The organism is Streptomyces sp. NBC_01689, from assembly GCF_036250675.1.
Classification (GTDB): Bacteria; Actinomycetota; Actinomycetes; order Streptomycetales; family Streptomycetaceae; genus Streptomyces.
The window spans coordinates 2016108-2131193 of sequence record NZ_CP109592.1 but is presented as its reverse complement, the minus strand read 5'-3'; the positions used below and the strand labels follow the sequence as shown (position 1 = coordinate 2131193).

Annotated in this window: 95 protein-coding genes and 1 pseudogene (1 of these 96 cut by a window edge); 64 read left to right on the top strand and 32 right to left on the bottom strand. The window is 72.9% G+C overall.

Annotated features, from left to right (window positions below; translation table 11 throughout):
- The first annotated feature begins 79 nt into the window (after window positions 1–79).
- Window positions 80–874 carry an IclR family transcriptional regulator gene (locus OG776_RS09080; protein ID WP_148014662.1) on the top strand — a complete coding sequence of 265 codons (795 nt, stop codon included), beginning with the start codon at window positions 80–82 and terminating at the stop codon, window positions 872–874.
- Window positions 871–1824 (top strand): ornithine cyclodeaminase family protein, encoded by a 954-nt coding sequence (locus OG776_RS09075; RefSeq protein WP_329319993.1) that lies wholly within the window; start codon window positions 871–873, stop codon window positions 1822–1824. Before OG776_RS09080 ends, OG776_RS09075 begins: the two co-directional genes overlap by 4 nt.
- Before the next feature lie 470 nt (window positions 1825–2294).
- On the opposite strand, the gene OG776_RS09070 is transcribed toward OG776_RS09075, so the two are convergent.
- Complete coding sequence (locus OG776_RS09070; RefSeq protein WP_329319991.1) at window positions 2295–2894, bottom strand: TetR/AcrR family transcriptional regulator; 600 nt, start codon at window positions 2892–2894, stop codon at window positions 2295–2297.
- A gap of 79 nt (window positions 2895–2973) precedes the next feature.
- Here OG776_RS09070 and OG776_RS09065 point away from each other — a divergent pair, with 79 nt between their 5' ends.
- From OG776_RS09065 to OG776_RS09045, 5 genes are all read left to right on the top strand, one after another.
- Window positions 2974–4275, top strand: a complete 1302-nt coding sequence (locus OG776_RS09065) for an MFS transporter (RefSeq protein ID WP_148014620.1) — start codon at window positions 2974–2976, stop codon at window positions 4273–4275.
- 605 nt (window positions 4276–4880) lie between these two features.
- Window positions 4881–5630 (top strand): NPP1 family protein, encoded by a 750-nt coding sequence (locus OG776_RS09060; RefSeq protein WP_261995076.1) that lies wholly within the window; start codon window positions 4881–4883, stop codon window positions 5628–5630.
- Window positions 5631–6103: 473 nt separating this feature from the next.
- Window positions 6104–6895, top strand: coding sequence for an AAA family ATPase (locus OG776_RS09055; RefSeq protein WP_329319989.1), 792 nt, complete (start codon window positions 6104–6106; stop codon window positions 6893–6895).
- 136 nt (window positions 6896–7031) lie between these two features.
- Window positions 7032–7637 (top strand): hypothetical protein, encoded by a 606-nt coding sequence (locus tag OG776_RS09050; RefSeq protein WP_329319987.1) that lies wholly within the window; start codon window positions 7032–7034, stop codon window positions 7635–7637.
- A gap of 337 nt (window positions 7638–7974) precedes the next feature.
- Window positions 7975–8787, top strand: coding sequence for a helix-turn-helix transcriptional regulator (locus OG776_RS09045; RefSeq protein ID WP_329319985.1), 813 nt, complete (start codon window positions 7975–7977; stop codon window positions 8785–8787).
- 578 nt (window positions 8788–9365) lie between these two features.
- Here OG776_RS09045 and OG776_RS09040 read toward each other — a convergent pair.
- Together OG776_RS09040 and OG776_RS09035 are read right to left on the bottom strand one after the other, a co-directional pair.
- Entirely contained in the window at window positions 9366–9947 is a 582-nt protein-coding gene (locus OG776_RS09040; protein ID WP_148014694.1) for a TetR/AcrR family transcriptional regulator, read from the bottom strand.
- 161 nt (window positions 9948–10108) lie between these two features.
- Window positions 10109–10555, bottom strand: coding sequence for a lipocalin-like domain-containing protein (locus OG776_RS09035; RefSeq protein ID WP_148014693.1), 447 nt, complete (start codon window positions 10553–10555; stop codon window positions 10109–10111).
- A 208-nt stretch (window positions 10556–10763) separates the two neighbouring features.
- Here OG776_RS09035 and OG776_RS09030 point away from each other — a divergent pair, with 208 nt between their 5' ends.
- The 3 genes from OG776_RS09030 to OG776_RS09020 all read left to right on the top strand — a co-directional run bounded on the left by OG776_RS09030 (window position 10764) and on the right by OG776_RS09020 (window position 14277).
- Complete coding sequence (locus OG776_RS09030; RefSeq protein ID WP_148014692.1) at window positions 10764–11399, top strand: isochorismatase family cysteine hydrolase; 636 nt, start codon at window positions 10764–10766, stop codon at window positions 11397–11399.
- Window position 11400: 1 nt separating this feature from the next.
- Window positions 11401–12978: an aldehyde dehydrogenase (NADP(+)) gene (locus OG776_RS09025; protein WP_148014691.1), complete on the top strand. Its 1578-nt coding sequence runs from the start codon at window positions 11401–11403 to the stop codon at window positions 12976–12978.
- A gap of 636 nt (window positions 12979–13614) precedes the next feature.
- Window positions 13615–14277 carry a hypothetical protein gene (locus tag OG776_RS09020; RefSeq protein WP_148014880.1) on the top strand — a complete coding sequence of 221 codons (663 nt, stop codon included), beginning with the start codon at window positions 13615–13617 and terminating at the stop codon, window positions 14275–14277.
- Window positions 14278–14372: 95 nt separating this feature from the next.
- On the opposite strand, the gene OG776_RS09015 is transcribed toward OG776_RS09020, so the two are convergent.
- Both OG776_RS09015 and OG776_RS09010 read right to left on the bottom strand, forming a co-directional pair.
- On the bottom strand, window positions 14373–15488 hold the full coding sequence (locus OG776_RS09015; protein WP_187286131.1) for a PP2C family protein-serine/threonine phosphatase: 1116 nt from the start codon (window positions 15486–15488) through the stop codon (window positions 14373–14375).
- A gap of 303 nt (window positions 15489–15791) precedes the next feature.
- Window positions 15792–17015 carry an MFS transporter gene (locus tag OG776_RS09010; protein ID WP_261994698.1) on the bottom strand — a complete coding sequence of 408 codons (1224 nt, stop codon included), beginning with the start codon at window positions 17013–17015 and terminating at the stop codon, window positions 15792–15794.
- 88 nt (window positions 17016–17103) lie between these two features.
- On the opposite strand from OG776_RS09010, the gene OG776_RS09005 reads away from it, so the two are divergent.
- A complete protein-coding gene (locus OG776_RS09005) occupies window positions 17104–17676 on the top strand; it encodes a CGNR zinc finger domain-containing protein (RefSeq protein ID WP_148011175.1) in 573 nt (190 codons plus the stop codon).
- A 128-nt stretch (window positions 17677–17804) separates the two neighbouring features.
- Here the strand turns inward: OG776_RS09005 and helR are convergent, their stop codons facing one another.
- Window positions 17805–19958: an RNA polymerase recycling motor ATPase HelR gene (helR, locus tag OG776_RS09000; RefSeq protein WP_329319978.1), complete on the bottom strand. Its 2154-nt coding sequence runs from the start codon at window positions 19956–19958 to the stop codon at window positions 17805–17807.
- A 728-nt stretch (window positions 19959–20686) separates the two neighbouring features.
- Here helR and OG776_RS08995 point away from each other — a divergent pair.
- A complete protein-coding gene (locus OG776_RS08995; protein WP_148011177.1) occupies window positions 20687–21388 on the top strand; it encodes a hypothetical protein in 702 nt (233 codons plus the stop codon).
- Window positions 21389–21523: 135 nt separating this feature from the next.
- Window positions 21524–22030: a hypothetical protein gene (locus tag OG776_RS08990; RefSeq protein WP_148011178.1), complete on the top strand. Its 507-nt coding sequence runs from the start codon at window positions 21524–21526 to the stop codon at window positions 22028–22030.
- A gap of 12 nt (window positions 22031–22042) precedes the next feature.
- Here the strand turns inward: OG776_RS08990 and OG776_RS08985 are convergent, their stop codons facing one another.
- Window positions 22043–22612, bottom strand: a complete 570-nt coding sequence (locus tag OG776_RS08985) for an NAD(P)H-dependent oxidoreductase (protein WP_148011179.1) — start codon at window positions 22610–22612, stop codon at window positions 22043–22045.
- A gap of 152 nt (window positions 22613–22764) precedes the next feature.
- Here OG776_RS08985 and OG776_RS08980 point away from each other — a divergent pair, with 152 nt between their 5' ends.
- Window positions 22765–23730, top strand: a complete 966-nt coding sequence (locus OG776_RS08980) for a GlxA family transcriptional regulator (RefSeq protein ID WP_148009889.1) — start codon at window positions 22765–22767, stop codon at window positions 23728–23730.
- 263 nt (window positions 23731–23993) lie between these two features.
- On the opposite strand, the gene OG776_RS08975 is transcribed toward OG776_RS08980, so the two are convergent.
- Both OG776_RS08975 and OG776_RS08970 read right to left on the bottom strand, forming a co-directional pair.
- The gene (locus OG776_RS08975) at window positions 23994–26084 is read right to left on the bottom strand and encodes an ATP-binding SpoIIE family protein phosphatase (protein ID WP_329319973.1); all 2091 of its coding nucleotides are present in this window, start codon (window positions 26082–26084) and stop codon (window positions 23994–23996) included.
- Between the two features lie 96 nt (window positions 26085–26180).
- Window positions 26181–26729, bottom strand: coding sequence for a GNAT family N-acetyltransferase (locus OG776_RS08970; protein ID WP_148009887.1), 549 nt, complete (start codon window positions 26727–26729; stop codon window positions 26181–26183).
- 605 nt (window positions 26730–27334) lie between these two features.
- Here OG776_RS08970 and OG776_RS08965 point away from each other — a divergent pair.
- The 12 genes from OG776_RS08965 to OG776_RS08910 all read left to right on the top strand — a co-directional run bounded on the left by OG776_RS08965 (window position 27335) and on the right by OG776_RS08910 (window position 40847).
- Window positions 27335–29494, top strand: a complete 2160-nt coding sequence (locus OG776_RS08965; protein ID WP_443077240.1) for a glycoside hydrolase family 27 protein — start codon at window positions 27335–27337, stop codon at window positions 29492–29494.
- Window positions 29495–29529: 35 nt separating this feature from the next.
- Window positions 29530–30810 (top strand): ABC transporter substrate-binding protein, encoded by a 1281-nt coding sequence (locus tag OG776_RS08960; RefSeq protein WP_329319969.1) that lies wholly within the window; start codon window positions 29530–29532, stop codon window positions 30808–30810.
- Between the two features lies 1 nt (window position 30811).
- Entirely contained in the window at window positions 30812–31750 is a 939-nt protein-coding gene (locus tag OG776_RS08955) for a carbohydrate ABC transporter permease (protein ID WP_329319966.1), read from the top strand.
- Window positions 31750–32607: a carbohydrate ABC transporter permease gene (locus OG776_RS08950; RefSeq protein ID WP_329319964.1), complete on the top strand. Its 858-nt coding sequence runs from the start codon at window positions 31750–31752 to the stop codon at window positions 32605–32607. Before OG776_RS08955 ends, OG776_RS08950 begins: the two co-directional genes overlap by 1 nt.
- Window positions 32604–34709, top strand: coding sequence for an alpha-galactosidase (locus OG776_RS08945; RefSeq protein ID WP_329319962.1), 2106 nt, complete (start codon window positions 32604–32606; stop codon window positions 34707–34709). The genes OG776_RS08950 and OG776_RS08945 overlap by 4 nt, the downstream gene beginning before the upstream one ends.
- A gap of 65 nt (window positions 34710–34774) precedes the next feature.
- Window positions 34775–35548, top strand: a complete 774-nt coding sequence (locus OG776_RS08940) for an SDR family NAD(P)-dependent oxidoreductase (protein ID WP_148009884.1) — start codon at window positions 34775–34777, stop codon at window positions 35546–35548.
- Window positions 35549–35579: 31 nt separating this feature from the next.
- On the top strand, window positions 35580–36320 hold the full coding sequence (locus OG776_RS08935) for a FadR/GntR family transcriptional regulator (RefSeq protein WP_148009883.1): 741 nt from the start codon (window positions 35580–35582) through the stop codon (window positions 36318–36320).
- A complete protein-coding gene (dgoD, locus tag OG776_RS08930) occupies window positions 36317–37462 on the top strand; it encodes a galactonate dehydratase (protein ID WP_148009882.1) in 1146 nt (381 codons plus the stop codon). The genes OG776_RS08935 and dgoD overlap by 4 nt, the downstream gene beginning before the upstream one ends.
- Window positions 37463–37464: 2 nt before the next feature.
- Window positions 37465–38277: a hypothetical protein gene (locus tag OG776_RS08925; RefSeq protein WP_148009881.1), complete on the top strand. Its 813-nt coding sequence runs from the start codon at window positions 37465–37467 to the stop codon at window positions 38275–38277.
- 31 nt (window positions 38278–38308) lie between these two features.
- Window positions 38309–38941, top strand: coding sequence for a bifunctional 4-hydroxy-2-oxoglutarate aldolase/2-dehydro-3-deoxy-phosphogluconate aldolase (locus OG776_RS08920; RefSeq protein WP_148009880.1), 633 nt, complete (start codon window positions 38309–38311; stop codon window positions 38939–38941).
- Window positions 38938–39828 carry an SMP-30/gluconolactonase/LRE family protein gene (locus tag OG776_RS08915; protein WP_148009879.1) on the top strand — a complete coding sequence of 297 codons (891 nt, stop codon included), beginning with the start codon at window positions 38938–38940 and terminating at the stop codon, window positions 39826–39828. Before OG776_RS08920 ends, OG776_RS08915 begins: the two co-directional genes overlap by 4 nt.
- Entirely contained in the window at window positions 39825–40847 is a 1023-nt protein-coding gene (locus OG776_RS08910; protein WP_329319957.1) for a sugar kinase, read from the top strand. The genes OG776_RS08915 and OG776_RS08910 overlap by 4 nt, the downstream gene beginning before the upstream one ends.
- 123 nt (window positions 40848–40970) lie before the next feature.
- Here the strand turns inward: OG776_RS08910 and OG776_RS08905 are convergent, their stop codons facing one another.
- The 3 genes from OG776_RS08905 to OG776_RS08895 all read right to left on the bottom strand — a co-directional run bounded on the left by OG776_RS08905 (window position 40971) and on the right by OG776_RS08895 (window position 43523).
- Window positions 40971–42026, bottom strand: a complete 1056-nt coding sequence (locus OG776_RS08905; RefSeq protein ID WP_148012610.1) for an MBL fold metallo-hydrolase — start codon at window positions 42024–42026, stop codon at window positions 40971–40973.
- Window positions 42027–42314: 288 nt separating this feature from the next.
- Window positions 42315–42857: a carbonic anhydrase gene (locus OG776_RS08900; protein ID WP_148012609.1), complete on the bottom strand. Its 543-nt coding sequence runs from the start codon at window positions 42855–42857 to the stop codon at window positions 42315–42317.
- Between the two features lie 150 nt (window positions 42858–43007).
- Window positions 43008–43523, bottom strand: coding sequence for a carbonic anhydrase (locus OG776_RS08895; RefSeq protein ID WP_148012608.1), 516 nt, complete (start codon window positions 43521–43523; stop codon window positions 43008–43010).
- 275 nt (window positions 43524–43798) lie between these two features.
- On the opposite strand from OG776_RS08895, the gene OG776_RS08890 reads away from it, so the two are divergent.
- The 4 genes from OG776_RS08890 to OG776_RS08875 all read left to right on the top strand — a co-directional run bounded on the left by OG776_RS08890 (window position 43799) and on the right by OG776_RS08875 (window position 47376).
- The gene (locus OG776_RS08890) at window positions 43799–44503 is read left to right on the top strand and encodes a DUF2470 domain-containing protein (protein WP_329319953.1); all 705 of its coding nucleotides are present in this window, start codon (window positions 43799–43801) and stop codon (window positions 44501–44503) included.
- 168 nt (window positions 44504–44671) lie between these two features.
- Window positions 44672–46123 (top strand): WGR domain-containing protein, encoded by a 1452-nt coding sequence (locus OG776_RS08885; RefSeq protein ID WP_148012606.1) that lies wholly within the window; start codon window positions 44672–44674, stop codon window positions 46121–46123.
- A 64-nt stretch (window positions 46124–46187) separates the two neighbouring features.
- The gene (locus OG776_RS08880; RefSeq protein ID WP_148012605.1) at window positions 46188–46463 is read left to right on the top strand and encodes a hypothetical protein; all 276 of its coding nucleotides are present in this window, start codon (window positions 46188–46190) and stop codon (window positions 46461–46463) included.
- Window positions 46464–46794: 331 nt separating this feature from the next.
- Window positions 46795–47376: a TMEM165/GDT1 family protein gene (locus OG776_RS08875; protein ID WP_148012604.1), complete on the top strand. Its 582-nt coding sequence runs from the start codon at window positions 46795–46797 to the stop codon at window positions 47374–47376.
- 357 nt (window positions 47377–47733) lie between these two features.
- Here OG776_RS08875 and OG776_RS08870 read toward each other — a convergent pair whose 3' ends face one another.
- Window positions 47734–48216 (bottom strand): MarR family winged helix-turn-helix transcriptional regulator, encoded by a 483-nt coding sequence (locus OG776_RS08870; protein WP_148012603.1) that lies wholly within the window; start codon window positions 48214–48216, stop codon window positions 47734–47736.
- 111 nt (window positions 48217–48327) lie between these two features.
- Here OG776_RS08870 and OG776_RS08865 point away from each other — a divergent pair, with 111 nt between their 5' ends.
- A complete protein-coding gene (locus OG776_RS08865; RefSeq protein ID WP_148012602.1) occupies window positions 48328–48792 on the top strand; it encodes a nuclear transport factor 2 family protein in 465 nt (154 codons plus the stop codon).
- A 37-nt stretch (window positions 48793–48829) separates the two neighbouring features.
- Here the strand turns inward: OG776_RS08865 and OG776_RS08860 are convergent, their stop codons facing one another.
- On the bottom strand, window positions 48830–49693 hold the full coding sequence (locus tag OG776_RS08860; protein ID WP_148012601.1) for a LysR family transcriptional regulator: 864 nt from the start codon (window positions 49691–49693) through the stop codon (window positions 48830–48832).
- Window positions 49694–49789: 96 nt separating this feature from the next.
- Here OG776_RS08860 and OG776_RS08855 point away from each other — a divergent pair, with 96 nt between their 5' ends.
- Entirely contained in the window at window positions 49790–50527 is a 738-nt protein-coding gene (locus tag OG776_RS08855; protein ID WP_148012600.1) for an SDR family oxidoreductase, read from the top strand.
- Between the two features lie 199 nt (window positions 50528–50726).
- Here the strand turns inward: OG776_RS08855 and OG776_RS08850 are convergent, their stop codons facing one another.
- A complete protein-coding gene (locus OG776_RS08850; protein WP_148012599.1) occupies window positions 50727–51269 on the bottom strand; it encodes a MarR family winged helix-turn-helix transcriptional regulator in 543 nt (180 codons plus the stop codon).
- A gap of 250 nt (window positions 51270–51519) precedes the next feature.
- Between OG776_RS08850 and OG776_RS08845 the strand changes: the two genes are divergently transcribed.
- On the top strand, window positions 51520–52590 hold the full coding sequence (locus OG776_RS08845; RefSeq protein ID WP_148012598.1) for an alkene reductase: 1071 nt from the start codon (window positions 51520–51522) through the stop codon (window positions 52588–52590).
- Between the two features lie 52 nt (window positions 52591–52642).
- Window positions 52643–53545, top strand: a complete 903-nt coding sequence (locus OG776_RS08840) for an NADP-dependent oxidoreductase (protein WP_148012597.1) — start codon at window positions 52643–52645, stop codon at window positions 53543–53545.
- 337 nt (window positions 53546–53882) lie between these two features.
- On the opposite strand, the gene OG776_RS08835 is transcribed toward OG776_RS08840, so the two are convergent.
- A complete protein-coding gene (locus OG776_RS08835) occupies window positions 53883–54887 on the bottom strand; it encodes a MerR family transcriptional regulator (RefSeq protein ID WP_148012596.1) in 1005 nt (334 codons plus the stop codon).
- Window positions 54888–54890: 3 nt separating this feature from the next.
- Window positions 54891–55613: a HEAT repeat domain-containing protein gene (locus tag OG776_RS08830; protein WP_443077359.1), complete on the bottom strand. Its 723-nt coding sequence runs from the start codon at window positions 55611–55613 to the stop codon at window positions 54891–54893.
- Window positions 55614–55786: 173 nt separating this feature from the next.
- Here OG776_RS08830 and OG776_RS08825 point away from each other — a divergent pair, with 173 nt between their 5' ends.
- The 10 genes from OG776_RS08825 to OG776_RS08780 all read left to right on the top strand — a co-directional run bounded on the left by OG776_RS08825 (window position 55787) and on the right by OG776_RS08780 (window position 71514).
- Window positions 55787–56374, top strand: a complete 588-nt coding sequence (locus OG776_RS08825; RefSeq protein ID WP_329319944.1) for a CGNR zinc finger domain-containing protein — start codon at window positions 55787–55789, stop codon at window positions 56372–56374.
- Window positions 56375–56731: 357 nt separating this feature from the next.
- Window positions 56732–57589 (top strand): SDR family NAD(P)-dependent oxidoreductase, encoded by an 858-nt coding sequence (locus tag OG776_RS08820; RefSeq protein ID WP_329319942.1) that lies wholly within the window; start codon window positions 56732–56734, stop codon window positions 57587–57589.
- Window positions 57590–57711: 122 nt separating this feature from the next.
- Window positions 57712–59151: a sensor histidine kinase gene (locus tag OG776_RS08815; protein ID WP_329319940.1), complete on the top strand. Its 1440-nt coding sequence runs from the start codon at window positions 57712–57714 to the stop codon at window positions 59149–59151.
- Between the two features lie 235 nt (window positions 59152–59386).
- Entirely contained in the window at window positions 59387–60394 is a 1008-nt protein-coding gene (locus OG776_RS08810) for a LacI family DNA-binding transcriptional regulator (protein WP_329326393.1), read from the top strand.
- A 280-nt stretch (window positions 60395–60674) separates the two neighbouring features.
- Window positions 60675–62009: an ABC transporter substrate-binding protein gene (locus tag OG776_RS08805; protein WP_329319938.1), complete on the top strand. Its 1335-nt coding sequence runs from the start codon at window positions 60675–60677 to the stop codon at window positions 62007–62009.
- A gap of 7 nt (window positions 62010–62016) precedes the next feature.
- On the top strand, window positions 62017–62964 hold the full coding sequence (locus OG776_RS08800; RefSeq protein ID WP_148012590.1) for a carbohydrate ABC transporter permease: 948 nt from the start codon (window positions 62017–62019) through the stop codon (window positions 62962–62964).
- Window positions 62965–63011: 47 nt separating this feature from the next.
- Window positions 63012–63818 carry a carbohydrate ABC transporter permease gene (locus OG776_RS08795; RefSeq protein WP_187285900.1) on the top strand — a complete coding sequence of 269 codons (807 nt, stop codon included), beginning with the start codon at window positions 63012–63014 and terminating at the stop codon, window positions 63816–63818.
- Between the two features lie 92 nt (window positions 63819–63910).
- Complete coding sequence (locus OG776_RS08790; protein WP_329319935.1) at window positions 63911–66643, top strand: alpha-mannosidase; 2733 nt, start codon at window positions 63911–63913, stop codon at window positions 66641–66643.
- 108 nt (window positions 66644–66751) lie between these two features.
- Window positions 66752–69733 carry a glycoside hydrolase family 2 TIM barrel-domain containing protein gene (locus tag OG776_RS08785; protein ID WP_148012587.1) on the top strand — a complete coding sequence of 994 codons (2982 nt, stop codon included), beginning with the start codon at window positions 66752–66754 and terminating at the stop codon, window positions 69731–69733.
- 371 nt (window positions 69734–70104) lie between these two features.
- On the top strand, window positions 70105–71514 hold the full coding sequence (locus OG776_RS08780) for an FG-GAP and VCBS repeat-containing protein (RefSeq protein WP_148014210.1): 1410 nt from the start codon (window positions 70105–70107) through the stop codon (window positions 71512–71514).
- A gap of 151 nt (window positions 71515–71665) precedes the next feature.
- Here OG776_RS08780 and OG776_RS08775 read toward each other — a convergent pair whose 3' ends face one another.
- Entirely contained in the window at window positions 71666–71839 is a 174-nt protein-coding gene (locus OG776_RS08775) for a hypothetical protein (RefSeq protein ID WP_187286039.1), read from the bottom strand.
- Window positions 71840–71885: 46 nt separating this feature from the next.
- Window positions 71886–73040, bottom strand: coding sequence for an alpha/beta hydrolase (locus OG776_RS08770; protein WP_148014198.1), 1155 nt, complete (start codon window positions 73038–73040; stop codon window positions 71886–71888).
- Window positions 73041–73504: 464 nt separating this feature from the next.
- On the opposite strand from OG776_RS08770, the gene OG776_RS08765 reads away from it, so the two are divergent.
- From OG776_RS08765 to OG776_RS08745, 5 genes are all read left to right on the top strand, one after another.
- Complete coding sequence (locus tag OG776_RS08765; protein ID WP_148014197.1) at window positions 73505–74191, top strand: FadR/GntR family transcriptional regulator; 687 nt, start codon at window positions 73505–73507, stop codon at window positions 74189–74191.
- Window positions 74188–75570, top strand: coding sequence for a hypothetical protein (locus OG776_RS08760; protein ID WP_148014196.1), 1383 nt, complete (start codon window positions 74188–74190; stop codon window positions 75568–75570). The genes OG776_RS08765 and OG776_RS08760 overlap by 4 nt, the downstream gene beginning before the upstream one ends.
- Entirely contained in the window at window positions 75567–77402 is a 1836-nt protein-coding gene (locus tag OG776_RS08755) for a GMC family oxidoreductase (protein WP_148014195.1), read from the top strand. The genes OG776_RS08760 and OG776_RS08755 overlap by 4 nt, the downstream gene beginning before the upstream one ends.
- 203 nt (window positions 77403–77605) lie before the next feature.
- Window positions 77606–79963: a GH92 family glycosyl hydrolase gene (locus OG776_RS08750; protein WP_148014194.1), complete on the top strand. Its 2358-nt coding sequence runs from the start codon at window positions 77606–77608 to the stop codon at window positions 79961–79963.
- 311 nt (window positions 79964–80274) lie between these two features.
- Window positions 80275–81906 carry a CehA/McbA family metallohydrolase gene (locus OG776_RS08745; RefSeq protein ID WP_187286038.1) on the top strand — a complete coding sequence of 544 codons (1632 nt, stop codon included), beginning with the start codon at window positions 80275–80277 and terminating at the stop codon, window positions 81904–81906.
- A gap of 163 nt (window positions 81907–82069) precedes the next feature.
- Here OG776_RS08745 and OG776_RS08740 read toward each other — a convergent pair whose 3' ends face one another.
- Window positions 82070–83224, bottom strand: coding sequence for a DUF3103 family protein (locus tag OG776_RS08740; protein ID WP_329319927.1), 1155 nt, complete (start codon window positions 83222–83224; stop codon window positions 82070–82072).
- Window positions 83225–83942: 718 nt separating this feature from the next.
- Between OG776_RS08740 and OG776_RS08735 the strand changes: the two genes are divergently transcribed.
- The 4 genes from OG776_RS08735 (at window position 83943) to OG776_RS08720 (ending at window position 88683) form a co-directional block, all read left to right on the top strand.
- Complete coding sequence (locus OG776_RS08735; protein WP_148014192.1) at window positions 83943–85859, top strand: glycoside hydrolase family 5 protein; 1917 nt, start codon at window positions 83943–83945, stop codon at window positions 85857–85859.
- A 145-nt stretch (window positions 85860–86004) separates the two neighbouring features.
- Window positions 86005–86556, top strand: coding sequence for a YciI family protein (locus OG776_RS08730; RefSeq protein WP_148014191.1), 552 nt, complete (start codon window positions 86005–86007; stop codon window positions 86554–86556).
- A 436-nt stretch (window positions 86557–86992) separates the two neighbouring features.
- Complete coding sequence (locus OG776_RS08725) at window positions 86993–87538, top strand: hypothetical protein (RefSeq protein ID WP_329319925.1); 546 nt, start codon at window positions 86993–86995, stop codon at window positions 87536–87538.
- Window positions 87539–87903: 365 nt separating this feature from the next.
- On the top strand, window positions 87904–88683 hold the full coding sequence (locus OG776_RS08720; protein WP_329319923.1) for a hypothetical protein: 780 nt from the start codon (window positions 87904–87906) through the stop codon (window positions 88681–88683).
- Between the two features lie 221 nt (window positions 88684–88904).
- Here OG776_RS08720 and OG776_RS08715 read toward each other — a convergent pair whose 3' ends face one another.
- Window positions 88905–89576 (bottom strand): hypothetical protein, encoded by a 672-nt coding sequence (locus tag OG776_RS08715; protein ID WP_329319921.1) that lies wholly within the window; start codon window positions 89574–89576, stop codon window positions 88905–88907.
- Window positions 89577–89748: 172 nt separating this feature from the next.
- Between OG776_RS08715 and OG776_RS08710 the strand changes: the two genes are divergently transcribed.
- The 3 genes from OG776_RS08710 (at window position 89749) to OG776_RS08700 (ending at window position 94212) form a co-directional block, all read left to right on the top strand.
- Complete coding sequence (locus tag OG776_RS08710) at window positions 89749–90957, top strand: HupE/UreJ family protein (RefSeq protein ID WP_148009620.1); 1209 nt, start codon at window positions 89749–89751, stop codon at window positions 90955–90957.
- A 126-nt stretch (window positions 90958–91083) separates the two neighbouring features.
- On the top strand, window positions 91084–93063 hold the full coding sequence (locus OG776_RS08705) for a purple acid phosphatase family protein (RefSeq protein WP_148009621.1): 1980 nt from the start codon (window positions 91084–91086) through the stop codon (window positions 93061–93063).
- Window positions 93064–93138: 75 nt separating this feature from the next.
- Complete coding sequence (locus OG776_RS08700) at window positions 93139–94212, top strand: WxL protein peptidoglycan domain-containing protein (protein ID WP_329319918.1); 1074 nt, start codon at window positions 93139–93141, stop codon at window positions 94210–94212.
- A gap of 120 nt (window positions 94213–94332) precedes the next feature.
- Here the strand turns inward: OG776_RS08700 and OG776_RS08695 are convergent, their stop codons facing one another.
- Complete coding sequence (locus tag OG776_RS08695) at window positions 94333–95574, bottom strand: glycoside hydrolase family 3 N-terminal domain-containing protein (RefSeq protein WP_329319917.1); 1242 nt, start codon at window positions 95572–95574, stop codon at window positions 94333–94335.
- A 624-nt stretch (window positions 95575–96198) separates the two neighbouring features.
- Between OG776_RS08695 and OG776_RS08690 the strand changes: the two genes are divergently transcribed.
- Both OG776_RS08690 and OG776_RS08685 read left to right on the top strand, forming a co-directional pair.
- The gene (locus OG776_RS08690; protein ID WP_148009624.1) at window positions 96199–96684 is read left to right on the top strand and encodes a hypothetical protein; all 486 of its coding nucleotides are present in this window, start codon (window positions 96199–96201) and stop codon (window positions 96682–96684) included.
- A 335-nt stretch (window positions 96685–97019) separates the two neighbouring features.
- Window positions 97020–97805 carry a polysaccharide lyase family 7 protein gene (locus OG776_RS08685; RefSeq protein ID WP_329319913.1) on the top strand — a complete coding sequence of 262 codons (786 nt, stop codon included), beginning with the start codon at window positions 97020–97022 and terminating at the stop codon, window positions 97803–97805.
- Between the two features lie 243 nt (window positions 97806–98048).
- On the opposite strand, the gene OG776_RS08680 is transcribed toward OG776_RS08685, so the two are convergent.
- Window positions 98049–100238 carry a SpoIIE family protein phosphatase gene (locus tag OG776_RS08680; protein WP_148009626.1) on the bottom strand — a complete coding sequence of 730 codons (2190 nt, stop codon included), beginning with the start codon at window positions 100236–100238 and terminating at the stop codon, window positions 98049–98051.
- A 425-nt stretch (window positions 100239–100663) separates the two neighbouring features.
- Between OG776_RS08680 and OG776_RS08675 the strand changes: the two genes are divergently transcribed.
- The 3 genes from OG776_RS08675 to OG776_RS08665 all read left to right on the top strand — a co-directional run bounded on the left by OG776_RS08675 (window position 100664) and on the right by OG776_RS08665 (window position 104085).
- On the top strand, window positions 100664–101893 hold the full coding sequence (locus tag OG776_RS08675) for an MFS transporter (RefSeq protein WP_148014887.1): 1230 nt from the start codon (window positions 100664–100666) through the stop codon (window positions 101891–101893).
- A 333-nt stretch (window positions 101894–102226) separates the two neighbouring features.
- Window positions 102227–103075 carry an enoyl-CoA hydratase/isomerase family protein gene (locus tag OG776_RS08670; RefSeq protein ID WP_329319910.1) on the top strand — a complete coding sequence of 283 codons (849 nt, stop codon included), beginning with the start codon at window positions 102227–102229 and terminating at the stop codon, window positions 103073–103075.
- A 62-nt stretch (window positions 103076–103137) separates the two neighbouring features.
- Window positions 103138–104085 (top strand): MIP/aquaporin family protein, encoded by a 948-nt coding sequence (locus OG776_RS08665; RefSeq protein WP_329319908.1) that lies wholly within the window; start codon window positions 103138–103140, stop codon window positions 104083–104085.
- Window positions 104086–104238: 153 nt separating this feature from the next.
- On the opposite strand, the gene OG776_RS08660 is transcribed toward OG776_RS08665, so the two are convergent.
- Window positions 104239–104808, bottom strand: coding sequence for a universal stress protein (locus OG776_RS08660; protein ID WP_148009608.1), 570 nt, complete (start codon window positions 104806–104808; stop codon window positions 104239–104241).
- A gap of 324 nt (window positions 104809–105132) precedes the next feature.
- Between OG776_RS08660 and OG776_RS42425 the strand changes: the two genes are divergently transcribed.
- Together OG776_RS42425 and lysA are read left to right on the top strand one after the other, a co-directional pair.
- Window positions 105133–105681 carry an SAV_915 family protein gene (locus OG776_RS42425; protein ID WP_443077237.1) on the top strand — a complete coding sequence of 183 codons (549 nt, stop codon included), beginning with the start codon at window positions 105133–105135 and terminating at the stop codon, window positions 105679–105681.
- A gap of 13 nt (window positions 105682–105694) precedes the next feature.
- On the top strand, window positions 105695–107029 hold the full coding sequence (lysA, locus tag OG776_RS08650; RefSeq protein WP_148009606.1) for a diaminopimelate decarboxylase: 1335 nt from the start codon (window positions 105695–105697) through the stop codon (window positions 107027–107029).
- A gap of 224 nt (window positions 107030–107253) precedes the next feature.
- Here lysA and OG776_RS08645 read toward each other — a convergent pair whose 3' ends face one another.
- From OG776_RS08645 to OG776_RS08630, 4 genes and pseudogenes are all read right to left on the bottom strand, one after another.
- On the bottom strand, window positions 107254–107418 hold the full coding sequence (locus tag OG776_RS08645) for a hypothetical protein (RefSeq protein ID WP_187285643.1): 165 nt from the start codon (window positions 107416–107418) through the stop codon (window positions 107254–107256).
- Window positions 107419–107592: 174 nt separating this feature from the next.
- Window positions 107593–108357 carry an SDR family NAD(P)-dependent oxidoreductase gene (locus OG776_RS08640; RefSeq protein ID WP_329319905.1) on the bottom strand — a complete coding sequence of 255 codons (765 nt, stop codon included), beginning with the start codon at window positions 108355–108357 and terminating at the stop codon, window positions 107593–107595.
- A gap of 1133 nt (window positions 108358–109490) precedes the next feature.
- Complete coding sequence (locus OG776_RS08635) at window positions 109491–109961, bottom strand: IclR family transcriptional regulator domain-containing protein (protein WP_329326633.1); 471 nt, start codon at window positions 109959–109961, stop codon at window positions 109491–109493.
- A gap of 147 nt (window positions 109962–110108) precedes the next feature.
- Window positions 110109–110186 (bottom strand): annotated as a pseudogene (locus tag OG776_RS08630) (hypothetical protein); the annotation flags it as partial.
- 289 nt (window positions 110187–110475) lie between these two features.
- Here OG776_RS08630 and OG776_RS08625 point away from each other — a divergent pair.
- Window positions 110476–111666: an MFS transporter gene (locus tag OG776_RS08625; RefSeq protein ID WP_148009603.1), complete on the top strand. Its 1191-nt coding sequence runs from the start codon at window positions 110476–110478 to the stop codon at window positions 111664–111666.
- A gap of 256 nt (window positions 111667–111922) precedes the next feature.
- Here OG776_RS08625 and OG776_RS08620 read toward each other — a convergent pair whose 3' ends face one another.
- The 4 genes from OG776_RS08620 to OG776_RS08605 all read right to left on the bottom strand — a co-directional run.
- Window positions 111923–112597 (bottom strand): response regulator transcription factor, encoded by a 675-nt coding sequence (locus OG776_RS08620; RefSeq protein WP_329319901.1) that lies wholly within the window; start codon window positions 112595–112597, stop codon window positions 111923–111925.
- Window positions 112594–113853 (bottom strand): sensor histidine kinase, encoded by a 1260-nt coding sequence (locus tag OG776_RS08615; RefSeq protein ID WP_329323675.1) that lies wholly within the window; start codon window positions 113851–113853, stop codon window positions 112594–112596. Before OG776_RS08615 ends, OG776_RS08620 begins: the two co-directional genes overlap by 4 nt.
- A 210-nt stretch (window positions 113854–114063) precedes the next feature.
- A complete protein-coding gene (locus tag OG776_RS08610) occupies window positions 114064–114912 on the bottom strand; it encodes an ABC transporter permease (protein ID WP_148009601.1) in 849 nt (282 codons plus the stop codon).
- Window positions 114909–115086, bottom strand: partial view of an ABC transporter ATP-binding protein gene (locus tag OG776_RS08605; protein WP_329319899.1) — the final stretch only. It continues 764 nt past the right edge of the window; 178 of the gene's 942 nt are visible here — the last part of the coding sequence; its start codon lies beyond the right edge, outside the window — the gene reads right to left on this strand; the stop codon is at window positions 114909–114911. The genes OG776_RS08610 and OG776_RS08605 overlap by 4 nt, the downstream gene beginning before the upstream one ends.

The window sequence follows — 115086 nt, the reverse complement described above, 5'->3', positions numbered from 1 at the left end:
CTGCCCCGCTTCCACAAGGACCCCCGGGGCGCCGCGACCCGATGCCGCACCGCGACCGGACGCCCCAAGGAGTGCTCCCATGCCCGAATCCCCCCGCACGGCGGTGGACAAGGCGCTGGACCTGGTCGAGGCCGTGGCCCGCTCGCCCCGGGCGCCGCGCCTCACCGACCTGGCCGAGGCCGTGGACCTGCACCGGGCGACCGCGTACCGGATCCTGCTCGACCTCGTCCGGCGGGGCTGGGTGCTGCGCGCCGGCGACCGCTACCTCCCGGGCACGGCGGTCCTGCAGCTGTCCTCCGCCGCGGCCCGGCACTCCCTCGTCGCACTGGCCCGGCCGGTCCTGGTCGGCCTGTCGGAGACCACGGAGATGATGGTCAACCTCCAGGTCCTGGAGGAGGACCGCTCCCGGGTGATCGACGTCGTACGGCCAGAACGCCTCGGCATGATCACGCGCCTGCTCGGCGAGGCACTGCCCGTCCACCGGTTCGCCGGTCCCCTGGCCCTGGTCGCCGCCCTCGAACCGGAGGCGCGTGCGCCCTATCTCCGTCCGGCCGAGGAGGCGGGGCGCTCTCTCGACGGCCCCGAAGGACTGCTGGCGGAGATCGCGCACACCCGGCGGTCGGGATTCGCCGTCGAGCACGGCCGCAACGAGAAGCCCGTCGCCTCGCTGAGCCGCGCGGTGGTCGTGGACCGCGGAACCCCCCTCTGCGCCCTCACCGTGGTGGGCCTCGACGCGGAGATCGACGCGGCGCGGCTCCTGCGCCTGAAGGAGCGACTGCGCGAGGCCACCGAGGAGTTGGGGCGGCTGCTGTCCTCGACCGGGACCGCGACCGCGACGACGGAGGTACCGGCGTGGACGGAGGTGCCGGCATGACCGGGGTCCTCGTCCTCGACCGGTCCCAGACCCGCGCCGCACTCGACCCGCGGCGCGTGGTGGAGGCGGTCGCGACCGCGCTCGTCGCCATCGGACGCGGGCAGGTGTCGGCGCCGCCCAGGATCGCCGCGCGCACCGCGACCGGACTGCTGGGCGCCATGCCCGGACACGTTCCGGGGCTCGGGCTCGCGGCCAAGCTCGTCTCCGTGTTCGACGATCCCCGGAGTCCCGGCCGCAGCGCGCACCGCGGCATGGTGGCCCTCTTCGACGCCGACGACGGCCGGCCCCTCGCCCTCATGGACGCCGAGTCCCTGACCGGCATCCGGACGGCCGCCGCGGCCACGCTCAGCGCCCGCGCCCTGGCCGCCGCGGAACCGGCCGGCCCGGTGACCGTGATCGGCACGGGTGCCCAGGCCCGGGCGCAGGTCGCCCTGCTCGCGGCGCTCGATCCCACCGCGCCGGTCGTCGTGGCCGGGCGCGACCCGCGGCGCGCCCGGCTCACCGCCGACCTGCACCCCGAGGGACGGACGGCCGCGGGGATCGAGACCGCCGTCCGCGCGGCGGGTGTCGTCTTCTGCTGCACCGGTGCCGCCCGGCCCGTGGTGCACCGCGACTGGCTCGCGGCCGGCACCCACATCAGCTCGGTCGGCGGTTCGCACGGTCCCGAACTGGACACCGCCACCCTGCGGGACGCGGCGCTCTTCGCCGAGTGGGCGGGCGCGGCCACGGCCGCGCCCCCGGCCGGAGCCCACGAGCTGCAGGGTCTGCCCGCCGGGCGCACGGTCACCCTGCTGGGTCAGGTTCTCGCGGGGGAGCGTCCCGGACGGCGGAGCGCGGACGAACTGACCGTGTTCAAGTCCACCGGGCACGCGGCCCTGGACGTGGCCGCCGCCCATGTCGTCCACGCCGTCGCCTCGGCCGCCGGGTGGGGGACGAGGGTCGACCTCTGACGCACCCGGAAGCGGGTCACCGGCCGGCGCGGAGCCGTGGGCCTCCGGCGTCCACGGATCACTGGGCACTGGGTCACTGGGTTACCGGGCCAAGGATCACCGGGCCCCGTATCGCGGGGCACCGGATCACCGAGCTCCCTGAGCACCGGCTCGCGGGGATCCGGATGCGTCCTGCCGAGGCCGGCCGGCCCTCGGTCGCACGAGCGCGGGCACGGGCACGAGCGGGCGGCGCGGGCACCAGCGCATGCGGGTGTGGGGGCCACCGCGCGGGGGTGCAGGTCCCGCCGGGCGGGGGCACCAGCGCATGCGGGTGCGGGTGCGGCAGGGCGGGGATGCGGGTCCGGCCGGGGTGCGGGCACGGAGGCCCCGCACCGGTACGTCTACGGAGGCCCACCGGTACGGCCACGGGTGAGGGGGCTCGTCGCCCGGAGCCGCGGTCCGGCCCTCTCCGTGGCCCGGTCCGGCCGTCGTCAGTCGGTCACCGCGGCACCGCCCCGCCCGGAGGCCTCGCAGCGGACCGTCGTGAGCAGGGTCCCGACCAGACCCCGGGCCCACTCCCCGGACGCGGGCTCCCCGCTGAAGATCGCGCGGTAGTACAGCGGGCCGAGCAGTGTGTCCACGGCCTTGCCCACGCTCGGCACCTCGCCGCCGCGGGCCTGCTCCCGCTCGATGATCGCGCTGAGCTGCGCGTGCCGGTCGGCCGTGCAGGCGCACCCGCCGTCCGGGCCCGAGCCGATGGTGGCGCGCATCAGCGCGAGGACGTCCGGGTCGGCGAGGTCGGTGGCCACGTCACCCACCCACCGCTCCAGGTCGCCCGCGAGGGAACCGCTGTCCGGGACCACCACGTCGCCGCTGAACCGGCTCGTGGCGACATCGTTCAGCAGCTGTGCCACCGAGCCCCAGCGCCGGTACACGGTGGTCGCGTGCACACCGGCGCGCGCCGCGATGACGGGAATGGTCAGTGCCTCGACGGGCTCTTCGGTGACCAGTTCCTCCACCGCGCGGTGGACAGCCGCCCGCACCTTCGCGGAACGGCCGCCGGGACGGGCTTGGGCAGTTGCTTCGGTCATACGGAAATTATCGCACTCATCGCTGCGTTAGGGCTACGGTAGTTAACGCAACGATCACTGCATTCTGAGAGGGCGCAGCATGTCCGACGCACCCACGCGCTACAAGAACACCCCGGCCACCCCCGTCCTGGCCGAGCCGCCGGGCGACCCTGCGCGACGCGGGCTGAGCCGTCCCGTGGCCTTCGCCTCCATCGCGGCCGTCTTCATCCTGTTCATGGCCGCGTCGAGCGCGCCGTCCCCGCTCTACGTCATCTACCAGCACGAATGGAGCTTCTCGGCCACCACGCTCACCACCGTGTTCGCGGTCTACGTGGTCGGCATGATCGCCGCGCTCCTCGTCCTCGGGGCGCTGTCCGACCACATCGGCCGCCGGCCCGTGCTCGCCGCGGCCGTCGTCCTCGAAGCCGTGGCGATGGTCCTCTTCATCGTGGCGGGCGACGTCTCGATACTTCTGACCGCCCGCTTCGTGCAGGGCATCGCCACCGGCGCGGCCATGACGACGCTCGGTGCCACGCTCGTCGACCTCAACCCGCCCCACGCGCCGCACCGCGCCGGTGTCATCACCGGGGCGGCCCCGACGTTCGGGCTCGGCCTGGGCGCGCTGGGCTGTGGCGTCCTCGCGGAGTACGGGCCGCACCCGACCCGGCTGGTCTACGTGCTGCTGCTCGCCGGAGTGGTCCTCGCCGGTCTGCTCGTCGCCCTGCTGCCCGAGACGGCACAGCGCCGGCCCGGTGCCGCGCGGTCGCTGCGGCCCCGCCTGGGTGTCGCTCCGCGTCTGCGCGCCGACCTGATCGCCCTCGTGCCGATCCTGGTGGCGAGCTGGGCCCTCGGCGGGCTGTACCTCTCGCTCGGCCCGTCCGTCGCCGCCAACCTGTTCGGTCTCTCCAGCCATGTCATCGGCGGTCTGGTGGTCACCCTGCTCTGCGGACCCGCCTCGGTCACCGTCTTCGCGCTGCGTGGCTGGCCCACCGAGCGCACCCTCGCCCTCGCGGCCGCTCTGCTGCTCGCCGGGACGGCGGTGGGCCTCGCCGGAGTCCAGGAGCACTCGCTCACGATGGCCGCCCTCGGTACCGCCATCGCCGGCGTGGGCTTCGGCGGGTCGGCCCTGGCCGGCTTCGGAACGCTGGCCCGGATCGCCGAACCGGCCGAGCGCGGCGAGCTGTTCGCGGTCGCGTTCGTCATCTCCTACCTGGCCTTCAGCATCCCCGCCGTGGTCGCCGGGTTCGCCGCCTCGAACGTGGGCCTGCACGAGACCTCGGTCGTCTACAGCTCGGCCGTCATCGCCTTCAGCGCCCTCGCCCTCGCGGCCCAGTGGCTGCGCACCGCCCGCGCCAGGAACGCCGACCGCCGCGCCGGGATCGCCGGCGTCGAGGACTGGTGACGGCGGGCCCGCACCGGATCGCGGCTTCCGTGGGCCGGTGCGGGGCCGTATACCTTTCCCCGGATGGGCAGGACCCGCCCAATTCCTGGAACGCCCCGATATGGTGATGTGCCGGATGACCGCTCCCCGGGTGAAATCGGCGTCCCTGTGGCCGATTTCGGAGAATCGCGGGCCGCCGCGCCTTCTCCGCCGACAGGTTTCCTCCGCCCGGATACGCGTGGATACGTCCTCGCGTGTCCGGGCGGCGGCGTCCCTCCGGCCGGTCCGTCGCCCGGCCTCGTGAACTCACGTCCGGCAGAGGGGAGTTGGGTTCTCCGGCGTATGCGGCAGGTTTCCCCCGACGGCCCCGTGGAAAAGGACCTGCCGTAAAGACGCCGTTTCCGAATGCTCTTGAAAACTTGGCCTGTACATTACAGATTACTCGTCTGCGGTCCATGGGGATCACCTCTTATTGGGGGCAGGAGTGATCTTGCTGTGAGGCGACACCGCAGCGAACGGTTACCGAGTCCGAGTTCTTCGAGAGGGCGGAAATGAGAAACCTGTCATCATCCGGAGTGCGTCAGCCGGCTCCCGGACGCCTGAAGCGGAAGGCGTCCTGGCTCGGGATGCTCTTCGGCGCCACCGTCCTGACCGTCGCGCTCCCCTCGGCGGTGGCCCAGGCGGACAACCTGCCGAACCTGCCGCAGAACGCCGGGGGTTACGAGTCGTCCTTCTCGCCCGCGTACGACTACGACGGCGACGGCTGCTACCCCGTCGCCGCCATCGCCCCCGACGGGACGCTCAATCCCGGCCTGAACACCACGGGCGCCGTCAACGGCAACTGCCGTGACCAGTCCGACCTCGACCGGACGCAGACCTACGCCCGCTCGAAGTGCAACAACGGCTGGTGTGCCGTCGTGTACGCCAGCTACTTCGAGAAGGACCAGGCGGTGGCCGGCAGCGGCCTCGGCGGACACCGTCACGACTTCGAGCACGTCATCTCCTGGATCAACCAGGCGTCCAACCAGGTGGAGTACGTCTCGACCACGCAGCACTCCAGCCAGAAGACGTACGCGCGTTCGGAGGTGCGGTTCGACGGCACGCACCCCAAGATCGTCTACCACAAGGACGGCCTGGGCACGCACTTCTTCCGCCTCGCCAACAACAACGACGAGCCGCCGGAGAACCACTACCACAACTGGCGTTACCCTCCGCTCGTGGACTGGAACGGCTGGCCGAGCGTCGAGCTGCGCGACCGGCTGATGAACGCGGACTTCGGGTCGGCCACCATCAAGACCACGGACAAGGACGACCGCTTCCGCAATCTCCTGAACGCCTCCAAGCCCGCCGGGATCCCGTTCGACCCGTGGAACTGACCCAGGGGCCGAAGCGCCGGCCGGGTGCCCGGCGCGGCGGTCGGGCGGCGGTCGCGCGCTGACGGCCTGAGCGGTCTCCGGCCGCCGGGCGCGGCTGCCGCCACGGCCGCTCGCGCTTCCATCGGACGCCGTGGAGTACGACCCGAACCCGGGCCGGACTCCACGGCGTCCTGCCGTCCGGGCGGGGCGGCCCGGATTCCGGATGGGGACAGGCTCAAACCATGTGAACACCGGAGCCACAGAAGGCGGTTGGCGAGAACTTCGCACGAAGGGCCGGAGCGCCGGTTGGCGACCGGCGCTACCCCTTCCTAGGCTGACGGGGCGTCGGACACCTCGGACGCCAGCGGACGCCTCGGACAGGTCGCACGCGCCGTGCGCCGTGCCGAGCGGGTGCGTGGCGTCGGCAGCGAGTGCTGCCGGTGCTCTCGTCGGGGTGCCCGCGTGTCTTGTCCTGCCGGGGAGGGGGAGCCGGGATGCGGGATGGGGTGGGCCGATGGCCGTTGGTGGGTCGTGGTCCGGAACTCGACGCCTTCGCGGCCGCGTTGTCGGATCCGGCGCGCCGCGGGTTCGTGGTGGGCGGTCCGGCCGGGGTGGGCAGGTCGCGGCTCGCGGAGGAGTGCCTGGACCGGGCCGCGGCGGCGGGATTCCGGACGGGGCGGGCCACGGCGAGCGCCGCGGCGGGCGCGGTGCCGCTCGGCGCGATTGCGCATCTGCTGCCCGCCGGGGTCGACCTCTCCGACCCGGTGGCCGGGTTCGCCGCCGTGGTGAAGGCACTGGCGGCCGGTCCGGGACAGCGGCGACGGGTGCTGCTGGTCGACGACCTGCATCTGCTGGACGCGGCTTCGGCGGTGCTGTTGCGGCAGTTGATGGACGCCGCCGCGATCCTGCTGATCGGCACCGTCCGCACCGGTGAACCGCACGGCAAGGCGGTCACCGCGCTGCGCGGCGGTGACGAGGTCTCCAGGGTCGATCTGACCGTGCTGCCCCCGGAGCGGACGGAATCCCTGCTGCACACCGTGCTGGGCGGCCCGGTCGACCGGCGCACGGTGCACGAACTCGCCCTCGCCGGCGGCGGCAACGTGCTCTACCTGCGCGAACTGGTCCTCGGGGCGCTGGCCGCCCGGGACCTGACCGAGGACGGGGAGATCTGGCACCTGCGCGAGGGACGGCTGCCGGGCACCGCGCGGCTGACCGAGGTGATCGATGCCCGGCTGGCCGCCGCGGCCACCGCCGGACACCCCGTCCTGGAACTCCTCGCGCTGTGAGAGCCGTTGGCGCCGGCCGATGCCGAGGCCCTCGCTCCGCCGGGGGTGCTGGCGGCTCTGGAGCGGGCGGGACTGGTCCGCGTCGTCCAGGACCGGCGGCGCGTCGGAGTGACACTGGCCCCCCCTGTTAGGCGAGGTGCTGCGGGCCGGTCTGCCGGTCCTGCGCCGCCGGACGCTGCTGCTGGACCAGGCCGCCCGCGTCGAGGCCCGCGGCGCCCGCCGCCGCGGCGATCTGCTGCGCGTCGCCACCTGGCGGCTGGCCGCCACCGGAACGGCCGACCCCGCTCTCCTCGTCCAGGCCGCGGCCCTGGCCCGTCATGCCCACGACTATCAGCAGACCGTCGCCCTGCTGACGGCGCTGCCGGAGAAGCACCACACCACCGCCACCGGCCTGATGCTCGGCAACGCCTTGTTCGAGATGGCCCGCTTCGACGAGGCCGAGGAGGCGCTCGCGCAGGCCGGGGCCCGTGCCGTCGACGCACGGGAGAGACTGGCGGTCACCCTCGTCCGGACGACGAATCTGCTGTGGAGCAACGCCCCGCTCGGTGAGGCACTCGCGGTCAACGACACCGCCCTGGCCGGGATCACGGGTCCGGCCGAACGCCGCAAGCTGGAGATCAACGAGGGGTTCATGCGGATCGCGGCGGGCGAGCCGGTCCGGGGCTGGCCCTGCTGGAGGACCTGGAGACCGATGTCGGCGACGCCGCCGACGTCGACGTCTGGCTGCGCGGCGCCTGGATGAAGCCCTTCGGCCTGGCGCTGGTGGGCCGCACCGGCGAGGCCGCCGTCTGGGCGGAGCGGGCCCACGCGGGTCATCGGCGGGTCGACGAACACGCCCTGGTGTCCCATCCCGCCGTGCAGCGCATCCCGCTCGTCCTCACCCTTTGCGAGGCCGGCCGCCCGGCCGAGGCCCTGCGGGAGGGGGAGCGCGCCTACGCCGAACTGGTGGCCGCCGATTCCGTGGTGCGGGTCTGGCTGGCCGTGTTCCTGGCCGCGTCGAGTGGCTGGCCGGGCATCCCGTCACCGCCCGCGGCTGGTGGGCCGAGGCCGCCGTGCCGGCCCGCGGGATCGACCACGTCATGGCCCTGCGTCCGGTACTGGGCGGCCTCGCCGCCTGTGCCGCCGTACTGGGGGACCTGGACGCGGCCGAGACCGCGCTCGCCGAGTACCGGGGCCTGCCGGCGCTGGCACCGGGCCTGTTGTCCGCGGGCGAGGAACGACTGGGCGACGCATGGCTGCTGGCCGCCCGCGGGCACCTCGGGGAGGCCCGGTCCCTGCTGACCGCCGCCGCCGACCTCGCCCGTACCACCGGCCATGTCACCGGAGAGGCGCTGCTGCTGACCGGCGTCGCCCGTCTCGGCGGAGCCAGGGACGTGGCGGACCGGCTGGCCGGACTCGCCCACGAGTGCGACGGGGCGCTCGCCCGGGCCCGGGCCCGGCTGGCGGCGGCGCTCGCCGAGGACGAACCGGGCCCGCTCGGTCAGGCCGCGGATGCGTGCCAGGCCGTCGGCGCGGACCTGCTGGCCGCCGAGGCGGCCACGGCGGCCGCGGCCGCCTGGCGCCGGGCACACGCTTCCCGCCGCGCCGCGGCGGTCACCCACCGGGCGGGCGCGGCGCCGGCCCGCTGCGAGGGCGCACGCACACCGCTGCTGGCCACCGCCCGCGCCGCCGAGCCGCTCACCGCCCGGGAGCACGAGATCGCCCTGCTCGCCTCGGCGGGCAACGCCAGCAAGGACATCGCGGGCATCCTGGCCCTGTCCGTGCGCACCGTCGACAACCATCTCCAGCGCGCGTACGCCAAACTCGGCGTCACCACCCGGCGCGAACTGGCCCGGACACTGCGTGCGGTGCCCGCGGGCGAGTCCCCGCACCCCCCGCGCCGTCGGACGTGAAACCCGACCACCACGGGCGGAACGGTCACGCGCCGCCGGGGTCACGCCGGGCCCGCCGGTCGCACGGGAGGCCTCCGGTACGTCATCTCGGCGTGCCCGCGGAGTCCATGGCGACCACGGCGTTCCCACCGCCCCGTCGCATCCACCACACCACTCACCACGTCCCACCGTGTCGCCGGACGGGGGACGCCTGCCCCGCACGGGAGACCCTCGGCCGGAAGCGTCACCGTGCGCCGCCCCCGACCCCGCCCGCTGATCGAGCCTGAACGGGGTGGACGACATCCGAGGGCGAGGGACGAGGGGCGAAGGACGAAGCGCGAGCGAGGCGACGACGGGCTCGGACGCCGCGTGGGCGAAGGCGCGGCGAGGCGAGCGGAGGCGCGGGGCGTCGCGAAGGTGTGGGCGTGACGTCGTGAGATCGGGGTGAGAGCGAGGGACGCCGCCCGGCACGGACGTGAGCCGGCCGCCCGGCCCGTGTCGCGGCAGCGTGCCGACGGGGGCGGCGCCCCCTCCGTGGGCGCACCCGGCGCCGCCGAGGGGCGCGCCGAGCCGGATCTCCGGCCTCCGTACGCGGGCGGTCAGGACTCCACGGGTGTGCCCTTGAGCCGCGCGGCGACCGTCCGCAGCAGCTGGTCGGAGAGCTCCGGGTCGGCGACCGCCCTCGACATCAGCAGCGCGCCGACCATCGCGCTCAGCGTGAGCATGGCGTCCGCCTGCGCCTCGTCCGAGTCGTCGCCGTCCGCCGTCCCGCTGATCAGCTCCAGATAGCTCCGTACCTGCTTCTCGTACGCCTCCTTCATCTCGGCCTCGCCGCGGCCCGCCGCGGCGCCGAGCGTCACGACGGCGCAGCCCGTGCCCGGAGCGTCACGGTGGCGCGCGCTGAGATAGGAGTCGATCAGCCCGGTGCGGGGCTCCTCGCTGTTGCGGCGGGCGGCCCGCGCCATCTTGCTCTCCCCGTCGACCAGGGCGAGGGCGGCGGCCTGGCGCATCAGGTCGTCCCGCGAGGAGAAGTGCTTGTAGAACCCGCCATGGGTCAGGCCGGCCTCGCTCATAAGCTCCGCGACGCCGGGGCGGGTCAGTCCCTCCTCACGGATACGGCGGGCGGTGATCCGCAGGACCCGGTCGCGCGACTCCGCCTTGGCTGCCTGGGAGTGACCCATGACAAGACCTCCCGCTCTACGGCGACACGCTGCGCCGGCCACATGTGGATGACGGACATCATATCCCCTGTCCGGAACGGGCCCCCCGGGCGGCGGGACGGATGTGACCCACGTGACGGACAAGACGGGCGCGGAGGGGTGGAGAGGGGGGCGCGTCCACGTCAGACGCGTTCCCAGACGAGGACGCCCGTGCGGAGGGTGCCCCAGATCAGGGCGGGTTCGCGCAGGGACAGCCGGAGTGTGCCGCCGTCCCGGGCGGCGACCCTGGTCAGGGCGGTGCCCACCCAGTTGGGGAACAGGCTGACCTCCACGTGGTGGACCACGAGGTCGTCCTCGGGAACCTCGTAGGTCCCGCCGTAGGCCAGGTAGCCGACGGCCGCCGCGGCCAGTTCCTCGGGCAGTCCCTCCTCCAGGCGTCCCCGACGGAAACGGGGGCGCAGCGGCCGCATGATCTGGGCCGACATGTGACCGCTCGGCGTGTACGTGATGAGGCCCTGGGGCCGCGGGCCGAAGGGCTCGACGACCTCGCCGTCGTCGACGGCGGTGGCCCGGTACGACACCAGGCGCCAGGCGCCGACGAGGTTCTCGCGCAGTTCATCGGGGTTCATGGGGTTCCTTCCGGGGGCGGAGCCCTCCGTGCGGTCCCGGCAGGGGAGGTCGCGAGGGTCCGGTGTGGCGAAATGTGGATGATGTCCATCATACAGAAAGGGCTGTGCGGGGTACCTCGCCTTGACATTCTGGATGACGCTTACCATCCTGAATGAGGATGAGGTTAGTCATCCAGAAGAGATCGGGAACCACCGAGAAGGACGCATCATGACGGACATCTACGACCCCACCCGCACCGCGGTCCTGCTGGTCGACCCGTACAACGACTTCCTGTCGGAGGGCGGCAAGATCTGGCCCGCCGTCCGGGAGGTGGCCACCGGCGTCGGCCTGCTGGACAACCTGCGCGCCGTCGTCGCCGCCGGCCGCCGCGCCGAGCTGCGGACCGTCTTCGTCCCCCACCGCCGCTGGCAGGAGGGCGACTACGAGGACTGGGACCACCCCAACCCGACCCAGCGACTGGTGCAGGAACGCCACAGCTTCGCGCGGGGCACCTGGGGCGGCGAGTTCCACCAGGATCTCCAGCCCGCCGACGGCGACGTGATCGTGCAGGAGCACTGGGCGCAGAGCGGTTTCGCCAACACCGACCTGGACTTCCGGCTCAAGCAGCACGGCATCACCCACGTGATCGTCATCGGCCTGCTGGCCAACACGTGCATCGAGTCCACCAGCCGCTACGCGATGGAACTGGGCTACCACGTGACCCTCGTCCGCGACGCCACCGCCGCGTTCCGGCCCGAGATGATGCACGCCGCCCACGAACTCAACGGACCCACCTACGCCCACGCCCTCACCACCACCGCTGAACTCCTGCGCACGCTGGAGCCGAAGAACGGAGAGCACTGAGATGACCCTGACCGGACACCTGCTGATCGGTTCGTCGGACGTCGCCGCGACGGAAGGCACGATGAGGGCGCTCGACCCCGCGACGGGGGAGCACATCGCACCGGAGTTCGCGTTCGGCGGCCCGGCCGAGGTCGACCGCGCCGCACGCCTGGCAGACGAGGCCTTCGACAGCTTCAACCGCACCGGGCCGAAGGAACGCGGCGCGTTCCTCGACCTCGTCGCGGACCGGCTGGACGAGGTCGAGGAGGAACTGGCCGAACGAGCCGCCCTGGAGACCGGCCTGCCCGTGGCGCAGCTCCGGGGCGAGGCGGCCAAGGCGGCCTCCCAGTTCCGGCAGTTCGCCGACGTGGTCCGCGCGGGCCGCTTCCGTGACGCCGCCGTCGACCCGGCGCAGCCCGAGCGGCAGCCGCGGCCGCGGATGGACCACCGCCTGCAGAAGATCGCCATCGGGCCGGTCGCCGTCTTCGGCGCGAGCAACTTCCCCATCTCGTACTCCGTCGCCGGCGGCGACACCGCCTCCGCGCTGGCCGCGGGCGCCCCGGTCGTCCTGAAGGCCCACAACGCCCACCCGGGCGCCTCCGAACTCCAGGCGCGCGCCATCCGCGGCGCGGTCGCCGACTCGGGACTGCACGAGGGCGTGTTCTCCATGGTGCGGGGCGCGGGCAACGGGATCGGCGAGGCGCTGGTGGACCACCCGCTGATCAAGGCGGTGACCTTCACCGGCTCCGAGGGTGGTGGCATGGCGCTCTACCGGCGGGCCCAGTTGCGCCCGGACCCGATCCCGGTCTTCGCCGAGATGACCAGCGTCAACCCCACCTTCGTGCTGCCCGCGGCGCTCGCGGCGCGCGGTGCCGAGACCGGTGACGGATTCGCCGAGCGCATGCTCGTCAACGTCGGCCAGGCCTGCCTGAAGCCCGCCCTCCTGCTCGCCGTGGACGGTCCGGGCTACGCGGAAATGCGTGAGGCGGCCGTGGCGCGGGTGAGCGCCATGGGCGCGCGCACCATGCTGACCCCGGGCATCCACGACGCCTACGACCGGGGCACGCGGCGACTGCGCGCGTCCGGTGCCGAGATCCTCGTCGAGGGTCCGGAGGAACAGGGTCCCTGGGAGGGCCGCGCGCGACTGCTGGAGGTCGACGGGGAGCGGTTCCTGGCCGACCCCGGTCTGGCCGAGGAGGTCTTCGGACCGGCGGCGCTCCTGGTCCGCCTGACCGGCATGGCCCAGCTCCTCGAAGTGGCACGGACGTTCCGGGGTCAGCTGTCGGCGACGATGCACCTCGACGAGGCCGACCACGGTGACGCGGCACGGCTGCTCCCGATCCTGGAGCGGCGCACGGGACGGATCGTGGTGAACGCCTTCGCCCACCCGCAGGAGGTCGGCCACGCGACCATCCACGGCGGCCCGTTCCCGGCCACCACCGACAGCCGTTTCACCTCGGTCGGGATGACGTCCATCGACCGGTTCCTGCGGCCCGTCACCTACCAGGGGTTCCCCGACGCGCTGCTGCCGGACGCACTCGCCGACGGCAACCCGCTGGGACTGTGGCGTCTGGTCGACGGCCGCCTCACCCAGGACTGACGCCGCCTCACCCAGGATTGGCGGCCGGCTCACGCAGGTGTGACGTGCCAACTCGCCGTGCCGGTCGCTCCCCGTTCGGCGCTCTCTGAGCAACCGGCCCTGTTCCAGGGCCGGTTGACGGCGGTGTTCGCTGCACCCGGACCCGTCCCGTACGCACGGCCCGTCCCGGCCGTACCGCCCCGCCCCGCCCCGCCCCGCCTCGCCGGCCCGGTGGGGCCGGTCCATGTCCGGGGGCGGGGGCGCCACCGCTCGGGGCGCACCGGTGCACCGGCGCCCCGTGGTGCTTACGGCGACGGCGCCTCCCGGCGGGCCGCAACTCCCCTTCGTACCGCGTGGCGCGGCCGCCCTCGTCGCGGATTCCGTCCCGGAGGCACCGTTCCGCGGGCGGGTCCGTGTCGGGACGGGGTCCCGATCTCCCGGCCGGCTGCGGGCTTTCCCACAGCTCATGGGCCCTGTGCCGGTATGTCCGGCGTGCTCCGGACCACGTTCGGGGCGCGCCGGACCGCGGCGCGTACGCCAATCGGATTCCCGACTTCGGATCTTCCGCGTGTCGAATACGACGGATAAAGGGATTATCGGTAATTTCGACCACAGATCGGCTGCTTGGCCGACGTCTCAGAGATAGGGAAGAGTGACATGACCACGCGCAACATTGCCGTGACTGCCGCCGTTGCGGCCGCTACGGCCCTCGTCGCCACGGGCGTCACCTACGCCTCGGCCACTGCAGCCCCTTCGGCTACGCCCACCGTCAACCAGATCGCCCCGTCGGGCGGCGACAACGGGCAGTCGAAGGGCAAGGAAGGGAACATCCAGTCGAAGGGCAACGAAGGAGGAGGAGGCGGCGGCGACCGTGGTGGCCGTCGTCACTACGAGGGCCGGATCGACTTCAACGAGCGTTCGTACTCGGCTCGCTCGTGGGGCTGCATCACCGTGGTGAGCGGTCTCGGCTCCAAGAGCTTCAACGTCCGTAACGACAGCCACAAGACCGTCGAGGTCTTCCGTGGCGCGACCTGCGACAACGGTTCGCCGATCGCCACGGTCGGTCCCTGGAGCACCAGCAACGGTGTCGTGCCCTTCCGCGTCCACGGTGGCGTGAAGGTCCGCGACGGCGTCGTCGGCAGCTTCCGTGTCGTCGAGGACCACCACGGTGGTTACGGCGGCGGCTACGGCGGCGGTGGCCGTGGCGGCTTCGGTGGCGGTGGCCGTGGTGGCGACGGTGGCTACGGCGGTGGCTACGGCGGCGGCGACGACGATGGCGGCTACGGTGGCGGCTTCGGCGGCGACGACGACCGCGACTGAGTCCTGACGGACGACGTCCGCACCGCATGGAGAACCCGGCCCGCTGCAATCGGGCCGGGTTCTCCGGCATGTCCGCCGGGACACCGGTGACCGCCTCACGCCGGACCCGGGATCGTGGCGGCGGGGGCGTCGAGCACGGCCAGGCAGGCGATGTCGTCGTCGAGGTTGCCGTCGCTGTGCCGTACCAGGTCCTGGTGAAGGTTCTGGAGAAGCGCCGAGGGGGAGGCGGCCGTGGTGTGCGCGGTCCATGCGGCGAGGGGGAAGAAGGCGCCGTCCGCGTCACGGGTCTCGGTGACCCCGTCGGTGTAGAGCAGGAGCAGGTCGCCGCGGGTGAAGGGGATCCGTTCGACGTGGTACTCGGAGCCGATGAGTCCGGCGAGATTGACCGGCGGTGAGGGGCTCGCGGGTTCGACGGCGCGGGTGGCGCCGTCGCGGACGAGCAGCGGCGGCGGGTGCCCGCAGCTGAGAACAGAGACGTGGGTGCCGTCCGGGGGGAACTCGACGATGACGGCGGTGGCGAAGCGCTCCGAGGTGTCCTCGGCGGGGAAGGCGTGGTCGTACCGGGTGAACGTGGTGTCCAGGCAGTGTGCCAGCCGCGGCAGGTCGGCGGCTTCGTAGGCGGCCTCGTGGAAGCAGCCGAGGATGGCGGCCGCGGCGCCCACCGCGCGCAGGCCCTTGCCGCGCACGTCTCCGAGGATGAGCCGCAGGCCGTGGGGGGTGTCCGCGGCGGCGTAGAAGTCTCCTCCGATACGGGCCTGGGGTGCCGCGGCGAGATAGAGGGTCGCGATCTCCAGGTTCCTGACCCGGTCGGGAACCGGCCGGAGCAGGACCTCCTGGGTGGCGTCGGCCACCGCGCGGACCTGCGCCAGGGTGTGTTCGCGCTGCAGCCGCAGATGGCTGGCGTAGACGGCGGCCAGCGTGACGGCGCCGATCGCGCCCGCCGTGTACAGGGTCGTCATGTCGGAGAGGACCAGGGCGTACCCGATGACGGGAAGCAGGCAGATCAGGCCCAGCGCGAGGGTCGCCCGGACCGACCAGACCGACGCGGCCAGCGCGGGCGCCGCCGGAAGCAGCCGGCTGAAGGGGACGTCATGCGGGGTGAGGACGGTCAGGAAACCGATCACCGCGGTCAGCGCGAGGGGGGACAGCAGCACGGGATCGCGACGTCTCACGTCGAGCCATACCGCTTGATATCTGCTCAGATCACCCATGGCTGGATGGTAGGCGATGGTTGATCGTCTTCCGGGGGAGCCCTTCGACACCTTCTCGCCTCACGTGTCCGCGCGCGGACCGGCGGCCCGCGGCGGCGTGGTGCGGCGGCGAGGCGGCGGGGGGAGTGGCCGCGAAGCGGCAGGGGAGCGGCAGGGGAGCGGCAGGGGAGCGGCAGGGGAGCGGCGGCGGGTGGCAGGGGGCGCCGCCGTCCGCCCGCGCGCTTCCCCGGCCGGGCTCGGCCGGATGGAGAACACCGCCGGCGGCCCACCGGGTCGGCGGACGAGGAGGGCGGCCGCCCCGGGTCAGTGGGCGGTTCCGTCCGGGAACCCGACAGCCGGGGAACGTGGTTCACGGTGGGCGCGAGGGAGACCGGTGGCCCGGAGAAGGGCGGGTTGCAGGGCCGCGAGCACCAGACACGCGAGTGCCGTCGCGCTCCACAGGCCCACCGTCCCCGCGTGTTCCAGCAGTTGGGTTCCCGTCAGGGGGGCCGCGACCCCCGCGATGCCCCAACTGGTCCCGTAGACCGCCAGATAGCGGCCCGTTCCGCCGGGTGGCGCGAGGCTCGCCACCACCGACTGGGCCCGGCCGACGAGGAGCAGGTCACCCGCGCTCCACACCACCGTCGAGGCCACGTGGACGGCCAGGCCGTCGGCGGCCGCGTAGCCGGCCAGGCCCACGGCCAGGAGCAGGTGACCGGCCACGAAGGCGACCGGCGCGGAGAGGGTGCGCAGCCGCCTCCACCGCATCAGCGGCTGCCCCGCGGCGACGGTGAGCGCGGAGACGGTGAACAGCAGACCGGCGTCGGCGGGGCGCAACCCCTCGTGGTCCAGGGCGAGCGGGAGCGTGATCATGATCTGGAGATAGACCACGGCGAACAGCGTCCCGGCCGCGAGCATGCGGAGCAGCGCCCGATCACGCCACGGGGAGGCGGAGGGGGTCCGGGCCGCGGCCGCCGACGCGACCCGGCCGTCCGCGGGGAGGAGCAGGCGCACGGTGAGGGCGCAGAGCAGGCAGGTGAGGGCGTCGACGGCGAACAGCCACCGCAGGTCCCAGCGGCCCACGGCGGCCGCCAGCAGCCCCGCGCCCATGCCTGCCGCGGCCAGTGCCGCGTTCAGCAGACCGTACGCGCGGACCTGCTCGTCCGGAGCAACGACATCGGCGATCACCGCCTGGCTCGGTGGTTCGTAGATCTCGAAGACGAGGCCCAGCAGCACGGCCCAGCAGACCGCCGTCACCAGGCCGCCGGCCGTGGCGAGCCCCGACTGCGCCACCGCGCAGCCGGTCAGGCCCAGCACGATCGTGCGGCGCCGGCCGATCCGGTCGGCCAGCCGGCCGCCCACCAGCCGGGAGGGGATGGTGGCGACACCGAAGGCGGCGCTCACGCCCCCCGCGACGGTGGCACTCGCCCCGAACCTCGTGGTGATGAGCACGGTGAGAAAGGACAGGGAGAACGCTCCCAGCCGGTTCACGGCCCGCGCCACGACCAACAGCCGTACCGCGCGCGGCAACCGCGTCCCTCCCCGCATCCGATCCCACCCCACCGTAGTGACCGACGAACCGGCTATCGTCGGTGATTCCTGGACGCTAGAAGGGAAAGGAGTGACCAGTCAAGTGATGTTCGATGGTCACGTGGCGACGCTGCTCGAGGTGGCCGTCTCGCTGGTGAACGGTCTCACCGACGGCGACCGGCGGGGCCGTCCCTTCACCGCCCCGCGCGGTGACCTGCTCCCCGGGGCCGTGCACGACGCGCTGCCGCCCGCCGCCGACCGCGCCGCGGTCGAGCCGCGCCACGCGCTCCACCTCGCGGAAACGGCCCGTCGGATGCGGGCCGTGTTCGACGCCGTCGACTGCGACCGCACCGACCGGGCGGCGGAGCTCGTCAACGGCCTCCTGCGCGACAGCGGGGCGCGCCCCCAGCTCGACCGCGTCGACGGCGAACCCTGGCAGGTCCACTTCCACGGCGCCGACGACAGCCTCTCCGTGGGGTGGAGCGCGGGATGCGCCACCGCCCTCGCCCTGGCCGTCGGGAGCGACCTCGCCGGCCGTCTCGGCGTCTGCGCGGCACCACGGTGCGACCGGGTGTACGTCGACAACTCCCGTAACGCCGCTCGTCATTTCTGCTCGGACGCGTGCCGCGGACGGGTGAAGGCGGCGGCCTTCCGCTCCCGAAGGTCGGTCCAGGACTGACCGTCTGACGTGCGGTCAGTCGCTCGGCGGTGGAGCGGGACCGCCTCGTCGGCAGCGGCGCAGGGCGTACGGCGGCCCGGCCGGGAGTGGTGACCTGACCGCCGTGCACCCGGTCCTCGCGGTCCTCCTCAGGAACTCGTGAGCACGACGAGTTGCCGGGTCGCCCTGGTCATCGCGACATAGCGGTCGACCGCGCCCCCGACCCCCTCGCCGAACGCCGCCGGGTCGACGAGCACCACCAGGTCGAACTCGAGTCCCTTCGACAGCTCCGGCGTCAGTGACCGGACGCGGGGTGTCGCCCGGAACGTGGGATCACCGATGACACAGGCGGTCCCTTCGGCATGGGCCGCGAGCCAGCTGTCGAGCAGCGGGCCCAGGTCCGCGACCGGTCCGTGGACGACGGACAGGCCGCCGCGGCGGACGGACGTCGGCACGTTGGCGTCCGGGAGCGCGGCGCGGACGACGGGTTCGGCCTCTGCCATGATCTCCTCCGGCGTCCGGTAGTTGACGCTCAGGGAGGCCACCTCGATCCGGTCGAGACCGACCCGTTCGAGCCGTTCCCGCCACGACTCGGGGAACCCGTGCCGGGCCTGGGCGCGGTCCCCGACGACGGTGAAGCTCCGCGACGGGCAGCGGAGCAGCAGCATCTGCCACTCGGCGTCCGTCAGTTCCTGTGCCTCGTCCACCACGATGTGCGCGAACGGGCCCGCGAGGAGGTCCGGTTCGGTACCGGGTCGGGCGGCCTCGTCGATCAGGGCCTCCCGCAGGTCGCGTCCGTGCAGCAGCCCCATCGCGCCCTCGCTCTCGTCGATCACGACGTTCTGCAGCAGGCTGTCGATGACGTCGGCCCGCTCCGCGCGTTCGGCGGCGACGGACTCCTCGTGCCGGCGTCGGCGCAGGGACGCCCCGGGGTCACCCAGCCGTTGCCGCGCCGCGTCCAGGAGCGGCAGGTCGGACACCGTCCAGGCCCGGGGGTCGGCGCGCCGCAGCCGCCGTACGTCGTCGGGCCCGAGCCAGGGAGCGCACCACCGCAGATAGGCGGGTACGGACCACAGGTCGCCGACCAGGTCGGCAGCTTCGAGCAGGGGCCAGGCGCGGTCGAGCGTCCCGTTCAGTTCCCCGTCGTGCAGCAGCGCCCTGCGGAGCAGGTCCGGCGGGACCTCGTCGTCGTGCCTGTCGGCCAGGATCGTGAACAGTTCCTCCCTGATCAGGTCGCGCGCCTCGTTGTGCGGGGTGCCCGGCCCCGGCGCGTCGAAGGCGTCGGCCCAGTCGTCGGCGCTCAGCCGGACCTCCGACCAGGGGGTCGTCACGGTCATCCCCTGCGCGGGCGGGGTCTCGTAGAACCTGACGGCCGTCTCGATCGCCCGCACCATCTCCGCGGACGACTTCAGACGGGCCGTCTCCGGGTCCGCCTCGGCCCGCGCCCCGGCGCCCTCGGGCACGAGGTCGCGCAGCGTGCAGATCCGTACGCCCTCTTCCCCGAGGCCGGGAAGGACATCGGCGACGTAGGCCAGGTAGGGCTGGTGCGGACCGACGAACAGCACACCGCCGCGGCGGTGCCCGAGACGGGGGTCGGAGTAGAGGAGGTAGGCGGAGCGGTGCAGGGCGACGACGGTCTTCCCCGTACCGGGGCCGCCGTCCACGACCAGGGTGCCCCGGGATCCCGCCCGGATGACGGCGTCCTGGTCGGCCTGGATGGTGGCGAGCACGTCCCGCATCCGGGGTGACCGGTCGGCTCCCAGGCCGGCGATGAACGCGGACTGGTCGTCCAGCGCGGCGTGCCGCTCGAGCCCGTCCGCGGTGAACACCTCGTCCCAGTAGTCGCTGATACGGCCGTGGGTCCAGCGGTACCTGCGGCGGCTCGCCAGACCCATGGGACGGGCGTGGGTCGCGGCGAAGAACGGCTCGGCCGCGGGGGAGCGCCAGTCCACCAGCAGACGGCGCCCGGCGCCGTCGGTGAGACCGAGCCGTCCGATGTACAGACGTCCGGTGCCGTCCGCGGCGACGACGTGTCCGAGGCACAGGTCGAGACCGAAGCGGCGCAGGGTGCGCAGCCGGGCGGTCAGCCGGTGGATCTCCAGATCCCGTTCCATCGCCTCCCGGCCGATGCCGCCGGGCGCCCTGCGCAGGGCGTCGAGCCGGTCGGACAGATCCGAGACGGCCCGGTCGAGGCTTTCGGCGAGTTCCGCGAAGTGCCGCTCGTCGTCGGCGATCAGCGCCGGGTCGGCCTTGGCGGAGAGGTGGTCGGGCAGGTCGAACGCGCTTGCGGTCAGCGAGGTCATGCCGTCGGCTCCGATCCGGCGCCGCGCCCGTCGCGCACGACGACGTCGGTGTCCAGGCCCCGGACGCCTCGCCCGCCCGGGCACCGGGAGTCCCCGGTCGTGCCCCCGGCGCGCGCCGCACCCGCCGGCCCGGCGTCGTCATGGCGCCCGTGGCCTGACAAAAACGCATGCACTTGGTGAATCTCCCATGTCCGCGGTTTCCGGCTTCGGCCAGTGATTGTGCGGCTCGAAGGGGACCTTGCCGCAAGCCCCCCGGTGCGCTATACCTTGAGAGTGGCAAGGGAAGCGGACGCTCCCTTGCTTTTTTTGTTTGCCGCCGACGGACGGGCCCTCGCGAGAGGGGGCGTCCCTTTCGGCGTCGCCCCGTCACCCGCCGGCCCCGTATGGCGGCCCGTCAGCCGGTCGGCCCCGCGCGGCGGCCCCTCGGCACCCGGCTTCGTCCGGTGTCCCGTCGGGGTGCGTCCCGCCTGGCCCCCCGTCACTTCCCGGCCCCGTGTGCCGCTCCGTCAGCTCTTCTCCGGCCCGATGAAGCGTCAAGTGCGTCCGTTCGAGGCGGCCTTGCCCGCTCGGCGGGCAGGCCCTGAGCTGCGGAAACGAGGGCGGTACCCCCAATTGGCCGCCTTCTGCCGCGTCTCCGGCGTGCCGGACATTGCATATAAAGAGATTATCGGTTCATTCAGTCACATAGTGGCTGATTGATCGACGACTCAGAGATTGGGATGAGCCTCATGATCACGCGCAAAATTGCCATGACGGCGGGAGCGGCGGCTGCCGCGGCCCTCGTCGCGACGGGCGTCACGTACGCCTCGGCCCCTGAGGTCCCCTCGGCCTCCGCGTCCACCCCCGCCGTCAACCAGGCCGCCCCCTCGGGCGGTGACAACGGACAGGCGAAGGGCAACGGAGCCGCCCCGGGGACCGGAGCGGGCGGAGCCGTCGCCGGCAACGGTGGCGACAACGGCGGCCGTGGCGGCGACAACGGCGGCCGTGACAACGGTGGCCGTGGCGGCGACGAGGGTGGCCGCGGCGGCGACAACGGCGGCCGTGGCGGCGACGACTTCGGCGGCGGCGGCGGTGGCCGTGGCGACGACGACTTCGGCGGCGGCGGCGGTGGCCGTGACGGCGGTGGCCGTGGTGGCCGCGGCTACGAAGGACGGATCGACTTCAACGAGCGGTCCTACTCCGCCCAGAGCTGGGGCTGCATCACCGTGGTGAGCGGTCTCGGTTCGCGTAGCTTCAACGTCCGCAACGACAGCCGCCGGACCGTCGAGGTGTTCCGTGGCGCGACCTGCGACAACGGTTCCCCCGTTGCCACGGTCGGCCCCTGGAGCACCTCCAACGGCGTCGTGTCCCACTTCGTCCACGGTGGCGTGAAGGTCAAGGACGGCGTCGTGGGCAGCTTCCGGGTCGTCCGGGACCGTCACGGCTGGTAAGTGAGACAACCGCACCACGGAGGACCCGGCCCACTGCAATAGTGCCGGGTCCTCCGGCGTGGGCGGTGCGCGCACCGGTCCGGGCCGCCGTCCGCGCCGTTGATGCGACGGCCGGAGTTCGTGGATGCTTGCGGGGTGGACGAGGCGAGCGCATTCCTGCTGGGACAGCTGCGGGCTCTGGAGCCCGCCGTGCGCGCGGACGTCCTGCGCGTCCTGGACGGCGTGGTCCGGGATCTGCCCGCCCACTGGCGGCGCCGCGCGGGGGTGCCGCGGCTCCTCGTGTTCCTGGACGGCCCGCAGGCCGTGCGGACCGAGAGGATCACTTTCCAGGAGATGTCCCGGTACGGCTACCTCGACGAGTTCAGCCGCTGGGCGTCCGCCGTCCCGGCGGCACGGGCCGAGGACCACGGCTGTGCCGCCCTGGTGTACGGCGACCGCATTCACGCGAGGATCAACCGGATCGGGCCCTTCGGCTCGCCCCTGCATCTGCCGGACACCCGCGTCGACGTCCGCACCGTCCACCGGGACCTGCGCACGAGCCCCACCTTCTCGCTGCCCTTCGAGGTCGAGGGCCGCTTCCGCCCGCGACTCGTCTTCCCCGCGTGGGTGGGCGACACCCTCGTCCGCGCGCGGCGGGGCTGACCGGACCGCCGGTCACACCGCGAGGCCCTCGCGGGCGACGGGCCCGGAGACGAGCAGCCTCCGGTACCGCTCGGTGTGCTCGGCCAGCTCCTCGTCGCCCACGCCGCGCGCGTCGTGGAGGACGAACGGCCGGGCGAAGGCCATGCCCATGCGATGGGCGGTCTGCTCCAGGGGCCGCAGCAGTTCGGCCATGGTGAAGCGGTGGAAGGCGCCGGGCCGGTAGGCGTCGGCGACCCCGCCGGTCGACGTGACGACCAGCAGCGTCCTGCCGGTGAGCAGCCCCCCGGTGTCGTAGGCGAAACCGCGGGTCATGACCTCGTCCAGCCACTGCTTGAGGAAGCCCGGCACGGAGTACCAGTGCAGCGGGAACTGCAGCACGATCACCTCGTTCCCGCCGACCAGACGCTGTTCGGCGGGGACGTCGATACGCCGGTCGGGATAGGCGGCGTGCAGGTCGTGCAGGGTGACGTGGGACAGGCCGCGGACCGCGCCCGCCATGGCCCGGTTGATCCGGGACCGGGCGAGGTCCGGGTGGCCGAGCAGGACGAGGGTGCGGGGGGAGACATCGGTGGTGCCGGTCATGTTCTTCTCTCTCGGTGTGTGCTTCGTCGGGTGGTCGGGCCGGGGTGCCCGGCCGGCCATGGCCGTCCTGGCGGTCGGCACCGGGGCGCCTAGCCTTGGGGTGGGGTGGGGTGACGTGGGGCGGTGGGATCTTCGTGGAGAGGCTGGAGCCGATGCCGCAGCAGCAGGACACCGGGCGCCGGGTCGTGATCCTGGCCTTCGACGGCGTCACGTCGATCGACGTGGCGGGCCCCGCCGACGTCTTCAGTCACGCGGGCCGGTACGGGCCGGGCTACCGGGTGAGCGTGGTGTCACCGGACGGCGCGGACGTCCGCACCTCGACCGGGCTCACGCTGCACCCCGAGTCCGCCGCGGCCGACACCGCTCCCGCGCACACCGTGCTGGTGCCGGGGGCGTACGGCATGGTGGACCGCCCGTTCGACGCCGACCTGGTGGAGGCGGTCCGGCGGCTGACGTCCGGGGCGGAGCGGATCGCGTCGGTGTGTACGGGGTCGTTCCTGCTGGCCGAGGTCGGACTGCTCGACGGACGCAGGGCCACGACGCACTGGCGGCAGGCGGAGGAGTTCGCCCGCCGTTACGAGCGGGTCGTTGTGGAGGCGGACGCCCTCTACGTGCGTGACGGCTCCGTCGTGACCTCGGCGGGCGTGAGCTCCGGCATCGACCTGGCCCTCGCCCTGGTGGAGGAGGACCACGGTCCGCGGGTGGCACGCGACGTGGCCGAGGCGATGGTCGTGTTCATGCAGCGCCCCGGCGGACTGTCGCAGTTCTCCGCGCCCTCGCGCCGGCACGTCGGCCGTGACCACCCCCTGCGCGCGCCGCTGGACGCCGTCGCGGCCGACCCCGGCGGGGACCACAGCGTCCCTGCCATGGCGTCCCGGGCGGCGGTCAGTGTCCGGCAGCTGGCCCGGCTCTTCCACGACGAGATCGGCACCACCCCGGCCCGCTACGTCGAGATGGTCCGGCTGGAGAGCGCCCAGGCCCAGCTCCAGGCGGGGCACACCGTCGCGGTCGCGGCGGCCCGGAGCGGGTTCGGCAGCGCCGAGACCCTCCGGCGCGTGTTCACCAGCCGCCTCGGCATCACCCCCGCCGCCTACCGTGATCACCTCGGCGTACCGTGACCGGCGCCCGCGCCGCCGACGCGCGGGTTCCCGCCGCTCGCTCTCCCCGGGCCGGCCCCGCTCGACGGGGTGCGCGGTGACGTGGGGCATGACGTGTCTCCTGGCTCACTGACCTCGGTCCGCCCGGTCGGGCGGCATGTCCGAGCCTGCCCGCCACCCGCCTCGGCGGGAACGCGTCTTTCTGCCGGGGACACCACGGATCCGGCCCCGGGACACCTCGTCCCGGGGCCGGCACCCGCGCCCGTGGGCGCCGCAGCGGCCCGTCAGGCGGCCGCCAGCGACTGTTCGGCCCAGATGGTCTTGCCGCCCTCCTCGTACCGGGTGCCCCAGTGCCGTGTCATCGAGGCGACCAGGAACAGACCGCGCCCGTTCTCGTCCTGCAGTCGGGCGTGGCGCAGGTGGGGCACGGTGTCGGAGTCGTCGCTCACCTCCACCGTCAGCGTCCGGTCGAGGATCAGACGCAGCCGGATGGCTCCCTCGGCGTGGCGGATCACGTTGGTGGCGAGTTCGCTGACGACCAGGTCGGTGACGAACACGTGGTCCTCCAGGCCCCAGTGCTCCAGACGGTCGCGCGTCGCCCGCCGGGCCTCGCGGACCGACACCGGCTCGGGCGGGAAGGTCCAGGTGGCCACGTGGTCCGGCGCGAGGCTCCGGGTCCGGGCCACCAGCAGCGCGGCGCCGTCCTCCGGGGCCGTCCCCCGCAGCACCTTGTACGCGACGGCGTCGCAGATCTCCGCCGGGTCGGCCGACGCGTCGGCCACCGCCTCCCGCAGCCGGCCGGCCCGCTCGTCCGCCTCGGCCGGATAGCGGTACGCGCTGCCGTCGGAGTAGAGGGACAGCAGGCTCCCGGCCGCCAGTTGCGTGGTGTGGAGCTGGTACGGCAGACCGCGGCCCAGCGGCGCGCCGCTCGGTATGCCGAGTCCGGCGACCACGCCCCGGGGACTGGTGACCAGCGGACTCTCATGACCCGCGGAGGCCGCCGCGCACCGGCGGGTGACCGGGTCGTACGTGAGATACAGGCACGAGGCGGTGAACGGGGGCCGCGCGTGCAGCACGGTCAGCGGGTCGGAGTCCTGTTCGCGGGCGAGCCGCTGAGCGACGTCGTCGAGATGGACCAGCAGCTCGTCGGGCGGCAGGTCCATCGCGGCCAGCGTGGAGACCGCGGTGCGCAGGCGTCCCATCACGACGGAGGCCGGCAGGTCCTCTCCCGGCACGTATCCGATGACCAGGCCGATCCGGCAGCTGGAGAGACTGAGGACGTCGAACCAGTGGGCGCCGTAGCGTCCCGGCAGGTAGCAGTGCGACGAATCCACCGCCGCCGTCAGCGGGGCGGTCCGCGGCAGCAGGCTGCGCTGCAGCGTGGTCGCGACCGTGTGCTCGCGCGTGAAGCGGCGGGCGTTGTCGACACAGAGGGCGGTGCGGGCGGCGAGCTGTGTCGCCAGCGACAGGTCCTCCTCGTCGAAGGGTTCGGGGTGGGAGCCGGCCCGGTAGAAACTGGCCAGCCCGAGCACGAGCCCGTGCACGGTCAGCGGGGTCACGATGAGCGAGTGCACCCCGGCCCGGCGGATGAAATCGGCGCGCAGCCGGTCGTTGGCCAGCCACTGGCGGGCCGAGCAGACCGATGCGACCAGCCGCGGCCGGAGGTCGGCCAGGGCCTGGGTGTACGGGGTGGGGATCGCGAAGTGACTGGTACTGCCGATCGGATAGGCGCCGTACTGTCCCTCTTCGCGGGCCTTGAACCCGGAGCGCTTCATCGACGGCCGGCCGGTGACCGGGCCCACCGGCGCCTCGCCCGCGAAGACCGACTCCAGCAGGTCGACGGCGACGGCGTCCGCGAAGGACGGGACCGCGATCTCGGTGAGTTCCTGCGCGGTGCGCACCGCGTCGAGGGAGGACCCGATCCTGGCGCGCGCGATGCTCAGGAGGTCCAGTTCCTCCTGCCGGCGGACCTGGTCGGTGACGTCGTGGATCATCGCGGCGGCGCCGATGGACCGCCCGCGCTCCTGCAGGGGATAGCCGGTGACGGAGTAGTCGTGCCGGTTCCCCGGATCGGCCGGCGGGTACGTCGACACCGGCCGGTCGAACACGGCGCGCGCGCTCGCCATCACCTCGCGGATGATCGGTGACAGCAGAAGGTGGGGGTCGAGGTCCTGGAGGCCGAACCCGATCACCTGGCTCGCGGGCAGACCTCGCATGGCCAGCACCGCCGGGTTGGCGCGCAGGACGCGAAGGTCCGTGTCGTAGACCTCCAGCCCGGCCCTGGCCTGCTCGAACAGGGCCTTCTCGAAGCCTCTCGCTCCGTTCGACGCGGCGGTGGCGCCACTCGCGTGACCGTGTCGTTGTCCACGAGGCATGATCGACCTCATCTCTCACCGACAAGCCCAGTAAACCCATGCCTGCACCCGCGCCGCCACCGAGAGCGCGGACCGCCCGGACCGCGCCCCGGGCGATCAGCGGCCGGTCCCGGGAGGGACGGACGGAGCGCCGGCGTCACCGAGGCCGCGGGGCCCGGGGAGACCGGGCAGGTCGCGGCGACAGGTCAGGCCGGGGCGGCCGGAGAGCCGTGTCCGGCCGACGACGGCGAACCCCGAGCGGGCCAGGACGGCGCGGGACGCCGTGTTGTCGAGCGTGGTCGCGGCACGCAGGACGCTCAGCCCGTAGCTGCGCGCGGCAAGGTCGCACACCTCGCCCACGGCCCTGGTGGCCAGCCCCCGGCCCGCGGCACGTTCCGCGATCCGGTACCCGAGGTCGGCAGCGCCGTCCGCCAGGTCCACGAGGTTGACCCGGCCCAGCACCTCGCCCGCGTCGCCGACCAGGACGTGGAAGCGGCAGACACCGGCCGCCTGCTCGGCGAGCAGCGCACGGAGCCGTTCGTCGAACCGGGCGAAGTAGTCGTCGCCGCGGTCGGGGACGGACGCGGCGAAGTACGCGCGGTTCTCCCGCTCGAAGGCGAGCAGCGCGGGGGCGTGGTCCGGACGGAGCGGCTGCAGCTCGGGCATGGACAGGAATATAGGCAACCCGGCCGCCGCCCGTCCCGTTCGTTCCGGGGCGGGACGCACCCGGCCGGCCTCTTCGTCACGGGCCTCCGCCGGACACCGGCCGTCACCCGTGACGACGTGGCCGCACACCTCCGACCGGGCCTGCCCGGCGGCAGGTTCGGCACCGCGCGAGACGGCCGGATCTGTGCGGTACGTCCTCCGTCACGGCCGGTGCGGTCGCGCGCCCGCCCCCGCGTCTCCGGCCCGCGCGCACGGGATGCCCCGGCCGGCCGGGCCGGCGGGGAGGGCCTGCCCGCGTGCGGGGGAAGGAGGCCCGATCCGGCACGAATCACGCCTCCTGTCAGGGATGTCGGGAGAAGGACGTGTCCGGCCCAAGGGGCGGGGCGACGGTGCCGCCGCCCGGGAGGACGCTGCCGAACACTGCCCGGACACGTTCGCCCTGTCAAGGTTTCCGGCAGATGACAGAACCCGGCTTCTATTAAATTAGGAATTAATATTGACAAGATTTCGGCCTCGGGCCAGAGTCGTCGCCGTGACGCCGAGGTCTCCGGCCCCGTGCGGCCCGCGTCACGCTCCTACTGCTTCCCAACCCACGGGAGTGGCACGTGACTTCGCAAGCACCCGTACCGAGGCCCGGGCCCCGCCGCCTCGCCCGCCGTAGTGTCGCCACCGCCGCCATGGTGGTCGCCGCGGCGACCACGGCCCCCACCGCCTCCGCGTCCGCCGCCGCGCCCGTCCCGCGGGACCCCGGCGCGGCGGCCTCGTACGACAGCGGACTCGCCCCGACGCCCTACATGGGCTGGAACACCTACTACGGCCTGGGCGCGCCCACCGAGAAGGAGGTCCGCTCCGTCGCCGACAAGCTGGTCGGCAGCGGTCTCCGGGACAGCGGCTACGACATCGTCTGGCTCGACGGCGGCTGGCAGGCCGACAACCCCCGTGACGCGCAGGGCCGGCTGGTCGCCAACCCCGAGCGTTTCCCCTCCGGCATCCCCGCCCTCGTCTCGTACCTGCACCAGCGGGGCCTGCGCGCGGGCATCTACACCGACGCCGGCACCTACGACGGCGGGAAGAGCTGCGGCCTGGGCAGCCGCGGCCACTACGACGACGACGCACGGCAGTTCGCCGGCTGGAAGATCGACGCCATCAAGGTCGACTTCCTCTGCGGCATCGGCGCGAAGCTCGATCCGGGCCCCGCGTACAAGGAACTCAGCGACGCGGTCGCGAAGTCCGGCCGCCGGATGCTGCTGAACCTGTGCAACCCGCTCACCGACGACTGGGGCCTGCCGCACACCCCCGAGCAGGACGCCCACAACACGTTCGTCTACGCCCCGGCCATCGCCGACTCCTGGCGGACCGGCACGGACATCGCCTGGGGCACGCCGACCGCGGGGGAGTGGCCCAACATCCTGCGCAACATGGACGCCAACGCCTGGCACCCCGAGGCGCAGGGCTCCGGCCACTGGAACGACCCCGACTACCTCATCCCCATGCGCCCGATGTCCGACGGGACACCGGAACTGACCGAGGAGGAGTCCACCACCCAGTTCGTGATGTGGGCCGAGATGGCATCCCCGCTCGTCCTCGGCTCCGACCCGCGCACCCTGAACTCCTCGATGCTGGCCACCCTCCGCAACCCGGAGATCATCCGCGTCGACCAGGACCGCCTGGGCGTCCAGGGTGTGCGGGTCGCCTCCGACGACACCGGTGACGTGTACAGCAAGGTCCTCTCGGGACGTGGCCGGCGCGCGGTCGTCCTCCTCAACCGCTCCGACAAGGCGGCCCGCCGCACCGTACGCTTCGCCGACACCGCCCTCGGCGGTCCCGTCGCCGTGCGCGACCTGCGCGCCCGCGCCGACCGCGGCGTCCACACCGACTCCTACACGGTCGAAGTGCCCGCCCACGGAACCGCGTTCCTCAAGCTCACCGGCGCCGACGCGCTGCCCGGCACCGGCCTGGGCGAGCGGACCACCTCCGACCCCGCCGTCGCCCGCTCCGGCGACACCGTGCAGACCTTCCTGCGCGGGCCCCACGGCACGCTGGTCCAGCACACGGACACCGGCCACGGCACCCCGCGCAGCCGGGACCTCGGCGGTCCGGTGAAGGGCGGCATCCTCGGACAGCCCGCCGTCCACGCCTCCGCCGACGGCCGCGTCGACGTCTTCGTGCGCGGCGCCGACTCCCGTGCCTACCGGCGCGTCTCCACGGGCGGACACTGGGGTGACTGGCAGAGCCTGGGCGGACAGCTCGCGGACGCGCCGTCGGTGGCGTTCACCGACCCCGGCCACTGGACGCTCGTCGCCCGCGACGGCGAAGGCCGCATCACGCAGCGCGGCCCGGCCACCGGCTGGACCTCGCTCGGCACCCCCGACGGCCGCGTGACGTACGGCAGGCCCTCCGCGGCCGTCGACTCCGCCGGCCGGGTGCACATCGCCGTACGGACCGCGTCGGACGACATCTGGACCCGCTCGCGGGACGCCCAGGGCCGGTGGACGGACTGGAGCGCACTCGGCGGCACGGTCAGCGGCAGCCCCACCCTCGTCACCGTCGGCGACCAGGTGCTCCTGTACGCGCGCGCCGGTGACTACACCCTCTGGCAGCAGCGGTACCGGGCGGGCTCCTGGCAGGGCTGGTCGAAGCGGCAGGAGTTCCCCAGCGCCGCGTTCGACGGAGCCCTCGGAGCCGCCGCGGGCGCCGACGGGACGGTCGACGCGGTGTACCGCGGAGTCGACGGCACCGTGCACCGCACCGCGTTCGAACAGTAGACCAGCCAACCGTCGTGACCTCGCAGGAGCCTTCCATGAACCACTCACAGACCAGTCGCCGGCGCTTCCTCGCCGGAGCCGGCGCCGCCGGAACCGCGGCCCTGCTCAGCGGCTGCGTGACCTCCACGTCCTCGTCCAAGACCTCCTCCAAGGGCGCGGTCTCCCTCCAGTCCAACCTCTCCGCCCCCCAGGCCAAGGCCGCGATGCAGGACCTGGTCGCCGCCTACAAGAAGAAGGGGAGCGTCGACCTCAACACGGTCGCCGCCGAGACGTTCCGGACCCAGCTGCCGACCTACCTGACCTCCGCCAACCCGCCGGACGTCTACACCTGGTACCCCGGCTCGGTCGCGGACGCCTACGCCCGCAAGAACCTCCTGCTCGGGCTCGACGAGGTGTGGGACTCGCCCGACCTGAAGCGCTACTCCAAGGCCCTGCACACGCTGTGCACCTCCAGCAGCGGCAAGAAGGTCTTCGTGCCGACCACCTACTACTGGTGGGGCATGTTCTACCGCAAGTCCAACTTCGCGAAGTGGGGCGTGACCCCGCCCACCGACTGGGACGGCTTCCTCGACCTGTGCGACAAGCTCAAGTCCAAGGGCGTCGCGCCGATCGGCCTCGGCGCGGGCGGCAACACCGCCTGGGTCGCCTCCGCCTGGTTCGACTACCTCGACATCCGCATCAACGGCGCCCAGTACCACCGTGAACTCCTCGCCGGCAAGCACCGCTTCGACGACCCCGAGGTCCACAAGGTCTTCGACCGCTGGAAGGAGGTCCTCCCGTACTTCGACCCCAGCGGCACCGCCGTCGCCTTCCAGGACGCCACCACCGCGCTGCTCAACGGCCGTTCGGGCATGATGCTGATCGGCACGTTCTTCGCCGACGCCGCACCCAAGGACGCCCTGGACGACATCGACTTCTTCCGCTTCCCCGTCATCGACCCCAAGATCCCGCTCGCCGAAGAGGCGCCCACCGACGGGTACTTCGCCAGCGCCCGCTCCGGCCACCGCGACCAGGTCTTCGACCTGCTGCGGTTCCTGGCCGGCGCCGAGGCCCAGGAGATCTACCTCAAGGGCTCCTCCGGTACCGCGCTGCCCTGTCACCCCGACGCCAAGGACACCGGCACCCCGCTGGTGATCAAGGGCCGCAAGCACGTCGCGGAGGCCGCCGAGGTCACCCAGTTCTTCAACCGCGACTCCAGCGACGCCCTGCAGCCCACCGCCGACACCGCCCTGACCAAGTTCATCGCCAAGCCCAAGGAGATCAACAGCATCCTGACGGACTGGCAGCGTGACGCCCAGAAGATCTGGGGAGCGTGACGTGGCCGTCCTCACCACGGACGCCCGCAGGACGACCCCGGTCCCGACGCCGCCCCGCGGCCGAAGGGCCGGGGGCCCGCGCCGCACCCCTCCGCTCGTCCTGGCGTTCGTCCTCGTCCCGCTGCTCGCCGAGGCCGTCTGGGTCTTCTGGCCCGCCCTGCAGGGCTTCTATCTCGCGCTCACCAGCTGGGACGGCGTCTCCGCACCGCGCTTCGTCGGCCTCGCCAACTTCCGCGAGATGGCGCACGACGACGTGTTCCGCACCGCGGCCGTCGACACCGTGCTGTGGCTCGTGCTCTTCGGCGGACTGTCCGCGCTGCTCGGCCTCGCCACCGCGCTGCTGCTCCAGCAGGAACGCCGCGGCGTGGGCTTCTACCGCGCCGCCCTGTTCCTGCCGGTGGTGTTCTCGCTGGTCGCCACCGCCCTCGTCTGGCAGGCGATCTACCAGCCCGACGGCGTCCTCAACCAGCTCCTCCAGTCGGTCGGCCTCGGCAGTCTGCGCCATGCCTGGCTCGCCGATCAGGACACCGCCCTGTACGCCGTCATCGTGCCCGCCCTGTGGCGCCAGATCGGCTACGTCATGGTGCTCTACCTGGCCGGCCTCAAGGGCATCGACCCCGCCCTCTACGAGGCGGCCAAGGTCGACGGCGCCGGACGCTGGCAGGCCTTCCGTCATGTGACGCTCCCTCAGCTCCGCAGCGTCAACGCGGTGGTCCTGTCCGTCATCGTCATCGACTCGCTGCGCTCCTTCGACGTGGTGTGGTCCCTCACCCGCGGTGGCCCCTACCACTCCTCGGAACTGCTGAGCACCTACATGTACTCCACCGCCTTCCAGTCGCTGCGTCTCGGTTACGGCTCCGCCCTGGCCGTCGTCATCTTCGTGCTGGCCTTCGGTGTGATCGCCTCCTACCTCGTGCGCGCCTTCCGGGAGGCGGACTGATGACGACTCCGCAGACCTCCGATGCGGCCCTGCGCAGGCGCCGCCTGTCCACCGCCGGATTCCACGCCGGCGCCGGGGCGCTGTCCCTGCTCTGGCTGCTGCCGATCGTCCTGGTCCTGGTCACCAGCCTGCGGTCCTTCGACGACATCGCCGCCCACGGACTGGGCAGTTGGCCCCGGTCCTTCACCCTCGGCAACTTCCGGCAGGCCTGGGTCGACGGCGGCCAGCAGCGCGCCCTCGTCAACAGCCTGCTCGTGACGGTCCCCTGCGTCGTGGTGACCCTCGCGCTCGCCGCGATGGCCGCGTTCGGGCTCAGCCGCTACGAGATGCCCTTCCGCCGCACCCTGCTCCTGCTCATGCTGGGCGGCAACCTGCTGCCCCCGCAGATCCTGCTCATCCCGGTCTCCAAACTCAGCGAGATCCTGGGGGTGTACGACACCCTGCCCGCGCTGATCGGCGTGCAGATCGGCTTCGGCGTCGGCTTCTACGTCTTCGTGCTGCACGGCTTCATGCGGTCCATCCCCGTCGAGATCCAGCAGGCGGCGGTCGTGGACGGCGCCGGCCCCTGGCAGATCTTCTGGCGCATCATCCTCCCCCTCACCCGCCCCGCCCTCGCCGCGCTCAGCGCCCTGTCCTTCACCTGGATCTTCAACGACCTGCTGTGGGCGATCACCGTCCTGCGCACCGACACACGGATGCCCATCACCGCGGCCCTCATCGGACTTCAGGGACAGTACGTGTCCATGTGGAACGTGATCGCCGCCGGCTCCGTCATCGCCGCCGCCCCGACGGTGGCCGTCTTCCTCCGTTTCCAGCGGCACTTCGTGGCCGGACTCAACCTCGGAGCCGTGAAGTGACGTCGTACCAGCGCTGGACACTGCGCACCGAGAACACCGGCTACACCGTGCGGCTGTCGCCGGACGGCCCCTGGGCCGAACTGGACGCCTGGGGCCCGCACGGCGCCGAGGACGGACCCTCCGCCCTCGACTGGTCGCACCGCACCCACTTCGTCACCCCGGCCGACGCCGCCCCCGCCGAGTACCTGCCGCACGGACAACGGCCCTTCACCGGCGCGGACCTGATCGCCGGCCGCCCGGGACAGGAACGCGGCGTCCGCTGGGAGTTCACCGGAGCCGAGCAGGGCGCCGGCACCCTCCGGCTCACCTTCACCGACGAACTCCTCGGCCTGCGCACCACCCTGTGCTACGCCGTCGTACCGGGCACCGACGTCCTGCACCGCTGGACCGAACACACCTGCACCGGCCCGGAGGAACTGCGCCTGGAGCGCTTCGACTCCGGCGCCGTCAACGTGCCGGTGACCTCCGGCGCCCGGCTCACCTATCTCACCGGACAGTGGTCGCAGGAGTTCCAGCACACCCGACTCGCCCTCACCCGGGGCACGTTCACCATGGGCAGCACCCAGGGCACCCCCGGGCACGCGTACGCGCCCTGGCTCGCCGTCCAGGACCTCGCCGCCGACGACGCCCCCGCCTACGGCCTCGCCCTGGAGTGGGCCGGAAACTGGCACATCACCACGGAGGCCGAACCCGGCGGCGCCGTCCGGGTCCGCGCCGGACGCGTACCCCACGAGGGCGCCGTCCTCCTCGCCCCCGGCACCACCCTCACCACCCCCCGCCTCGCCTGCGCGTTCAGCGCGGACGGCCTCGACGGCCTCTCCCGCGTCTGGCACCGCTACGAGCGCCGGCTCGCCGGAGAGCGGCTCCACCGCCCCCGCAAGGTCCTCTACAACTCGTGGGAGGCGACCGGCTTCGACGTCGACGCGGCCGGACAGCTCGAACTCGCCAAGTCCGCGGCCGACATGGGCGTCGAGCTGTTCGTCGTCGACGACGGCTGGTTCACCGGCCGCGCCGACGACACCGCGGGCCTCGGTGACTGGTACCCCGACCCGGCCGCCTTCCCGGACGGCTTCGACCGGTTCGTCGACGACGTCCGCGCGCTCGGCATGGACTTCGGCCTGTGGATCGAACCCGAGGCCGTCAGCCCCGGCAGCCGGCTGCTGGCCGAACACCCCGACTGGGCCTACCGGATCGACGGCCGGCCCGCCCGCCTGGTCCGCAACCAGCTCCTGCTGGACCTCGGGCGCGTGGACGTCCAGGACTTCGTCATCGCCACTCTCGACCGGCTGCTCACCGACCACCGGGTCGACTACCTCAAGTGGGACATGAACCGCCCGCCCACCGAACGCGGCCGGCCCGGCCCCACGCCCGCGGAACGCCTCGACCTGGACGCCGAACACGTCCACGGATACCTGCGCGTCCTCGATCACCTGCGCACCGTCCACCCCCACGTGACCGTCGAGGGCTGCGCGGGCGGCGGCGGCCGCGTCGACCACACGACCCTCGCCCGCACCGACGTCGTCTGGCCCAGCGACAACACCGCGCCCCTGGACCGGCTCGCGATCCAGTACGGCTTCCTGCACGCCCACGCCCCGCACGTGATGAGCTCCTGGGTCACCGACGCCCCCGGCGTCTTCGACCCCCGCCCGCGCAGCCTCGCCTTCCGCTTCGTCACCGCGATGTGCGGTGTCCTCGGCATCGGCGCCGACCTGCGCACCTGGTCCCCGGAGCAACGCGCCGAGGCGGCCGGCTGGATCGCCCGGTACAAGGAGGTGCGCGACGTGATCCACCACGGCGAGGCCCGCCTGCTCGGCAGCCCGGACGACGCCACCTGCGGGGTCCAGTACGACGGCGCGGACGGGCGGACCGTCGTCGCCGCCCTCAGCACCGGACGCCTCGACGGCGCCCCCCTGGTGCCGGGCCGCCCCGCCCGGCTGCGCGCCCGCGGCCTCGACCCGGACGCCCGCTACCACGACGAGGCCTCCGGTACGACCTACGGCGGCGCCCACCTCCTGCACTACGGGCTGCCGTTCGCCTGGACCGCCGGCCACGACGCCGAACTGGTCGTGCTGACCCGCCGTCCGGCCCGCACACCGGCGTAGGTTCGATCCACCCCGCCCCATGGGCACGCACTGTGTGCCCGACCCCGAAGGAGCCGTGACCCACGATGGACCAGCCCGTACGAGGCGGCGGTGCCCGCTACACCGGCCGCACGGCCGTGGTCACCGGGGCCGCCTCCGGCATCGGAGCCGCCACCGCCGCCCGCCTCGCCCAGGAGGGAGCCGCCGTCGTGCTCGCCGACATCGACGAGGAGCGCGGCCGCGCCGAGGCGGAACGGATCACCCGAGAGGGCGGCCGGGCCCGCTTCGTACGGACCGACGTCGCCGACGAGGGCGACTGGCGCCGCGTCGTCGACGCCGCCCACTCCTTCGGACCGGTCGACCTCCTGGTCAGCAACGCCTACACCGTCGACGTCCGCCCCGCCCACGAGCTCTCCCTCGACTCCTGGCGCCGCCAGCTCGACGTCAACCTCACGGGGGGCTTCCTCGGGTTCCGGGCCGTCCTGCCCGACCTGCGGGCCCGGGGCGGTGCGGTCGTCCTCACCTCGTCCGTCCACGCCCACAAGGGCATCCCCGGACACCCCGCCTACGCCGCGTCCAAGGGCGCTCTGCTCTCCCTGTGCGGCCAGCTCGCCGTCGAGTACGGGCCCGAGGTCCGCGTCAACGCCGTCCTGCCCGGCCCGATCCTCACCGCGGCCTGGGACCGGGTGCCGCCCGAGGACCGTGCGCGCAGCGTCGCCGAGACCGCGGCCCGCCGCTTCGGCACCCCCGCGGAGGTGGCCGCGGCCATCGCCTTCCTCGGCTCCGACGACGCCTCCTACGTCACCGGGTCCCACCTCCTCGTCGACGGCGGCTGGAGCGTCCTGAAGGCCTCCGCATGACCGAACCCCGACCATCGAAAGGCTGTACGACATGACGCCCTACGCCCGCCGCGGCGTGCACGGTCAGACCGTGGAGTTCCTCGCCCGCCGCATCCTCGGCGGCGAGATCCCCGAGGGGGCCACGCTCGACCTCGTGGCGCTGCAGCGTGAGCTGGACGTCAGCCTCACCGCGCTGCGTGAGTCCCTCAAGGTCCTCGCCGCCAAGGGCATGGTCGACGCCCGCCAGAAACGCGGCACGTTCGTGCGCGCCCGCTCCGACTGGAACCTGCTCGACGCCGACGTGCTGCGCTGGCAGATCCAGGGCGCCGGCTCCGCGGAGGCCGACCTCGGCCTGCTGCGCAACCTCGCCGAGGTCCGTGCCATCGTCGAACCGGCCGCCGTCCGGCTGGCCGCCGAACGCCGCACCGACGCCGACCTCGCCGCCCTGGAGGACGCCCTGACCGCGATGGGGGAGGACGGCACCGGAGCCGCCCACGCGGTCGAGTCCGACCTCGCCTTCCACCGAGCCCTGCTCGCCGCCACCCACAACGAACTCCTGGAGCGCATGGAGGTGGTGATCGAGTCGGGACTCGCCCACCGCGACCGCATCGTGCACAGCGCCCCGCACAGCGAGGACCCCGTACCCGCCCACCGCGCCGTCCTGGACGCCGTACGCGACCGGGACCCGCTGGCCGCCGAGGCGGCCATGCGCGCCCTGCTCGACCAGGCCGGACGCGACCTGGACCGGATCGGCGGACCCGACGACGAACCGAAAGGCACCGGTGCCCGGTGAAGATCACACGCGTCGAAACCTTCCTCGTACCGCCGCGCTGGCTGTTCTGCCGCGTGGAGACCGACGAGGGCGTCACCGGCTGGGGCGAACCCGTCGTCGAGGGCCGCGCCGAACTGGTGCGGACCGCCGTCGACGTCCTCGCCGAATACCTCCTCGGCCAGGACCCGCTCCGCATCCAGGACCACTGGCAGGTCCTGACCAAGGGCGGCTTCTACCGGGGCGGCCCGGTCCTGTCCAGCGCCGTCGCCGGACTCGACCAGGCGCTGTGGGACATCGCGGGCAAGACCTACGGCGCGCCCGTGCACGCCCTGCTCGGCGGGCCCGTGCGCGACCGGGTCCGGGTCTACGCCTGGGTCGGCGGTGACGAACCCGCCGAACTCACCGAACAGATCACCGAACAGGTGGAGGCGGGCTTCACCGCCGTCAAGATGAACGGCGCCGGACGGGTCGGACCGGCCGCCACCATGGCCGAGACCGCGGCCGTCGTCGCCCGGGTGGCGGCGGCCCGTGACGTCCTCGGGCCCGACCGGGACGTCGCCGTCGACTTCCACGGCCGTTTCACTGCCGCCAACGCCCGCCGCGTCCTCAACGAACTCGCGCCCCTGCACCCGCTGTTCGTCGAGGAACCCGTCGTCCCCGAACAGAACCACCTGCTGCCCCGGCTCGTCGAGGCGAGCCCGGTGCCCCTGGCCACCGGCGAACGCCTCTACTCCCGGGCCGAGTTCCTCACCCCGCTCACTGCCGGGGTCGCCGTCGCCCAGCCCGACCTCTCGCACGCCGGCGGCATCTCCGAGGTTCACCGCATCGCCTCCCTCGCCGAGACCTACGGCGCGCACCTCGCGCCGCACTGCCCCCTCGGCCCGATCGCCCTCGCCGCCAGCCTCCAGGTCGCCTTCGCCACCCCCAACTTCCTCATCCAGGAGCAGAGCAGGGGCATCCACTACAACAAGGACGCCGACCTGCTCTCCTACGTGGTCGACCCCGAACCCTTCCGGTTCGTCGACGGGCACGCGTCCCGCGTGGACGCACCGGGCCTCGGCGTCACCGTCGACGAGGCGGCCGTCCGGGCCGCCGACCGCGCCGGCCACGCCTGGCGCAACCCGGTCTGGCGGCACCCCGACGGCTCCTTCGCGGAGTGGTGAGCATGCCCCTGGACATCGTCACCGACCCGCTCCACGGCGGCCGTTGGACCTCCCTCGCGTCACCCGGCCGCGAATGGCTCTGGCACCGCCCCGACCCCGCGCGCCAACAGGCGGGGCCCGGCGCGGAGTTCGTGGACGCGGGCGGTCTGGAGGAGTGCTTCCCCACCGTCCGCGGCACCCCGGACCACGGGGACGTCTGGTCCCGGCCCTGGACCCGGGAGGGCGCCACCGACTCGGTGCAGGGCGCCGACTTCGCCCTCCGCCGTACGATCCGCGCGACCCCCGGCGGTGCCGAGGCCGACTACGTCCTCACCGCCGAGCCGGGCTACCGCTTCGTCTGGGCCGCGCACGCCCTGCTCGACCTGTCACCCGCCGCCGGACTGCACCTGCCCGACGGGGCGTCCACCCGGCTGTTCCCGGAGGCCGCCGCGCTGGTCGACCGTCCCTGGCCGGACGGCGCACCGTGGATCACCGGTACCTGGCCCGACCCGTGCGGAGTGCCGCTCCAGCGGATCGGCCCCGACGACGGCACCGCCGTGGGAGCCGTCGTCGACGCCGGGCAGATCTGCGTCCACGACGGGCCCGACCGGCTCCATCTCGCCCTGACCGCCGGGGAACAGCCGATGTCCGTCGCCCTGTGGCGCAACCTCGGCGGTTTCCCCGCGCACGCCCCCTACCGCAGCAACGGCGTCGAGCCGATGCTCGGCCGCGTCTTCGACCTCGCCGAGGCGGGACCGGACGACGCGGCCCGCGTCCCCGCCTCCGGCGAGGTGCGCTGGCGCCTCACCCTCGGCACCACCTGCCGCTGCCCCTGACCCCCCCCGCAGAGAAGAGGAGTTCTCCACCGTGGACCTGCAAGCCGCCCTGGCCGCCCGTCGACTGCTGGCCATCGTGCGCGGAGGCGACCCGGACGCAGCGCTGCGCACGGTACTGGCCCTCGCCGAGGAGGGCGTCGACCTCATCGAGGTGTCCCTGAGCGGAGCGGACGCCCTCACCGTCATCGAGCGCGCCCGGCACGCACTCGGGCCCGACGCCCTCCTGGGCGCCGGGACGGTCCTGAGCGCCGACGACGCCCACGCCGCACACCGGGCGGGAGCCGCCTTCGTGGTGACACCCGGCCTAGGCGACGGCGTCCGCGCCTCCCGGGACCTCGGCCTGCCCGTCCTCGCCGGGGTGCTGACCCCGACCGACGTGATCGCCGCCCGCGCGCTGGGCGCCGAGGCGCTGAAACTCTTCCCCGCCGCGCCCTTCGGCGGAGCGGACTACCTCAAGGCGCTGCGCGGTCCCTTCCCCGACGCGCCGTTCGTCCCCGTCGGCGGGATCGACGAGGCCGCCGCCCACGCCTGTCTCACCGCCGGGGCCACGGCCGTCGGCGTCGGCTCCCCCCTGGTCGGCGACGCCGCGGACGGCGGCAGCCTGACGGCGCTCCGCGACCGGGCCCGCGCCTTCCGCGTCATGGCGGAGGAGACCGGACGATGAACACACCCGCACCCGTCGCCCGTCCCGACCGGCTGGAACTCGGCGAAGGCATCCGCTGGACGGGGGAGGAGGTCGTCCTCGTCGACCTCCTCGCCGGCCGCCTCCTGAGGGCTCCGGCGGACCCGGCCCGAGCCCTGGAACCGCTCGCCCGACTCCCCTTCCCGGTGGGCGCGGTGGCGCCGGTGACCGGGCGCCCCGGTACCTGGATCGCCGCCGCGGACACCGGCGTCTGCCTGCTGACGCCCGGCGGCCGGGTCACCTGGCTGGACCGGCCCGAGGACGGCGCGGCGGTCCGGACGCGGATGAACGACGCCGTCGCCGACCCCGCCGGCCGTTTCTGGGCGGGCAGCATGGGCTACGACGCGGACGAGAACGCCGGCTCGCTGTACCGGGTCGACCACGACGGCACCGTGGTCCGGGTCCTGGACGGCATCACCGTCCCGAACGGGCCCGCCTTCACCCCGGACGGCACGGTCATGTACCTCGCCGACAGCGCCCGGGGCGTGATCCGCCGCCACCCGGTCGACCCGGACACCGGCGCTCTCGGCACACCCGAGGTCTTCGCCACGGTGGACGACGGCAGCCCGGACGGCATGACCGTCGACGCCGAGGGCGCCCTGTGGACCGCGGTCTGGGGGACCGGCACCGTACGCCGCTTCCTCGCCGACGGCACCCCCGACCGCGTCCTGGCCCTGCCCGCGAGGCAGCCCGCAGGAGTGTGCCTGGAGCACGACGTCCTGCACGTCACCACCGCCCGCGTGGGCCTCACCGATCCGCGTCCCGGGGACGGCGCCGTCTTCTCCGTACGCGTGGACGTGCCGGGCCCGCCGACGCCCGCGTTCCGACTCCACGCCGCCGCTCCGGTCCCCGCGGGAGGGCCCGCATGACCATGCCGTGGCGGCCCGACCCCGGACCCGTCGTCTGCGTCGGGGAGACGATGGCGGCCCTGGCCCCCGACCCGGTCGGCCCGTTGGAGGACGCCGAGCACCTGCGCCTGTCGGTGGCGGGCGCCGAGTCCAACGTCGCGATGTACCTCGCCGACCACGGCGTTCCGGTGGCGTGGCTCTCCGCCCTCGGTGACGACGCGCCCGGCCGGCGGGTACGGGCCACCGTCGCCGCCGCCGGAGTCGACGTCACCCACGTCCGCACCGACCCGGCCCGCCCCACCGGGCTCCTCCTCAAGTCCCCCCGTCCCGACGGGACCCGCGTCCATTACTACCGTTCCGGGTCCGCGGCCTCGGCCCTCGATCCCGGCCTGCTGGACACCGCACCCGTGCGCGCCGCGTCCCTCCTGCACGTCAGCGGGATCACCCCGGCGCTGTCCCCGTCCTGCCGGGACCTGGTGCGCCACGCGCTCGGCAAGCCGCCCGGCGAACGGCCGTACGCCGTCAGCTTCGACGTCAACCACCGCCCCGCGCTGTGGCACGACGGGACCGCGCCCTCCGTGCTGCGGGACCTGGCGGACCGCGCGGACATCGTGTTCGTCGGCCTGGACGAGGCCCAGGACCTGTGGGGCGCCGGCCTCACGGCAGACGGCGTACGGGAGTTGCTGCCGCAGCCGCGGATCGTCGTGGTCAAGGACGGCGGCGACTTCGCCACCGCTTTCTCCCGGGAGGCCGGCGCCGTCGTGGTACCGGCGCTGCGCACGCCGGTGGTCGAAGCGGTCGGCGCGGGCGACGCGTTCGCCGCGGGGTTCCTGGCCGGGCTGCTCCACGACGAGACCCTGACGGGCGCGCTGCGCCTCGGCCACATCACGGCGGTCTCCGCCCTCAGGGTGACCGGCGACCACGGAACGTTGCCCGACGCCGGGGCCGTACGACGGCTCCTCGCGCTCTCCGCCGACGAGTGGCTGCGGACGGCCCGCGGGGAGGACGGAGACCCCGAAGGGGGATCACCGGCCGGGTGAGACGAGGGCGGTCGCTCCGAGTCAAGTGCCGCTTCCTACCCTGGTGTTGTTCTCGGGAGAGTCCCCCGGGGCCGGTCGGTCCGCACGCCGGCGGCCGCGCGGGGACGGCCCGGCGCGCAGGTGTCAGACGGCCGCGAGGAGGTGCGTGGTGCCGCTGCTGCTGGGGACCCAGGCGTCCGGCAGGGCGGCCGCGAGGGCGTGTTGCGCGCGCCAGCCGGTGCAGTGCCCGGGAGCCACCAGCTTCGGGGCCAGCGCGCCGAGCGCGGCGACGGTGGGGCCGATGACGGGTTCGAAGGCGGGCCCGCTCAGGTGGAGGCCGCCGAGCAGTGCGTGCACCGTGTCCACGCCGGTGAGGCGCCGCGCGTGGCGCACGATGTTGACGGCGCCCGCGTGGCCGCAGCCGGTCAGCACCACCAGACCCTGTCCTCTCAGGTGCATCACCAGGGCCTGGTCGTCGATGACGAGGGGATCGTGCCTCCAGCGCTTGCCGTCGCGCGCCTGGTGCGAGGCCGGCATGCCGTGCTCGAAGTCGGTGGTGCGGTCGACCTCACCGGTGATCAGCACGCTCCCGTCGACGAGGAGGGAGGGGTGGCGCCGCTCGACGACCTCGAACCCCTCGGCGTTCAGGGCCCTCTTGCTGAGGGTGGGCATCTCGAAGACGTCCCCCGGCGCCTTGATGCGGCGCGTGGTCCACACGGCGGGGTGCACGGTCATCGGCATCCGGCGGCTGCCCAGTTCGGCGGCCAGTCCGCTCAGACCACCCGCGTGGTCGAAGTGGCCGTGACTCAGGACGACGCCCTGCAGGGCGGTCAGATCGACTCCGAGCCGTTTCGCGTTGTCCACCGTACCGCCGGGTGAGAGCCCGGCGTCGAAGAGCAGGGTCGTTGTGCGTCCGGCGCGCCGGACGGTCACCAGGGCGGAGAAGCCGTGCTCGGCCAGCAGGCCGACGGACGTCCGGCCGGACTCGAACTGTCCCGCGGGTACGGCCGCGGGACCGAAACCGACCCTGCGCGTCCGGCTGTCGCCGACGAGCAGCGCGTCGTAGGTGTTGTCCATCAGGACCGTGATCCTGACCTCGTCGACCGGGGCGAGCCCGATCGGGTCGGACGCGCTCCCGGGCGCGGGACGCGGGGCGGTGCGCGCCGCGTCGGGCACGGAGGCGCGGGTGGAGTCGCACATGGCTGTCCGATCGTGGAGGGCGCGGCGCGTACGGTCCCTTCGCGACGCGTGTCCCCGGGGCGGGATGACACGAGTGACGGAATGTCAGGTAGGCCGCGTGACGAGCTGGTTGGGCGTACGGCGGCCGGACGGTGGCGCGCCGTGCGAGGGGCCGGCCCGCGAGCCGTCACCTGTCCCGCGTCCGGCGTCTCACGTCCGCGGTCCGGCGTCTGCCGTCTGCTGATCGCGGTCTGCCGTCTGCCGCCTGCCGGTGGGGGCGCGGCGGTCCGCCGGAGGCCGCCGTGGCGGTCAGCCGGCCGGGACGGGCGTCGGCGGGACGGCGACCTCGACGGCTCCCGTGGACACGTCGTAGACCAGCCCGGAGACCAGGAAGTCCGGCCCGCGGATCTCCCGCCGGACGAGGTCGGTGTCCACGCGGACCGAACCGTAGGGGTCGCTGACCGACTTGGCGGCGAGGTCCGCCTCCGGGATCTCGAAGTACTCGGCGAGGAGTTCGGGGAAGGAGGCCAGGTCCGTCATCCCGCAGTCGGTGTGATGGAGCAGCACGAGGTTCCAGTCGCCGCTCGCCCTGCCGTCCCGGTGCGCCGCGCCGACCTTGCCGAGCATGGTCATGGTGCGCAGCGTCGCGGGGTTGACGCGACCGCCGACGTTGCGGATCACGGCTGCCTCGCCCGGCTCCAGGCCGAGGACGCGCGTGGGATCCACTCGGGGGTCGACGCATCCGACGACCATCATGTTCCCTGAGGGGTTGATCGTGAGGGCGGGTCGCGTGCGGAACTCCGCGGCCATGAAGTCGGCGTTGCGGCGGACCAGTTCGTCCGTGTCGGTCATGACGGCTCCTGTCGGCACGTGCCGCGCGGTACGGGCGCGGTGGGGGTGCGTACGGTGGTGCGGGCGTCCGAGAGGACCGGCCGGTCTCCCCGCGCCGGGGCGGGAGGGCCCGGCCGGATTCCCTGCACGGGCCAGGTGCCTCTGTGCGGGCTACGGCGCGACGACGGTCTCGACGCGGCCGGTCGTCACGTCGTAGACCAGACCGGAGACCCGTGTGCCTTCGAGGCGGGACTCCGCGCGCAGCACGGCGACGTCGTGGGCGACGGCCGCGCGGGCGTCGCCGACCGCCCGGGCGGGCAGGCCGGCCGCGTCGGTCCCGAAGTAGTCGGCGAGCAGCTCCGGCCGGTCCTTGAGCAGGCCGATACCGCACTGCGTGTGATGCAGCACCACGAGCTCCCAGCCGGGTCCGAGGTCCGCCCCGGCGGCCTGTGTCACCGCGCGCAGCATGACCAGTTCCATCAGCGTGCGCGGGGTGACCCGGCCGCCCACGTTGCGGATGACGGCGATCTCCCCCTGCTCCGCGCCGAGGACCTCGGCCGGGTCCACCCGCGGATCGACACAGCCGATGACGATGGTCTTGAGCGCCGGCATCATACGCAGGCCCTCGGTGAAACGGCTCGTGGCGAACTCGGCGTTCCGGCCGGTAAGGGTCTCGACGACACCCATGGCGTACACCTGTCCCTAGTCAGTTCATTTTCTGGACTCAGTGGCGTGCACTCTAGCAACGCGCGTCCGGAATCGACATCAAGCCCGCGGGAATGTCCGCCGGGTGGGGCGGCGAGGCGCCTGGCGTCCGGTGTTCGGCGCGTCGTGCCGCCCACCCGGTCTCCGGCGCGCGGCGGCGTTCTCCCTTCCGGCGCAGTGCATTAGGTTAGGCTTACCTAAGTTGCCGAGTCGGATCTGTCGTCAGCCCCTTCCGCCCATCGCCATGGAGATTCCGCATGCGTCCCTACAGCGCCCGCGTCACGCGGCCGACCCCCGCCGAGCGTGTGCAGTCGATCCTGTACGCGGCCCGGTCCATGACCGTGGTGAGCGACGGGTGCCGTGCCGAGGTCCACCGCCTCGACGACGCCGGTACGACGGGTCGCATCCACCTGCACTCCCCGGCGGAGGGCGCCCTCGCCGGCACCGGCTCGCGTGTTCCGGTCCGCCTGGAGTTCACCGACATCGCGCCCACGGCCGTACGCGAACGGCTGCGCGCCCGCGTCACCCTCACCGGGCTGCTGGCCGCCCGGTACGGCGGCGAGTCGCCCCGGAGCGCCTGCATGGAGTTCGGCCAGGCGCTCGTCGAGGACTCCGACGGGCGCCGGTTCGTCACGCTGGACGAACTCCAGGACGCCGAACGGGATCCCCTGGCCACCAGCGAGGCGAGCATGCTGACGCACCTCGTGGACAGCCATGAGGAACTCGTCCCTCTCCTCGTGCGTCTCGTGCGGCCGCAGCCGGCGCGGGGCATGGTCCGCGCGGTGCCCCTGGCACTGGACCGGTACGGCGTGACCCTGCGCCTGGAGTACCCCGGCTCGCACCGTGACGTCCGGCTTCCGTTCGCCGCGCCGGTCAGCGACATCGACCAGGCGGCCCCCCGGATCCGCGCGCTCCTGGCCACCGCCCGTCGCGCCGCCCACCACGGCCGCCTGTTCGCCTGACGTCCGAGAGGCGGGGCGGCGGAGGTGCCCGGCGGGCCGGGGCGGTGTGCCGACGGGGAGCGGGCGGGGAGCGAGAGGGGCAGGACCCGATGTCAGTGGTGCCCTCTACGGTTCGAGAAGTGGGACCGGCGGAACAGGCCGTGGGTCCACCTGGGGGAGGGGTCTGCCATGTCTGCCGGGTCCGCGGTGTCGACGACGTATCTGGAGCTGTCTCAGGACGGCGGCGGCGCCCACAAGTTCTACGAGGTGGCCGTCGACGGCATGGTGGTGACGGTGCGGTACGGGCGGATAGGCGCCGGGGGACAGACCCAGACGACGACGTTCGCCACACCGGAGAAGGCGCGCTCGGCCGCCGCGAAGAAGGTCGGGGAGAAGGTCCGCAAGGGGTATGCCCCGGCCCTCGCGGGGCAGCGCGCGCCGCGCGCGGTGACCCGGCGTCAGGTCACCTCGGCCCCGTCCACGGCCCGCGCGGTGGCCCCCGTGCTGTGGCGGTTCCGCACCGGCTCCTCGGCGTTCGGCATCCATGTCGACGACGACCGCTGCTGGGTCGGCAACCAGGCGGGTGATGTCTACACACTGGACCACGAAGGCGGCGTCCTCGCCCGCTTCGGTCTGCCGGACGGCGTGAAGTGCCTGGTGGCCGACGACTTCTGGATCTACGCGGGCTGCGACGACGGCAGGGTCTACGACCTCTCCTCGAAGATCCCGTTCGCCGCGTACGACGTCGCGGCGGACGTCGACATCTTCTGGCTGGACATCCACGAGGGCGTGCTGAACGTCTCGGACCGCGACGGCCGGCTCACCGTCATCGACCACGAGGACGAGCATCAGTGGGCTCGCCGCGGTCAGGGGCAGCAGGGCTGGATGGTCCGGGCCGACGACAGGGCCGTGTACCACGGCCACCACCGGGGCGTCACGGCCTACGCGCCCGACGGCGGCGGCGAGTTGTGGCACACGGCCACGCGGGGCGGCGTCCTGTTCGGCTGGCAGGAGCGCGACTCCGTGTACGCGGGGACCGCGCACCGCGTGGTCCAGCGGCTGTCGAAGGCGACGGGCGCGATCGAGGCCACGTACACGTGCGACAGCGCGGTCTACTCGTGCGCCACCTCGCCGAGCGGACGGTTCGTCTTCGCCGGTGACGCGTCGTCGTCCGTCTACTGCTTCGACCAGGACGGGACACGCCTGTGGAAGCTCGGCACGGGCGGGGGCTCGGCGCTGTCGATGCAGTACCGCGACGGGCGCCTGTATCTGGTGACCACGGACGGCTCGCTGGTGTGCGTGGACGCGAGCGACGCGGCGGTCACCGCGGCCCAGCGGGGCACGGTGCCGGTGGCACGGGACGTCAAGCTCGCCGCGGCCCTGCCGGTCCGCGCTCCGGTCACGGCCGTGGACGCCGTGACCACCGTGGCGGACGCCCCGGCCGGGTCGGTCGTCGTCGAGTGCGTGCGGACGAACGGCCGCCTGCGCGTGCACGTGGTGTCCGAGGGCTACGACACGTCCTGGAACGTCCAGTTCCCGCGGACCATACGCGAGCCCGGCGCGCGCTACGTGGTGGACGCCCTGCACCAGGCCGCCGGCGGCTTCTACCGGGTCCGTGGCGACATCCGGCGGCTGCTGTGACCGGGACCCGTCGAGGGCCGCGCGCGAACCGGCGTTGTCAGTGGTGACTGGAATCCTGGGGCGTATGGACAGGGACGAGGAGTTGCTGCGCGGCCGGGTCTACGGCGGGGACCACGACGACCCCCGCCGGGGTCCCCAGCCGGGCCATGTCTACGGCGAGCTGGTCGGCGGTCCGCTGGACGGCCTGTTGCTCGACATCACCGGCTGGACACCGGAGGAGACGTCCACCGGCGTGGTCCTGGAGACGGAGCTGGGGCGGTTCGGTGCCGGCGGCCGGGCGATATACGACCCGCGCCCCGGCGGCGGAGCCTGCTGGGACTGGTCGGGCGACACCCCCTGACCGCGAGCGCCCTCCCGGCCCGGGCCGACGGGTGTCCCGGCGGGGTCCGGACCCCGGGCGGGCGAGCGGGGTGGCCGGAATCGCCTGTTAGGGTGAAGGGCAGCGAAGGGGAGTAGTCCCGAGAACCGCTGGTCGACACACTGGGCGCCCCAGGGCACCCCGGCCACCGGGCCACCGCACTCCGTGCGGGGCGGACGAGACCTTCGGCCAGGCATGACCAGGCTCGCACCGCCGTGTGGGCTGCTCCGTCGTGCCGGGCCGAGTGGTTCCTCCCGTCGCCCTGTGGGTGCCGCACGAGCCGACGGCCCGGCCCCCAGCAGAAAGCAAGGGAATGACCTTCGACCCCCTGGCGATCATCACCGCCTTCGGGCTGATCTTCCTCGCAGAGCTCCCTGACAAGACCATGTTCGCCTCACTGGCCATGGGCACCAGGATGCGGCCGCTGTACGTGTGGTTCGGCACCTCGACCGCCTTCATCGTGCACGTCGCCATCGCCGTCGGCGCGGGCAGCCTGCTCGGCATGCTTCCGGGCATGGCCGTCAAGCTCGTCTCCGCCGCCCTCTTCGCCTTCGGCGCGTTCGTCCTGCTGCGCGGGGGAGACGACGAGGACGAGAACGGCAACGCGAAGACCGTGACCGGCTTCTGGCCCGTCTACACCACGGCGTTCATGGCCGTCTTCATCAGCGAGTGGGGTGATCTCACCCAGATCACCACGGCCAACCTGGCCGCCACCAACGGCTGGCTGCCCACCGCCATCGGCTCGGCCCTCGCGCTGATGTCGGTCTCCGCGCTCGCCCTGCTCGTGGGCCGTTTCATCGCGCAGCGCGTCCCCCTGAAGAACGTCCAGCGCATCGGCGCCCTCTGCATGGCCGGACTCGCCGTCTGGACCCTGATCGAGGCGTTCACCGGCTGACGCTCCCGGGTCCCGGACACCGCCGGCGTTGGCGAGTCGCCCACCGGCCGTCCGCGGCTCGGGCGACCGGTGGCCGGGGAACGGTCGTACGGGTGGCGGGGGTACTGCCGGGAGAGGTGCCGGGACGCGCGTCCGGGCTGGCGCGTCCGGGCCCACTCCCACCGTCGGTCCCGATCGTCCGGCCGGGGCGGGTGGGGCGAGTCCCCGGCCCGGCGATGCGTGTCGGCTCAGGGAGAGTCCCTCGGGTGTGGGGAAGGCCGACGGCAGCGTGTGCGGACGGCATGCCGGGTACGGGTCCCGCATGCCGGGTGGCGGGCCGCATGCCCAGTACTGGGCCGCATGTCCGGTACGGACCCGTCACCGTGGCGGGCGTACGTCCCGGCGGCGGACCGCGGCGGCCCCGCCCAGCTCCTCCAGCAGTTCCGCCAGCACCCGGCGGCTCTCCGCCAGTGACTCCGGTCCGCACCGCAGGGCCAGACGTTCCTCCAGCCGGGCACGGGCCCGGCGTGCGGCCGCCACGGCGTCCCGGCCGCGCGGCGTGAGGCGGACCAGGCGGACCCGAGCATCGCCCGGCGCGGCCACGCGTTCGGTGTACCCGAGGCGCTCCAGCTCGGCGACCGCCTTGGAGGCGCCCTGCTGCGTCATGTCCAGCTTCGCCGCCAGATCACCGACGGTCGGTTCGGCGTCGACGAGGTGCTGGAACACATAGCCGTGGGAGAACCGCAGATCACCGAAGCCCTCGTCGGCCAGGGCGTCCTGGACGGCGGAGGCGGCCGCGAAGCCGGTGAAGAGCGCGAGGGAACCGGTGTCGAGGCCGAGAGGATCAGGCGTGGAGGACATGACACCATTCTGACTTTGACAACCATGGTTGTGCAAATTAGGTTGTTGGCTATGACCGAGAACGGCATGACCGTGACAGACACGACAGGGGCCGACGTGACCGGAACAGACATGACCGGAACAGACATGACCCGGAGGGAAGGGGACCGTGACCCGCTCGCGACCCACCCGAACACCGTCCTGGCTCTCGCGTACCACGAGGCGGTCTCACGCGGCGCCGTCGGCGACGAACTCGCCGGGTTCTTCCACGAGGACGTCGTTCATCAGGAGCTGCCGAACGTCCTTTTCCCCGCGGGCGCGGTGCGGGACCTCGGCGCGCTGCGCGAGGCGGCCGCGCGCGGACAGGAGCGACTGAGGCGGCAGAGCTTCGACGTCCTCAACGCCGTCGCCTCGGACGGTCAGGTCGCGTTGGAGGTCCTCTGGACGGGCACCCTCGCCGTGCCGCTCGGGAACCTGCCCGCGGGACACGTCATGCGCGCCCACATCGCGACGTTCCTCGAATTCCGTGACGGCCGGATCGTCGCCCAGCGCAACTACGACTGCTACGAGCCCCTGGACCCGGCCCGCACACCCTGACCCGCACCGCCGCCGGCGCCGACGGGGCCGGACCGATTCACAGCCCCGCGGCCGTGCGGACCAGCCCGGCGAGGGCGACGGAGCGGCTGTGCGGAGGCCAGGCGATGTGGGTGACGACGGGCGGCGCGTCACTCAGAGGGACGGCGGCGTGCTCGCTCCACAGCCAGGCCCGGGCGGATTCGGGGAAGACGGCCATGGTCCGCCCCAGGGCGATCAGTTGGGCCAGCTGCGTCTGGTCGTGGACCTCGGGACCCGGGCCGGGCCGGTAGACGCCGTCGCGGGGCCAGCGTGCGCGCGGAAGACCGGGGACGTCCTCCACGTCGGCCAGGCAGAGCGACTCGCGTGCGGCGAGGGGGTGCCGGGCGGGCAGGACGGCGATCTGCCCCTCCGTCAGCAGCGGCTCACTGTCGAACCCGGCGAGCGAGTTGAACGGCGCGTGCATGAGAGCCGCGTCGGCGCGGCCGTCCCGCAGCAGTTCCTCCTGCTCGCACATGCCGCACGGCATCACCTCGATCTCGGCGGCGCCGGGCTCGGTCGCGTAGGCGTCGAGGATCCGCTGCAGCAGCTCGTGGGACGCGGCGGCCTTCACCGCCAGGACCAGGCGGTTGCGGGAGCCGTCCGGCCGGCCGGCGCCACCGGCGCGACGGGTGCGGCGCGCGGCGGCCGTGGTCGCGTCGAGGGCCGCGCGGCCCTCGTGGAGCAGCACCTCACCCGCGCCGGTCAGGGAGACACCGCGGCGGTTGCGGGTCAACAGGCGGACGCCGAGCCGCCGTTCGAGCTGCTGGATCGCCCGGGACAGTGGCGGCTGGGCCATGCCGAGGCGCTCCGCGGCACGGCCGAAGTGCAACTCCTCGGCCACGGCCATGAAGTACGCCAGCTCGCGGGTCTCCAGGGTGTCCATGGCGGAAGCCTACCTCCGCTGTGATACCCGTCGGGTATCACAGGGCACCGTATCGGTGTTGGATGCGCCGCGTGTGCGCGGACGACGATCGACGGCATGAGCGAGACGAAGACCGCGCTGGTGACCGGCGCGAACAAGGGAATCGGATACGCGATCGCGGCCGGACTGGGCGCGCTCGGACACCGTGTGGGGGTGGGAGCCCGCGACGAAAGACGGCGCGAGACCGCCGTGCGGAAGCTGCGCGCCGCCGGCGTGGACGCGTTCGGGGTGGCACTGGACGTGACGTCCGACGCGAGCGTGGCCGAGGCCGTGGAACTGGTCGAGCGGCAGGCCGGGCGCCTCGACGTCTTGGTCAACAACGCCGGAATATCAGGGGAGATGGGGCCGGGCTGGGTGCAGGATCCGACCACGCTCGACCTCGGCGTGGTCCGTACGGTCGTGGAGACCAATGTCCTCGGTGTCATCCGGGTGACCAACGCGATGCTGCCCCTGCTGCGGCGCTCGGCGTCACCGCGCGTCGTGAACGTCTCCAGCGCCGTCGCCTCCCTGACCCGGCAGGCGGACCCGGACATCGAGATCGGCCCCGTCATGGCGGCGTACTCGCCGTCGAAGACGTTCCTCAACGCCGTCACCGTGCAGTACGCCCGGCAGTTCGCCGGTACGAACATCCTGGTCAATGCCGCCTGTCCGGGGCTGGTGGCGACCGACTTCACCGGTTTCCACGGCCCCCGCACCCCGGAGCAGGGCGCGGCCACGGCGATCCGGCTCGCCACGCTGCCCGACGACGGCCCCACCGGTTCGTTCGCCGAGGACGCCGGCGTCATCCCCTGGTGACCCCGGGGCCCGGCACCGGGCGTGAGCGGCAGGCCCGTGCGGAGGCGCGGGGCCTGCCGGACACCCGCGAGGCGCTCGACGGGCCGGTCCGTGCCTTGGGTGCCGCGCCTTGCGTGCCGTGCCCCGCGCGCCGCGACCTGCGTGCCGGCCCTGCGTGCCGGCCCTGCGTGCCGGCCCTGCGTGCCGGCCCTGCGCGCCCCTACGCTCCCTGGCGGCCCGCGTCCGGGTCCACGGGGTGTGCGGCGGCTCGTACGAGGTTCCGCTCCAGGCGCTCCAGCACGGCGAGGGTGTCGGCGCACTCGTCGTCGGAGAGCCCGGTGGTCGAGAGGCCCTCCAACTGGCTCCAGACCCGCTCCACCTCCCGGCGCAGGGCATGGCTGGCCGCCGTCGGTTCGATGAGCGAGGCGCGCTTGTCGGTGGGGGAGGGGCGGCGGCGCACGAAGCCCGCCTGTTCGAGGCGGCGGACGGTACGCGTCATCGTGGCGGCGTCGGAGTCCAGCAGCCGCACCAGGTCGATCTGGCGCTGGGGGCCGAGCTCCCAGAGATGCATCATGACCAGCTCCTGGCCCGGGTGCAGACCGATGCGGCGCAGCAGCTGGCCCGCGAACATGCGGTGCAGCCGGGCCAGCCGGAAGATCGCGTGACTGATCGGTCCGCTGCCGGCCGCGCCGGGGACCGGCACGGTGGCCTTCTCCTCCGGCACCCCGGAACTCTGTCCGGCTTCCGGCGTGGACTCGGTCATGACTTCCTCACTCTCCTGTTTGGACAGCAGAACTCTACCCTCCGCCGCCCTTTCCCCTGAGCTTGCGACTCGGCAAGTGCCACAACACCCCAGCCAGATGGCTGTTAGTTGCTTCACTTTCGCCCCTCCGGAGGCCCTCGATGGCATTTACTGTCCGGACAGGTGTTTTACTTGTCCAGACAGTAAACGGACGGGGCGAGCCACGGCGCGCCCGGCCCGAGGAGCACCACTTGTCCCGAGGGAGCGACGCATGACCACTGCTTTCGACCCGATCGTCCTGGGCGGTACCCGCCTCGCGAACCGCGTCGTGATGGCGCCGATGACCCGCAGCCGCGCCTACGGTCCAGGCGCCGAACCGACGGAACTGATGGCGACCTACTACGCGCAGCGCGCCGGTGCCGGGCTGATCGTCACCGAGGGCGTCCAGCCCTCACCCGTCGGCCAGGGCTACCCCGACACCCCCGGTCTGCACACGCCGGGCCAGGTGAGGGCATGGCGGACGGTCACCGACGCCGTGCACCGCGAGGGCGGGGTGATCTTCGCGCAGCTGATGCACACCGGCCGGATCGGTCACCCGAGTCTGCTGCCCGACGGCCTGACACCGGTCGGTGCCTCGGCGGTCGCCGCCCGGGGCCGCGTGCACACCCACGAGGGACCGCGGGACTTCGTCACACCGAAGGAGCTGAGCGAGGCGGAGATCCGGCAGACCGTCGCCGACTTCGTGACCGCGGCGCGCAACGCCGTCGAGGCCGGATTCGACGGCGTGGAGATCCACGGCGCCAACGGCTATCTGCTCCACCAGTTCCTCGCGGACAACACCAACCACCGCACGGACGCCTACGGCGGATCCACCGAGGGCCGGATCCGCTTCGCCGTCGGGGTCGTCACCGCTGTGGCCGGGGAGATCGGCGGCACGCGCGTCGGTCTGCGCATCTCGCCCGGCAACCCGTACAACGACATCGTCGAGGACGACCCGGCCGAGGTCTACGGGGCACTGCTGGACCGGCTCGCCGGCGCGGGTCTCGCCTATCTGCATCTCTCGGAGGGCCCCGACACCGCGCTGACCGCACGGCTGCGCAAGGAATGGCCCGGCACGTTCGTCCTCAACCCGTTCACCCACCCCGACGCCACCGGCCCCGCCGCGCTCGGCCTGATCGAGGACGGGAGCGCGGACATGGTCGCCTACGGAGCGCTGTTCCTCGCCAACCCCGATCTGCCCCGGCGCCTGGCCGCGGGCGGTCCGTTCAACGCGCCGGACCCGTCCGCCTTCTACGGCGGGGACCACCGCGGTTACACCGACTACCCCACCCTCACCGCCTGAGCGGCGCCCCTGTCGGGCCGCCCCGCCGCTCACCCCTACCCGGGAGTTCCTGATGTCCCAAGCGATCACCTTCTCCGAGTACGGCACGCCCGAGGTGCTCCGGCTGTCGGAGGTGACCCCGCCGGAGCCCGGACCCGGACAGGTCCGGATCCGGGTGCGCGCCGCCTCCGTGAACCCGTTCGACCTGAAGATCCGTTCCGGCCTGATGGCCGACGCCGTCCCGGTCCGTTTCCCCGTGGTGCCCGGCCTGGACGCGTCCGGTGTCGTCGACGCCGTCGGAGCGGGCGCGGACGCGGACGTGGGCGACGAGGTCCTCGGTGCCACCGTGGGGGGCGGCTACGGCGAGTACGCGCTGCTGGAGCGGCCGGTGGCCAGGCCCGCGGCGCTGTCGTGGGAGGTCGCCGCGTCCCTGGTGACGGTCGGTGCGACCGCGTTCCGCGTGCTCGGCCTGCTGGACCTGCGCGCGGGAGACACCTTGCTCGTCCACGGGGCAGGCGGCAGCGTGGGCACCGTCGCGGTGCAGCTGGCCCTCGCCCGGGGCGTCACCGTCGTGGGCACGGCCGGTGAGCACGACCTGGAGCGTCTCACCGCGCTCGGGGCCGTGGCGGTCGGCTACGGCGAGGGCTGGGCCCGGCGGGTGAGGACCGCGGCGCCCCAGGGGGTCGACCGTGTCCTCGACGCCGCGGGCGCCGGTGTCCTCGCCGACTCCGTCGGCCTGACCGGCGACCGCGCGCACGTCCTGACCGTCGCCGACCTCTCGGCCGCGCGGCACGGCGTCCGCTTCAGCGCCGGAAGCACCGACGACGGAACCTTCCTGCCGCAGGTCGTCCGGGCGGCCGCCGCGGGCGGACTCACCCTGCCCGTCTGGCGGACGTACCCGCTCGACGGGGCAGCCGCCGCGCACGCCGACCTGGAGGCGCGCCGCAACCGGGGCAAGGCCGTCCTGCTGACCTGACCTCCGGGTCCGCCGCCCCGCCCTCCGGAGCGGGCGGGGCGGCCCCGGGAGGCCGCGGCCGGTCGTCCTCGCCGGGCCGGCCGCGGCCTTCCCGCCAGCCATCACCCGCCCCACCCCATGCCCGCGCCCGCGGCGGCGGATGGCGGACGGCGGGCGGAGGGCCGGCCCTGCCCGCGGCCACCGGCCGGTCACCCCGTCCCTCAGCCCGTGGGGCGGCCGGGGAGACCGGTCCTCGTGTCTCACCTGGCGAGGTCAACGGGACAGGTGACCGTGTGTCATGCGGCCTTTCGGGGAGAGACACTGATGGTGCGTCACATTACGGAGCCGACGGGATCCGTCACCGTACGTCGCGCAGCCGGAGTAGGTACGTCGCGGTCAGGGCGACGGCGCGGTCCGCGTCCTGCGAGAGCTCTGCGAGGGCACGCGACGCCCTCGTGCCGGGGAGGTCCGCCAGCGCCTGGGTCAGCCGTCCGCGTGCGGGTGCTCCGGTGGCATTGTGGGCGAGCCGGTCCACGAGCCTGCCGGTGATCCGGTCCGCCGTCGCGGTGTCGACCGCCAGGGCGCTCAGCGCGTCGGCGGCGTCGGTGTCGTTCCTTCCCTCCACGATCATGTCGACGAGCACCGGCACCGCCTCGTCCACCCCCCGCGCTCCGAGCGCCAGAGCCGCGTACCCGCGGACCACGGCGTCGGAGTCGCCCAGCGCGTTCCGCAGGTGGGCGGTCGCCTCGGGACCGGGCATCTCGGCGAGGGACCGGACGGCACGTTCCCGCACCACGGCCCCGGGCGAACCGAGGCCCCGCGCCAGCAACTCCGTGCCGTCGCCACCCGATCGCGTCAGCGCCCAGCGCAGGGCACCGGCCACGTTCGGCTCCGTCTCGCTCAACACCGCCTCGACCAGGGCCTCCACCGGCACTGGCACCTCGCCGGCCGAGGAGAGGGCCGCGCGCTGCCGCGCGTCGGCGCTCGTCGACTCCAGTGCGCGCAGGAGCGCGACGATCTGGAGGACGTCCTCCCAGCCGCCCGGGTCCGCGGCGTGAATCCTGCCGAGCCGGGTGAGCAACTCGGTCTCCGCCGCGATGCGTTCACGGGTCCGGCCGACGAGTTCACCGACGAGGGCCGCGGGCGCGAAACCGGGATCGTCGAGCGCGCGCCCGATCTCCCGCAGCGACAGGCCCAGCGACCGCAGGCTCTCGACATGGAAGATCCGCCGGATGTCCTCCGTGGAGTACTCCCGATAGCCCGACCCGGTACGGCCCGAAGGACGGACCAGACCGAGCGACTCGTAATGCCGGAGCATGCGGGCACTGACCCCGGACCTGCGCGCCACCTCACCGATCAACACGCCTCATGGTCCCTCCTGTCCGGACACGCCGAGGGCCACGGCGCGCTTCGCCTCCTCGATCGCGGACTCGAATCCGGTGTCCGGGTCGCGCAACAGCTCCTGTGTCGCGAGCGCGTGCACGCGCACGCGGGGGTCGGCGGCCGCCTCGGCGGCACGCAGGGCGGGCAGTACGGCCTCACCCAGCGCGACCAGGGCCCGGCTGAGACTCAGCCGCGTCTCCCGTCCGCCGCGCCCGAGCCGGGTCGCCAACGCCTCGGCCAGTGCGGGTTCCCCGCCTTCCGGGACGAGCACGACCGCCGCCCGCCAGGCACTCCGCGCCACCTCGTGGTCGGCGTCGTGGAGGAGCGCCGGAGTGATCGCCGGCCACGCCCGGGGGTCCCCGATCTTGGACAGCGTGTGGAGTGCCTGGCTGCGCGCCTGAGGACGTTCCGAACCGAGTTCGCGCACCAGCGCGGGAAGTGTCAGGGACACCGGGTGCCGGGTCAGCGCCCAGGTCAGCATGTCGCGGACGAAGAAGTCGGGCTCGACCGCGCATCGCTCGACGAGCCCGTCGACGAACCGCGGGTCGGGCGCCGAGCCGGCCTCCAGAGCGGCCCGCAGCCGCACCGACGAACGGCCGTCCGCCGGCCCACGCACCGCACCCGCCCCCGTATCCCTGTCCGCACCCTTGTCGTTGCCCCTGCCCTGGACTTCGCCCAGGCCCGCGCCGTGCCCCGTGACCACCATCGAGACCACCTCCATGGCACGCAGTGAAGACCTTGTCACGGTGTCAAGGTCAAACAGGCGAGGGAGGGACCGTTCAGTACCATGACCCTGACGAGGAGCGCGGGGTAGCGGGAATATGTTGCTCCCTAATGGCATTCGCTCATTGTCAGGGCAGGTCACCGAAAGGACTCGGCATGGGGCAGGGCAAGGCGGAGCGCAGCCCACTGGAGCCGCCGGACGGAGTCGACCTGGTGCTGGAGTTCGTCAACACGCACGCGGACGCGGGAGGCCGTGTCGAACGGTTCGGGGACGCCGGGGCGCTGGCGCGGTGGCTGTCCGAGAACGACTTCCCCGTCGAGGATGAACAGGTGACGCCCGCCGACGCCGCCGCGGCGAGGGAGCTGAGAGACGCGCTGGTCACGCTGCTGCTGGCCCACTCCCGGGACGAGACCCTCGATGCCGGGGCCGTGCGGCTGGCCGAGGGGCATGTGCGGCAGGTGGCCACCCGCCATCCGCTCGTGCCCGTCATCAGGGCCGACGGCGCCTCGCTCCTGCCGCAGCAGACAGGGGTGCCCGGGGCGTTCGGGAGCGTGCTCGCGACCGTCACCCTGCTGGCCCAGAGCGGAGCCTGGACCCGCCTCAAGGCCTGCCGCAACCAGCCGTGCCACTTCGGTTTCTTCGACCGCACCCGCAACGGGTCCGCCGTCTACTGCGGCTCGGCCTGCGGTTCGCAGGTGTCCATGCGTGCCTACCGGCAGCGCAAGAAGGCCCAGGCCGGCTGAGTCCGGGCCACCTCGGTCGACCGGCCCGGTGATCCCCTCGTCGCTCCGCGCGGGCGGCGTTCCGGGAGAGTCGTCGACAGCTGACGCCCCTCCCACCCCGTGCGGTGACCAGGCCTCGTCCGAGACGTCTCGGACGAGGCCTGTGTGTGCCGCGGGCGCCGACCGCTGGGCGCCGGAGCATCGTCCTGCAGCGAAGTGCCCTCCGGACCATGTGTGCCCGATGTGCCGCCGCACGGGACCGTCCGCCGCCACGACGACTTCGCGGAGCTCGCCCGGCTGTGCGCTAAACGGATTACGTCACAACTCGGGTCCGACTGAGCTTGAGTCGTTGCGAGCTAAGTGCTTATGCTTATAACCATGACCCATGACACGCATGACAGCGGCGCCTCCCGGCAGCCTCGAACCTGGTTCATCACCGGAGCGTCGTCCGGCATCGGCCGTGCGTTGGCCAGAGCGGCCCTCGACCGCGGTGACCGCGTCGCGGGCGTCGCCCGTACCGCCGGGAGCCTGGACGGGCTCGCCGCGGACTTCCCCGCCACCTTCAGGGGCCTCGGTGCCGACGTCCGGGACGAGGACGCGGTGCGCGCCGCCGTCGACGCGGCCGTCTCGGCGTTCGGCCGCATCGACCTCGTGGCGAATAACGCCGGATACGGCCTGTTCGGCGCCGTCGAGGAGGCGTCGGACGCCCAGGCCCGCGCCGTCTTCGACACCAACGTCTTCGGAGTCCTGAACGTCCTGCGTGCGGTCCTGCCCGTACTCCGCCGCCAGCGCGGCGGCCACATCCTGCAGGGATCGTCGCTCTACGGACAGCTGGCGCACCCGGGCGTCGGACTGCTCGCGGCCACCAAGTACGCCGTCGAAGGACTGACCGACGCACTCGTGGGCGAGGTCTCCCCGCTCGGCATCAAGGTCACCCTCGTCGAACCCGGCCCGGTCGCCACGTCCTTCCTGGCCAACCTCGACTTCGCCGAGACCGAGGAGGACTACGACGGGACGGTCAGGGCCGTGCAGAAGGCCCTGGGGGACCTGCCGGCCGCCGCCCTCGCCGACCCCGCCAAGGCCGCCCGCGCCCTGCTCACCGTCGCCGACGCTCCCGAGCCGCCGCTGCGCATCGCTCTGGGAGCCCAGGCCGAGAACGACATGCGGGCCGCTCTCACCGCGAGGCTCGCCGACCTCGACGACTGGGCCGAGGTGAGCCGGGAGGTCACCGCCTGATCCGCCGCCCGCCGTCCGCTCCCGGGTCTGCGGATGTCCCGGCGGGAGCGGGGCGCGATACTGAAGACGCCGAAAGCCTCCCCCGCCGATCGGACCGCGTCGCACCGGGATCTGGAGTGGACATGACGGCTCCGCGCGAACACGTGGCCTGCGACCGCGACGAACTCCGTGCCCTGTTCCTCTTCGAGGACCTGACCGACGACCAGCTCGACGTGCTGTGCGGTAAGGGGCACGTCGAGGTGTTCGAGCCGGGGTTCGCCTACCGGGAGGGCGAGCCCGCGCGGTGCTTCTTCGTGCTGCTCGAAGGCTATGTCGCCCTGTACCGGCGCGTGGGCGACGAGGACGTGGAGCTCAGCCGGACCGACCAGCCGGGAGTCCACGCGGGCGCCTGGCGGGCGGTCCTCGGCGACCGTGTCCCGCAGATCTACGACAATTCACTGCGGGTGCTCGCCCCCACCCGCCTGTACCTGCTCGACGCCGAGCTGTACGGGCTGCTCATGCACGCGTGGTTCCCGATGGCGCTCCATCTGCTGGAGGGGCTCTTCTTCAACCTCAAGAACGTCCAGCTGGAGGCGGGCCGGCGTGAGCAGTTGCTCGCGCTCGGCTCGCTGGCGGCCGGGCTCACGCACGAGCTCAACAATCCGGCCGCGGCCGCCGTGCGCGCCAACGCCTCCCTGCGGAGGCGGATCGCCGACATGTACGACGCGCTCGAGGCGGTCGCGGCGGGCGACAAGGAGACCCTCGTACGTCTCGTCGCCCTGCAGAAGGAGATCTCGGTCCGGCCGGCCCGGCCGACGCTCCCCGGCCCGCTGGAGGCGACGGCCCGGGAGGACGAGCTGGCGGACTGGCTGGCGGCCCATGACGTCCCGGACGGCTGGGAGTTGGCGTCCACGTTCGCCCAGGCGGGACTCGGCACGGAGTGGCTCGAACGGGTGGCGCGGAGCGTGTCCGACCCCGGCACGCTGGCGGACGCCCTGCGGTGGCTGCACTCCTCGGCCGACACCCGGCTGCTGACCGCGGAAGTGGAGGAGGCCACCACCCGTGTCTCGGCGCTCGTCACCGCCGCCAAGGGGTACGCCCAGCTGGACAGGGCTCCGGACCGCGTCATGGACGTCCACGAACTGCTCGACAGCACGCTGCTGGTGCTGGGCGACACGATCGGCCGGGGCGTCCGTGTCGTCCGCGCGTACGACCCCGCGCTGCCCCGGGTGCCGGGTCGCCCCGCCGAACTCAACCAGGTGTGGACGAACCTGATCGGCAACGCGGTGGAGGCGATGGGCGGGCACGGCACCCTCACGATCCGCACCAGCCATGACGCCGACTGGGTCGGCGTCGACGTCTGCGACACCGGCACCGGTGTGCCGGAGGAACTCACGACCCGCATCTTCGAACCGTTCTTCACCACGAAGAAGGCCGGTGCCGGCGCGGGCCTCGGCCTGTACGTCGCGTGGCGGATCGTGGCCGGCAAACACCACGGGGACCTGTCCGTCACCTCCGAGCCGGGCGACACCCGCTTCCTGGTCCGGCTGCCACGCCACCCACCCGTGCCGTCCGGTCCGTGACCGCGCCGCGCCCACCTGAAGCCCCCGCCCGCGGCCGGCCGTGTCCGACGGCGCGGGTCCGTGTACGTCCGCCTCCGTCATGTCTCCGTCGGCCACCGGCCGGAGGGGTGACGGCCCGGCGGGACGACGTCACCGCCGGTCGTGCGGAGACCTGACCTCGCGCGTTCGTGGCAGGCACAGGCATACTCGGGGCCCTGCGGGCGCATCGGCGTCCGCTGGCAGCAGGAGGTGGGCGATGGTGTCCTCGTCGGTGTCGGGGGAGCCCCGGAAAGTCACGATCCATGACGTCGCCCGGTCCGCCGGGGTGTCCCGGCAGACCGTGTCGAGGGCGCTGAACGACAAGGACGAGATCGACGGCTCCACCAAACAACGGGTCCTCGACGCCGCCCGCGCGCTCGGATACCGGCCCAGCCGGTTCGCCCGCGGACTGGTCCGGCAGGACACCACCACCATCGGGCTGGTCATACCCGACCTTCTCAACCCCTTCTTCACCGAGGTCGCCGCGGCCGCGCTGGAGGCGGCGCGGGCGCGCGGCTGGCACGTCGTCGTGTACGACACCGCGGACCGGGCCGAAGAGGAACGCGGCACCCTCCAGGTGATCAGCTCGCAGGTGGACGCGGTCGTCGGATACTTCAGCTGCCCCGAGGACGAACTCCAGCTGTTCACCCGGGGCATGCCGGTGGTGCTCATCGGCCGTGAGCACCACACCGCCCGGTTCAGCTCGATCCGGATCGACGGGGAGGAAGGCGTGCACGCCGCGGTCGCGCACCTGGTCGCGGCGGGACACACGCGGATCGGCATGCTCGACCACCACGGCCGCGTCGACCCCAGCATCCGCCGCGAGTGGTTCACGGCCGCCGCCGAGTCCCACGGGATCGACGCCGACGTGGTGGTCGGCGCCGACCAGTCGGCCGACGGCGGCGGCGCGGCGCTCAGGGCCCTGCTCTACGCCCACCCCGACGTCACCGCGGTCTTCACCTTCAACGACATCATCGCGATGGGCGTCCTGCGCGAGGCACGCCGGCTCCGCCGGAGCGTCCCGCAGGACCTGGCCGTGATCGGCTTCGACGGGCTGCAGCTGGGCGCGCTCGTCGAGCCCCCGCTGGCCAGCGTCGCCCTGGACACGCGCAAGCTCGGCGCGCTCGCGATCGAGCAGGTCGCACGGCTGCTGACCGGGGCGAGTCCGCTCGCCGAGGACGACCTGGTGGTCCGCGCCGAGCTGCGGCTGGGCGGCTCCGCGTAACCTGCCGGACTCGTGCACGACTCGAAAGTCTTGACACTCGAACGCGCCGGAGCGCAGACTTCCGAACACTTCACCACGTTCCCGTGAGCGTTCCCGTGAACGTTCACGGGAACGCTCACGGGAACGCGCTCCAAGGTTCCCCAAGGTTGCTGAGTCCCATCACGGCGCCCGGCGTTCGAGCCGACACCGTGCCCGCCATTCCAACCAGAAGGCTTCACGCCTGAGGTGTCAACGTCGACCCGCCTAGCGTCGTCGCTAGTCGTTCTCTGGAACGGAAGATATGAGCAACACAGTCACGCGCATCCGCCTCGCCGCCGTCGCCGCGGCAGCCGGCGTCGTCGTACTCGCCGGGTGTTCGTCGCCCGCTCCGTCGAGTGATGCATCCGCGGCCTCCTGCGAGCCCGCGAAGGGCAAGGTCACCCTCCAGTACTGGAACACGGTTCCGGGCATGGACAAGGTCGTGGCCCTGTGGAACAAGAAGAACCCGGACATCCAGGTCCAGATGAAGAACATCTCCAACGACCAGTACGGCACCATCGGCAACGCCCTCAAGGCGGGCAAGGCGCCGGAGCTCGCCCAGGTCGGCTACGACGAACTCCCCTTCCTGCGCACCCAGAACGCCTTCGTGGACGCCTCGGCCTGCTCGGCGGCCACCGCCGCCAAGTCCGCGTTCGTGCCCTGGACCTGGTCCCAGGCCAGCTTCGGCGGCACCGGCGTCTTCGCCTTCCCGCAGGACACCGGCCCGATGGCGCTCTACGTGCGCAGCGACATCTTCAAGAAGCACGGTCTGGACATCCCCAAGACCTGGGACGACTACGCGGCGGACGCGCAGAAGCTGCACAAGGCCGACCCCGGACTGAGCATCACGTTCTTCGACCCGAACAACGCCGAGGCGTTCAACGGACTGCTCTGGCAGAACAGCGCCCAGATGTACCAGTACTCCGGTGACAAGTGGCACGTGTCGGTCGCCTCCGACCAGAGCAAGCAGGTCGCCGACTACTGGCAGAAGCTGATCGACGCCAAGCTCGTGCGCACCGACCTCGCCCACGGCTCGACCCAGATGTACACGGCGTACCAGAAGGACCAGATCGCCAGCTACGTCGGCGCCGCGTGGGGCTACAGCATGTTCCGCGACAACCTGCCCGACCAGGCCGGCAAGTGGTCCATCGTCCCCATGCCGACCTGGGGTTCGAACCCCGCGTCGGGCGACTGGGGCGGTTCCACCGTCGCGTTCATGAAGGGCAACAAGCACCTCTACGAGTCGGTCAAGTTCAACTCCTGGCTGAACACCGACCCCGAGGCGCTCGCGCTGGAGAACAAGCTGGGCGGCCTCTACCCGGCGGCCACCGCCGGCTCGAAGCTTCCCGCGCTCTCGCAGGGCGTCCCGTACTACAACAACGAGAAGATCTTCGACGTCTTCGCCGACTCGTCCAAGAACATCGACACCGACTTCTCCTGGGGCCCGACCCAGAAGACGGTGAACCTGTCGCTCCAGGACGCGATGGCCAAGGCGACGGCGGGCAAGGGCACGCTCGACGACGCGCTCTCGGCCGCCCAGGCGACCGCGCTGAAGTCGATGAAGGACCAGGCGATCCCGGCGACCGCGGGCAAGTGACCGAGGAATGACCGACATCGCACCCCGCGCGACCCGCGTGGTGGAGTCCACGGGGGGCCGCCGCCGTCACCGCGGCGGCGGCCCCCGGGCCCGCACCATCGCCGCGTTCCTCACCCCGTTCTTCCTCCCGTTCGTGCTCTTCTACCTGGTCCCCGTCGGCTACGCGCTCTGGCAGAGCTTCCTCGTCGTGCGCCGCACCGGCGGCCAGTACGGCACCTCGTACACGACCTTCGGCGGCTTCGAGCAGTACACGAAGGTGTTCCAGAACGACGAGTTCTGGTCCAGCATCGGACGCATCGGACTGTTCGGCGTCGTCCAGGTACCGGTCATGCTGTTCGTCGCGCTGATCATGGCGCTGCTGCTCGACACCCCGTTGCTGAAGGTCAAGTCGTTCTTCCGGATCACGGCGTTCATGCCGTACGCCGTGCCCGGTGTGATCGCGGCGATCATGTGGTCCTACCTGTACTCGCCGCAGATCAGCCCCCTGGTCGACGGTCTCAAGGGCGTCGGGCTCCACCCCGACTTCCTCGGTCCGGGCGCCGTGCTCTGGTCGGCGGCGAACGTCTCCACCTGGCTGTGGACCGGCTACAACATGCTGATCATGTTCTCGGCACTGCAGTCGATCCCGCAGGAGCTCTACGAAGCCGCGAAGCTCGACGGTGCGAGCAACTGGAAGATCGCGTGGCAGATCAAGGTCCCGATCATCGCCCCGTCGATCATCCTCACCACGGTGTTCTCGATCATCGGCACCCTGCAGCTCTACGCCGAGCCGGCCGTCCTGCGGCAGATCTCCTCGAACATCTCCAGCACCTACACACCGAACATGCTCGCGTACGCGGTGGCCTCCGGGAACAACTACCAGCAGGCAGCCGCGATCTCCGTGGTCATCGCCGTCATCACCTTCGTCCTGAGCTTCGGTTTCATGCGACTGACCTCGAAGAAGGCCGGACTGTGAGCAACCAGAACCTGATCCGCGAAAGCCGCGCCAGCCGCACCGCCGCGATGGCGCTGATGCTCCTCCTGGCGATCTACTTCCTGCTGCCGGTCTACTTCCTGGTGGTCGCGGCGACCAAGCCCCAGAGCGACCTCGCCTCCACCAACGGTCTGGCGCTCTCGCACTTCGACCTGTTCAGCAACCTGAGCACCCTCTTCAGCCGCAGCGACGGCATCTTCCTGAAGTGGGCGCTCAACAGCGTGATCTACGCGGTCCTGGGAGCCGCTGTCGGAACCCTGATCTCGGCGCTGTGCGGCTACGCGCTCGCCAAGTTCCGTTTCCGGGGCCGCGAGTTCCTGTTCTCCGTCATCCTCGGCGGCGTCCTCGTACCCACCACCGCGCTCGCGCTCCCGCTCTTCCTGCTGTTCTCCGCGACCGGGATCGTCAACACCTACCTCGCGGTCTTCCTGCCCAGCATCGTCAGCCCGTTCGGGGTCTACCTCGCCCGTATCTTCGCCTCCGCCTCCGTACCCGAGGAGATCCTCGAATCGGCGCGGCTGGACGGCGCCGGTGAGTTCCGCACCTTCTTCTCGGTGGCGATCAGGCTGATGGCGCCCTCGCTGGTGACCATCTTCCTGTTCCAGTTCGTGGCGATCTGGAACAACTTCTTCCTCCCGATGGTGATGCTGCAGAAGGAGTCGCTCTTCCCGATCACCCTCGGTCTCTTCGAGTGGAACGGCCAGACCGCCCGCGCCCCCCTCCTGCAGGAATCGGTGATCACCGGCTCACTGGTCTCGATCGTTCCCGTGATCATCCTCTTCCTGCTCCTCCAGCGGTTCTGGCGCACCGGACTCGCCTCCGGCGCCCTCAAGTGACCCGGACCCGCCTCCGACGCCCTCCGGCACCACGCACCCCGATCGCCTCCCCCCCCCGCCGCGTCACCCGTAAAGAGAAGGTCGCTCGCGCCATGCAGAACTCCGCCGACTCCGCCGTTTTCGTGCCCCATTTCCACTGGGACCGGGAATGGTACGAGCCTTTCCAGGTGTTCCGGCACCGCCTCGTCACCGCCCTCGACACCGTGCTGGAGACGGCCGAGGCGAACCCGGACTTCCGGTTCACCGTCGACGGGCAGATGGCCGCGATCGAGGACTACCTGGAGATGCGCCCGGAGAACCGCGACCGCGTCGTGGCCCTCGTCGCGGGCGGGCAGCTCGCCATCGGCCCGTGGCTCATCCTGCTCGACGAGTTCCTCTGCTCCGGCGAGACCATCGTGCGCAACCTGCAGATGGGCTGGGCGGCCGCGGCCGAGCTCGGCGGATCCATGCCCATCGGCTACCTGCCCGACATGTTCGGCCACGTCGCGCAGATGCCGCAGATCCTGGCCCGCGCCGGGATCGAGCACGCGGCGCTGTGGCGCGGTGTCCCCGGCTCCGTCGACGGCCACGCCTTCCGCTGGCGCGCCCCCGACGGCTCCGAGGTGCGCACCGAGTTCCTCTTCGACGGCTACGACAACGGCCTCGACGTCCTGCTGGTACCCGACCAGATCGGACGCGCCCTCGGCGAGTACGCCGAGATGACCGCCGGGCGCTGGGGCGGCGACCCGCTGCTCGCCATGGCCGGCACCGACCACAACGCGCCCGACCCGCGGCTCGCGGCCTGGCTGCGGCGCGCGTCCAGCGACGAGCGCGCCATCACCATCGCCACCCTCGACGAGTACATCCGTGAGCACGTGCGCGACGAGGTCTCCGCCGTCGTCACCGGCGAACTGCGCAGCCACGTACGCGGCAACATCCTACCCGGCGTGCTCTCCGTGCGGCTCGCGCTCAAGCAGCGGATGGCCGTCGCCGAGCGCACCGTCGACCACGCCGAGCGGATGAACGCCCTCTGGTCCCGGCGCGACGACTCGCCCTTCCTGTCCCTCGCCTGGCACAAGATCATCGAGTCCTCCGCGCACGACTCGGTCGTCGGCTCCGGCACCGACGAGACCTCCGACCAGGTCGAGGCGCGTCTCGCCGAGGCCGCGCAGACCGCGCGGGCGGTCCGCGACGCGGCCCTCGCCGAGCCCGCCGCCCGGGTACCGAGCGACGGCCACCTGGTCGCCAACCCGCTGCCGTTCCCGCGCACCGCCCTGGCCGAGGTGGACGTCGTCGCCCCGCCCGAGGGAACCGTGCTCGTCGCGACCTCCGACGACGGCTCGGTCCACCCCGTGCAGCTCGTCTCCCAGGCCCCGACCGTGCTCGCCGACGAACGCATGGACGCCTCGCAGCTCGAACGCGTCCTGCGCCGCATCCACCGCCGCGAGCTCTTCGGCCGCCTCATCGACCACTACGAACTCACCCCCGGTTCCCTGGTGTTCCACCTCGCCGAGGTGCCCAGCAGCGGACCGTTCGACCTGCTGATCCTGCGCCGCGAGGTCGCCGCCGCGGCCGCCGCGCACCCGGGGGAGTGGCGGGTGCTGACCCTGGAGGAGGCCCGCGCGACCGCGCTGGTACCCGTCGAGGTACCCGCATCCGGCCTCACCAGCTTCCGGGTCGCACCGGCGGGCACCGCCCCCGGGCTCCCCACCGCCCCCGCGACGGCGACGGACCGCACACTGGCCAACGGACTGGTCGAGGCCACGGTCGCCGCCGATGGCACCCTGGACGTGACCGGCACCGACGGCACCGTGCTGTACGGAGTCGGCCGCCTCGTCGAAGGCGGTGACCGCGGCGACAGCTACAACTACGCCCCGCCGGCCCGGGACGTGCTCGTGTCGGAGCCGGCCGAGGTCACCACAGAACTCCTGGAGAACGGCCCGCTGCGCTCCCGGATCCGGGTCACCCGGGTCTACGAGTGGCCCGCCGCCCTCTCCTCCGAGCGCGACGTACGCGCCACCCGCACCGTGCCGACCCCGGTGGAGACGCTCGTGGAGGTGCGCGCGGGCGAACCGTTCGTACGCGTCTCGACGTCGTTCCTGAACCAGTCCGCGGACCACCGGCTCCGCTTCCACGTCCCGCTGCCCGAACCGGTGGCCGGGTCCGCGTCCGCCGGACAGTTCGCCGTCACCGAACGCGGACTCACCGCGGAGGGCGGCTGGGGCGAATACCCCCTCCCGACCTTCCCCGCGAGCGCGTTCGTGTCGGCCGGCGCCGCCAACGTCCTGCTCGACCACGCCTCCGAGTACGAACTCGTGGGCGACGGCTCCGAACTGGCCGTCACCCTGCTGCGCGCGATCGGCTCGATCAGCGTCAACATCCACCCCCTGCGGGACGAGCCGGCGGCCAGCGAGATCGCCGCTCCGGGCGCGCAGGATCTCGGCGTGCGCGTCGAGAACCGGTTCGCCGTCCTGCCCTCGGCGACCGGCTGGCAGGGCGCGAACGCGGTCGCCCTCGCCGAGGACTTCCGCAACGACGTACTGGTCACCCGCGGGACCGCACCCGCGGACGGCCGACTGCCCCCCGCCGCCACCGGTGTCCGGGTCGACGGCACGGACGTCCTCGTGTCGAGCATCCGCCGTGTCACCGACGAGGACCGCGGCGCCGGTACCGAACTACGGCTGGTGGCCATGAGCGCCACCGGGTCGGCCGCCCGGGTGACCGGCCCGTTCACCGAAGCCACCACGGTCGACCTGCTCGGCCGCCCCCTGTCCACGACCCCGGTCGCCGACGGACTCGAACTCGCCCTCGGTCCCTGGGAGATCCGAACCGTCGTGGTCCGGTAGCCCGCCGCGACCACGTACGAAGAGGGCGCCCACGCCCCGATCGGCCGGGCCGGCGGACACAGCCGGCGCCCGGATCCCCGTAGTTCAGCAAGAAAGAGTTGTGACCCAGTGCCCTCCCAGTACTCCGCATACGTTTCGGACACCGCCCCGGGGCGGGGCGCGCTGCGCGCGGCGCGCTCATGGCTGCACTCCGACGCCCCCACCCGTTCGCTGAACGGGCCCTGGCGGTTCCGGCTGTCGCCGGCGGTTCCGGCGGCGGCGGACTTCGCGTCCGAAGGCTTCGACGACGGCGACTGGGACAGCATCCCGGTGCCGTCCCACTGGGTGCTCCAGGGCGACGGAGCCTACGGCCGCCCGATCTACACGAACGTGCAGTACCCGTTCCCGGTCGACCCGCCCCACGTCCCGGACGAGAACCCCACGGGTGACTACCGGCGCCACTTCGACCTGCCCGCCGACTGGGCGCAGGCCGAACGCGTCGTACTGCGCTTCGACGGGGTCGAGTCGCTCTTCAGGCTCTGGGTCAACGGCGAGGAGATAGGCGGCGCGAGCGGCAGCCGCCTCGCCCACGAATTCGACGTGACGTCGTCCGTGCGCCCGGGCGACAACGTCGTCGCCGTACGCGTGCACCAGTGGTCCGCGGCCAGCTACCTCGAGGACCAGGACCAGTGGTGGCTGCCGGGCATCTTCCGCGACGTCACCCTGATCGCCCGGCCGGCCGGGGGCATCGAGGACGTCTGGCTGCGCACCGGATACGAGGACGGGCGGGGCCGGTTCGAGCCGGAGATCACCGCCGACGTGACCGCGTTCCCCGTCACCCTCCGCGTCCCCGAACTGGGCGTCGAGCGCGTCTGGACCGCGCCGGACGAGGTGGTCCCGTTCGAGGCCGGCGCGGTGGAACCCTGGTCGGCCGAGCAGCCCCGCCTGTACGACGTCACCGTGTCCAGCGCGGCGGAGAGCGTCGCCCTGCGCGTGGGGTTCCGTACCGTCGAGATCCGCGGCGACCGGTTCCTGGTCAACGGCCGGCGCGTCGTGTTCCACGGGATGAACCGCCACGAGACCCACCCCGAGCGCGGCCGGGTCTTCGACGAGGAGCACGCCCGCGAGGACCTCGCCCGCATGAAGCGGTTCAACGTCAACGCGATCCGCACCAGCCACTACCCGCCGCACCCCCGGCTGCTCGACCTCGCGGACGAACTCGGGTTCTGGGTCGTCCTCGAATGCGACCTGGAGACGCACGGCTTCGACTCGGTCGGCTGGGTCGGCAATCCGAGCGACGACCCGGCGTGGCGCGAGGCCTACCTCGACCGTGTCCGGCGCACCGTCGAACGGGACAAGAACCACCCCAGCGTCGTGATCTGGTCCCTCGGCAACGAAGCGGGCACCGGCGGGAACCTCGCCGCGATGGCCGCGTGGGTCCACGCCCGCGACACCGGACGCCCCGTGCACTACGAGGGCGACCACACCGGCGAGTACACCGACGTCTACTCCCGGATGTACGCGTCGGTGCCGGAGACCGAGAGCATCGGAAGCGACACCTCACGTTCACCGCTGATGAACTGCACCCCCGCGCAGAGCGCCCGGCAGCGCACCAAGCCCTTCCTGCTCTGCGAGTACGCCCACGCGATGGGCAACGGACCGGGCGCGCTCGACCAGTACGAGGCGTTGGTGCACGCGTATCCCCGGCTGCACGGCGGCTTCGTCTGGGAGTGGCGCGACCACGGCATCCTGACCACCACGCCGGACGGCACCCCGTACTACGCGTACGGCGGTGACTTCGGGGAGACCGTGCACGACGGCAACTTCGTCATGGACGGAATGCTGCTGAGCGACGACGTCCCGACTCCGAGTCTCCATGAGTACAAGGCGGTCGCGCAGCCGGTCCGGTTCACCTTCGACAGCGGAACCGGCCACGTCGCGATCACCAGTCTGCGCCACTCGGCCGACACCTCCGACCTGCGGCTCCGCTGGCGGGTCGAGCACGACGGGACGGTCGTGGACTCCGGGGACCTGAAGTCCCCCGTCGTCGCGGCGGGCGAGTCGGCGCGGGTGCCGCTCCCGCAGGTGCCGGTGGCGCACGACGCGGAGACCTGGCTCACCGTCGACGCGGTCCTGGCGGCCGACACGGCCTGGGCGAGCGCCGGGCATGTGATCGCCACGGCCCAGCTGGACTGCTCGGCCCGCCGTCCCGTACCCGGTGTCCGCCGCCGTACCGGCTGGCGGCACAGCGACGGCACGCTGACGCTCGGGATCGCCGAATTCGCCGAGGGGTCCCTCGTACGGCTCGGCGGGCGGCCGGTGACGGGTCCGCGGCTGGAGCTGTTCCGGGCCCCGACCGACAACGACGAAGGCGTGTCCGACGAGGTGGAGGAGAGCGACGCCGCCGTGGCCGGGGTCTCCGCGGCCGCACTGTGGCGTCGCGACGGCCTCGACCGGCTCACCGCGCGGCGGGTGTCCGTGGAGCGCACCGACGAAGCCCTGCGCACGGTCTCCAAGGTCTCCGCCGCGAACTCCGGATCATCGGTGACGGTGGAGACGGTCTGGTCGGTCGAGGGTGACGAACTCGAACTGCGGGTCGAGATCGAGCCGTCGCGCGGCTGGCGGACGGTGTGGCCCCGGATCGGGATCCGCTTCGACCTGCCCGACGGCACGGCCCCCGTCGACGGCGCCGAGTGGTTCGGCCTCGGTCCGCTGGAGTCCTACCCCGACAGCCTGCGCGCGGCCCGCACCGGGCGCTTCTCCGCCGCCGTCCGCGATCTGTCCGTCGACTACGCGCGCCCCCAGGAGACCGGCCACCGCTCCCAGGTGCGCCAACTGACGCTGACGAGCGCCGGCTCCGAGGTGCTGCACCTGTCGGCCGTGCCGGACCTGCGCGGGCGCCGCCCCGGCTTCACGCTCAGCCGCCACACCCCGCAGCAGATCGCCCGCGCCGCGCACCCCTTCGAACTGCCGGACTCGACGACGACGCACCTGATCGTCGACGCGGCCCAGCACGGGCTCGGCTCACGCGCCTGCGGACCGGACGTCCGGCCCGAGTTCGCGCTGCGCCCCGAGTCCCGCACGATCAGGCTGCGCGTCTCCGCGGGCTGAGGGGGGCGCCGGGGCGGCACCCCCGTCCACGGCGCCCTGGCGCACGGAGCGGGTGGGCGATGTGGGCACGGTGACAGTCGGTGGGGCGGGCCGGAGACGAGCCCGCTCCGCCCGACCCCGCTCCGTCCCGCACGGCTCCGGCCCGGCCCGCCCTCGCTCTCTGCCGTGTCGGCGTGCGCGTCCGTGTCCGCGGCGGCGGCGGTGTCGGCGGTGTCGGTGTCGGCGGAGAGGTGTCCCGGCTCCCGGTCCTGCCGGGTGAACCCGAGGTGAAGGGAGGGCGTACAACCCTTCATGCCCCCTGGGGGTCAAGGTGGTTGCCGAGCGTGCGTGAAGCGCGGCCCACCGCCGATCTCCAGCCCAAGGGGTTCACCTTGTCGTCTCGAAGATTCCAGCTGTCCGCGGCCACGGTGGCCGCTGCCGCCGTTGTCGTCGCCGTGACCGGGGCGACCCCCGCGGTGTCCTACGGTGAGGGTGCCCCCGCGGCCGCCCTCGCCACCGGGGCCGCGGGCACCGTTCGGGCCGACTTCGACGGCGACGGATACCCCGACTTCGCGATCGGAGCCCCGGGCGGCACCGTGAACGGCCGGGCCGGCGCCGGCTACTTCACCGTCGTCTACGGCATGTCCGACGGCCCCAAGGGGGTCAAGCGGCAGGTGATCAGCCAGGACCGCTACGGGATACCCGGCACGGCGGAGACGGGCGACCGCTTCGGCGCCGACCTCACGGCGGCCGACCTGGACGGTGACGGCTTCACGGACCTCGTCGTCGGCTCCCCCGGCGAGGACCTCGGCAGCGTGCGGGACGCCGGGCGGCACACCGTCCTGTGGGGAAGCGTGGGCGGGCTCATCGACGCCTCCGTCATCGGCGAGGGCCGGTCGGAGACCAGGGCGGGCGACTTCGACGGGGACGGGCACCTCGATCTGGCGTCGGCCGACCGCATGCTCTACGGGCCCTTCGGCCGTACCGGTGCGGCGGCCCGCAGCGGTCCGCTCGTGGACCCCGGCCTCCGGCTGTACGCGATGGAGGCGGGCGACGTGGACGGCGACGGCAGGACGGACCTCGTGGTCAGCAGCGGTTCGAGGGACTCGGACGGCGGGTCGGTCCCGCCACCGCATCTGCGACTGTTCCGGGGCACCGCGAAGGGGCTGGTGGCGGGGCCGTCCATCGCCTACGCCGACACGGTCTCCGCGGATGGCATCGCCCTCGGTGACGTCGACGGCGACGGCCGCCAGGACGTCGTCTTCGGCCGCAGCACGGCGGCGGGCGGCGGCCTCGTCGGCGTGGTCCGGGGCACGGCGAGCGGCCTCGCGTCCCGGGCCGTGCTGATCGGGCAGAGCACGTCCGGCGTCCCCGGGACCGCGGAGAGCAGCGACGGTTTCGGCAGCGGTGTCTCGGTCGGCGACGTGAACGGCGACGGGTACGCGGACGTCGTCGCGGGAGTCCCCGGCGAGGACCTCGCCGACCGGACCGACGGGGGGACCTTCGTCGTCCTCAAGGGGAGCGCGGCGGGACTCACCGGGGCCGGGGCCCAGGTCTTCAGCCAGAACACGGCCGGGGTGCCCGGTGCCGTCGAGAACGGCGACCGGTTCGGCAGCCGCACCACCGTCGTCGGCCGGTACGTCGCCGTCTCGGCGCCGCGGGAGAACAGCGGCTCCGGGGCGGTGTGGGTCTTCCCCACCAGCGCCTCCGGCGTCACCGCCCCGGGTTCGGTGAGCTTCGGCCCGGGCACGCTCGCGGCCCCCGTCCCCGGCGCGCTCCTCGGCTCGGCCTTTCACCACTGACTCGCACGGCGAGACCCCGGGCAGCGGTCCGCCCCCGGCAGCAGTCTGTCCGGGGCGGATCGCGTTCGGGGCAGCGGCCCGTCCGTGGGAGGACCGGGGGGAGTCGGCCCGGCCCGGACGGGTGAAGGCGGCCTGGTCGCCCCCGTGGCGATCAGGCCGCCTTCGTCACGTCCTCGCGGGAGAGCACGGACCACAGGGAGAGCAGCCGTCGGTACTCCTCGGCACGTGCGGTGCCGACCGGCTCGGTCATGAGATGGCGGATGCGGTCGTTGACCTCGTCGAGGGCGTGCGGGACCTGGCCGTCAGGCCCGGGGGAGTGCGACATGCCCCCACCGTACGGGGAGGGTCTGACAACCGGCCCGAGCGTTCCTCTACTTGCCGCCGCCGTCGGCCGGCCCGTACAGGGCGTCGTGCAGTGCCGCGGTGGCCTGGGCGACGGCCTTCTCGGCGGCCTGTGTGTGCGCCAGCGCGTTGAGCATCATGAAGTCATGGGTGACACCCGCGTGGTGGAACGAGGTGACCGGCACGCCGGCCGAACGCAGCTTGGCCGCATAGGAGTTGGCCGCGTCGAGCAGCACGTCGGAGTCGGTGATCAGCAGCGCCGGCGGCAGCCCGCGCAGCTGGTCGACGGTGGCCCGCAGGGGTGAGGCCAGCGGGTTGGCCCGGTCCGCCGCGCGCGGCGCGTAGGCGTCCCAGAACCACTTCATGGCCGGTCGGGTGAGCCAGCAGTTCTCGGCGAAGCGCCGGTAGGAGGCCGTGTCGAAGTCGGCGTCCGTGACGGGGTAGAGCATGACCTGCTGCCGGAAGTGCGGGCCGCCGCGCTGCTTGGCCATCAGGGTGACGGCCGCGGTCATGTCCCCGCCGACCGAATCCCCGGCGACCGCCAGGCGAGTGCTGTCCACGCCGATCTCCCGGCCGTGAGCGGCCACCCACTGGGCGACGGCGTAGGCCTGCTCGACCGGAACCGGGAACCGGGCCTCGGGGGAGGGGGTGTAGTCGACGAAGACGACGGCCGCGCGGGCACCGGCCGCCAGCTGCCGGACCAGGCGTTCGTGGGTCGTGAAGTTGCCCAGGACCCAGCCGCCGCCGTGGATGTAGACGATGGCGGGCAGATCCCCCGTGACCCCGGCGGGGCGGACCACGTGGACGGAGACCGGGCCGGTCGGGCCGCCGGGTACGGCCCGCTCGCTGATCTGCGCGGGGAGCATGTCCACGGGTCCCGCCTGCAGCTTGTTCAGCACCTCGCGGGCCGCGTTGTACGACATCTCGTACAGCGGCGGACCGCCGGCCGCCGCGAGCCCGTCGAGGAAGTCCTGGTCGGTCTTCTCCAGCTTCACCGGTGGTGTGCCGCAGGCGACGTACTTCGCCTGCGTCCGGTCGCCCACGGCGGCCGTGACCGCCGTGCTCCTGTCGGAGGCGCGTTCGCTGCCGCAGGCGCTGAGGGTCGCGCCGATCGTGGCGAGGAGCGCGGCCAGGACGCGGTACCGGGTCCTGCGGGATATCGGCCGTCGTCGCGAGGCTGTCATGTGTGCGGATTCCCAACGTCGTCGTAGGTTCCCCCCGGTCAGCCTGTTCGTGCCGGGGGTCACCCACCAGCGGGGTTAGGCCGCCGGAGTGTCCCGCGGAGGCGGGGCGTCGCACGACGCCCCGGCCGGGCGCGCCCCCGGACAGGGGCTCCGCACCGTCGGCCTGCCCGGAGTCCGTCGACGAGTCCCGGACGGGGACCCGTGACGAGGGCCGACGGAGACCGCGCCGGACCACCACCCGTGGACGCACGGACGCACGGAACGGACGCCCTGGTGCGCGGACGCGCGCAGGTACGGCACGACGCACGGGCGTACGCAGGCGCGGCACGGAGGCGGGCCGCCGACCCGGCGGAACGAGGAGCGCAGGTCAACACCGTGTGCGCGGTGGGGGGTTGACCTCACGGTGTCCCGCTGGTTCAGTGGCTGATCCACTCAACGATCGACAACTCGCCAGAGGAGGACCCGTGGAGGCGCTGCCCCGCGAGACCATCGTGGACGTACTGGAAGGACGCCTGCGCACGGACATACTCGACGGCCGTCACCCGGCCGGGAGTTACCTGCCGCCGGAGCGCCAGCTCGCCGACGGCTACGGAGTCACCCGCACCACGCTCAAGCACGCCTTCGGACGGCTCGTCCAGGCCGGTCTGCTGGAGACCCGGCACGGGGTCGGGACCCGGGTGCGCGACTACGCCCGGCTGGGCGGCGCGGACCTGCTCCCCATGCTGGTCCGGCACGACGCGAAATGGGTCCGGGAGATCTTCGAAGTGCGGCGCAGCATCGGTGCGTTGATCGCCGAGCGGGCCGCCGCGCGGGTGACCGAAGCCCAGCGGACCGAACTGCGCACCCGGCTGGCGGCGGTACGGGAGGGCGAGGACGCCGACGCCGTACAGCTCGCCGACCTCGAAGTGCACCGGGCCCTCGCCAGGGCGACCGGAAACCGCGTCTACGTCCTGCTGACGAACACGCTGTTCAACGCCTACCTCCCGGTCCGTTCCCTGCTCAGGGGCCCCTTCACCGACCCGGCTGCGGCCCACGACCGGCTGTCCCCCGTCGTGGAGGCGGTCCTGGCCGCGGACGCCGCGCGGGCCCACTCGGCCGCCGACTCCTACCTCGCCGCCACCGAGCGCATCATGCTGGACGACCTCGCATGAGGGGCACCGTCTTCACGGAGACGATGCTCGGCACGGTACGGCTCGACGGTGACACCCGCGACCGGCGCATACGCCTCGACCTGCGCGCCGAGACCGACGAGGTGCTGCGCCCGCGCCGCACGACCCGGGCGCGCCTGACCGGCCGGGTGCGGATCGCGGGTCTCGCCGACGCGCCGTGCGAGGACGGCGAGTTGGAGATCTCGCCGGTCGCCCGGAGGCGTATCCGCTACCGGCTCACCTTCACCGCCGACGGCCGCACCCTTTCCCTGGACGGCTGGAAGTCCGTCACGGCACGCCGGCCGGTCGCGTCGATGACCGTCCTGCCGGTCACGCTGTACGAGGACGGGACACGCGCCGGTGAGGGCGTCCTGAGGTTCCCCCTCACGACCGCACTGGCACCGTTCCTGCTCAGCTTCCGCTTCCCCCGCCGCGAGGACCCCGCCGGGCACTTCGCACCGCGCTGGGACGGCACCCCGGGCCGCACCGAGGTCTGGTACACCACCCTGACCGACCCGGCGACCGGCACCGGCGTGTGGCTGCACCACGAGGTGACCGCGCCCGCCGACGGCTCCGAGCCTTTCGCCCATGGATGGGTCGCGGCCTTCCCCCGCCGGGGAGAGGTACGGCACGCCCGCTTCGGCCCCGTCCCCTGGACCCGGCCCGCGGACGGGTTCGAGGGCGACGCCGTCACCGCCGTCGCCGGCCGGCTCGTCGGCCGTGCGGCCGACTTCCGGTGGGAGATCAGCGAACGCCCGCGGGGCGAGAGCCTCTTCACCTTCCCGCGCTGGTCCTGGCGCCGCCCGCTCCTTCCCGCCGCCCAGATGCTGCCGGCCGCGCGGGCCACGTACGACGGCGTGTTCTCGTACGGACGGGACACCTTGACGCTGCGCGACGCGCCCGGCGCCTCGGCCCGCATCTACGGGCACGGCAACGCGCACCGGTGGACCTGGCTCCACGCGGACCTGGGCGGCGGCGACGTCCTGGAGATCGTCGCGGCGGTGTCCAACCGGCCCGGACTGCGACGGCTTCCTCCACTGGTCTTCCTGCGCCTGCGCGCCGGGAACCGGACCTGGCCCCGGCGGGCGGAGCGGTCCGCGATCGGCTGGCTGGGCCTCGGACGGTTCCGCGCCGCGTTCGGGCTGCCGCGGTGGACGGTGACGGGCCGCACCGCGCTGCGCCGCATCCGTGTCGAGGTCGACCAGCCGGCCGAGCGGACCCTCACCCTGGAGTACCGCGACCCGGACGGCGCCCGCGCGGTCTGCCGCAACAGCGAGTCCGCCGACGCCCGCGTCGTGCTGGAACGCTGGTGGGGCCGATGGCGCCCCGAGCGCTCCTGGGTCCTGGACGGCACCGCGCACGCCGAGGCGGGCGAACGATGACCGCGGAGGGGTTCGTCGCCGCGCTGCTGGCCGACGACGGCGAGCAGGCCTGGCCCGCCCGCGTGCCGCGCCGCCTCGACACGGTGCTCGCCGCACTGCCCGTCCCGGCCAGGGCCGGGGTGCACACCGCCGTCGCCGCCCTGGAGACGTACGCCCTGCTCCGCACCGGCAGGCGGCTGGCCGCACTCGGCCCCGACGAACGCGAGGGCGTGCTGCGCTCGCTCGCCGCGCACCCGCGTCTCGTCCCCCTGCTCGACGTCCTCAAGGTGCCGGTCCTGCTGGCGGCGGGCACCGAACGCCTGCCGACCGCGCCCGCTACCGGGACCGCCGCGCAGGACCCGCCCCTCGACTGCACCCCGGCGCACGCCTGGCCCGCACGTTCCACCGCCGACGTGGTGGTCATCGGGTCCGGGGCGGGCGGCGCCATGGCCGCGCGGACCTTCGCCCGCGCCGGGATGAGCGTCGTGGTCCTGGAGGAGGGCGAGCACCACTCGACGGCGTCCTTCGGGCGCCGGGCGCCGCTCGACCGCTTCACCGAGCTGTACCGGGACGGCGGCGCCACCGCGGCGCTGGGCAGCCCGCCGCTGCTGCTGCCGGTCGGCCGCGCGGTCGGCGGCACCACCGTGGTCAACTCCGGCACCTGCTACCGGACTCCGGACCACGTGCTGACCCGCTGGAGCGGCCGGTTCGGGTTCGGCCTCGCCGAGGGCCTCGGAGCCCGTCTCGACGAGGTCGAGCGCACCCTCAGGGTGGCCACCCAACCCCTCGACGTACTGGGCAACAACGGCCTGCTGGCCCTCGCCGGCGCCGAACGGCTCGGCTGGCGGGCCGGTCCGCTGCGGCGCAACGCCCCCGGCTGCAAGGGCTCGTGCCAGTGCGTGGTCGGCTGTCCCACCGGCGCCAAGCAGAGCGTGCAGCTCTCCGTGCTGCCCGACGCGTGCGCCGCGGGAGCCCGGATCGTCACCGGCGCACGGGTCCGTCGTGTCCTCCTCGACCCCGACGGGCCGGGAGCCCCGCGCGCCGCCGGTGTGCGGGCGCGCCGGCCGGACGGCAGCGAACTGGAGATCCTCAGCCCCCTCGTCGTGACGGCGGCCGGCGCGCTGGGGACCCCGCCCCTGCTGCGCCGCTCCGGACTCGGCGGACACCCGCGGCTCGGCCGCAACCTCAGCGTCCACCCGGCCACCAGCGTCGCGGGACGCTTCGCCGAGCCGGTGACCGCCTGGCGGGGCGTCCTGCAGAGCGCCGGGATCGAGGAACTGCACGACCAGGGCATCCTCATGGAGGCGACCGCGAGCCCGCCCGGCATGGGAAGCTTCGTCCTCCCCGGCCTGGGACGCGAGTTGCGCCGTGAACTGGAGGACGCGGAACGCCTCGCGACCCTCGGCGCCATGATCGCGGACCGCCCCTCCGGACGGGTCCGGGGCCGTGACCGTACCCTCGTCCGCTACGACCTGGACCCCCGTGACGGGACACGGCTGATGACGGCCGTACGCGCCATGGGCCGTGTGCTTCTCGCGGCCGGTGCCGAGGAGGTCCTCACCGGCATCCCCGCCGCCCCGCGCGCCGGTTCGCCGGCCGAACTCGACGAAGTCCTCACCCGGGTGAGCGCGCGGGACCTGCATCTCTCGGCCTTCCATCCGACCGGTACGGCCGCCGCGGGCGGTGATCCGCGGCGCGCCCCCGTCGACCCGGAGGGCCGGCTCCGCGGTGTCCGCGGTGTCCTCGTCGTGGACGGCTCGGTGCTGCCCGGCTGCCCGGAGGTCAATCCGCAGCTGAGTATCATGGCGGTGGCGCTGGCGATCGCGGAGACCTGGCTGGAGGGGCGGGCCTGACGACCCGTCACCCTGACCGGCGGGCAAGGCGGGTGGTCGCCGGATCCCGCGAGAGACAAGACCCGGTGCTGCCCCGGTGGTGCGCGTGCCCCGCGCGCCACCCGCCGGCCCGGCGCCCTTGACGTTTACGTGTACACGACGAAGAATGAGCGCGCTTCATGCTGTGACAACGTTGTCCAGACTGCGAGGAGGCGTCCCCGCCCATGAGATGGATCCAACGGCTGCGCGGTGCCGGGACGGCGGTGGCGACCGCCGTGCTCCTCGGCAGCTCCCTGGCGGTTCCGGCGGCGCAGGCGGCCGCCCCGCCCGGCTCCCCGCTCACCGATCTGGTCAATCCGTTCATCGGAACGGAGAACGAGGGCAACACCTACCCCGGCGCCGCCGTGCCCTTCGGCATGGTGCAGTTCTCGCCGGACACCGGCCACAACACCGGCTACGACCACTCCCAGAACCACATCCGGGGCTTCTCCCTGGTCCATCTCTCGGGCGTCGGCTGCGGCCTGGGCGGCGACCTGCCCGTGCTGCCGACGACCGGCGACGTCACGGAGACGGACTACGCCAAGTACGAGGCGGAGTTCGGCCACGACAGCGAGCGGGCCGGACCCGGCTTCTACCGGGTCGGCCTGAAGAACGGCATCGAGGCCGAACTCACCGCGACCGCCCGCACCGGAGTGCAGCGCTACACCTTCCCGGCCACCGGCAAGGCCAACGTGCTGCTCGACGCAGGGCAGTCCCTGCACCGGACGATCTCCACCAGGGTCGAGGTCCTCGACAGCCGTACGGTGCGCACCGCCATCACCGGCAGCGGCTTCTGCCAGGACACCGAGCCGTACACCGTCTACACGATCACCCGTTTCGACCGTCCGTTCACCACCTCGGGCACCTGGAACGGCGACACCGTCACCGAGGGCTCCAAGGAGTCCGTGGGCACGGGACGGAACGGCGCCTTCGTCCGCTTCGACACGACCCAGGACCGCACCGTCGAGGCGACCACCGCCCTGTCGTACGTGGACGCCCGCGGCGCTGCCCTCAACCTCCGCTCCGAGGGCGGCCGTTCGTACGACGCCGTGCGGGCCGCGGCACACCGCGCCTGGGAGGACCGGCTCGGCACCGTACGCGCCCGGGGCGGGAGCGACACCCTGCGCCGCACCTTCTACTCGTCGCTCTACCGGTCGTTCCTCGCTCCCAACATCGGCAGCGACGCCGACGGCCGCTACACGGGCTGGGACCAGCGGATCCACCGGGCGCAGGGCTTCACATACTACCAGAACTGGTCGTTGTGGGACACCTACCGCACCCAGTCGCAGCTCCTCTCCCTGCTCGCGCCCCGTGAGGCCCGCGACATGGCGATCTCCGTCATCAAGATCGACGAGGACAGCGGCTGGCTGCCCAAGTGGGGCTACGGCACGGTCGAGACGAACATCATGACCGGTGACCCGGTCACCCCGTTCCTGACCAACGCCTACCAGCAGGGCCTGCTCGGGGGACCCGGCGACTATGCCGAACGGGCCTATCGCGCCTTGCGCAAGAACGCCGACGGGGTGCCGCCGGCCGACTCGTCCGCGGTGGGCCGCGAGGCCGACGAGGAGTACCTGGCGAACGGCTTCGCGCCCTACGTCAAGGACCGCCCGCACGCGAAGCCCGGCGACTCGGACTACGACCACGGAGCCTCCGCGACCCTGGAGTACGCGCTGTCCGACGCCATGCTCGGCGCGATGGCACGGGACCTCGGCCATGACGCGGACGCGGCCCGCTACGCCGCGCGTGCCGGCAACTACCGGAAGATCTTCGACAGTTCGACCGGGTTCTTCCGTGCGCGGGACGCCTCCGGCGCCTTCACCGGGCCGGCGGACCCGGCCCTGAGCGAGGGCTTCCACGAGGGTACGGCCTGGCAGTACCAGTGGCTCGTGCCGCAGGACCTGCCCGGCATGGTGGACCTGATCGGCGGCACCCGGGCGGCCAACGACCGCCTCGACTCCTTCTTCGCCTACGACCAGTTGCTGCGGGACCCGGCGAGAACGGCCCGCGAGGTGTGGGTCAACGGCCCGTACGAGTACTACAACGCGGACAAGTACAACCCGCAGAACGAACCCGACCTCATCGCCCCGTACACGTATCTGTCGACCGGCCAGCCCTGGAAGACGACCGACGTGGTGCACGCCGCGCTGACGCTGTTCACGGACGCGCCGACCGGAATGACCGGCAACGACGACCTCGGCACGATGTCCGCGTGGAACGTGCTCTCGTCCATCGGCCTCTTCCCGGTGCAGCCGGGCTACGACACCTGGGGCCTGTCGACGCCCGTCTTCGAGCGGGTCGACCTGAAGCTCGACCGGCGTTACTACCCGCGTGGCGGGCTGACCGTCAGCGCGCCGGGCAGCTCGGACCACGACCGCTACATCCGCTCGGCCCGGGTGGACGGCTCACCCTACGACCGTACGTATCTGACGACCGGCTCGCTCCGGCACCTGCGGTCGCTCTCCTTCACGGTCGGCGCCGAACCGTCCGGGTGGGGGACGTCCGCCGACGCGGCCCCGCCGGCCCTGCGGCCGGCGGGGTGAGCGGGGCGCCGGCCGTCCGCTGAGGAGAGACGGTCGCGGCACCCGTCCACGCGCACCTGCCCCAGGGCGCGCGAGGGACGGGTGCCGCGACCGTGCGCACGTCACGGCCGGGGACCGGGACGCGTCGGACGTACGGGGTTGCCGTTGCCGGACATCCGCGCCGTCATTGGTCCTGACCTGCGGCGACGCGGGGCAGTGCGCCACGGGCAGTTGCCGTCCGGGCCATCCGGGACTCACGCGTCGTTCACCGGGGCGTATGAGAGTCCAGGACATCCCCCCGTATCCACCACGAAGAACATTGCTGAGGACACATGTGCCTTGACGGACACTGCGAGAGCCACGTGGACATCTTCGAGCCCGAGGCGCGAGGCGACGGCGAGGCCACCGGCACGCTGGGCCGGCGCCGGCTGCTCGCCGCGGGTGTCGCGGGCGCCGCGGCCCTCACCCTGGCCCCGGTCTCCTTCGCGGAGGCGGCCGACGGCACCACCGCGGGCGCGCCGCCGAAGACCGGCGAGGAGACCCGTGTCATCACCGGGCTGCTGCCCACCGGTGTCGCCGACTTCGTCTACCTCCCGGTCGAGGTCCCGCGCGGTGTGCAGAAGATCGCCGTCTCGTACTCCTACGACAAGCCGGCCGTCCCGTCCGGGACGCCCGGCAACTCCTGTGACATCGGTGTCTTCGACGAACGCGGCACCGAGCTGGGCGGCCGGGGCTTCCGCGGCTGGTCCGGCGGTTTCCGCACCTCGTTCGAGATCAGCAACAGCGAGGCCACCCCGGGCTACCTCCCCGGCCCGGTCGGCCGCGGCACCTGGCACATCGTCCTGGGCCCGTACCAGGTCGCGCCCCAGGGCCTGAACTACCGGGTCCAGGTGACCCTGACCTACGGTGAGCCCGGCCCGGCCGCCGTCAGGAACTTCCCGCCGCGACGCGCCAAGGGGCGTGGCCGCGCCTGGTACCGGGGCGACTGCCACCTGCACACCGTGCACTCCGACGGTAAGCGCCAGCCCGCCGAGGTGGCCGCCGGTGCGCGCGCGGCGGGGCTCGACTTCATGGTCTCCACCGACCACAACACCTCGTCCTCGCACGGTGTGTGGGGCGAGTACGCCGACTCCGAGCTGCTCATCATCACCGGTGAGGAGGTCACCACCCGCAACGGCCACTGGCTCGCGCTCGGCCTGGAGCCCGGCGAGTGGATCGACTGGCGTTACCGCAACCGCGACGACGCGTTCCCGCGCTTCGCCCGTCAGGTGCGCCGCAGCGGCGGCATCGTGGTGCCCGCGCACATGTACTGCGCCTATGTCGCGAGCCAGTGGAAGTTCGGCTTCGAGGACACGGACGCCACCGAGGTGTGGACCGGTCCCTGGACGTACGACGACGAGCACGCCATCAGCACCTGGGACCAGAAGATCGGTGAGGCGGTCCGCAGCGGCGGCGACTGGGTCCCCGCGATGGGCAACAGCGACGCGCACAGCGAGCCGCAGGTCATCGGCATGCCGCACAACGTCGTCCTCGCCGACGACCTGGCCACCGACGCGATCATGGACGGGATCCGGGCGGGCCGCAGCTACATCGCGGAGACCTCCGCCGTGCAGCTGACCTTCACCGCCTCCGGAGACGCCCGGCAGGCGGGTATCGGTGAGACCCTCAAGGCGGCCGCCGACGCGCCCGTCGACATCCGCCTCGACGTGAAGGGCGTGCCGAGCGGCACGGTCCGCTTCATCACCGACGAGGGCCAGATGCACCAGGAGTCGGTGGGCGCCTCCGGCGAGGGCACCGTCACCTGGCGGACGACCACGTCGCTCGCCGCGTACGTGCGCGCCGAGGTCCGCCACCCCATGGCGGACGGCACGCCCGGCCAGGGCAACACCATGGGCGCCGCGCTCATGTTCGGCCCGATGGCCGCCCTCACCAACCCCATCTTCCTGAAGAAGACCGGCCGGTGATCCCCGCCGCGGTCCGCCGTCCGGCCACCCCGCGGTGACCTGACGGCAGGACGCGGCCGAGCCGTGCCCGGGACGTCCCCGGGCACGGCTCGTTCCGTTCACGGCCGGTTCCGTCCCGGCCACCCCGTCCCGCCGGGAGCGCGGCGGCCGGGCGGGAGCGGACTCAGAACTCCTGCACGAAGTACGGCTCCACGGTCATCCAGCCATTGCCGCGCGCCCCGTAGCGGGTGCCGTTGTCACTCCGGGCGAGGGTGTACCAGGAGTCGACGTAGTCGGGATCGTCGGTCCACCAGTCGTCCGGGATGGCGTCCAGCACCGCGTTCACCAGCGGGATGTAGGTGCCCTGGTCGGTGATTGTCAGCAGCGCCGTGGCGATGGCCTTGGCGAGGTCGCGGTAGTTGGTGCTGCCGTCCTCCTCCATCATCACGGCGTCGGCCAGGTCGTACTTGTAGTTGGACCAGTTGACGAGGATCTGGTTGGGCCGGTACACGGTGCCGTCGTTGTCGAGATACGGCATGTCGACGGGGTCGACCCGCACCTGGCCGTCCTGCCCGAAGCCGGTGACCAGCGTGTAGATCTCGGCGTCGCCCTTCACCCAGGGTTCCTCGTCGTCCGAGAGCTCCACCGCGGTGACCCGGCTGGTCCAGAAGCCCGCGCCGGCCGCCCGCGCCCGGTCGGACGGTGCCGTCCGCGGGTGCGCGGCCGGGGCGGCTGAGTCGAGGCCGTACCGACGGAACTGCTCGTCGAGCACGTCGAGACCGGCGGCGAGGGCCTTGGAACCGTCGATGTCGACGACGTAGACGGGGTGGGCGGGCGCGTGGCGCGCGTCCAGGGTGTGCGCGCGTCCGTGGCTGTCGTAGGCGACGACGGTGGCGGCGTGGTCGTCGGAGGTGGCCGGGGCGACCCACGGAGCGGCGCCCGAGGTCAGCGCGGTACGCATGCTGCCGGCTCCGAGACGCAGCCGGAGCAGCGGACCCACCTTCGCGTCCAGGCCCTTGGCGGTGGCGATCCGCCGGTCGGCCGCGGCCAGCGTGGCCCGCAGCCCACCGTGGGCCCGTCCCGCGAGAGCGGTGACGGGAACCTCGTCCGAGGTGAGCGCGGCGTGCTGGACGCGGGCGCGCCAGCCGGAGTCCGCGAGGGAGCGGGCGATCGCGCGGGCGGCCTGGTCCTGCGCCGCGTCGACCGAGACGGCGGTGGTGGTGGCGGGGGCGGCAGCGGTGGCCCGCACGGCGCCGGCGGTCTGGCCGGCGGACAGGGCGAGCAGGGATCCCACGAGGGCGGCGACGGCGCCGCGCCGACGGGATTGACGGGGTCTCACTGGGGCGATCCTCCTGGAAACGGGGGGACGGATGGTCGCTGTCAGCGGAGCTGGTCGAGCTGGTCGGACAGAGGGAACAGGGCGAGCCGGGGAAGCCGGACATGCCGGTGGTCCCTGGGGAGCCGGTGAAGCGGGAAAGCGGAATGCGGCGAAGCGGGAGGAACGGGAGAAGCAGGTGTCTATGCGAGTAGATACCCGGCGGTAATGATGGCGTGCTCATGCCCAAGCAGGCAAGAGCCGGGGAGCTCGCGTCACATGAACAACTGGCTTTCGGGTGGCGGGTGTTGTCACCGAGAGCAGCGTGCGGCGACCTGGCGGACGGCTCGCGCAGGCACCGGCTGCCGACACCGAGCCCGAGCGCGGCCGGACGTGCGTGCCGGGGTTTTCCCTTTGCGTGTACCGCGCCGCGCATGGCGCCGCGCCGCGCACGCCGCCGCGTTCGGCGTTGCGCACGGCGCCGCGTTCGGCGTTGCGCACGGCGCCGCGTACCGCACGGCGCACGTCGTCGGGGCGGCCCGGAACCTCCCCCGTGGCACCGCCTTCCCGCTAGGATCCGGGCTGTGCCCGCGGGCGGAGGGAAGGCTCAAGTCCCCTCGGTGTCAACGTCGTTCCGGTGGCCGTTCCGGTCCGGCGCGCATCGCCGCGACCCGTGCCCCCCGAGGCGATGTCCGGCGCGCGCACCCCCGTCCGTGCACCACCACCCACTCGCGGAGGTCCCATGGCGACGCGCAGACTTGGCAAGTACCTGACATTAGCGACGGCGGCTCTCCTGCTGCTGGCCACGGCGCCCGGGGCCGTCGCCGCGACGAAGGAGTCTCCGGGTGGTCCGGCGGTCTCCGCCGACGCCCCGGCGGCCAGGACCTGGCAACCGCCGCTGTCGACCCGCGGGCGGTACATCGTCGACGCGGCGGGCAACCGTTTCCGGCTCGAGTCGGCCAACTGGGACGGAGCACAGGGCTCCTGGACCGGCAGCGGGAGCACCGCCGACCCGGCCGAACACCACGCGGGCCAGAACTCCTACGGCGTCCCTCTCGGCCTGGACCGCGTCCCCCTGGCGCAACTGCTCGGCGACTTCCACCGGCTCGGCATCAACAGCATCCGGCTGCCCTTCTCCAACGAGATGATCCACGCCACGGCGCCGGTACCGGACGCCGCGGTGACGGCCAATCCGCAACTGCGCGGCCGCACACCCCTCCAGGTGTACGACGCCGTCGTCGCCGCCCTCACCGGAGACGGGTTCGCGGTCATCCTCAACAACCACACCAACACCTCCCGCTGGTGCTGCGGCATCGACGGCAACGAGCGGTGGAACAGCGCCCAGTCCACCCAGCAGTGGGCGGACGACTGGGTCTTCATGGCCCGTCGCTACGCGGGTGACCCCGGCGTGGTGGGCGCGGACCTCTACAACGAGGTGCGCCGGGACGTGCTGGACGATCCCAACTGGGGTCAGGGCGACGCCCACGACTGGTACGCGGCGGCGCAACTCGCCGCCGACCGCATCCTGACCGAGGCCGACCCGGACCTGCTCATCGTCATCGAGGGCATCAACTGGACCGGCCTGCCGGTCGACGGACTGCCGCACGGCCGGCCCACCCTCGCTCCGGCCCGCACGCTCTCCCACACCCTCGTCGCCGCCCACAAGCTCGTGTACTCCGCCCACTTCTACGGATACACCGGCCCCAGCCACAGCGGCGCCACCGGGATCGGCGAGACCCATGACGCCCGCTACCAGGACCTCACCCGGGACCAGCTCTTCCAGACCCTCGACGACCAGGCCCTCTTCGTCGAGCAGGGGAACCAGCACTTCACCGCACCCGTCTGGGTCAGTGAGTTCGGCATCGGGGCGGGGGAGACCGGCACGGCCGCCCGCACCTGGTTCGGCAACATCACCGACTACTTCGCCGACCGCGACGCCGATTTCGCCTACTGGCCGCTCGTCGGGTGGGAAGGACACGACGACTGGTCCCTGCTGCGCTACGACACCGCGGGCAACCGCTACGGCATCCTCGACCGGTCCGACTGGCGCGCCACCGCGTGGGACCGGCTCATGAGCGCCCCGACCCGCACCGGGCCGGTCGTCACCGTCGCCGGCTGGCACATGCTCACCACCGACCACGGCGACCAGGTGGAGTCACTGCGGGTGCGTGCCGGCGGTGACTGGGACCCGGGCGCCTACAAGGCGGCCTGCCCCGACGGCGAGCGGCTGATCGGGCTCGGCCACACCGGCGGCCGCGGACTGTGCACCGACGTCACCACCGGGGACCTGCGCGCGGCGGGCGGCGGGCAGACGGTCGTCACCGACGAGCGCAACGTCCCCTCCGGCGGCGACTGGGCCTCGGGATACACCAAGTTCCAGTGTCCCCAGGGGAGTTACCTGATCGGCTACAGCCGTCGGGGTGGCCGCACCTCGGCGGCCCTGTGCGTGCCCGCCCGCGCGGCGCTGGGCGGCACCGGGCGCACCGTCTGGTTCGACCGGTCCGACAACCGTCCCGCCGGCGCCTCCGGCGGCGACTTCGCCTACGGCGACTACAAGGGCCAGTGCGCCGACGGCGAGTACGCCGCCGGGATCGCCTTCACCACCCGGCTGGGAGCCAACCCGGGCCCCGCGGCCCTGTTGTGCCGCGCGCTGAGCTGATCCGTCCGGCCGTCGCGCCGCATCGGCGCACCCGTGCGTGCCTCGTGGTCCGAGGCGCGCACGGGCGCGCCGGCCACGGCGGCCTTCCCGCCCGCACCCGGTCGGCCCGTTGAGATGTGGGCGCGCGGCGGGGAGAGTCCGGGGCATGGAGTTTCTCTGCTACCACCAGGACCGGGCCGGCTGCCTCCCGTTGCGCGGCCGACTGCTGGAAACGCACTGGTCCTACATGGACGGCTACGCCCGGGAGATGATCGCCCGCGGCCCGACCTTCGCCGAGGACGGCACCCTCACGGGCAGTGTGCACCTCGTCGATCTGCCGTCCGCGGCCGCCGCCCGCGCCTTCGCCTTCGACGAGCCCGGCTACCAGGCCGGTGCGTACCGGGACGTGCTGCTGCGCCGGTGGCGCAACACGCTCGGGCGCACCATGTGGGACTTTCCCGGTGGCCGTACCGGTGGGAACCGGTATCTGGTACTCGGGCTCGGCGAGGGGGAGGCCGCCGATCTCGTCGTACCGCCAGGCCGGGAGGAGGAGCTGATCGCGTACGGGCCGCTGCTGTCCGACGACGGGGCCGACTGGCTGGGAACGGCGGCGCTGCTCCGCGCGCCGGACGGGGACGCGGCGGGCGCCGTGCTGACGGCGGACCGGTACGCCTGCGTCGAGGTCCATGACTGGCGGTTCGGCGGGCGGCCGTCCTGAGCGGACGCCGCGCCGTCCCGTCGTCGAATAGCCCGGTCGGGTGAAGGCCGGCCGGCGTCAGTCCCGGCCCGGCCCAGGCGTCCTTCCCGAACGGCGTCCGCCGACCGCTGCCGGAGGGTGTGGCGGACGCCCGGACGTGGCAGATGGGGACGGGGCGGCACGGCGTGTCGGTCGTTCACGGCCGTGTCGGCGCGGCGTGGCGCACGGTTCCGCGCGCCGCGCGCCCGTGCTCGTTGGACATCAACTCCCTTTTGTGTGAGGCGAATTGGAGAGACGGTCGAGCACCCCCGAGAGTGCGCGCCCGAGCCTCGTGCGTCCATTCGGGTGCCTGTGATCGTAAATCCGCGTGTCCGATATTGAAGATAAAGGGATTATCGGTACGTTCACTCACAGATCGGCCGGTGCGGCCGACGTCTCAGAGATAGGGAAAACCGACATGACCACGCGCAACATTGCGGTGACTGCCACCGCTGCGGCCGCTGCGGCCCTTGTCGCCACGGGCGTCACCTACGCCTCGGCCTCCTCCGCTCCCGAAGCCGCGCCCGCCGTCCAGCAGGTTGCCCCCATGGGTGGCGACAGCGGACAGTCGAAGGGCAACGAAGGAGGAGGCGGCGGCAACCGTGGTGGCGGTCGCCACTACGAGGGCCGGATCGACTTCAACGAGCGTTCGTACTCCGCTCGCTCCTGGGGTTGCATCACCGTGGTCAGCGGTCTCGGTTCCCGCAGCTTCAACGTCCGTAACGACAGCCACAAGACCGTCGAGGTCTTCCGTGGCGCGACCTGTGACAACGGTTCGCCGCTCGCCACGGTCGGTCCCTGGAGCACCAGCAACGGTGTCGTGCCGTTCCGCGTGCACGGTGGCGTGAAGGTCCGCGACGGCGTCGTGGGCAGCTTCCGCGTCGTCGAGAACCACCACGGTGGTTACGGCGGCGGCTACGGCGGCGGCGACCGTGGTGGCTTCGGCGGCGGCGACCGCGACTAGTCCCCACGGGAGCGTCCGCACCACAGGGAGACTCCGGCCCGCTGCAATCGGGCCGGAGTCTCCGGCATGTGGGGAGGCTTCCAGGGGCGCCGCCCGCGTGAGCCCCGGGGCCCACGGGAAGGGTCGCGCCCGGTAAAACCTGTTACGCCATACTAAGTGTTCTTCGGCCGTTCCGCGTGTCGCTCCACGCGGACCCGGGCATCGGGGCTTTCGGCCCCGCTCGCCGGGCCGCCCGTGCTCTCACTCACCCACCAAGGGTCGCCGAAGAGGATGAATGTTTAGCAGACCATATGCGCGTCGATGTCCGGGGCGGCGATCTGGTGCTATCTCTGTCGGCTCAGTGTCCGTCAACCGTTGAGAGCGCTATGAAACTACTGTCCAAGGTATTCAGACAGCCGAAGAACTCGGCCGACGAGGTGATGCTGAGGCTCCTCGAGGAGAGCGCCGAGGACGCCGGTCACTGGGCCGGCCGCATGCCGCGGGAAGCCGCCGGACTGGTGCGGAGGGTCCGGATCTACACACTCGCCTCGGCGGGGCTCAGCCTCACGGCGGGGCTGCTCGTCTGGCCCGCGATCGCCGAGTCCTCGCAGTTCGGCGCCCAGGTGGTCGTCTCCGCGCTGTCGGGGCTCGCCGCGCTCGTGATCGTCGCCCCGCACGCCAGCGGTCTGAGCGATCGCGCCGACGAGGCCATCAAGCTGTGCAGCGCCTACAGTGCCGTCTACCGTGACCTGCTGGCCGCGAAGAGCCGCCTCGAATCGGGATCCACGGCCGACTTCTCGCACGCCGCGGACATCTTCCGCCGGTTCCAGCACATCCAGGAGCGCAAGGACGCCCTCGGGCTTTCCGCGGGTAACGGACGGGTGGCGGGGACGGTCGCCCGGATCAAGGGCCACGGGAGACCGGGACGGGTCATCACCGGCGTGGCCCGGCGGGCGGAACTGCCCCCGGGGACGTACGCCCTGGAGAGCGGCCCCATCGCGGACCGGGTGATTCCGGCCGTGCCGGCGCACACCTCGCCGAGCCGGTACCCGGAGGCCCTGGTGCCGTCCGACTCCGACACCCCGGACCGCCGGCCAGACATCCCCTCCCCACACGGGATCCGGAGCCGCGGGGCGGCGCTGGTGGCGAACCTGCACAGAAGATGACGCGCGGTGCGGGACCGTTCCGGCCGCGACGGTGACCCGTCGTCGCCGGACCCGGATCCGGACCGGCGGACCCGGCCCGTCGCACCGTACGGGAGAGCTGTGGCCGCGCCGGCCGTACGACCGGGTGCGGAACCGCTCGTCAGGGCCCCCGTTCCGGAGACGGGGGCCTTCGGTCGTGGAGCCTCGTACCCCGCTCCTCCGCCGGTCCCACGGTCCCGCCGTTACACCTGGTCGAGCCAGAGCACGATCCCCGTGAGCCCGTGGAGCACGGCCGCCACCCCGGCCCTGACGGCGGCCGAGCAGCGCCGGTCGGTGAACGAACGCGCGTCGTAGGTCGACGACATGCCGAGGCCCTCGCCGCGGAAGGACGCGCCGGACCAGTCGACGGCGGTCACGTTCGCGGTGGGCTCGGCCAACTCGGCGCCCACGACGAGGAACTGCTGCGCGAGATGGTTCGGGGTGACCATCGCCAGGGGGTCGACGAGATCGTTGCCGGCGCTGATGACGAGGTCCGGCCGCATGTCGAGGGCCCTGGTGATGCCCGGGACGAGGTCGGAGGCGTCCGAGGCGGTGACGGTGCGCAGCGAGAGGCCTTCGGCGTCGGCCCACGACCTGACCGCCGTGACGAGGGTATTCGTCGGGCCGTCGTGGCCGGCGGTGAGCAGGACGACCCGGTAGTCCTTCGGCGGGTGGACGCCGTTCCAGGAGCCGGGCCGTGGGGTGGTGGTCGCCTCGGGACGGGGCTGCCGGGCGGGGTCGACGAAGCCGGCGCCGAGGGCGCCTACCGGGGTGGGTCGGGGGTGTGGACCTGACCAGTCGTCGCCGGCACCGCATCCGGTGACCAGCGCGGCGACCGCGGCCAGTGCGGCCAGGACGCTGAGCGGGGGGCGCAAGGTGTTCGTCCTTCGGGTGGTGGCGGGCGGTACGCCACCATCCTGCGCTCCCGGCCGCGGAGTTCCCGCCCCGGAGAGCCGGTCCGCACGCTTGTTCTTGTGGCGTTCGCCGACCCGGCGGCGCGAGTTCACCGATGACATGGAGCGTGCACGGGCAACCCGAAGGAGCACCATGTCACGACTGTTCCGCCGCGGCCTCCTCGCCCTCGCCGCCGCGGTGTTCACCCTCCTGTGTGCCGGCGGCCCGGCCGTCGCGCACGGGTTCAGCTCGACCGTCTACGTCCATGTCAGCGAAGCGGACGGGGGCCGGCTGCGGACGGCCGTGGACGTCGAGTACGACCTCTTCGTGGTCTCCGCCGCCGACTCCGGACACGACGACCCGCTGTTCCGTGCCGGCACCGCCGCGTTCGACGCGGGGGACGCCGCCCAGCAGGGCGCGGCGCTCCGCGCGCACGCGGGCTCCGCCATGACGTACGTGACCGACCGGTTCTCGGTCACCTCGGGCGGGACGGCCTGCCGGGCCACGCGGACCGGCGACTTCACCATCGGACGCCACGAGGGCGTGCCGTACGCGGGACTGGTGCTCGACTGGACCTGTCCGGCCGAGGGCGCCGACCACACGGTACGCAGCGGACTCTTCCCGGACACGGAGGGCTACGTCCGCGACGCCAAGACGATCGTCACCTACGAGGTAGGCGGCCGTTCGGGCAGCGCGGCGCTCGACGGGAAGCATCCGTCCTTCTCGATCGGGCAGTCCTGGTACGAGCGGTTCTGGGAGTTCTTCCGCCTCGGCGCGGAACATCTGCTGACCGGCATCGACCACATCCTCTTCCTGCTGGCGCTGATCGCGGGTTCGCGGCGCCCGCGCGAAGTCGTGCTCGCCGCCACGAGTTTCACCCTGGCCCACTCGGTGACCTTCCTGCTCGCCGCCCTCGGCGTGGTGGACGTGCCCCCGGCGGTGGTGGAACCGGTCATCGCCCTGTCCATCGCCGTCGTCGCCGGCTGGTACCTGTGGCGGGTGTGGCGGCGCGGGAACACGGCGCCCGACCTCGGGTCGACAGGGGAGGGGCACTTCGGCCTGGACCGCGCGGGCTGGACCCGGCTGGGTGTCGTGTTCTGCTTCGGTCTCGTGCACGGGCTGGGCTTCGCGGGCGCCCTGGGTATCCACGACGCGTGGTCGTGGACCCTGCTCTGGTCGCTGCTGGTGTTCAACGTAGGTATCGAGGCGGTGCAGCTGGCCATCATCACGGTGGTCTTCCCGCTGCTGCTCCTGATCCGCCGTCAGGCACCGCGGACCGGCCTGTGGACCACCGGGACCATCTCCGCGGGCGTCGCGGCGATGGGCCTGGTGTGGTTCGTGCAACGTGTGTCCCTCGCGTGAACCTGTCCAGACATCTTGCGGTGTTCAGTCAATCCGGAGATCGCATTTAACTGTTCTTTACCTTCGGCCGCGAACTTGACGATCTCCACACCATGCACATCTCCCGTGCACAGAAGGAACACAGCAATGAGATCGAACCACTCCGCGCGGGCTTCCGAGCCCGCGCAGCGCCGCATGGCCCGAGGTGCCGCCGCGGCGTTCCTGGGTCTGACGGTGGCCCTCGGCTCCGGCCTGGCGGCCGCTCCGGCCGAGGCCGCCGGTACCGACTCGGTCACCGGCATCGTGCTGGGCGTCGGCGCCAACGAGTCGCAGCGCACGGTCACCTGGTACACCTCCGCCGACACCGCGCAGAAGGTCCAGATGGTCCCGACCGCGCAGCTCGCCGGCGGCGACTTCCCGGCGGACGCGGCGACCTTCGACGCGACCGGCGGGGCGAACATCGCGACCAGCGGCGGCTTCAACCGTCACGCGACGATCACCGGCCTCAAGGAGAACACCAGCTACTCCTACCGGGTCGGCACCGAGGGCAACTGGTCCCCGGCGTACTCCTTCAAGACGCAGGACTTCGAGGGCAACTACGACTTCCTGTTCTACGGCGACCCCCAGATCGGCTCCTCCGGCGACCTCGCCAAGGACCAGGCCGGCTGGCAGGACACCCTGGACGTGTCGCTGGCCGCCAACCCGAACGCCGAACTCCTGGTGTCCGGCGGCGACCAGGTCGAGACCGCGAACACCGAGTCCAACTGGAACTCGTTCCTCGCTCCCGACAAGCTGCGCCAGTACCCCTGGGCCGCCACCATCGGCAACCACGACGTCGGCGGCAAGGCGTACGAGCAGCACTTCACCACGCCGAACACCGACCGCTCGGCGCCGTACTACGCCAACGGCAACCCGGCGTCGAACACCTCGGGCGGTGACTACTGGTACATCTACAAGGATGTGCTGTTCATCGACCTGAACAGCAACAGCTACAACCCCTCCACCGGTGGTGGCGGCGACGCGGCGCACACCGCCTACGTCAGCGACGTCATCAACAAGCACGGCTCCGAGGCCAAGTGGAAGGTGCTCGTCTACCACCACTCGATCTACTCGCCGGCGTCCCACGCCAAGGACGGCGACAACAAGACGCGTCGCGTGGACTTCCCGACCACCTTCTCCAAGCTCGGTGTCGACCTGGTGCTCCAGGGTCACGACCACAGCTACTCCCGCAGCTACCTCATCAAGAACGGTGAGAAGGCGAACCCGGCCGAGCAGCCCGGTGCCGCCGACGTGTACCCCGGCCCCGGCGGCGTCCTCTATGTGACGGCCAACTCCGCCTCGGGCTCGAAGTACTACGACATCACGGCCCCGGACAGCAGCGGCACCAGCGGTGCGGGCAACGGCGCGGACCCGCTGAACCCGAAGAGCTACTGGTACAACTCGGTCCAGAACCAGGAACACGTCCGCAGCTACGTCAAGGTCCAGGTGCGCAACGACAAGCTCGTCGTCGAGAACCTGCGCAGCGGAACGTGCGCGGCCCCGAACTCCGAGGTCGAGCACGGTCTGTCGTGCAGCAACACCACCGCCGACCAGCCGGTGGGCTCGACGGTCGACAAGGTCACCGTCCACCCCTACCACGGCGACAAGCAGGACCTCCAGGTCAACGTGCCCAACCCGGCCCCGGGCGAGTTCGGCTGGACGATCGACGGCTACAACGGTCTGGTCGACCTCGGCACCGCCAAGGAGCAGAACGGCGACCACTTCACGGCGACGGGCAAGATCAACCCGCTCCTCGTCTCCGACAGCCGCCGTTCGCTCGCGCCCTGGTCGATCTCGGCCAACGTGAGCGAATTCCGGGACGCCGACAAGACGTTCTCGGGCTCCAACCTCGGCTGGACGCCGTTCGTCCTCGACGGCGGCGCGGGCGCCAAGCCCGGTGACCCGGTCGCCTCCGGCTACGACGACCACGGCCAGGGCCTCGCGCTCTCGCGTGCGCTCGGTTCGGCCGAGCAGGGCCACCCGCGCGGCCAGGCCCGGCTGGGCGCCGACCTGGATCTGAAGATCCCGGACAGCGTCGAGAAGGGCGGCTACCGCGCCACCCTGACGATCACCGCGCTCAGCAGCTGATCCGACCCGTTCCACCGGGCGGGGCGGTCATCCTCCGGGTGTCCGCCCCGCCCTCCCTCCCAGGAGATCCCCGACATGCACCCGCCCGTACCGCGCCGTACGACCACGGCACTCGTCCGCGTCGTCACCCTGACCCTGCTCCTGGCCTGCGCGTTCGCCGGCCTGCGGGCCGTCCCCGCCGCGGCGGCCGACGGCGACGTCACCTGGACGGTCAGGACGGCCGCGAACGGGTACGGCGACGACCGCTCCAGCTTCAGCTACGGGGTCAACCCCGGCGGCCGGATCAAGGACGCCATGGTCGTCGCCAACCACGGAAAGACACCCCTGACCCTCGCGGTCTACGCCGCCGACGGGTTCACCACCGACACCGGCCAACTCGACCTGGTCACCAAGGACAAGAAGTCGGTCGCCGTCGGCAGCTGGGTCCACGCCGACCACCCCACCGTGGTGGTCCGCCCCGGCAAGTCCGTCGAGGTGCCCTTCCAGATCGCCGTGCCCGGCAACGCCTCACCCGGTGACTACGTGGGCGGTGTCCTCACCTCGCTGCGGCAGTCCGACGACGCGCAGGGCATCAACGTGGACCGGCGCCTCGGCATCCGGGTCAAGCTGCGCGTCAGCGGCGAACTGAAGCCCGCTCTCGCCGTCGAGAACCTCCGCGTGGACTACAGCGGTTCGGCCGATCCCTTCGGCACCGGCGACGCCACCGTCACATACACCATCCACAACACCGGCAACGCCATTCTGTCGGCCCGTCAGACCGTGCGCACCGAGGGGCCCTTCGGCTGGTGGCGGACCGACGCGGGCCGTGTCCCCGCGCCTCCGGAGCTGCTGCCGGGCGAACACTGGAAGGTGAAGGTGCCCGTGCACGGGGTGACGCCCGGCGTCCGGCTGACCGCGACCGTCGACCTTGTCCCGCTGCTCACCGATGCCTCGGGCACCACCACCTCGCTCAAGCCGGTCCTGGCAACGGCGAGCGCCTGGACCGTCCCGTGGTCGCTGCTGCTGCTCGTCGTGCTGCTGGCCGCCGCGGCCGTCGGGGCCTTCCTCCTGATCCGCCGCGGCCGGATCCGGCGCAAGCGACGCGAGGACGCCCGCGTCCGCGACGCCGTCGCGCAGGCCCTCGACTCGAAGAAGGAAGAGGTCGGGTGAACCCGTGCGGGTCCGCGCCCACCGTTCTGGTGACGGGAGCGGACCCGGACGCGGTCCCGTCCGCCGGGCCGGTGACGGGGAACCGCCGCGACGCGGTCGACGCCCGGCCCGGTCGTCCGGTCAGCCGCAGGTCAACAGGCCCACCTTCTGCTTGGCGGCCAGGACGCGGTGGACGCTCTTGTCCACCTGGGTACGGAAGGCCGGACTCTGCGCCATCCGGGCCGTCACGGCCTTGGTCATGGCCGGGACCTGGTTCGGTTCGCCGGCCAGCACCAGATCTCCGCCCGCGGTCAGGAAGTTCAGCGCGCGGTCCGCGGGAGCCACGTCCTTCACCGCCACCGCGTTCCCGAGGTCGTCGGAGACGACCACACCGTTGAACCCCATCGTCTTGCGCAACAGCCCCTGGATCACCGTGGAGGAGAACGCGGCCCGGTGCTTCGGGTCGATCTTGCTGTACGTGGCCGACGAGATCATCACGAACGGCGCACCCGCCTTGATCCCCGAGCTGAACGGGGTGAGGCTCGCGCTCTTGGTGGTCGTCACCGTGTCCACCACGTTGGCCGTGGTGTCGGTGTTGCCGCGCACGTTGCCGAGTCCCGGGAAGTGCTTCAGCGTGGCCAGCACGCCGGACTGGGCGAAGCCCGCCGCGAACGCGTTGCTGTGCGGTGTCACGGCCGCGGCCGTGTGCCCGTACTCGCGGTCGTACCGGCCGATCGGCGCGTTGTTCCTGCCCAGGCTCGTGGGGACGACGTCCGCGACGGGCGCGAGGTTCAGGTTCACGCCGGCCGCCTTGAGCTGATTCGCCCAGGTGGCGGCCGAGGCGCGGAGCTTCGAGGTCGACCAACTGCCCTGCACCAGCCCGCTCGGGATGGTGGAGAAGCCGGGGCCGGACAGCACCTGCACCTGGCCGCCCTCCTGGTCCGTCGAGACCAGCAGGCCCACACGGTGCGACGACACCGTGTCGGCCTTCGCCTGCAGGCTGTCGACCAAGGACCTGGTCGCCTTCGTGCCGGCCTTGCTGCGCCCGGCCAGGAAGACCGAGCCGACGTGGTACTGCCGCAGCACCTGGATCCGCTGCTGGTCGGGCTTGGAGGCGGTGACACTGCCCATGAACAGCTGACCGACCCGCTGTGGACCGGTCATGGCCGAGTAGACCTTGTCGACGCAACTCGCGGCGTGGGCGGCCGCCGACGCGTCCGGCGCGTGGGTCGCGGCCGAAGGATGCGACGGATACGTCACACCCAGGCTCGCGGCCGCCAGGGACAGCGCGAGGAGCGGGACCGGCCACAGTGCCTTCCTGCCCCTGGGGCCGCGGGACGGCGCTCGCCGTGATCTGTGCGCCGGCGCCTGCTGCGATGTCATGCGGAGCCCCTTCCGGTACGCCGGACCGCGGACACGGGCGCGCCGGGCTCGGCCGTCGACGGCGGTCATGCGGCCGGCACAACTGAACCAGCACCACAAACGTACATCCATCCGATCGCGTCCGCCTCTGCGGTGGTGTATCGGGCGGATGAGGTGCGGGAACGCCGAGCCGTACGGGGGAGTGGGCGGACCGGAACGCATTGATATGTCCAACGTGGCCGCGAGCGGGCCGAATTGGGCCGCCGGCCGGTCGAGGTACGACCGCGGTGGCCGTGGTGGCCGCCCGGCGGTCCGGGGCTCGTCCTCCCCGGGTCGGGGGGTGTTGGCGTCGGCTCCCGGTGTGCGGCAGGCCGCACACCGGGAGCCGGGCTCCGTGCGCGGACGCTCCGCCTTGCCGGCTCGCGCTTCCCGGTCGTGTCTGAAACGGCTTTCAACTGAGCTTTTCTCAAAGCTTTTTGGCTGTGCGTCAGGCGCGCGGGCGCAGGGGTGGTCGAAGGGGTGTGCGGCCAATCGGGTGTCTGCCACGGGACTTCTGCGTGTCCGATATTCCGGATAAAGGGATTATCGGTACGTTCTCTCGCAGATCGGCTGCTTGGCCGACGTCTCAGAGATTGGGAAAGTGACATGACCACGCGCAACATTGCCGTGACTGCCGCGGTCGCGGCTGCTACGGCCCTCGTCGCCACGGGCGTCACCTACGCCTCGGCCGCCGCGGCTCCTGAGGCCGCCCCCGTCGTCAAGCAGGTTGCTCCCATGGGTGGCGACAGCGGGCAGTCCAAGGGCAACGAAGGAGGTGGCGGCGACCGTGGTGGCCGGGGCCACTACGAGGGCCACATCGACTTCAACGAGCGTACCTACTCCGCCCAGAGCTGGGGCTGCATCACCGTGATCAGCGGTCTCGGTTCGCGCAGCTTCAACGTCCGCAACGACAGCCACAAGACCGTCGAGGTGTTCCGCGGCGCGACCTGTGACAACGGCTCGCCCGTCGCGACGGTCGGCCCGTGGAGCAGCAGCAACGGTGTCATGCCGTTCCGCGTGCACGGTGGCGTGAAGGTCCGGAACGGCGTCGTGGGCAGCTTCCGCGTCGTCGAGGACCACCACCGCTGGTAGTGGAGGCGTCGCCGCACCAACCGCACCGCATGGAGAACCCGGCCCGCTGCAATCGGGCCGGGTTCTCCGGCGTGTGGGCGACGGGTCCGCGCGGAGGGCGTCCGCGGTGCTCAAGGCGCCCGGAGGTGGTGATGGCTGCGGGGGCTCACGGCCAAGTACGTGAACTCCGTTCACCCCAGGGACCGTTGACGGCGGGAATCGTGACGTGTTACTCAAGTGTGACGTCCTGTTGGACCAGACCTGGCGCGAGGGTTGTGGCGGGATCGCTCCGACGTGCCCTCGCCCGCTGTCGCGCGCCACCCCTTCATCGCTTCGACCGTCGAAGGACCCCCCACATGATTCGTTCCCGACTTCTCGCGGCCGCCGCCGCACTGGGCATGGCCGGCGCTCTCGCCCTGCTGGGCACCGGTGACGCCACCGCCGGAGCCCTCGCGGACCCGTCCAAGGCACCCGGCGGCAATTTCGACCTGTCCGTCTGGCAGTTGCAGGAACCGGTGGGTTCGCCCGGCTCACCCACCACGATCCCGTCGTCCCGGCTGCAAGGCGCGAACGGGTACCAGGACTCGTACTTCTACACCGACACCCGTGACGGCGCGATGACGTTCTGGGCTCCGGAGAAGGGCGTCACCACACCGAACTCCAACTACGCCCGTTCCGAGCTGCGGGAGATGAACCGCAGCGGCAGCGCGGCGGACTGGTCGCTGAGCGGGACCCACCGGATGAGCGCGACCCTGCGCGTGGTCTCGGTGACCCAGAACGTCTGCGTCGGGCAGATCCACCTGGGCACCGGCGGGAGCTCCACCAAGCCGTTGCTGGAGCTGTATTACCACTCGAACGGCGACATCGTCCTCGGCACGGAGAACTCGCCGTCGGGCGGCCAGACGCCGCACACGGTCGGCCATGTGGCGATCGGCAAGACATGGACCTACACCATCGGCGTCTCCGGCGGTCACACGATCGACCTGACCGTCAACGGCACCACCACGCACTACACCATCCCGTCGTCCTTCGACCCGTACAAGCAGTACTTCAAGGCGGGCTCGTACAACCAGTCGTCCTCCGACAGCACCACGAAGGGCGCGCGCGTCGCCTTCTACGGGCTGACGGTCTCCCACAGCTGATCGTCCGGCGGCCGGGGACGGCCACCGCCCGGCGGTCCGGCCGCACGGAACCAGGGCCCGGCCGGGAATCCCCGGCCGGGCCCTCGCGTGACCCCACGACCGGCCCCGGGGGTGCGTCGCCATCGCCGCCGCCTGATGTTCACGTACGTGGCCGAACGGGGGGTGACCTTGCCGGAACCGGGCGAGTGGGTCGAGCGGTTCCAGCGGGCGCCGGGCGCCGGGCGGTGTCGGCGCGGCCCCGGGTCACCGGCCGTGCGGGCTGATGAGGAGCAGGGCGATGTCGTCGTTCTGCGGTGCGTCGCGCCGGGTGTGCCGGACGAGGGTGTCGGCGAGGGCGTCCATGGTCTGGTGCCGTGCCCGCGCCAGCCGGCCGGCGAGCGCGGCGGTCGTCTCCTCGATGTCGGCCCCGGGCGCCTCGACGAGCCCGTCGGTGTACAGGGCGAGCACGGCGCCGGAGGGGAAGTCGAACCCGGTGGTCGGATAGTGGCAGGCCGGGTCGATGCCGAGGAGGAGCCCGGGTGACAGGCTCACCACTTCGGCCCGTCCGTCGGGATGGCGCAGGAGTGGTGGCGGGTGGCCGGCGGTGGCCACCTGGACGTGGTGGTGCGCCAGGTCCAGATGGGCGTAGAGGCAGCTGGTGAACAGACCGGGGTCGAGGTCGGTGAGCAGCCGGTTGACGCGCGCGAGGACGTCGCCGGGGGGCGCGCCGGCGGCCGCGTGGACGGCCGTGCGGACCTGTCCCATGAGGGCGGCGGCGTCGGCGTTGTGGCCCTGTACGTCGCCGATCGTCGCGGCGACGGTGGTGGGACCGAGGCGGATCAGGTCGTAGAAGTCGCCGCCGATGTCGATGCCGCGGGTGGAGGGCAGATAGCGGGAGGCCACGTCCAGGCCGGAGATGTCGGGCAGCGCCCGGGGCAGCAGCGCGGTCTGCAGACGGTGGACGAGGTGGTGCTCGTTGTCGTAGAGGGTGGCGCGGTCCAGGGCCTGGGCGAGCAGTCCGGCGGTGGAGGTGAGGATGGCCCGCTCCTCTGGGGTGAAGCGGTGGGGCTGGTCGTAGGAGAGCGTCCAGCAGCCGACGGGGCGGCCGGAGGCGATGAGGGGCAGGAAGGCCCAGGCGCGTTTGTTCGTCAGTCTCGGGACGCCGGGGTAGGCCCGGTCCATCTCGTCCGGAGAGCCGAAGAAGCTCGGCACTCCGGCGGTCAGGGCCAGCGCCGACGGGGTCGGTGGGCTCGGTACGGGCCCGGCGGGCTGCGCCGAGAGGGCGGCGCCGTCGAAGCGGGCGATGATCTCTTCGGGGTAGCCGCGGTGACCGATGATCCGCAGCCGGTCGTCGGACGCGACGAAAAGGACCAGTCCCTGGGCGTTGAAGGCGTCCAGGAGCTGGTCCGCGGCCTGGTCGACGACGTCCTGCACGCCCACGGCCTCGGTGAGGGTGGCGGCCAGGTGCAGCAGATGGTAGAGGCCGGCGGTCCGTCCCGGCGTGACGGGCGCCGTGGCCCGCGTCCCGGCGGGCGCCGTGACGGGCGCCGGTCGGTCGGTCTCCGTGAGCTCGCCGCCGTGGGACGGTGGGGCCGGGGTGACGCGGATGCTGAGGCCGGAGGTGTCCGGGTACAGGTGCAGGGACAGCTGCCGGTCCGGCGGGCACAGGGCGGTGAACGAGGTGGGCTGGCCGCTGACCACCGCGGCGCGGTAGCGGTCCTCGAAGAGCAGGTTGTCGAGCCAGGGCAGCGCGTCGCAGGGCCGGGACCCGAGCAGGACGGAGCGGTCGGCGCCGAAGAGGTCGGCGGCGGAGGCGGTGACGTAGGCGATCCGGCCGGTCAGGTCCAGCCCGCAACAGCCCTCGGGGAGCCGTTCGGCGAAGTCGGCCGCGGCCTGGGCCTCCGCCGCTCCCGCGGTACGGGTGAGGGGGCCGGGCAGCATCCGCGGCTCGGGTCCGGCCAGCACCGGCTGCCCGCGGTCGGACGCCTGTTTGAGCAGCAGGGCGAGGCGGCGGCACCAGACCTCGACCGCGTCGCGCTCCCGCAGGGCGAGCCGCGGGGGGTGGGAGCCGGGCCACAGGAGCACCAGGCCGCCCCAGGGGGTCGCGCCGGTGGCGATCGGGGCGGCGACCATCGCGAAGGGGTAGGGGAGCACCAGGGCGGCCCTCGGGTAGCGGATGGCCATCTCCTCCAGGCCGCCGACCCACACCAGGCACCCGTCGCGGACGGCGTCGGACACCGGGATCGGGGACGCCAGTCCGACCCGCGCCCACGGGGCGATGATGTCCCGCGAGATCCCGCTCGTCACCGCGAGCCGCAGTTCGCTCCCGTTCCGCGACAGCAGGTAGAGATGGCCGATGGAGGCCCCGGTCTCCAGCAGGATCTGGGAGAGAAAGGGGTCCAGCGTCTCCAGACCGGAACCGGTCACAGGGGGGATGTCGCCCGAATCGTACACATTTACATCTTCCCCCAGAAGGGATCGGTGTCCCGGTCGGCCGCGGAGACGCCCGCGCGGGACGGCGGGTAGAGGTGCCGATGGGGGAGAGGGATCGGCGGCCGCCGGTGGGGAAGGCGACGCGGGTGCCGGTGGGGAGCGCGCCGGGCAGGTGTCGGTGGGGAGCGCGCCGGGCGGGTGGCGGAGGCGGCAGGAAGGGCGGAGGTGAGGGCGGGGCGGGTGACGTGACGCAGGTCATGCCGTGGCCCGCCGCCCCGCGGAATGCACGGGGCTCCGGTCGCTGTTGCCGCGTTCAGGGCCTTGCCCTGTTCCGAGGGGGCGACGGGCAACGGTGCCCGCCAGGTGACGGGAGCTGGACACGATCCAGGCCCTTCCTGCTGCTCCCCGGTTCCTGGATCGCTGTCTTCGAAGGGTTCTCCTGCGCCATGCCACTTGCCCTGCTGGCCCTGGCTGTCGTCGCGTTCGGTATCGGCACCACCGAGTTCGCCACGATGGGGCTGCTGCCCCAGATCGCCGACGGCGTCGGCGTCTCGGTGCCGCACGCCGGCAACCTCGTGTCGGCCTACGCGCTCGGTGTCGTCGTGGGCGCGCCCGTACTGACGGGCCTCGGCGCGCGCGTCCCCCACAAACGGCTGCTGCTGCTCCTGTCGGGGCTGTTCGTGATCGGCAACCTCGCGTCCGCGTTCGCTCCCGGCTTCGGCCTCCTGTTCGCCGCACGCTTCCTGGCGGGCCTGCCGCACGGCGCGCTGTTCGGCGTGGGCGCCGTCGTGGCCTCACGCCTCGTGGCGCCCGAACGGGCCGCCCGCGCGGTCTCGAAGATGTTCCTCGGCCTCACCGTCGCGAACATCATCGGTGTCCCGGCCGGCACGGCCCTCGGACAGCAGCTGGGCTGGCGGTCCGCCTACGGCGCCGTCGCCGTCATCGGCCTGATCGCGCTGGCGTCGCTGGCCAGGTTCGTCCCGCACCAGCCGCGCGGACGGCAGTCCGGCATCGGGCACGAACTGCGTGCGATGGGGAACCGGCAGGTCGCGATCGGCCTGGCCACGGCGGTGGTCGGCTTCGGCGGGTTCTTCGCCGTCTACAGCTATCTGGTGCCCATGCTCACGCATCTGACCGGCATCTCGGACTCCTCGACCACGCTGGTCCTCGCGCTCTACGGCGTCGGTATGACGCTGGGCACGCTGGTCGCGGGTCCCCTCACGGACCGCGCGCTGCGTCCGACGCTGTACGCGGGACTCACCCTGCTCGCCGCGGGACTGGTGACGTTCTACTTCGCCGTGCACGCCCTCGTGCCCGCCCTGATGACGATCACCTTCATCGGCGCGGTGGGAGCCCTCATCACCACCCCCGTGCAGATGCTGCTCATGGCCAAGGCGAAGGACGCCCCGACCATGGCGGCGGCCTCCAACCACTCCGCCTTCAACCTGGCCAACGCGGGCGGCGCCTGGCTCGGCGGCCTCGCCGTGTCGGCCGGCTGGGGATGGGCCTCGCCGAGTCTCGTCGGCGCGGCTCTCGCGGTGGCGGGTCTCGGCCTGGCGTTCACCGGCGGCTTCATGGACCGCGGCAGCCCGCGCTCCGTGGTGATCACCTCGTCCGGCGGAGAAGCCCAGCAGGCCGCCGGACAGGACGTGGCGGCCCTGGGCGCGGACGACTGAACGGACCGGTACGGGCCGCGGGGCCGGACCTCGCCCGCGGCCCGTCCACCGGTTCGCACGCGCGCGACCGGTACGGGATCTCCGCGCGACCGGGACGCAGGTCCTGTGCGGGACCGTCAGAGCGCCTTCGCGAGCGACGGCACGGGACCTCCGCTCCCGACCGGTGCATCGGGGCGTTCCGTGCCGCCGGGACGGGAACCGCGCCGGGACGCGAGGCGGTGCGACGCGACGGTCGGGACGGAGCGCGCCGGGGCGGACCGCCGGGGCCGCGGGTGGCACTCGATCGGACAGGGCCGGCTTGCCGTTCGGGCGGGCTTCACTAGCGTCGGCTCCATGGACGCACCGAGGACGTTTGCCCTCACCGAGCAGTCGCCCGCGCTGTGGCGGGTGACCTTCGACAACCCTCCGGTCAACCTCGTCGACGCGGCGATGACCGAGGAGTTGGGCGCGCTGCTGACGCGGGCAGAGGAGAGCGACACGCTGGCGGTCATCGTCTTCGACAGTGCCGACCCGGACTACTACCTGGCCCACTTCGACCTCTCCGACGAGAACGCGCTGCGGCACGCGCTCGCCCACCCGGAGGAGATCCACCCCTGGACGACGGTGCTCACCCGTCTCATGACCCTGCCGGTGGTCACCATCGCCTCGGTCCGCGGCAGGGCACGCGGCGCGGGCAGCGAGTTCCTCCTCGCCACCGACATCCGGTTCGCGAGCCGCGAGAAGGCGATCATCGGTCAGTTCGAGATCGGCATGAGCGCCGTCCCGGGCGGCGGCCCCGCCACGGTCCTGCCCGGGCTGGTCGGCCGGGGCCGGACGTTCGAGATCCTCTTCGGCGGTCTCGACTACGACGGGGCGCTCGCCGAACGGTACGGCTACATGAACCGGGCCTTCCCCGACGCCGAACTCGACGCCTTCGTCGACGACTTCGCGTCCCGTGTCGCCCAGTTCGACCTGCACACGATCAGGGACATCAAGCACTTCGTCAACCTCGCCACGAAGCGTCCGGCCGGTGAACTCAAGGACCAGATGGACGCCTTCTGGGCCGCGGTGAACCGTCCCGCCCAACAGCACGTCGCCAAGCACCTCTTCGAAGCGGGCCTCCAGCAGCGGAGCGACCTCGAACGTGATCTCCCGCAGTGGGTGACGCGGTTCCAGTACCGTCCCGACGGCGACAGAGCGTAGCCGGCGCCTTCACCCGCCCGTGCCGGTCGGACTCCGGCGTCCCCGGCCCCCAGGGAGCCACGATGACGGTTCACGTTCACCCCCTGCTGCGCCCCTCCCGGTTCCGGCGCAGGGACGGACTGCCGGGCGAGTGCCTGGCGGAGTTCCTCGGGATGTTCGTCCTCGTGTCGTTCGGGTGCGGTGTCGCCGCCATGGCCGTGGCCGCGCTTCCCGGTTCGGGCCGTACCGCGGGAGCGACGACCATGTTCGCCGCCGCCGGTGACTGGCTCATGCCGGTGGCCGGCTGGGGCCTCGCCGTCACCTTCGGCGTCTACGTGGCGGGCGGTGTCAGCGGCGCGCACCTCAATCCGGCCGTCACCCTCGCCTTCGCGCTGCGCCGCAGATTCCCCTGGGCGAAGGTCGTGCCGTACGTGATCGCCCAGGTCGTCGGCGCGTTCGCCGGGGCCGCGCTGGTGTACGCGGTGTATCACGACGCCATCAGCGCCCTGGACCGGGCGATGACGGGACCGAAGACGAACGGGCACACCCTCGCCACCTTCTCGATCTTCGGCACCTTCCCCGCCGAGTACTTCCACGGCGGAGTCTGGGGGCCGCTCGTCGACCAGATCGTCGGCGCGGCGTTCATGCTCGTCTTCATCATGGCGGTCATCGACCTGCGCAACCCGGCGGTACGGATCTTCCTCGGACCGCTGGTGATCGGACTCGCGGTCGCCGCCATCGGCCTCTCGTACGGAGCGAACGCGGGGTACGCGATCAACCCGGCCAGGGATCTCGGCCCGCGCCTGTTCGCCTGGGCCGCGGGCTGGCGGGAGCTGGCCATGCCCGGCACGTCGCCGGGGGCGTTCCGCGACTACTTCTGGATTCCCCTCGTGGGTCCCCTGATCGGCGGTGTGATCGGCGTACTTGTCTATGACCTCTTCGTCGGCGACGTCCTGTACCTCCGCGCGCAGATGTCCAAGCCCCCGGAGGTCGGATGCACCCGGCCGGTGGCGGCACCGGACAAGGAATGACCGGCCCCTGCTCCTGGGCCCCCGGCGGACGGGCGCACGGGTGCACGGGCGGACGGGTGGGCGGGTAGGCGGGTGACCGGTCGGCCGCGGACGGGATCGGCCGGGGGCGGCCGCCAGGTGTCGGGCGCGACCGTCGGGCGTCGCCGCGCCCCGTCAGGCGTCGGGCGTGGCCGTCCGCTCGGACGGGCGCTCCAGGTGCCGGGTGTCCAGGCGCAGCCGCCACAGGTTGCGCCGGTGCACGCTGCTCAGATCGGCCTCCAGCGGGGACGGCGGGACCGCGAGGACCGGGCAGACCGCGTGGGCCAGGCAGTACCGGCTCACCGAGCATGAACAGAGCCGGTGCCAGCCACCGCGCCGGCCGGCGCCGACGACCAGGAGATCGGTCTCGCGGCCGGCACTTTCCACCAGCGTCCGGCCCGCGGTGCCGCGTGCGACGAGGGCGCGCATCGGCACTCCGGGGCCGGCCTCGCCGAAGACGCCGTCGAGCGCCGTGAGGAGGTTCCGCCGCGCCAGCCCCCGCCACTCGTCGAGCAGCACGTACGAGGCCGGGGTACGACGGGCGGCGAGTTCACCGCCGGGCGGTTCCCAGGCCAGGACGGGCCACAGCTCGGCTCCCCGCCGCCGGGCCTCGTCGGCGGCCCGGCACAGGGCGGTGAGACTGCCGAGGGAGCCACTGACCCCCACCACGACACGAGCGGCTGAGGGGGCGCCGGAATCAGACATGGCTCGACCGTTCTTCGCACACGCCCACGGGTCCCTCCCGCGGGCGGTCCGCGAGGGACCGCAGCCATTTGACTCCCGGCCAGGGGCGCTGCGACACCCCGTACGCCCCATTTTGGCGCGCTCCTGACGGCCGACCGCGGGCCGGCGGTCCCGCGCGTCAGTATCCCGTCAGCGTCGGCACGGTCACCGTCAGCGTCCCGTCATGACGGGTCGGAGAACCGGCGGACACGGGCATAGCTTCTGCGGTAGCGCCGGTCCGGGGCCCTCGTGACCGAGGTGCCGAGGCGCTCACCGAACCGTCCCGGATCCTCCAGGAGGCATCCCATGCACCACCCCTCGTGCGCTGAAGACCCCGAGCCCGCCGAACGATTCCCGGCCGGAGCGCTGTTCGTTCCGGTCCGGCCGGGGTCGGCAGGGTGTACCGCCCGGCTCTTCCGTACGCCACTGGGCGAGCGGACGGCCGTCGGCTTCACCTCGGAGCGCAGACTGACCGCCACACTCGGCCCCGGACACGCGTGGATCAGGCTCGCCGAGCCTGCCCTGCGCGCGCTGGCCGAGCCGCTCGGAGTCACCACGGTCACGGTGGATCCCTCCTTCTCCGCGCCGGCCCCGACCCCGAACCGGGCCGCGCCGACCCCGAACCGGGCCGTCCCGGCGCTCGATCGGGCTGCACCGGCCCCCGACCGGGCCGTACCGGCTCTCACCCGGACCGGGCCTTCCACCCCCGCGTCGTTCGGGGCCGCGGCCTCCGTCGAGCAGGAGCCGGCCGCACCCCGTGCCCGCAGGAGCGCATGGGATCCGCAGGCCGTCGGCGTGCTGCGGGTGACCGGCGCCGCCGCGGTCGTCTCGGCACTGGCGCTGTGGATCGGTTGAGAGGGAACGCGCGATGACCACTGTTCACGAATCCGCCGTCAGCACCACCGGCGACGGACTGTCGGTGTGGCCCGCCTCGGCCACCGAGTCCCACCAGGGCGAACTGGCCGTGGGCGGCGTCCCGCTCGCCGAGATCGCCGACCGCTTCGGCACCCCCGCCTACGTGCTCGACGAGGGCGAGGTGCGCGAGCGGTGCCGTACCTACCGCCACGCCTTCCCCGACGCGGACGTCCTGTACGCGGCCAAGGCGTTCCTCTGCCGGGGCATGGCCCACTGGGTGGAGGAGGAGGGCCTCGGCCTCGACGTCTGCTCCGCCGGTGAGCTGGAACTCGCGGTGACCACCGGGTTCCCGCCCGAGCGGATCGTGCTGCACGGCAACGCCAAGTCCCCGCAGGACCTGGAATCCGCGCTGCGGCTGGGAGTCGGGCGCATCGTGATCGACAGCCCTTCGGAGATCGCCCGGCTGGCCGCCGCCGTCGGGCCCGGCGGCCATCAGAAGGTCATGGTGCGGGTGGTGCCGGCCATCAGCGCGGGCGGTCACGAGAAGATCCGGACGGGCACCGACGACCAGAAGTTCGGCCTGTCCATGGCCGACGGCTACGCGCAGCACGCCATCACCCGGATCCTCGACCAGCCGCAGCTCGAACTCACCGGACTGCACTGCCACTTGGGGTCGCAGATCACCAGCGTGAAGCCGTATCTCCTCGCCGTGCGCCGCATGGTGGGACTCATGGCGCGCCTGCGTGAACAGCACGGCGTCGTCCTGCCCGAACTCGATCTCGGCGGCGGCCACGGCATCGCCTACCGGCCGGGCGAACAGGCCCTGGATCTCACGGCCCTGGCGCGCCGGGTCCGCGGCGAACTCGCCGACGCGTGCGCGGCCGCCGGGCTGGCCGTGCCCCGTCTGATGATCGAGCCGGGCCGCGCTGTCGTGGGACCGGCGGGGATCGCCCTGTACCACGTCCTCGCCGTCAAACGGACCGGCGACCACGTGTACGTCGCCGTCGACGGCGGGATGAGCGACAACCCCCGTCCCGCGCTCTACGGAGTGCGCTACGCGCCCCGGCTGATCGGCCGTCACAGTGCCGCGGAGCGGGCCGCGGTGACGGTCGTGGGCCGCCACTGCGAGGCCGGTGACGTCCTGGCCACCGATGTCGAACTCCCCGCCGACGTGCGCCCTGGCGACCTGCTGGCGGTCCCGGTCGCGGGCGCCTACCACCTCTCCATGGCGTCCGGCTACAACATGGTCGGCCGCCCACCGGTGATCGCCGTCCGCGGTGGCCACGCCCGACTCCTCGTCCGCCGCGAGTCGCTGGACGACATCCGCAGCCGCGACGTGGGCCTGTAGCGGGCACCGTCTTCCCCTGCGGCCTCCGGGCGGGTGACGGCCCGGCCCCTCGCCCGGAGGCACCCCCTTCGGCTCCGCCCGTCCGCGCACGGACACGCATACGGGCGGCGGACCCGCGGATCACAGGGCGCGGTCGCGGCCGTGCCGTGGCCCCGCCCGCGACCGCCCGGCGGCACCGTCGCCGGGCGGTCCGGCCGCGCTGCCCGCGGCGGGCCGCCCGGCGCTCAGTCGGAGCGGTCCCGCGTGGTGGCACGCCACTCCTGGTACACGCGCCACAACCGCTCGGCGCGCGGGCAGCGCCCCGACTCCCGTTTGCAGACACGGCAGTTGCCCACGTGGCTGATGTACACGGCCTCGGGGCTGTGTTGCCCCGGTTGAGGATTCGGCATGGCCCCCGGCACCCTTCGGCGTGGTCCTCACGCGCGCGTTGTCGCTTCTCTCGCCGTACTTCCGGGGCGGGGGTGGATTCGGATGCGGCGGGCGGACGCCAATTCCCGTACGGGGCCGATCAGTCGGCGGGCGTGGCCGGCCGGCCGGGAAGGCGCCGGCGGTCGTGGGGCGGGTCAGGCGGCGATGACGGCGGCGGTGGTGCGGCCGCCGTCGACGTCGAGCACGATGCCGTGCACGAACGAGGACTCGTCGGCCGCCAGGTACACGGCCGCGTGCGCGATGGCGTCGGGCGTGCCCATCCGGCCCGCGGGGGTGCCCTTCATCATGACCGCGGAGGCGCGCTCCTCGCCCGAGCCGGGCGGCAGCACCACGCCGGGGGAGATCGCGTTCACGCGCACGCCCCGCGGCCCGAACTCCGCGGCCCAGGCCCGGGTCAGCGTCTCGACGGCTCCCTTGGTGGAGCTGTAGAGGGCGCCGACGGGGATGCCCAGGCGGGCGATCCAGGAACCGAGGTTGATGATCGCGCCGCCGCCGGCCTCCACCATCGCGGGGGCGACGGCCGCGGTCAGGAAGAAGGGGGCCTTCACGTTCACGGCGTAGACCTGGTCGAAGGTCTTCTCGTCGGTGGCGGCCGTGGTGTCGCCCGGGTAGATGCCGGCGTTGTTGACCAGGACGTCGATCCGGCCGCCGAGCACCCGCGTCGCCTCCTTGGCCAGCGCCTGCGAGGCGGCGGCGCTGCCGTCCAGGTCGGCCCGTACGAAGTCGGCGCGGCCGCCGCGGGCGCGGATGCCGTCCACGACCTCCCGGCCACGCTCGGCACTGCGGCCGGAGACGGCGACGTGCGCCCCCTCGGCGGCGAAGGCCTCCGCGATCGCCTGCCCGATGTTGCTGGTCGCTCCGGTCACCAGGGCGGTCCTGCCCTCAAGACGCGTCGACATGATCCACTCCGTTGCTTCGTTCTCCACGGTGATCCCGGCCGGCCGGGCCACGCACTGCCCTCGGCCGAACGGGGCCCTGGTCGGCCAGGGCTGCGGGGTCCACTGTGCGAGGGAAAAAATGGACCCGCAAGTCCAAAAGTTGCGGGACCCCTGCGGGGCTGAGCCGGGCGAGTCGACCTGGGCGAGGTCGATCCGGGCCGCTCGCCGGCGGAACCGGGCCGACCCGAGACCGGACCTGGCCGGACCGGACCTGGCCGGACCGGACCTGGCCGGACCGGGCTTGCGCAGGACCGGGCCCCGCCCGGACCAGGCCGCCCGGACCGTGCGCACCCGAGACGAGACCGGGCCCCCGCGGGACCGGGCCCCCGCGGGACCGGGCCGCCCCGAGACCGGGTGCGGCCGAGGCCGGGCCCGGCAGGACCAGGCCGACCTGAGACCGGACCAGGCCGCCCGGACCGTGCGCACCCGAGACGAGACCGGGCCCCCGCGGGACCGGGCCGCCCCGAGACCGGGTGCGGCCGAGGCCGGGCCCGGCAGGACCAGGCCGACCTGAGACCGGGCGCACCCGAGGCAGGGCCCCCGTGGGACGGGGCTCAGGCTGGACTGGGTCCCGCGCCGGACCGGGCCGCCTCAGACCGGCTGCCCCGAGGCCGGACCCCGGCACGACGGGGCGCAGGGCTGGACAGGGCTGACCCGGGGGCAGGAGCACCCGAGGCAAGTCCGGGCCCCGCGAGACGGCCCCCGACCCGGAACCGGCCCCCGCAGGACCGATCCCGCGCAGGACCGGGCCTTTGCGGAACGGAACCGAACCCCGCACCGGCCGCCCAGTCGAGGCCCTTCCTGACCTGAACTCGGCCCGGTCCGCCCGGGTCCCGGCAGGGCCCGTCGCCCCCGGACTGTGGTGTGCGCGACGGTCCTCAACACGGCACCCCCGGGTCCCGGCAAGGCACACGTCGAGCCCGGACCGTGGTGCGCGCGACGGTCCTCGGGCACGGGCCACCCGGGTGCCGGCAGAGCCCCTCACACCCGGACCGTGGTGCGCGCGACGGTCCTCAGCGCGGCGGCACCCCCGGGTCTCGGCAGAGCCCCTCGTACCCGGACCGTCCTGCCGTGGCAGTCCCGCTCGGCCGCCCTCAGTGCGGCAGGGCCGGTGAACGGCTGAGGGACGGTCGCGGCGGGGTCGCCGCGGCCCGCCTCCGCTGCAGCCGGGCCGAGATCGCCTCCGCGGCCCGCTGGGCGATGTCCGCGAGCGGCCCCAGGCGCTCGGAGACCGTGGTCAGGACGCACAGCGCTCCGACCGCGGTCCCTCCCGCGCCCAGCAGCGGCACCGCCGCGCAGCAGACCCCGTCCACGACCTCCCCGCGGTCGAAGGCCACGCTGCGTTCCCGGACGGCCGCGGCCTCACGGTGCCAGGAGGCGGGCGCGTCGAGGACAGGATCCGGACGCCCGGCGGCCTGGACCTTGCCGGCCGCCGTGAACCACGGCCAGGAGGCCACGTCCAGCAGCGGGGCGAGCGCCGTGTCCTGGCCGGCCGCCCAGTCCAGGACGAGAGTCCGTCCCTCCCTGAGCACGGTCACCCCCACGGTCGCCCCGGTGGCCGACACGAGCCGCCGCACCGGCTCCCGGGCCGCCGTCCGCAGCCCCGGATACGGCTGCCCCCCTGTCCGAGCCGGAACAGCCGCGGCCCCAACCGGTAGACGTCGGCCTGCCGTTCCACCGCGCCCAGTTCGGCGTTGCCCCAGCAGCCGGTACCCCGTCGACCTCGGCAGCCCGCTCTGCGCCGCGAGGCTGGTCAACCCGGCCTGGCCCGCCCGGTCCAGCACCGTCATCACCTGGAACGCCCCTTCCAGCACACCCCGTCCGCCCGGCACGCCCCCCTCTTCCCGAAGCGCCTCACCCGTCCCGCGTATCTGCTCGAAACCCTGACCGAATCCCTGTTCCATGTGTCGACCCCCGTTGTCGTCGCACGAGCACTGTGGCCGAGGGACGGCGGTCCGCGGATCGGTAACCGTTACTCAATCCGGTCCGCGCCCCCTCCGCGCACGGCGCCCGGGCAGGTCCGGCGCACCCGGCACGCCGCACCCGTCCGGGGCGCGGGGCGGGGCTACTGTCGGCGGCATGGACGGTGTTCGCCGCGGGTGGAGCCAGTGTGTGCTCGGCGGGGCGGTGTTCGCGGTGTGCATGGCCGGCACCACGCTGCCCACCCCCCTCTACAACCTGTACCAGCAGAAGTTCGGGTTCTCCGAGCTGATGGTCACGGTCGTGTACGCCGTGTACGCCTTCGGAGTCATCGGTGTGCTGCTGCTGGCGGGCAATGTCTCGGACACCGTGGGCAGGCGGCCGGTGCTGCTGTGGGGCCTGGGTTTCGCGGCGGCGGCCGCCGTCTGCTTCCTGTTCGCCACCGGGCTGGGCCGGCTGTGCGCGGGACGGTTGCTCTCCGGGCTGTCCGCGGGTCTGTTCACCGGCGCCGCCACGGCCTACGTGATCGATCTGGCACCGCCGGGCAGGGGTTCCCGGGCCACCCTCGTGGCGACGGCCGCCAACATGGGCGGGCTGGGCTGCGGTCCGCTGCTCGCCGGACTGCTTGCGCAGTACGCCCCCTGGCCGCTGTATCTGCCCTTCGCCGTCCATCTGGTCCTCGTGGCCTGCTCGGTCGCCGTGCTGCTGCGGCTGCCGGAGACCGTGGCGGAGCGGCGGCCGTTGCGCACGGTACGGCCGCGGCGGCCGGGCCTGCCCGCACGGGTACGGCCGGTCTTCGGACCGGCCGGGATCGCCGCGTTCGTGGGGTTCGCGCTCTTCGGGGTGTTCACGGCGGTGGGCCCGGCGTTCCTCGAACAATCCCTGGGCGTCCACAGCCGCGCCGTGAGCGGACTGGTCGTCGCGCTGGCCTTCTTCGCCTCGACGGTGGGTCAACTGGCCGTCGGTGCCATCGGACCGGAGCGGTCGCTGCCGGTGGGCTGCGCCGCGCTCCTCGCGGGGCTGGCACTGCTCGCGGGGGCGCTCGCGTGGGACCTGCTGGCGCTGCTGGTGCTGAGCGCGGCCGTCGGCGGCGCGGGTCAGGGGGTCGCGTTCCGCGGGGCGCTGTCCGCGGTGGCCCAGGCGTCCCCCGACGACCAGCGCGCGGCGGTCATCTCCCTGCTGTTCCTGGTGGCGTACGTGGGCATCTCGCTGCCGGTGATCGGTGCCGGGGTACTGGCGGACCGGATCGGGCTGGAGGGCGCCGGGCTGGTGTTCATCGCGTGCATGGCCGTGCTGGTCTCGGTGGCGGTCCTCTACCTGTTCCGCAGGCCCGCGCCCGCCAGATCGTAGGACTCCGGCGGCCGACGAAGGCCGGGGCCGGGCCGTGCCGGGACGCGGCGGCGGTGTTCCGCCGAGCACCGGAGGCGGGCCCCGAGCCGGTCGCGGCGGCCGGACAGGCCGCGGTGCCGTCGCGCACGCGGCGGACGAAGAGGGCTTCGGGGCACGGCGGTTCGCCGGTCACCGCAGGAACGCGACCGTCCTGGCGGGCCCGTCGCGGGAGGCATGCACGGAGCCCGCGCGGCACGGTTCCCTGCTCGCCGTCCGGTCAGGCGGTGCTGTTGGGGCGGGCGAGCCCCAGGTCGTAGGCGAAGATGACGGCCTGGATCCGGTCGCGCGCGCCGATCTTCGCGAGGACCCGGCCGACGTGGGTCTTGACGGTGGACTCCGACAGGACGAGACGCGCGGCGATCTCGCCGTTGCTCCAGCCCTGGCCGATGGCCACCAGGATCTCCCGTTCACGATCGGTGAGGGCGCGCAGTCTCGGGTCGGTCTCGGCGTCCGCCGTGCTCCGGTGCGGCAGATGCCGGGCGTAGGTGTCGAGGAGACGCCGGGTCAGGGCCGGGGCGATGACGGCGTCCCCCGCGGCGACGGCGCGGATGCCCGCGAGGAGCTCCTCCGGCCGGGCGTCCTTGAGGAGGAAGCCGCTCGCCCCGGCGCGCAGGGCCGCGTGGGCGTACTCGTCCAGGTCGAAGGTCGTCAGGACGAGGATCCGTGAGCGGCCGCCCGTCGCGATGATCCGGCGGGTGGCCTCGATGCCGTCCATGCCCGGCATCCGTACGTCCATGAGGACGACGTCGGGGCGGAGTTCCGCCGCCTTGCGCACGGCCTCGGCGCCGTGCGCGGCCTCGCCCGCCACCTCGGTGCCGGGGACCGACTCCAGCAGCATGCGGAAACCGAAGCGCTGCAGGGGCTGGTCGTCCACGATGAGTACGGTGGTCACGGGGTACCGCCTTCGGAGCCGGGGAGCGGGGTGAGGTCGAGGATCGCCTGTACGGTCCATCCTCCGCCGGGGTGCGGGGCCGGCCCCGCGTGAACCATGCCGCCGTACAACGCCGCCCGTTCGCGCATGCCGGCGAGGCCGTGCCCCTCCTCGTTCGGCGGACCGGCCGGCCGCGAGCCGCCCGGTGGCCCGGTGTCCTCGACCCGGATGCGCAGCCGCGAGCCCTCCACGCCGATCGCGAGGTGGATCCGGGTGTCGGTGCCCGCGTGCTTGAGACTGTTGGTCAGCGCTTCCTGGACTATCCGGTAGACCGTCAGCTGCACACCGCCGTCCAGCGCGTCCGTGTCACCGGCCGTCCGGTAGGTGATCCGGGGGCCGGCGGAGCGGATGCGCGCGCAGAGCGCGTCGATGTCGGCGACGCCCGGCTGGGGACTGAGCGCGGGGGTCTCGGCCTCCTCGCGCAGCACTCCGAGCATGCGGCGCAGCTCGCCCAGGGCCTGGCGGCCGGTGTCGCCGATGAGCAGCAGCGCCTGCTTGCCCCGTTCGGGCGTGACGTCGCTGGCGTAGGCACCGGCGTCGGCGAGAGTGATCATGACGGCGAGGTTGTGGCCGACGATGTCGTGCATCTCGCGGGCCACCCGGGCGCGTTCGGTGGCCGCCGCCAGCCTGCTGCGCTGGTCGCGTTCGATCTCCAGCCGGGCCGCCCGCTCCCGCAGCCCGGCGAGCTGGGCCCGCCGGATACGCACCGCCATCCCCACGGCGACGGCCGCGATCGCGGCGCTGAACAGGAAGAACAGCGCGTCTCCGACGGACACCACGACGGAGACCCGCACGGCCACCAGGACCAGACCGCCCGCCGTGACCGCGCACGCCCACGCCAGCTGCCGCAGCGTGCCGTGCAGCGTCAGGCTGTACAGGGCGATCAGCAGGGCGACGTCCGCGCGCAGCAGCGCCCCGAGCGACCACTGCAGCAGGAAGACCGCCGTCACGACGGCGAAGGCCGCGGCGGGATTCCTGCGCCGCCACAGCAGCGGCACCACCAGTCCGGCCTGCAGGGCCAGCATCCCGGCGAGGGGCGGGCGGGTGAACCGCGCGGCGAGCTCGCGCCGGGCGTCGTGCCCGTGCACCAGGTCCGGCAGGCAGAACATCAGGAAGACCAGGACGACCACGGCCGTGTCCAGCACCCACGGCCGCGCCCGGTCCGCCTGGCGCAGCCACTGACCGCCCCGGGTCAGCCGGGCGAACAGCGGGCTCATACCGGCGGTGTCGTCGGCCGTCACGGTGTCACCTGTCCATCGGGGGCGGGGCCGGGTCGTGCGGGGCTGGGTGGCGCGGGCTGGGCTCTGTGCGGCTGGGTGGTGCGGTGCCGGGTCGTGCCGGGCTGGACCGTGCGGAGCGGTCGGCGCGGCGCCCGGACGGGCCGGACACCGCGTCGACCGCCGACGACACGCGGGGCGAGCGGGCCGTCAGGCGTCGCTGCGCACCAGCCGGAAGGCCGCCCCCGCCGAGGCCAGCACGGTCCAGCCGAGGAAGACGACGAGCCCGGCGGTGGGCGACAGGGTGGAGCCGTCGTGGGTGAGGGCGAACATCGACTCGCCCGCGTTGCTCGGCAGATACGGACTGATGTCGTCCTGCCAGGAGGTGGGCAGCAGCGAGATCAGGCCGGGGACCAGCATCAGCGCGCCGACCAGTACCGAGATTCCGCCCGCGACCGAGCGCAGCAGTGCGCCGAGGGCGGTGCCGATCACCCCGACCAGGCCGAGGTAGAGGCCCGCGCCGAGCAGACTGCGCACCACGCCCGGGTGCGAGAACGTCATGGCCGCGCTCGTACCGGACACGATGTGGCTCGCGAATAGGAAGGTGACGAACGCGCCGGCCGTGCCCACGGCGAGCGAGACCAGACCGAACACGGCCGACTTGGACCAGAGCACCGGCAGCCGGCGCGGCACCGCGGCCAGCGTCGAGCGGATCATCCCGGTGGAGTACTCGCCCGCCGTCACGAGCACGCCCAGGACACCCAGGGCGAGCTGCGCGAAGTTCGTACCGAACAACGACAGGCTGACGGCGGTGGAGCTGGCGAAGTCCGGGTCCATGTGGTGGCCGGAGCCGATTCTCGACCTGAACTGGGCCGCGGCGATCAGCCCGAAGGCCACCAGGAAGACCAGGCCGAGGCCGAGCGTGATCCAGGTCGAGCGCAGGGACCACAGTTTGGCCCACTCCGAGCGCACCACCCGGCGTCCGGTCACCCGGTAGTCCGGACGCGTGGCCGGCGCGGGCGGCGGGGCGGAGGTCTCGGTCGCGGTGATGGTGCTCATGCGGCCCTCCCGTGGGTCTCGTCGCCGGCGCCGGTGGAACCGTGGTACTCGACGGCGTCCCTGGTGAGGTCCATGAACGCCTCCTCCAGGGACACGGACCTGGCGCTGAGTTCGAACAGCGCGATGCCGTGCTCGGCCGCCGTCAGACCGATCTGGCGTGCCGTCACCCCCGTC

Excerpts from the sequence above, each read along its gene's own strand:
- OG776_RS09080 (WP_148014662.1), top strand. The coding sequence starts at position 80 with ATGCCCGAATCCCCCCGCACGGCGGTGGACAAGGCGCTGGACCTGGTC.
- OG776_RS09075 (WP_329319993.1), top strand. The coding sequence starts at position 871 with ATGACCGGGGTCCTCGTCCTCGACCGGTCCCAGACCCGCGCCGCACTC.
- OG776_RS09070 (WP_329319991.1), bottom strand. The coding sequence starts at position 2,894 with ATGACCGAAGCAACTGCCCAAGCCCGTCCCGGCGGCCGTTCCGCGAAG.
- OG776_RS09065 (WP_148014620.1), top strand. The coding sequence starts at position 2,974 with ATGTCCGACGCACCCACGCGCTACAAGAACACCCCGGCCACCCCCGTC.
- OG776_RS09060 (WP_261995076.1), top strand. The coding sequence starts at position 4,881 with ATGCTCTTCGGCGCCACCGTCCTGACCGTCGCGCTCCCCTCGGCGGTG.
- OG776_RS09055 (WP_329319989.1), top strand. The coding sequence starts at position 6,104 with ATGCGGGATGGGGTGGGCCGATGGCCGTTGGTGGGTCGTGGTCCGGAA.
- OG776_RS09045 (WP_329319985.1), top strand. The coding sequence starts at position 7,975 with ATGGCCCTGCGTCCGGTACTGGGCGGCCTCGCCGCCTGTGCCGCCGTA.
- OG776_RS09040 (WP_148014694.1), bottom strand. The coding sequence starts at position 9,947 with ATGGGTCACTCCCAGGCAGCCAAGGCGGAGTCGCGCGACCGGGTCCTG.
- OG776_RS09035 (WP_148014693.1), bottom strand. The coding sequence starts at position 10,555 with ATGAACCCCGATGAACTGCGCGAGAACCTCGTCGGCGCCTGGCGCCTG.
- OG776_RS09030 (WP_148014692.1), top strand. The coding sequence starts at position 10,764 with ATGACGGACATCTACGACCCCACCCGCACCGCGGTCCTGCTGGTCGAC.
- OG776_RS09025 (WP_148014691.1), top strand. The coding sequence starts at position 11,401 with ATGACCCTGACCGGACACCTGCTGATCGGTTCGTCGGACGTCGCCGCG.
- OG776_RS09020 (WP_148014880.1), top strand. The coding sequence starts at position 13,615 with ATGACCACGCGCAACATTGCCGTGACTGCCGCCGTTGCGGCCGCTACG.
- OG776_RS09015 (WP_187286131.1), bottom strand. The coding sequence starts at position 15,488 with ATGGGTGATCTGAGCAGATATCAAGCGGTATGGCTCGACGTGAGACGT.
- OG776_RS09010 (WP_261994698.1), bottom strand. The coding sequence starts at position 17,015 with ATGCGGGGAGGGACGCGGTTGCCGCGCGCGGTACGGCTGTTGGTCGTG.
- OG776_RS09005 (WP_148011175.1), top strand. The coding sequence starts at position 17,104 with ATGTTCGATGGTCACGTGGCGACGCTGCTCGAGGTGGCCGTCTCGCTG.
- helR (WP_329319978.1), bottom strand. The coding sequence starts at position 19,958 with ATGACCTCGCTGACCGCAAGCGCGTTCGACCTGCCCGACCACCTCTCC.
- OG776_RS08995 (WP_148011177.1), top strand. The coding sequence starts at position 20,687 with ATGATCACGCGCAAAATTGCCATGACGGCGGGAGCGGCGGCTGCCGCG.
- OG776_RS08985 (WP_148011179.1), bottom strand. The coding sequence starts at position 22,612 with ATGACCGGCACCACCGATGTCTCCCCCCGCACCCTCGTCCTGCTCGGC.
- OG776_RS08980 (WP_148009889.1), top strand. The coding sequence starts at position 22,765 with ATGCCGCAGCAGCAGGACACCGGGCGCCGGGTCGTGATCCTGGCCTTC.
- OG776_RS08975 (WP_329319973.1), bottom strand. The coding sequence starts at position 26,084 with ATGCCTCGTGGACAACGACACGGTCACGCGAGTGGCGCCACCGCCGCG.
- OG776_RS08970 (WP_148009887.1), bottom strand. The coding sequence starts at position 26,729 with ATGCCCGAGCTGCAGCCGCTCCGTCCGGACCACGCCCCCGCGCTGCTC.
- OG776_RS08960 (WP_329319969.1), top strand. The coding sequence starts at position 29,530 with ATGAACCACTCACAGACCAGTCGCCGGCGCTTCCTCGCCGGAGCCGGC.
- OG776_RS08950 (WP_329319964.1), top strand. The coding sequence starts at position 31,750 with ATGACGACTCCGCAGACCTCCGATGCGGCCCTGCGCAGGCGCCGCCTG.
- OG776_RS08940 (WP_148009884.1), top strand. The coding sequence starts at position 34,775 with ATGGACCAGCCCGTACGAGGCGGCGGTGCCCGCTACACCGGCCGCACG.
- OG776_RS08935 (WP_148009883.1), top strand. The coding sequence starts at position 35,580 with ATGACGCCCTACGCCCGCCGCGGCGTGCACGGTCAGACCGTGGAGTTC.
- OG776_RS08925 (WP_148009881.1), top strand. The coding sequence starts at position 37,465 with ATGCCCCTGGACATCGTCACCGACCCGCTCCACGGCGGCCGTTGGACC.
- OG776_RS08915 (WP_148009879.1), top strand. The coding sequence starts at position 38,938 with ATGAACACACCCGCACCCGTCGCCCGTCCCGACCGGCTGGAACTCGGC.
- OG776_RS08910 (WP_329319957.1), top strand. The coding sequence starts at position 39,825 with ATGACCATGCCGTGGCGGCCCGACCCCGGACCCGTCGTCTGCGTCGGG.
- OG776_RS08905 (WP_148012610.1), bottom strand. The coding sequence starts at position 42,026 with ATGTGCGACTCCACCCGCGCCTCCGTGCCCGACGCGGCGCGCACCGCC.
- OG776_RS08900 (WP_148012609.1), bottom strand. The coding sequence starts at position 42,857 with ATGACCGACACGGACGAACTGGTCCGCCGCAACGCCGACTTCATGGCC.
- OG776_RS08895 (WP_148012608.1), bottom strand. The coding sequence starts at position 43,523 with ATGGGTGTCGTCGAGACCCTTACCGGCCGGAACGCCGAGTTCGCCACG.
- OG776_RS08890 (WP_329319953.1), top strand. The coding sequence starts at position 43,799 with ATGCGTCCCTACAGCGCCCGCGTCACGCGGCCGACCCCCGCCGAGCGT.
- OG776_RS08885 (WP_148012606.1), top strand. The coding sequence starts at position 44,672 with ATGTCTGCCGGGTCCGCGGTGTCGACGACGTATCTGGAGCTGTCTCAG.
- OG776_RS08880 (WP_148012605.1), top strand. The coding sequence starts at position 46,188 with ATGGACAGGGACGAGGAGTTGCTGCGCGGCCGGGTCTACGGCGGGGAC.
- OG776_RS08875 (WP_148012604.1), top strand. The coding sequence starts at position 46,795 with ATGACCTTCGACCCCCTGGCGATCATCACCGCCTTCGGGCTGATCTTC.
- OG776_RS08870 (WP_148012603.1), bottom strand. The coding sequence starts at position 48,216 with ATGTCCTCCACGCCTGATCCTCTCGGCCTCGACACCGGTTCCCTCGCG.
- OG776_RS08865 (WP_148012602.1), top strand. The coding sequence starts at position 48,328 with ATGACCGGAACAGACATGACCCGGAGGGAAGGGGACCGTGACCCGCTC.
- OG776_RS08860 (WP_148012601.1), bottom strand. The coding sequence starts at position 49,693 with ATGGACACCCTGGAGACCCGCGAGCTGGCGTACTTCATGGCCGTGGCC.
- OG776_RS08855 (WP_148012600.1), top strand. The coding sequence starts at position 49,790 with ATGAGCGAGACGAAGACCGCGCTGGTGACCGGCGCGAACAAGGGAATC.
- OG776_RS08850 (WP_148012599.1), bottom strand. The coding sequence starts at position 51,269 with ATGACCGAGTCCACGCCGGAAGCCGGACAGAGTTCCGGGGTGCCGGAG.
- OG776_RS08845 (WP_148012598.1), top strand. The coding sequence starts at position 51,520 with ATGACCACTGCTTTCGACCCGATCGTCCTGGGCGGTACCCGCCTCGCG.
- OG776_RS08840 (WP_148012597.1), top strand. The coding sequence starts at position 52,643 with ATGTCCCAAGCGATCACCTTCTCCGAGTACGGCACGCCCGAGGTGCTC.
- OG776_RS08830 (WP_443077359.1), bottom strand. The coding sequence starts at position 55,613 with ATGGTGGTCACGGGGCACGGCGCGGGCCTGGGCGAAGTCCAGGGCAGG.
- OG776_RS08825 (WP_329319944.1), top strand. The coding sequence starts at position 55,787 with ATGGGGCAGGGCAAGGCGGAGCGCAGCCCACTGGAGCCGCCGGACGGA.
- OG776_RS08820 (WP_329319942.1), top strand. The coding sequence starts at position 56,732 with ATGACCCATGACACGCATGACAGCGGCGCCTCCCGGCAGCCTCGAACC.
- OG776_RS08815 (WP_329319940.1), top strand. The coding sequence starts at position 57,712 with ATGACGGCTCCGCGCGAACACGTGGCCTGCGACCGCGACGAACTCCGT.
- OG776_RS08810 (WP_329326393.1), top strand. The coding sequence starts at position 59,387 with ATGGTGTCCTCGTCGGTGTCGGGGGAGCCCCGGAAAGTCACGATCCAT.
- OG776_RS08805 (WP_329319938.1), top strand. The coding sequence starts at position 60,675 with ATGAGCAACACAGTCACGCGCATCCGCCTCGCCGCCGTCGCCGCGGCA.
- OG776_RS08800 (WP_148012590.1), top strand. The coding sequence starts at position 62,017 with ATGACCGACATCGCACCCCGCGCGACCCGCGTGGTGGAGTCCACGGGG.
- OG776_RS08795 (WP_187285900.1), top strand. The coding sequence starts at position 63,012 with ATGGCGCTGATGCTCCTCCTGGCGATCTACTTCCTGCTGCCGGTCTAC.
- OG776_RS08790 (WP_329319935.1), top strand. The coding sequence starts at position 63,911 with ATGCAGAACTCCGCCGACTCCGCCGTTTTCGTGCCCCATTTCCACTGG.
- OG776_RS08775 (WP_187286039.1), bottom strand. The coding sequence starts at position 71,839 with ATGTCGCACTCCCCCGGGCCTGACGGCCAGGTCCCGCACGCCCTCGAC.
- OG776_RS08770 (WP_148014198.1), bottom strand. The coding sequence starts at position 73,040 with ATGACAGCCTCGCGACGACGGCCGATATCCCGCAGGACCCGGTACCGC.
- OG776_RS08760 (WP_148014196.1), top strand. The coding sequence starts at position 74,188 with ATGAGGGGCACCGTCTTCACGGAGACGATGCTCGGCACGGTACGGCTC.
- OG776_RS08755 (WP_148014195.1), top strand. The coding sequence starts at position 75,567 with ATGACCGCGGAGGGGTTCGTCGCCGCGCTGCTGGCCGACGACGGCGAG.
- OG776_RS08750 (WP_148014194.1), top strand. The coding sequence starts at position 77,606 with ATGAGATGGATCCAACGGCTGCGCGGTGCCGGGACGGCGGTGGCGACC.
- OG776_RS08745 (WP_187286038.1), top strand. The coding sequence starts at position 80,275 with ATGTGCCTTGACGGACACTGCGAGAGCCACGTGGACATCTTCGAGCCC.
- OG776_RS08735 (WP_148014192.1), top strand. The coding sequence starts at position 83,943 with ATGGCGACGCGCAGACTTGGCAAGTACCTGACATTAGCGACGGCGGCT.
- OG776_RS08730 (WP_148014191.1), top strand. The coding sequence starts at position 86,005 with ATGGAGTTTCTCTGCTACCACCAGGACCGGGCCGGCTGCCTCCCGTTG.
- OG776_RS08725 (WP_329319925.1), top strand. The coding sequence starts at position 86,993 with ATGACCACGCGCAACATTGCGGTGACTGCCACCGCTGCGGCCGCTGCG.
- OG776_RS08720 (WP_329319923.1), top strand. The coding sequence starts at position 87,904 with ATGAAACTACTGTCCAAGGTATTCAGACAGCCGAAGAACTCGGCCGAC.
- OG776_RS08710 (WP_148009620.1), top strand. The coding sequence starts at position 89,749 with ATGTCACGACTGTTCCGCCGCGGCCTCCTCGCCCTCGCCGCCGCGGTG.
- OG776_RS08705 (WP_148009621.1), top strand. The coding sequence starts at position 91,084 with ATGAGATCGAACCACTCCGCGCGGGCTTCCGAGCCCGCGCAGCGCCGC.
- OG776_RS08700 (WP_329319918.1), top strand. The coding sequence starts at position 93,139 with ATGCACCCGCCCGTACCGCGCCGTACGACCACGGCACTCGTCCGCGTC.
- OG776_RS08695 (WP_329319917.1), bottom strand. The coding sequence starts at position 95,574 with ATGACATCGCAGCAGGCGCCGGCGCACAGATCACGGCGAGCGCCGTCC.
- OG776_RS08690 (WP_148009624.1), top strand. The coding sequence starts at position 96,199 with ATGACCACGCGCAACATTGCCGTGACTGCCGCGGTCGCGGCTGCTACG.
- OG776_RS08685 (WP_329319913.1), top strand. The coding sequence starts at position 97,020 with ATGATTCGTTCCCGACTTCTCGCGGCCGCCGCCGCACTGGGCATGGCC.
- OG776_RS08675 (WP_148014887.1), top strand. The coding sequence starts at position 100,664 with ATGCCACTTGCCCTGCTGGCCCTGGCTGTCGTCGCGTTCGGTATCGGC.
- OG776_RS08670 (WP_329319910.1), top strand. The coding sequence starts at position 102,227 with ATGGACGCACCGAGGACGTTTGCCCTCACCGAGCAGTCGCCCGCGCTG.
- OG776_RS08665 (WP_329319908.1), top strand. The coding sequence starts at position 103,138 with ATGACGGTTCACGTTCACCCCCTGCTGCGCCCCTCCCGGTTCCGGCGC.
- OG776_RS08660 (WP_148009608.1), bottom strand. The coding sequence starts at position 104,808 with ATGTCTGATTCCGGCGCCCCCTCAGCCGCTCGTGTCGTGGTGGGGGTC.
- OG776_RS42425 (WP_443077237.1), top strand. The coding sequence starts at position 105,133 with ATGCACCACCCCTCGTGCGCTGAAGACCCCGAGCCCGCCGAACGATTC.
- lysA (WP_148009606.1), top strand. The coding sequence starts at position 105,695 with ATGACCACTGTTCACGAATCCGCCGTCAGCACCACCGGCGACGGACTG.
- OG776_RS08645 (WP_187285643.1), bottom strand. The coding sequence starts at position 107,418 with ATGCCGAATCCTCAACCGGGGCAACACAGCCCCGAGGCCGTGTACATC.
- OG776_RS08640 (WP_329319905.1), bottom strand. The coding sequence starts at position 108,357 with ATGTCGACGCGTCTTGAGGGCAGGACCGCCCTGGTGACCGGAGCGACC.
- OG776_RS08625 (WP_148009603.1), top strand. The coding sequence starts at position 110,476 with ATGGACGGTGTTCGCCGCGGGTGGAGCCAGTGTGTGCTCGGCGGGGCG.
- OG776_RS08615 (WP_329323675.1), bottom strand. The coding sequence starts at position 113,853 with ATGAGCCCGCTGTTCGCCCGGCTGACCCGGGGCGGTCAGTGGCTGCGC.
- OG776_RS08610 (WP_148009601.1), bottom strand. The coding sequence starts at position 114,912 with ATGAGCACCATCACCGCGACCGAGACCTCCGCCCCGCCGCCCGCGCCG.